Origin of the sequence: Streptomyces sp. NPDC048338 (assembly GCF_043201055.1) — a bacterium.
GTDB lineage: Bacteria > Actinomycetota > Actinomycetes > Streptomycetales > Streptomycetaceae > Streptomyces.
The window spans coordinates 1-115,343 of record NZ_JBICYQ010000005.1 but is presented as its reverse complement, the minus strand read 5'-3'; the positions used below and the strand labels follow the sequence as shown (position 1 = coordinate 115,343).

The 115,343-nt window shown below is 73.0% G+C and carries 94 protein-coding genes and 1 riboswitch (1 of these 95 running past the window's edge); of the genes, 35 read left to right on the top strand and 59 right to left on the bottom strand.

Annotation, left to right across the window (positions count from 1 at the left end; genetic code table 11):
• From ACGFZF_RS13740 to ACGFZF_RS13730, 3 genes are all read right to left on the bottom strand, one after another.
• A protein-coding gene (locus ACGFZF_RS13740) for an alkaline phosphatase family protein (protein ID WP_393553930.1) crosses the window boundary here: on the bottom strand, nt 1–146 show its beginning. The gene continues 1,069 nt to the left of window position 1, outside the view; only the first 146 of its 1,215 coding nucleotides appear in the window; it begins with the start codon at nt 144–146; the stop codon falls past the left edge of the window.
• Nucleotides 146–730: a DUF5998 family protein gene (locus ACGFZF_RS13735; RefSeq protein ID WP_329115009.1), complete on the bottom strand. Its 585-nt coding sequence runs from the start codon at nt 728–730 to the stop codon at nt 146–148. The genes ACGFZF_RS13740 and ACGFZF_RS13735 overlap by 1 nt, the downstream gene beginning before the upstream one ends.
• A gap of 109 nt (nt 731–839) precedes the next feature.
• On the bottom strand, nt 840–3,839 hold the full coding sequence (locus tag ACGFZF_RS13730) for a GNAT family N-acetyltransferase (RefSeq protein ID WP_393553926.1): 3,000 nt from the start codon (nt 3,837–3,839) through the stop codon (nt 840–842).
• A 173-nt stretch (nt 3,840–4,012) separates the two neighbouring features.
• Here ACGFZF_RS13730 and ACGFZF_RS13725 point away from each other — a divergent pair, with 173 nt between their 5' ends.
• The gene (locus ACGFZF_RS13725) at nt 4,013–4,294 is read left to right on the top strand and encodes an HPr family phosphocarrier protein (protein ID WP_147976764.1); all 282 of its coding nucleotides are present in this window, start codon (nt 4,013–4,015) and stop codon (nt 4,292–4,294) included.
• Between the two features lie 180 nt (nt 4,295–4,474).
• Here the strand turns inward: ACGFZF_RS13725 and ACGFZF_RS13720 are convergent, their stop codons facing one another.
• From ACGFZF_RS13720 to ACGFZF_RS13705, 4 genes are all read right to left on the bottom strand, one after another.
• Nucleotides 4,475–5,158: a GntR family transcriptional regulator gene (locus tag ACGFZF_RS13720; protein ID WP_393553923.1), complete on the bottom strand. Its 684-nt coding sequence runs from the start codon at nt 5,156–5,158 to the stop codon at nt 4,475–4,477.
• Nucleotides 5,159–5,340: 182 nt separating this feature from the next.
• The gene (locus tag ACGFZF_RS13715; RefSeq protein WP_393553921.1) at nt 5,341–6,111 is read right to left on the bottom strand and encodes a M23 family metallopeptidase; all 771 of its coding nucleotides are present in this window, start codon (nt 6,109–6,111) and stop codon (nt 5,341–5,343) included.
• Nucleotides 6,112–6,123: 12 nt separating this feature from the next.
• Nucleotides 6,124–6,291, bottom strand: a riboswitch (cyclic di-AMP (ydaO/yuaA leader).
• 211 nt (nt 6,292–6,502) lie between these two features.
• Nucleotides 6,503–7,870 (bottom strand): M16 family metallopeptidase, encoded by a 1,368-nt coding sequence (locus ACGFZF_RS13710; protein ID WP_393554228.1) that lies wholly within the window; start codon nt 7,868–7,870, stop codon nt 6,503–6,505.
• Nucleotides 7,871–7,896: 26 nt separating this feature from the next.
• On the bottom strand, nt 7,897–9,243 hold the full coding sequence (locus ACGFZF_RS13705; RefSeq protein ID WP_356604184.1) for a pitrilysin family protein: 1,347 nt from the start codon (nt 9,241–9,243) through the stop codon (nt 7,897–7,899).
• Nucleotides 9,244–9,466: 223 nt separating this feature from the next.
• Between ACGFZF_RS13705 and ACGFZF_RS13700 the strand changes: the two genes are divergently transcribed.
• On the top strand, nt 9,467–11,923 hold the full coding sequence (locus tag ACGFZF_RS13700; RefSeq protein WP_393553919.1) for a DNA topoisomerase (ATP-hydrolyzing) subunit A: 2,457 nt from the start codon (nt 9,467–9,469) through the stop codon (nt 11,921–11,923).
• A 90-nt stretch (nt 11,924–12,013) separates the two neighbouring features.
• On the opposite strand, the gene ACGFZF_RS13695 is transcribed toward ACGFZF_RS13700, so the two are convergent.
• Entirely contained in the window at nt 12,014–12,691 is a 678-nt protein-coding gene (locus tag ACGFZF_RS13695) for a TetR/AcrR family transcriptional regulator C-terminal domain-containing protein (RefSeq protein ID WP_393553917.1), read from the bottom strand.
• Between the two features lie 93 nt (nt 12,692–12,784).
• Here ACGFZF_RS13695 and ACGFZF_RS13690 point away from each other — a divergent pair, with 93 nt between their 5' ends.
• The gene (locus ACGFZF_RS13690) at nt 12,785–14,257 is read left to right on the top strand and encodes an FAD-dependent monooxygenase (protein ID WP_393553915.1); all 1,473 of its coding nucleotides are present in this window, start codon (nt 12,785–12,787) and stop codon (nt 14,255–14,257) included.
• Nucleotides 14,258–14,264: 7 nt separating this feature from the next.
• On the opposite strand, the gene ACGFZF_RS13685 is transcribed toward ACGFZF_RS13690, so the two are convergent.
• Nucleotides 14,265–15,320, bottom strand: coding sequence for a CobW family GTP-binding protein (locus ACGFZF_RS13685; RefSeq protein WP_393553913.1), 1,056 nt, complete (start codon nt 15,318–15,320; stop codon nt 14,265–14,267).
• Between the two features lie 156 nt (nt 15,321–15,476).
• Here ACGFZF_RS13685 and ACGFZF_RS13680 point away from each other — a divergent pair, with 156 nt between their 5' ends.
• Nucleotides 15,477–17,174 (top strand): ATP-binding protein, encoded by a 1,698-nt coding sequence (locus tag ACGFZF_RS13680; RefSeq protein WP_393553911.1) that lies wholly within the window; start codon nt 15,477–15,479, stop codon nt 17,172–17,174.
• A gap of 134 nt (nt 17,175–17,308) precedes the next feature.
• Here ACGFZF_RS13680 and ACGFZF_RS13675 read toward each other — a convergent pair whose 3' ends face one another.
• From ACGFZF_RS13675 to ACGFZF_RS13655, 5 genes are all read right to left on the bottom strand, one after another.
• Nucleotides 17,309–18,907, bottom strand: coding sequence for a cation acetate symporter (locus tag ACGFZF_RS13675; RefSeq protein WP_393553909.1), 1,599 nt, complete (start codon nt 18,905–18,907; stop codon nt 17,309–17,311).
• Nucleotides 18,904–19,479: a DUF485 domain-containing protein gene (locus ACGFZF_RS13670; protein WP_393553907.1), complete on the bottom strand. Its 576-nt coding sequence runs from the start codon at nt 19,477–19,479 to the stop codon at nt 18,904–18,906. Before ACGFZF_RS13670 ends, ACGFZF_RS13675 begins: the two co-directional genes overlap by 4 nt.
• 98 nt (nt 19,480–19,577) lie before the next feature.
• Entirely contained in the window at nt 19,578–20,315 is a 738-nt protein-coding gene (locus tag ACGFZF_RS13665; protein ID WP_393553905.1) for a response regulator, read from the bottom strand.
• On the bottom strand, nt 20,312–21,505 hold the full coding sequence (locus ACGFZF_RS13660; protein WP_393553903.1) for a sensor histidine kinase: 1,194 nt from the start codon (nt 21,503–21,505) through the stop codon (nt 20,312–20,314). Before ACGFZF_RS13660 ends, ACGFZF_RS13665 begins: the two co-directional genes overlap by 4 nt.
• Before the next feature lie 181 nt (nt 21,506–21,686).
• The gene (locus ACGFZF_RS13655; RefSeq protein ID WP_393553901.1) at nt 21,687–23,804 is read right to left on the bottom strand and encodes a type IIA DNA topoisomerase subunit B; all 2,118 of its coding nucleotides are present in this window, start codon (nt 23,802–23,804) and stop codon (nt 21,687–21,689) included.
• Between the two features lie 431 nt (nt 23,805–24,235).
• Between ACGFZF_RS13655 and ACGFZF_RS13650 the strand changes: the two genes are divergently transcribed.
• Nucleotides 24,236–24,466: a hypothetical protein gene (locus ACGFZF_RS13650; protein ID WP_137992866.1), complete on the top strand. Its 231-nt coding sequence runs from the start codon at nt 24,236–24,238 to the stop codon at nt 24,464–24,466.
• Nucleotides 24,467–24,603: 137 nt separating this feature from the next.
• Here the strand turns inward: ACGFZF_RS13650 and ACGFZF_RS13645 are convergent, their stop codons facing one another.
• From ACGFZF_RS13645 to ACGFZF_RS13615, 7 genes are all read right to left on the bottom strand, one after another.
• Complete coding sequence (locus ACGFZF_RS13645) at nt 24,604–25,422, bottom strand: S1 family serine peptidase (protein WP_393553899.1); 819 nt, start codon at nt 25,420–25,422, stop codon at nt 24,604–24,606.
• A gap of 170 nt (nt 25,423–25,592) precedes the next feature.
• Nucleotides 25,593–27,140, bottom strand: a complete 1,548-nt coding sequence (locus tag ACGFZF_RS13640; protein ID WP_393553897.1) for an RNA polymerase sigma factor — start codon at nt 27,138–27,140, stop codon at nt 25,593–25,595.
• Between the two features lie 377 nt (nt 27,141–27,517).
• Complete coding sequence (locus tag ACGFZF_RS13635; RefSeq protein ID WP_393553895.1) at nt 27,518–28,405, bottom strand: FadR/GntR family transcriptional regulator; 888 nt, start codon at nt 28,403–28,405, stop codon at nt 27,518–27,520.
• 160 nt (nt 28,406–28,565) lie between these two features.
• On the bottom strand, nt 28,566–30,710 hold the full coding sequence (locus ACGFZF_RS13630) for an ATP-binding cassette domain-containing protein (RefSeq protein WP_393553893.1): 2,145 nt from the start codon (nt 30,708–30,710) through the stop codon (nt 28,566–28,568).
• Nucleotides 30,711–30,903: 193 nt separating this feature from the next.
• Nucleotides 30,904–31,674, bottom strand: a complete 771-nt coding sequence (locus tag ACGFZF_RS13625) for an NUDIX domain-containing protein (RefSeq protein ID WP_393553891.1) — start codon at nt 31,672–31,674, stop codon at nt 30,904–30,906.
• A gap of 108 nt (nt 31,675–31,782) precedes the next feature.
• A complete protein-coding gene (locus ACGFZF_RS13620) occupies nt 31,783–33,837 on the bottom strand; it encodes a glycogen debranching N-terminal domain-containing protein (protein WP_393553889.1) in 2,055 nt (684 codons plus the stop codon).
• Between the two features lie 112 nt (nt 33,838–33,949).
• Nucleotides 33,950–35,482: a DUF4192 family protein gene (locus tag ACGFZF_RS13615; protein ID WP_393553887.1), complete on the bottom strand. Its 1,533-nt coding sequence runs from the start codon at nt 35,480–35,482 to the stop codon at nt 33,950–33,952.
• 123 nt (nt 35,483–35,605) lie between these two features.
• Here ACGFZF_RS13615 and ACGFZF_RS13610 point away from each other — a divergent pair, with 123 nt between their 5' ends.
• Nucleotides 35,606–37,789: a RecQ family ATP-dependent DNA helicase gene (locus ACGFZF_RS13610; protein WP_393553885.1), complete on the top strand. Its 2,184-nt coding sequence runs from the start codon at nt 35,606–35,608 to the stop codon at nt 37,787–37,789.
• 216 nt (nt 37,790–38,005) lie between these two features.
• Nucleotides 38,006–38,635 (top strand): hypothetical protein, encoded by a 630-nt coding sequence (locus ACGFZF_RS13605; protein ID WP_393553883.1) that lies wholly within the window; start codon nt 38,006–38,008, stop codon nt 38,633–38,635.
• An 87-nt stretch (nt 38,636–38,722) separates the two neighbouring features.
• On the opposite strand, the gene ACGFZF_RS13600 is transcribed toward ACGFZF_RS13605, so the two are convergent.
• From ACGFZF_RS13600 to ACGFZF_RS13590, 3 genes are all read right to left on the bottom strand, one after another.
• Entirely contained in the window at nt 38,723–39,355 is a 633-nt protein-coding gene (locus ACGFZF_RS13600; protein WP_393553881.1) for a hypothetical protein, read from the bottom strand.
• 85 nt (nt 39,356–39,440) lie between these two features.
• A complete protein-coding gene (locus ACGFZF_RS13595; RefSeq protein WP_393553879.1) occupies nt 39,441–40,148 on the bottom strand; it encodes a ribonuclease HII in 708 nt (235 codons plus the stop codon).
• 98 nt (nt 40,149–40,246) lie between these two features.
• On the bottom strand, nt 40,247–40,870 hold the full coding sequence (locus ACGFZF_RS13590; RefSeq protein WP_393553877.1) for a TetR/AcrR family transcriptional regulator: 624 nt from the start codon (nt 40,868–40,870) through the stop codon (nt 40,247–40,249).
• 132 nt (nt 40,871–41,002) lie between these two features.
• Between ACGFZF_RS13590 and ACGFZF_RS13585 the strand changes: the two genes are divergently transcribed.
• Nucleotides 41,003–42,556 (top strand): MFS transporter, encoded by a 1,554-nt coding sequence (locus tag ACGFZF_RS13585; protein ID WP_393553875.1) that lies wholly within the window; start codon nt 41,003–41,005, stop codon nt 42,554–42,556.
• Between the two features lie 165 nt (nt 42,557–42,721).
• Here the strand turns inward: ACGFZF_RS13585 and ACGFZF_RS13580 are convergent, their stop codons facing one another.
• The 4 genes from ACGFZF_RS13580 to ACGFZF_RS13565 form a co-directional block, all read right to left on the bottom strand.
• Entirely contained in the window at nt 42,722–44,191 is a 1,470-nt protein-coding gene (locus tag ACGFZF_RS13580; protein WP_393553873.1) for a DUF4153 domain-containing protein, read from the bottom strand.
• A gap of 879 nt (nt 44,192–45,070) precedes the next feature.
• Nucleotides 45,071–45,982, bottom strand: coding sequence for an ADP-ribosylglycohydrolase family protein (locus tag ACGFZF_RS13575; protein ID WP_393553871.1), 912 nt, complete (start codon nt 45,980–45,982; stop codon nt 45,071–45,073).
• A gap of 12 nt (nt 45,983–45,994) precedes the next feature.
• A complete protein-coding gene (locus tag ACGFZF_RS13570; RefSeq protein WP_393553869.1) occupies nt 45,995–46,654 on the bottom strand; it encodes a histidine phosphatase family protein in 660 nt (219 codons plus the stop codon).
• Between the two features lie 46 nt (nt 46,655–46,700).
• Nucleotides 46,701–47,306 (bottom strand): YdbC family protein, encoded by a 606-nt coding sequence (locus ACGFZF_RS13565; RefSeq protein ID WP_393553867.1) that lies wholly within the window; start codon nt 47,304–47,306, stop codon nt 46,701–46,703.
• 301 nt (nt 47,307–47,607) lie between these two features.
• Between ACGFZF_RS13565 and ACGFZF_RS13560 the strand changes: the two genes are divergently transcribed.
• Entirely contained in the window at nt 47,608–48,138 is a 531-nt protein-coding gene (locus tag ACGFZF_RS13560) for a TerD family protein (RefSeq protein ID WP_393553865.1), read from the top strand.
• Between the two features lie 101 nt (nt 48,139–48,239).
• Here the strand turns inward: ACGFZF_RS13560 and ACGFZF_RS13555 are convergent, their stop codons facing one another.
• Nucleotides 48,240–51,143: a vitamin B12-dependent ribonucleotide reductase gene (locus ACGFZF_RS13555; protein ID WP_393553863.1), complete on the bottom strand. Its 2,904-nt coding sequence runs from the start codon at nt 51,141–51,143 to the stop codon at nt 48,240–48,242.
• 176 nt (nt 51,144–51,319) lie between these two features.
• Nucleotides 51,320–51,829 carry a transcriptional regulator NrdR gene (gene nrdR / locus ACGFZF_RS13550; protein ID WP_393553861.1) on the bottom strand — a complete coding sequence of 170 codons (510 nt, stop codon included), beginning with the start codon at nt 51,827–51,829 and terminating at the stop codon, nt 51,320–51,322.
• 489 nt (nt 51,830–52,318) lie between these two features.
• Here nrdR and lexA point away from each other — a divergent pair, with 489 nt between their 5' ends.
• On the top strand, nt 52,319–53,110 hold the full coding sequence (gene lexA / locus ACGFZF_RS13545) for a transcriptional repressor LexA (protein ID WP_356604249.1): 792 nt from the start codon (nt 52,319–52,321) through the stop codon (nt 53,108–53,110).
• Between the two features lie 85 nt (nt 53,111–53,195).
• Here lexA and ACGFZF_RS13540 read toward each other — a convergent pair whose 3' ends face one another.
• The 5 genes from ACGFZF_RS13540 to ACGFZF_RS13520 are packed head-to-tail and all read right to left on the bottom strand — an operon-like array spanning nt 53,196 to nt 61,403.
• A complete protein-coding gene (locus ACGFZF_RS13540) occupies nt 53,196–55,169 on the bottom strand; it encodes an ATP-dependent DNA helicase (protein ID WP_393553859.1) in 1,974 nt (657 codons plus the stop codon).
• Between the two features lie 49 nt (nt 55,170–55,218).
• Nucleotides 55,219–57,036: an IucA/IucC family protein gene (locus ACGFZF_RS13535; RefSeq protein WP_393553857.1), complete on the bottom strand. Its 1,818-nt coding sequence runs from the start codon at nt 57,034–57,036 to the stop codon at nt 55,219–55,221.
• A 60-nt stretch (nt 57,037–57,096) separates the two neighbouring features.
• Nucleotides 57,097–57,861 carry a GNAT family N-acetyltransferase gene (locus ACGFZF_RS13530; RefSeq protein ID WP_393553855.1) on the bottom strand — a complete coding sequence of 255 codons (765 nt, stop codon included), beginning with the start codon at nt 57,859–57,861 and terminating at the stop codon, nt 57,097–57,099.
• Between the two features lie 42 nt (nt 57,862–57,903).
• On the bottom strand, nt 57,904–59,886 hold the full coding sequence (locus ACGFZF_RS13525) for an IucA/IucC family protein (RefSeq protein WP_393553853.1): 1,983 nt from the start codon (nt 59,884–59,886) through the stop codon (nt 57,904–57,906).
• 41 nt (nt 59,887–59,927) lie between these two features.
• A complete protein-coding gene (locus tag ACGFZF_RS13520; RefSeq protein ID WP_393553851.1) occupies nt 59,928–61,403 on the bottom strand; it encodes a diaminobutyrate--2-oxoglutarate transaminase family protein in 1,476 nt (491 codons plus the stop codon).
• A gap of 322 nt (nt 61,404–61,725) precedes the next feature.
• Between ACGFZF_RS13520 and ACGFZF_RS13515 the strand changes: the two genes are divergently transcribed.
• On the top strand, nt 61,726–62,901 hold the full coding sequence (locus tag ACGFZF_RS13515; protein ID WP_393553849.1) for a trypsin-like serine peptidase: 1,176 nt from the start codon (nt 61,726–61,728) through the stop codon (nt 62,899–62,901).
• A 171-nt stretch (nt 62,902–63,072) separates the two neighbouring features.
• Entirely contained in the window at nt 63,073–64,239 is a 1,167-nt protein-coding gene (locus tag ACGFZF_RS13510) for a trypsin-like serine peptidase (protein ID WP_393553847.1), read from the top strand.
• Nucleotides 64,240–64,344: 105 nt separating this feature from the next.
• Here the strand turns inward: ACGFZF_RS13510 and hflX are convergent, their stop codons facing one another.
• From hflX to miaA, 6 genes are all read right to left on the bottom strand, one after another.
• Nucleotides 64,345–65,838 carry a GTPase HflX gene (gene hflX, locus ACGFZF_RS13505; RefSeq protein WP_393553845.1) on the bottom strand — a complete coding sequence of 498 codons (1,494 nt, stop codon included), beginning with the start codon at nt 65,836–65,838 and terminating at the stop codon, nt 64,345–64,347.
• Nucleotides 65,839–65,956: 118 nt separating this feature from the next.
• Nucleotides 65,957–67,447 (bottom strand): M1 family metallopeptidase, encoded by a 1,491-nt coding sequence (locus ACGFZF_RS13500; protein ID WP_393553843.1) that lies wholly within the window; start codon nt 67,445–67,447, stop codon nt 65,957–65,959.
• Between the two features lie 89 nt (nt 67,448–67,536).
• Nucleotides 67,537–69,669, bottom strand: a complete 2,133-nt coding sequence (locus ACGFZF_RS13495; RefSeq protein WP_393553841.1) for a RelA/SpoT family protein — start codon at nt 69,667–69,669, stop codon at nt 67,537–67,539.
• 313 nt (nt 69,670–69,982) lie between these two features.
• Nucleotides 69,983–70,867, bottom strand: a complete 885-nt coding sequence (gene dapF / locus ACGFZF_RS13490) for a diaminopimelate epimerase (RefSeq protein WP_393553839.1) — start codon at nt 70,865–70,867, stop codon at nt 69,983–69,985.
• 272 nt (nt 70,868–71,139) lie between these two features.
• Nucleotides 71,140–71,604, bottom strand: a complete 465-nt coding sequence (locus ACGFZF_RS13485; RefSeq protein ID WP_393554227.1) for a hypothetical protein — start codon at nt 71,602–71,604, stop codon at nt 71,140–71,142.
• Nucleotides 71,605–71,712: 108 nt separating this feature from the next.
• Nucleotides 71,713–72,651: a tRNA (adenosine(37)-N6)-dimethylallyltransferase MiaA gene (gene miaA, locus ACGFZF_RS13480; RefSeq protein WP_393553837.1), complete on the bottom strand. Its 939-nt coding sequence runs from the start codon at nt 72,649–72,651 to the stop codon at nt 71,713–71,715.
• 183 nt (nt 72,652–72,834) lie between these two features.
• Between miaA and ACGFZF_RS13475 the strand changes: the two genes are divergently transcribed.
• Both ACGFZF_RS13475 and ACGFZF_RS13470 read left to right on the top strand, forming a co-directional pair.
• Nucleotides 72,835–73,236, top strand: a complete 402-nt coding sequence (locus ACGFZF_RS13475; protein WP_393553835.1) for a hypothetical protein — start codon at nt 72,835–72,837, stop codon at nt 73,234–73,236.
• A gap of 58 nt (nt 73,237–73,294) precedes the next feature.
• Complete coding sequence (locus ACGFZF_RS13470; protein ID WP_393553833.1) at nt 73,295–73,555, top strand: antitoxin; 261 nt, start codon at nt 73,295–73,297, stop codon at nt 73,553–73,555.
• Between the two features lie 128 nt (nt 73,556–73,683).
• Here ACGFZF_RS13470 and ACGFZF_RS13465 read toward each other — a convergent pair whose 3' ends face one another.
• From ACGFZF_RS13465 to ACGFZF_RS13440, 6 genes are all read right to left on the bottom strand, one after another.
• Nucleotides 73,684–74,391 (bottom strand): class III extradiol dioxygenase subunit B-like domain-containing protein, encoded by a 708-nt coding sequence (locus ACGFZF_RS13465; RefSeq protein WP_393553831.1) that lies wholly within the window; start codon nt 74,389–74,391, stop codon nt 73,684–73,686.
• Nucleotides 74,392–74,511: 120 nt separating this feature from the next.
• A complete protein-coding gene (locus ACGFZF_RS13460; RefSeq protein WP_393553829.1) occupies nt 74,512–74,841 on the bottom strand; it encodes a hypothetical protein in 330 nt (109 codons plus the stop codon).
• A gap of 32 nt (nt 74,842–74,873) precedes the next feature.
• On the bottom strand, nt 74,874–76,406 hold the full coding sequence (miaB, locus tag ACGFZF_RS13455) for a tRNA (N6-isopentenyl adenosine(37)-C2)-methylthiotransferase MiaB (RefSeq protein ID WP_393553827.1): 1,533 nt from the start codon (nt 76,404–76,406) through the stop codon (nt 74,874–74,876).
• A gap of 101 nt (nt 76,407–76,507) precedes the next feature.
• Nucleotides 76,508–77,170: a HisA/HisF-related TIM barrel protein gene (locus ACGFZF_RS13450; protein ID WP_393553825.1), complete on the bottom strand. Its 663-nt coding sequence runs from the start codon at nt 77,168–77,170 to the stop codon at nt 76,508–76,510.
• Between the two features lie 291 nt (nt 77,171–77,461).
• Nucleotides 77,462–78,559 (bottom strand): 4-hydroxythreonine-4-phosphate dehydrogenase PdxA, encoded by a 1,098-nt coding sequence (gene pdxA, locus ACGFZF_RS13445; RefSeq protein WP_393553823.1) that lies wholly within the window; start codon nt 78,557–78,559, stop codon nt 77,462–77,464.
• A gap of 4 nt (nt 78,560–78,563) precedes the next feature.
• Nucleotides 78,564–79,904, bottom strand: coding sequence for a four-carbon acid sugar kinase family protein (locus ACGFZF_RS13440; RefSeq protein WP_393553821.1), 1,341 nt, complete (start codon nt 79,902–79,904; stop codon nt 78,564–78,566).
• A gap of 103 nt (nt 79,905–80,007) precedes the next feature.
• On the opposite strand from ACGFZF_RS13440, the gene ACGFZF_RS13435 reads away from it, so the two are divergent.
• Nucleotides 80,008–80,889, top strand: coding sequence for a LysR substrate-binding domain-containing protein (locus ACGFZF_RS13435; protein WP_393553819.1), 882 nt, complete (start codon nt 80,008–80,010; stop codon nt 80,887–80,889).
• Nucleotides 80,890–81,263: 374 nt separating this feature from the next.
• On the opposite strand, the gene ACGFZF_RS13430 is transcribed toward ACGFZF_RS13435, so the two are convergent.
• A complete protein-coding gene (locus tag ACGFZF_RS13430) occupies nt 81,264–81,401 on the bottom strand; it encodes a hypothetical protein (RefSeq protein WP_393553817.1) in 138 nt (45 codons plus the stop codon).
• 23 nt (nt 81,402–81,424) lie between these two features.
• Between ACGFZF_RS13430 and ACGFZF_RS13425 the strand changes: the two genes are divergently transcribed.
• Nucleotides 81,425–82,156, top strand: a complete 732-nt coding sequence (locus ACGFZF_RS13425) for a LysR substrate-binding domain-containing protein (protein ID WP_393553815.1) — start codon at nt 81,425–81,427, stop codon at nt 82,154–82,156.
• Nucleotides 82,157–82,302: 146 nt separating this feature from the next.
• Complete coding sequence (locus tag ACGFZF_RS13420) at nt 82,303–83,298, top strand: TAXI family TRAP transporter solute-binding subunit (RefSeq protein ID WP_393553813.1); 996 nt, start codon at nt 82,303–82,305, stop codon at nt 83,296–83,298.
• 73 nt (nt 83,299–83,371) lie between these two features.
• Here ACGFZF_RS13420 and ACGFZF_RS13415 read toward each other — a convergent pair whose 3' ends face one another.
• Together ACGFZF_RS13415 and ACGFZF_RS13410 are read right to left on the bottom strand one after the other, a co-directional pair.
• On the bottom strand, nt 83,372–84,769 hold the full coding sequence (locus ACGFZF_RS13415; RefSeq protein ID WP_393553811.1) for an ATP-binding protein: 1,398 nt from the start codon (nt 84,767–84,769) through the stop codon (nt 83,372–83,374).
• Between the two features lie 17 nt (nt 84,770–84,786).
• Nucleotides 84,787–85,491, bottom strand: a complete 705-nt coding sequence (locus tag ACGFZF_RS13410) for a response regulator transcription factor (RefSeq protein WP_356604295.1) — start codon at nt 85,489–85,491, stop codon at nt 84,787–84,789.
• A gap of 274 nt (nt 85,492–85,765) precedes the next feature.
• On the opposite strand from ACGFZF_RS13410, the gene ACGFZF_RS13405 reads away from it, so the two are divergent.
• From ACGFZF_RS13405 to ACGFZF_RS13370, 8 genes are all read left to right on the top strand, one after another.
• Nucleotides 85,766–86,554, top strand: a complete 789-nt coding sequence (locus ACGFZF_RS13405) for an amino acid ABC transporter ATP-binding protein (RefSeq protein ID WP_393553810.1) — start codon at nt 85,766–85,768, stop codon at nt 86,552–86,554.
• A gap of 62 nt (nt 86,555–86,616) precedes the next feature.
• Nucleotides 86,617–87,534, top strand: a complete 918-nt coding sequence (locus ACGFZF_RS13400) for a glutamate ABC transporter substrate-binding protein (protein ID WP_147976702.1) — start codon at nt 86,617–86,619, stop codon at nt 87,532–87,534.
• 123 nt (nt 87,535–87,657) lie between these two features.
• Nucleotides 87,658–88,305: an amino acid ABC transporter permease gene (locus tag ACGFZF_RS13395; RefSeq protein WP_147976701.1), complete on the top strand. Its 648-nt coding sequence runs from the start codon at nt 87,658–87,660 to the stop codon at nt 88,303–88,305.
• A complete protein-coding gene (locus tag ACGFZF_RS13390) occupies nt 88,302–89,222 on the top strand; it encodes an amino acid ABC transporter permease (RefSeq protein ID WP_393553808.1) in 921 nt (306 codons plus the stop codon). Before ACGFZF_RS13395 ends, ACGFZF_RS13390 begins: the two co-directional genes overlap by 4 nt.
• A 161-nt stretch (nt 89,223–89,383) precedes the next feature.
• Nucleotides 89,384–91,171, top strand: coding sequence for an FAD-dependent monooxygenase (locus ACGFZF_RS13385; RefSeq protein ID WP_393553806.1), 1,788 nt, complete (start codon nt 89,384–89,386; stop codon nt 91,169–91,171).
• A 32-nt stretch (nt 91,172–91,203) separates the two neighbouring features.
• Nucleotides 91,204–91,290: a putative leader peptide gene (locus tag ACGFZF_RS13380; protein ID WP_311605579.1), complete on the top strand. Its 87-nt coding sequence runs from the start codon at nt 91,204–91,206 to the stop codon at nt 91,288–91,290.
• Nucleotides 91,291–91,399: 109 nt separating this feature from the next.
• On the top strand, nt 91,400–91,948 hold the full coding sequence (locus ACGFZF_RS13375) for a cysteine dioxygenase (RefSeq protein ID WP_393554225.1): 549 nt from the start codon (nt 91,400–91,402) through the stop codon (nt 91,946–91,948).
• Nucleotides 91,945–92,355: a rhodanese-like domain-containing protein gene (locus tag ACGFZF_RS13370; RefSeq protein WP_393553804.1), complete on the top strand. Its 411-nt coding sequence runs from the start codon at nt 91,945–91,947 to the stop codon at nt 92,353–92,355. Before ACGFZF_RS13375 ends, ACGFZF_RS13370 begins: the two co-directional genes overlap by 4 nt.
• A 161-nt stretch (nt 92,356–92,516) precedes the next feature.
• Here ACGFZF_RS13370 and recX read toward each other — a convergent pair whose 3' ends face one another.
• On the bottom strand, nt 92,517–93,083 hold the full coding sequence (gene recX, locus ACGFZF_RS13365; protein WP_147980010.1) for a recombination regulator RecX: 567 nt from the start codon (nt 93,081–93,083) through the stop codon (nt 92,517–92,519).
• Between the two features lie 4 nt (nt 93,084–93,087).
• The gene (recA, locus tag ACGFZF_RS13360) at nt 93,088–94,221 is read right to left on the bottom strand and encodes a recombinase RecA (protein ID WP_393553801.1); all 1,134 of its coding nucleotides are present in this window, start codon (nt 94,219–94,221) and stop codon (nt 93,088–93,090) included.
• 294 nt (nt 94,222–94,515) lie between these two features.
• Here recA and ACGFZF_RS13355 point away from each other — a divergent pair, with 294 nt between their 5' ends.
• The 5 genes from ACGFZF_RS13355 to ACGFZF_RS13335 all read left to right on the top strand — a co-directional run bounded on the left by ACGFZF_RS13355 (nt 94,516) and on the right by ACGFZF_RS13335 (nt 101,205).
• The gene (locus ACGFZF_RS13355) at nt 94,516–95,862 is read left to right on the top strand and encodes a sensor histidine kinase (protein ID WP_393553797.1); all 1,347 of its coding nucleotides are present in this window, start codon (nt 94,516–94,518) and stop codon (nt 95,860–95,862) included.
• Entirely contained in the window at nt 95,859–96,524 is a 666-nt protein-coding gene (locus tag ACGFZF_RS13350) for a response regulator (protein WP_393553793.1), read from the top strand. Before ACGFZF_RS13355 ends, ACGFZF_RS13350 begins: the two co-directional genes overlap by 4 nt.
• A gap of 306 nt (nt 96,525–96,830) precedes the next feature.
• The gene (locus ACGFZF_RS13345; RefSeq protein ID WP_393553791.1) at nt 96,831–98,117 is read left to right on the top strand and encodes a cytochrome ubiquinol oxidase subunit I; all 1,287 of its coding nucleotides are present in this window, start codon (nt 96,831–96,833) and stop codon (nt 98,115–98,117) included.
• A gap of 10 nt (nt 98,118–98,127) precedes the next feature.
• Nucleotides 98,128–98,922 carry a cytochrome d ubiquinol oxidase subunit II gene (locus ACGFZF_RS13340; protein WP_393553789.1) on the top strand — a complete coding sequence of 265 codons (795 nt, stop codon included), beginning with the start codon at nt 98,128–98,130 and terminating at the stop codon, nt 98,920–98,922.
• Nucleotides 98,923–99,018: 96 nt separating this feature from the next.
• A complete protein-coding gene (locus ACGFZF_RS13335) occupies nt 99,019–101,205 on the top strand; it encodes an MMPL family transporter (protein ID WP_393553787.1) in 2,187 nt (728 codons plus the stop codon).
• A gap of 96 nt (nt 101,206–101,301) precedes the next feature.
• Here the strand turns inward: ACGFZF_RS13335 and ACGFZF_RS13330 are convergent, their stop codons facing one another.
• Together ACGFZF_RS13330 and ACGFZF_RS13325 are read right to left on the bottom strand one after the other, a co-directional pair.
• The gene (locus tag ACGFZF_RS13330) at nt 101,302–102,480 is read right to left on the bottom strand and encodes an AI-2E family transporter (RefSeq protein ID WP_393554223.1); all 1,179 of its coding nucleotides are present in this window, start codon (nt 102,478–102,480) and stop codon (nt 101,302–101,304) included.
• A gap of 339 nt (nt 102,481–102,819) precedes the next feature.
• Nucleotides 102,820–103,014, bottom strand: a complete 195-nt coding sequence (locus tag ACGFZF_RS13325) for a DUF3046 domain-containing protein (RefSeq protein ID WP_393553785.1) — start codon at nt 103,012–103,014, stop codon at nt 102,820–102,822.
• A 79-nt stretch (nt 103,015–103,093) separates the two neighbouring features.
• Here ACGFZF_RS13325 and ACGFZF_RS13320 point away from each other — a divergent pair, with 79 nt between their 5' ends.
• On the top strand, nt 103,094–104,035 hold the full coding sequence (locus ACGFZF_RS13320) for a hypothetical protein (protein ID WP_393553783.1): 942 nt from the start codon (nt 103,094–103,096) through the stop codon (nt 104,033–104,035).
• 172 nt (nt 104,036–104,207) lie between these two features.
• On the opposite strand, the gene ACGFZF_RS13315 is transcribed toward ACGFZF_RS13320, so the two are convergent.
• From ACGFZF_RS13315 to ACGFZF_RS13305, 3 genes are read right to left on the bottom strand one after another with little or no spacing between them, the layout of a single operon-like run.
• Nucleotides 104,208–104,516 (bottom strand): AzlD domain-containing protein, encoded by a 309-nt coding sequence (locus tag ACGFZF_RS13315; protein WP_393553781.1) that lies wholly within the window; start codon nt 104,514–104,516, stop codon nt 104,208–104,210.
• Nucleotides 104,513–105,322, bottom strand: coding sequence for an AzlC family ABC transporter permease (locus tag ACGFZF_RS13310; RefSeq protein WP_393553779.1), 810 nt, complete (start codon nt 105,320–105,322; stop codon nt 104,513–104,515). The genes ACGFZF_RS13315 and ACGFZF_RS13310 overlap by 4 nt, the downstream gene beginning before the upstream one ends.
• Before the next feature lie 10 nt (nt 105,323–105,332).
• On the bottom strand, nt 105,333–106,181 hold the full coding sequence (locus tag ACGFZF_RS13305; protein ID WP_356777484.1) for an AraC family transcriptional regulator: 849 nt from the start codon (nt 106,179–106,181) through the stop codon (nt 105,333–105,335).
• Between the two features lie 121 nt (nt 106,182–106,302).
• Between ACGFZF_RS13305 and ACGFZF_RS13300 the strand changes: the two genes are divergently transcribed.
• Nucleotides 106,303–110,934, top strand: coding sequence for a DEAD/DEAH box helicase (locus ACGFZF_RS13300; protein ID WP_393553777.1), 4,632 nt, complete (start codon nt 106,303–106,305; stop codon nt 110,932–110,934).
• Nucleotides 110,935–111,000: 66 nt separating this feature from the next.
• Here ACGFZF_RS13300 and ACGFZF_RS13295 read toward each other — a convergent pair whose 3' ends face one another.
• The gene (locus ACGFZF_RS13295) at nt 111,001–112,377 is read right to left on the bottom strand and encodes a pyridoxal phosphate-dependent decarboxylase family protein (protein ID WP_393553775.1); all 1,377 of its coding nucleotides are present in this window, start codon (nt 112,375–112,377) and stop codon (nt 111,001–111,003) included.
• A gap of 111 nt (nt 112,378–112,488) precedes the next feature.
• On the opposite strand from ACGFZF_RS13295, the gene ACGFZF_RS13290 reads away from it, so the two are divergent.
• The 3 genes from ACGFZF_RS13290 (at nt 112,489) to ACGFZF_RS13280 (ending at nt 114,846) form a co-directional block, all read left to right on the top strand.
• Nucleotides 112,489–113,124, top strand: a complete 636-nt coding sequence (locus ACGFZF_RS13290) for a GNAT family N-acetyltransferase (protein WP_393553773.1) — start codon at nt 112,489–112,491, stop codon at nt 113,122–113,124.
• A gap of 123 nt (nt 113,125–113,247) precedes the next feature.
• Nucleotides 113,248–114,045, top strand: coding sequence for an Fpg/Nei family DNA glycosylase (locus ACGFZF_RS13285; protein WP_393553771.1), 798 nt, complete (start codon nt 113,248–113,250; stop codon nt 114,043–114,045).
• Nucleotides 114,046–114,081: 36 nt separating this feature from the next.
• Nucleotides 114,082–114,846 carry an SDR family NAD(P)-dependent oxidoreductase gene (locus ACGFZF_RS13280; protein WP_393553769.1) on the top strand — a complete coding sequence of 255 codons (765 nt, stop codon included), beginning with the start codon at nt 114,082–114,084 and terminating at the stop codon, nt 114,844–114,846.
• Here the strand turns inward: ACGFZF_RS13280 and ACGFZF_RS13275 are convergent.
• Nucleotides 114,794–115,078 (bottom strand): hypothetical protein, encoded by a 285-nt coding sequence (locus ACGFZF_RS13275; protein ID WP_393553767.1) that lies wholly within the window; start codon nt 115,076–115,078, stop codon nt 114,794–114,796. The two genes, ACGFZF_RS13280 and ACGFZF_RS13275, sit on opposite strands and share 53 nt — an antisense overlap.
• Nucleotides 115,079–115,343: the final 265 nt, after the last annotated feature.

The window sequence follows — 115,343 nt, the reverse complement described above, 5'->3', positions numbered from 1 at the left end:
AAACCGGGCACCCCCTGTCCGGCGACGAGGGTCGGGAGGAGGTCGGCGAGCGAGCCGGAGCCGTACGCCGGGAGGGGCGCGGTGTCCAGGGCGAGCGGGACCGGATCGTCCGGCCACCCGGAGGCGACGACGGCGGGCTGCACCATCAGCGGGTCGCCGCGGTGGCTTCGGAGAGCGACTGCGCGAAGGCCAGGGTCTGCCGGACGGTGTCCGGCCCGTCGCCCGCGTCGCTGACGCGCAGGCTGAGGTCGTCGGCGGTGGCGTTTCCGGTGTAGCCGTGGTCGGCGTCGCAGTTGGGGTCGCCGCAGGCGGCGGGCTCCAGGTCGATGCGCGAGACGGCGCCCCAGCCGATGGTGAGGACGACCTCACGGGGCAGGGTGCCGGGGGTGTACGACTCCGGGTTCGCGACGACGCGGCTGACGACGACCGAGGAGATCCGGTCGAGCTTGACCGATTCGGTGGAGGTCGTGGCGTAGGGCGTCGGGGAGCTGGTGTCGGCGTTCTGCTCGTCGGTGTGGCTGACGATGAAACGGTTGGCCGTCAGGACGAGCACGGTGACGTGGCGGCGGACCTCGTTGGAGTCGAACGTGGTCTCCTGGTGGACCAGGTACGACGCGATCGCCTCCCCACCGACGGCGGCCTCCACCGCCTCGGCCACGAGGGCCGGGTAGTAGCCGCTGCGCTCGATCGCCGCGCGCAGCCCCTGGGTCGTCGTACCGGTCTTTGCCATGGACTCCATCCTAATCCGTCGGAAGGGGCGCTCCGGGACGCTTGGGCGAGCACCCGTCCGGCTTGCGGGCCGATGAGGCGGGGCGGGCCGCTGGGAGGGGTGGCCTCTCTCAGTAGCTCGGCAGGCGGCGCGGGCCGAGGTCGGTGCGGGGCGGGGGCGGGGCGAGGCGGACGGTGGCGCCGAGCACGGAGAGCCCGTGCGGGGCCACGACGACGGGTTCCAGGGTGATCGCGACGACCTCGGGATGGTCGTCGACGAGGCGGGAGACGCGCAGCAGCAGTTCCTCCAGGGCCGGGGTGTCGACCGGGGCGGAGCCGCGCCAGCCGAAGAGCAGCGGGGCGGTGCGGATGGAGCGCACGAGCTCGGCGGCGTCCCGGTCGGTTGCGGGGACCAGCCGGTGGGACGTGTCGCCCAGCAGCTCGGAGGCGGCTCCGGCGAGCCCGAAGGACAGCACGGCGCCGACGGCGGGGTCGATGGCCGAACGGACGACGGTGTCGACGCCGCGGGGCACCATCGCCTGTACGACGGGGTGGAGCTCCTCGGGCTTGCCGAGGGCCTGGGTCATCTCGGCGTAGGCGGTTCGCAGTTGCTGTTCGGTGGCCAGGTCGAGCCGGACGCCCCCGAGGTCGGGGCGGTGGCGCAGATGGGGCGCGGTGGTCTTCAGCGCCACGGGGTAGCCGAGCCGCGCGGCGGCCGCGACGGCTTCGTCGGGGCCGGGCGCGGGCTGCGTCGGCCGGACGGCGATCCCGTACCGCGCGAGAAGCTCGCCCGCCGCGTCCGCGTCCAGGGTCACCCCGGCGGCTTCGGCGTCCTCCCCGAGCAGCCGCTCGATCTGGGCGGCGGCGCCGCTCTCGTCGATGTCGTCGTACTCCGGCACCCGCCCGGGCTCGGCGGCCTGCCGCCGCCACTGTCCGTACCGCACGGCTTCGGCGAGCGCCCGCACGGCCCGCTCGGCGGCGGGGTAGGCGGGGATGCCCCCGGTGGCGTGGCCACCGGGCGCGGGGCCGTCGCCGGTGCGAGGCACGGAGCCGTCGACGCCGCGGGGGGCGGATCCCGGGGGCCCGGGCGGGCCGGACGTGGGGGCACCGGGTGCGCCGGCCGGGGCGGGGGCGACGCGGGAGGCACCGGGAGCCGGGGGCGGCGAGGAACCGGCCGTCGGCTGTGCGGCGCCGGGAGCGGCCCGGCCGGCGGTGGACCCCGGGCCTGCCGGGCCGGCCGCCGGCTGCGGTCGCGTGCTGGTGGCGGCGGAGAGGGCCTCCGCCAGACCGCCCATCTCGACGTGCACGACGAGCACCGGCTTCGCCGCGGCCGGGGCGGAGGCGACCGCCGCGCGGAGGTGGGCCGCGAGGACCTCGCCGTCGCCGGACTCGACGGCGCCGTTCTCCCCGACCCAGGGGATCGCCGTCACCACGACCGCGTCGTTGGCGTCGTCCACAAGCGCCGCCGCCAGCGCGTCGCGGAAGTCCGCCGGGCTCGCGGCGGTGGTCAGGTCGAGCGGGCGCAGCGGGCGCAGACCCTCCGTCAGGCAGGCGTCGTACGTCAGCAGCCCCAGCGACTCGGAGTTGCCGAGGATCGCCACCCGCGGCCCGGCCGGCAGGGGCTGGCCCGCGAGGAGCAGGCCGGCGTCGACCAGCTCGGTGACGGTGTCGACGCGGATCACCCCGGCCTGCCGGAGGAGCGCGGAGACCGTGGCGTGCGGGATGCGGGTGACGGGCACCCGGTGTCCGGGCGGCGCGCTGCCGCTGTGCCGGGCGCCCTTGACCACCACGACCGGCTTGACCGCCGCCGTGCGGCGGGCCAGCCGGGTGAACTTGCGGGGGTTGCCGATCGACTCCAGGTAGAGCAGGACGACGTCCGTCTCGGGGTCGTCGTACCAGTGCTGGAGGAAGTCGTTGCCGGAGACGTCCGCGCGGTTGCCCGCGGAGATGAAGGAGGAGAGCCCGGCGCCGCGCCGGTGCAGCCCGGCGAGCAGGGCGATGCCGATGGCTCCGGACTGGGTGAACAGGCCGATCCGGCCGGCCGCCGGCATCTGCGGGGCGAGCGAGGCGTTGAGCCGGATCCCGGCGGACGTGTTGATGATCCCGAAGGCGTTGGGCCCGATGATCCGCATCCCGTACGAGCGGGCCTGCCGGACCAGTGCGCGCTGCCGTTCCCGGCCCTCGGCACCGCTCTCCGCGTAGCCCGCGGAGAGGACGACGAGTCCGCGGACGCCGTGCTCGCCGCAGTCGGCGACGGCCTCCGGCACCCGTTCCGCGGGGACGGCGACGACCGCCAGGTCCACCGGTTCGCCGATCTCGCCCACGGAGCGGAAGGCCGGCACCCCGTCGAACGCGGCGGGCGCGCCCGCCTCCAGGCTCCGGTTCACGGCGAGGACGCGGCCGGTGTAGCCGGAGGCGACGAGGTTGCGCAGCACCGTCCGGCCCACCCCGCCCGGGGCGCGCCCGGCGCCGATCACGGCGACCGAGCCGGGGGCCAGGAGGCGCTGCACGGAGTGGGCCTCGGCCCGCTGCTCCCGTGCGCGCTGGACGGCGAGCGAGCGAACGGTGGGTTCCAGGTCGAGGTGGAGCCGTACGGCTCCGTCCTCGAAGCTGCGCTTCTGGGTGTAGCCGGCGTCCGTGAAGACCTTGATCATCTTGGAGTTGGCGGGGAGCACCTCGGCCGCGAACCGCCGGATGTCCCTCTCCCGGGCGACCGCCGCGATGTGTTCGAGCAGGGCCGAGGCCACCCCCCGGCCCTGGTGCGCGTCCTGCACAAGGAAGGCGACCTCGGCCTCGTCGGCCGGGGCGCTGGCGGGCCGGCCGGTGGCGTCGATGCGGTCGTAGCGCACGGTGGCGATGAACTCGCCGCCGACGGTCGCCGCGAGTCCGACCCGGTCCACGAAGTCGTGGTGGGTGAAGCGGTGGACGTCCTTGGCGGAGAGCCGGGGGTAGGGCGCGAAGAACCGGTAGTACTTCGACTCGTCCGAGACCTGCTCGTAGAAGCTGACCAGGCGGTCGGCGTCGTCGACGGTGATCGGCCTGATGCGCGCGGTGCCGCCGTCGCGCAGGACGACGTCCGCCTCCCAGTGGTCGGGGTATGCGTGTTCAGGCTGTTCCGACGCGCTCTGCATGGGGTCAGCCTACGACCGGGGCACGACGCCGGCACCGGTCGCGCACGACGTGGGTGCCGTGCAAGGTGGGAGGGCCGGAGGGCTGTTCCGGCCGGGCCGGAGGTCGGCACGAGCACCTCGCAACCCATGAGAGACTGGTCTAGACAACCGGCCAAGACTTGAAGGGCAACACCATGGCTGAGCGCCGCGTCAACGTCGGCTGGGCCGAGGGCCTGCACGCCCGCCCCGCCTCCATCTTCGTCCGTGCCACCACGGCCTCCGGGATCCCCGTGACGATCGCCAAGGCCGACGGCAACCCGGTGAACGCCGCGTCCATGCTCGCGGTGCTCGGCCTGGGTGCGCAGGGCGGCGAGGAGATCGTGCTCGCTTCGGACGCCGACGGCGCCGAGGTCGCTCTGGACCGTCTGGCGAAGCTGGTTGCCGAGGGGCTCGAGGAGCTTCCCGAGACCGTCTGACGACACCTCACGCGGGAGCCGCATCCGTCCGAATTCCGGCGGGTGCGGCTCCTTCGTCCATTCCGGATTCATCCGGGGCGGTACGGGCCATTGATCGCCGCCCAGGAAATGCGCACACCGAATTTCGGGCAGCACGATATCCGGCCCCCGTATTCACTGTCTTTGTATACGGCGCCGCCGTTAATTCCGGATGCTCGCGGTGTTTACGGCATGTTGCGAAGGCCTCACACGGCCGTGCCCGGACCGTTTGGGACGGTGCCGCGCCAGCGAGCGCTCGGCGTGCAGCGCGGTCAGCGCCCGCGCCCGCTCGGCGTCGCCGCGGGCCACCGCGTCCACGATCGCCCCGTGCTCCGCCCACTCCTCCACCGGCTGCGCCGCCGGCTCGATCGCGTACATCCAGGCGATCTTGTGGCGGAGCTGGGTGAGGAGCGCCGTCAGGGCCGGACTGCCGGCGGCCTGCGCCAGGGTCTCGTGGAACCAGCCCCCCAGGGACCGCAGATCGTCGCCCTGCCCCCGTCTGGCCCGCTCCTGGCCCAGCCTGACCAGGCCGCGCAGCACCTTGAGATGGGCCTCGGTGCGGCGCTGCGCCGCGCGCGCGGCGCCCAGCGGCTCCAGCAGGGCCCGCATGTCCAGCAGGTCCGCCGCCTCCTGCTCGGTGGGCTCGGCGACATGGGCCCCGGCGTGCCGGCGGGTGACCACGAACCCCTCCGACTCCAGGGTGCGCAGGGCCTCGCGGACCGGGACGCGGGAGACTCCGTAGCGGCGCGCCAGCTGCTCCTCGGTCAGCCGGCTGCCGCGCTCGAAGACACCGGAGACGATGTCGTCCCGGATCGCCGTGCATACCGAGTGCGCGGGAATGCGCATGTTCGACCTCCGCCTTAATCCGCGCGAAACCCATCCGATGGACGCCTGTTCGCCGACCCTTCGTGAACTCTATTGCAGCAGAGGGATATTTCCGAAGGCCACCGTCGGCCCATGGATTTCTTTTGGCCTGCAAAAAAGCCCCGGCTCAGTACGAGCCGGGGCTTTTCTGACGCGGGCGGGGTTCAGACGCTCACACCGCGCGCACGCAGGTACGCGATCGGGTTGATGTCGGAGCCGTACTCGGCGGTGCTGCGGGCCTCGAAGTGGAGGTGGGGACCGGTGGAGTTACCGGTCGACCCCGAGAGACCTATCTTCTGGCCCGGGGTGACGGTCTGGCCGACCGAGACGCTGATCGCCGAGAGGTGACCGTACTGGGTGTACGTGCCGTCGTGCATCCGGATGACGATGTTGTTGCCGTACGCGCCGCCCCAGCCGGCCTCCACGACGGTGCCGGAGCCCACGGAGACGACCTTGGTGCCCGAGGAGGCGTGGAAGTCGACCCCGGAGTGGCTGCCGGAGGACCAGAGCGAGCCGCCGGTCTTGTAGCCGGTGCTGACGTACGAACCGGCGACGGGGAGCTGGAAGGAGGCGAGGCGCTTGCGCTCGGCCTCGCGGGCCGCGCGCTCCTTGGCCAGGCGGATCTCCTTGGCGCGGGCCTCGGCCTTGCGCTTGGCCTCCGCCGCGGCCCTCTCCCGGGCGGCGGCCTCGACGGCCTCCCGCTCCTGGGCGGCGGCCTGGGCGCTCACGGTGTCCGCCAGGACGTCGGCGACGACGGTCTGGTTGAGGCCGGTGTCCTCCAGCGAGGGGGCTTCCGTGTCGGCGGCGAGCGCCGGGGAAGCGAGGGTTCCGATGACGCCGGTGGTGGCGAGGGTGGCGATGCCGGCGATGCCGGCGCCACGGCGCGCCATACGGCTCGGTCCACGATGCTTCCCGGTGGCACGGGTGAACGCCATGTAGTGGCTGATCCTTTCCTTCCTTCTCGCCTACCGGGTTAGCTGACGGGTTCGGAGCAGGAAGGTCTCCTACGGGCCCCTCCGCACGGGTGCGAAGGCGTCCGATTCACCCCAGGGACTTCGTTGTGGGTCCCCGGCTCCCCAGGCTCGCGCCTGACGGGGACTCGGCGATGACTGTCCGATGCCGCGGGCGCGGCGGGTGCAACTGGCGGACAGCCGGAACGAAGCTAAGCGGACCGTCTTTCAATCGCCAAACAGACAGGCCCGTTTGTAAGACATGCCACAGGGCAAACGATCACTCAGCCCTCCATTCCGGACAAAGCAGAGGACCCCGACATACCACTCGATCGGGGTCCCGCTGCCGTGCCTTTTCGGCCACCGGTCTCGGCAATCAGCCGGAGACGACGGTCACTGCGCCGATGCCGAGCGCACGGACCGGGTCCGCGATCGCGGCGGCGTCGCCAACGAGGACGGTGACCAGACGGTCCACCGGGAATGCGTTGACGACGGCGGCGGTCGCCTCGACCGTGCCCGTCTCGGCCAGCCGCGCGTACAACTGCGCCTGGTAGTCGTCCGGAAGGTGCTGCTCGACCTGGTCGGCGAGCGTCGCGGCGACGGAGGCGGCCGTCTCGTACTTGAGCGGCGCCACGCCCACGAGGTTCTGCACGGCCACGTCCCGCTCGGCGTCCGTCAGACCCTCGGCGGCGAGGGTGCGGAGCACCTTCCACAGGTCGTCAAGTGCCGGTCCGGTGTTGGGGGTGTCCACGGATCCGCTGATGGCGAGCATCGAGGCGCCGTTGCCCGCGCCGTCGGAGCGGAGCACCTGCCCGAAGGACCGGACACCGTAGGTGTAGCCCTTCTCCTCGCGCAGCACGCGGTCCAGGCGGGAGGTGAGCGTGCCGCCGAGGCAGTACGTCCCGAGGACCTGGGCGGGCCATACGCGGTCGTGCCGGTCGGCCCCGACGCGGCCGATCAGCAGCTGGGTCTGGACGGCGCCGGGACGGTCCACGATGACCACCCGGCCGGTGTCGTCGGCCGTGATCGGCGGGACGGGGCGGGCCTCGGCGGTGTCGCCCGTCCAGGCGCCCAGCGTCTCGGCGAGGATCTTGTCCACGTCCACGTCGGTGAAGTCGCCGACGACGACGGCGGTGGCCGTGGCGGGGCGGACGTGGGCCTCGTAGAAGGCACGGACGGCCGAGGCGTCGATCGCGGCGACCGTCTCCTCGGTGCCCTGCCGCGGCCGGGACATGCGCGAGCCGGCCGGGAACAGCTCCTTGGAGAGCTGCTTGGCCGCCCGGCGCCCCGGGTTCGCCGTCTCGTGCGGGATCTCGTCGAGCCGGTTGCGCACCAGGCGCTCGATCTCGGTCTCGACGAAGGCCGGCGCGATCAGGGCCTCGGCGACCAGGCCGAGGGCCTTGGGCAGCCGGGAGACGGGCACCTCCAGGGACACCCGGACGCCGGGGTGGTCGGCGTGCGCGTCGAGCGTGGCGCCGCAGCGCTCCAGCTCGGCGGCGAACTCCTCGGCGGAGTGCTTGTCCGTGCCCTCGGACAGGGCGCGGGCCATGATGGTGGCCACGCCGTCCAGGCCCTCGGGCTCGGCGTCCAGCGGGGCGTCGAGGAAGATCTCCACGGCCACCACCTGCTGGCCCGGGCGCAGGCAGCGCAGCACGGTCAGGCCGTTGTCCAGCGCGCCGCGGTCCGGGGCCGGGAAGGCCCAGGGGCGGGCCGCACCGGGCGTCGGCTGCGGGTGGAACTCCATGCTCGTCAAAGACGCGGCGGCGTCGGTCACTGCTCCGCTCCCTCTTCCTCGTCGCTGTCGCTCTGCTCGGCGGCGACCGGCTCGTAGACCAGGACCGCGCGGTTGTCCGGACGCAGGCGGGCCTGGGCCACCGCGCGCACCTCGTCGGCGGTGACGTCCAGGACGCGGTTCACCGCGGTCAGGGCGAGCTGCGGGTCGCCGAACAGCACCGCGAAGCGGCACAGTTCGTCGGCACGGCCGGCGACGGTGCCGAGCCGGTCCAGCCACTCGCGCTCCAACTGGGCCTGCGCGCGCTCCATCTCCTCCGGCGTCGGGCCCTCGGCCGCGAAGCGGGCCAGCTCCTCGTCGACGGCGGCCTCGATCTCGGGCACCTCGACGCCGCCGGAGGTCTTGACGTCCAGCCAGCCGAGCGAGGGGGCGCCCGCGAGCCGCAGCAGCCCGAAGCCGGCGGCGACGGCCGTGCGGTCGCGGCGGACCAGGCGGTTGTGCAGCCGGGAGGACTCCCCGCCACCGAGGACGGTCAGGGCCAGGTCGGCGGCGTCGCACTCGCGCGTGCCGTCGTGCGGCAGGCGGTAGGCGGCCATCAGCGCGCGGGCCGGGACCTCCTCCTCGACGACCTCGCGCAGCTGCTCGCCGATGACGTCGGGCAGGGTGCCGTCGCGCGGGGGCAGCTTGCCGTCGTGGGACGGGATGGAGCCGAAGTACTTCTCGATCCAGGCGAGGGTCTGCGCCGGATCGATGTCGCCGACGACCGACAGCACCGCGTTGTTCGGCGCGTAGTACGTGCGGAAGAAGGCCCGCGCGTCCTCCAGGGTGGCCGCGTCCAGGTCGGCCATGGAGCCGATCGGGGTGTGGTGGTACGGGTGGCCGTCCGGGTAGGCCAGCGCGGTCAGCCGCTCGAAGGCGGTGCCGTAGGGAACGTTGTCGTACCGCTGGCGGCGCTCGTTCTTGACGACGTCCCGCTGGTTCTCCATCGAGGTGTCGTCCAGCGCGGTGAGCAGCGAGCCCATGCGGTCCGCCTCCAGCCAGAGCGCGAGCTCCAGCTGGTGGGTCGGCATGGTCTCGAAGTAGTTGGTGCGCTCGAAGCTCGTCGTACCGTTGAGCGAACCGCCCGCGCCCTGGACCAGCTCGAAGTGGCCGTTGCCGTGGACCTGCTTCGATCCCTGGAACATCAGGTGCTCGAAGAGGTGGGCCAGGCCGGTGCGGCCCGCGACCTCGTGGCGCGAACCGACGTCGTACCAGAGGCAGACCGCGGCGACCGGGGTCAGGTGGTCCTCGGAGAGCACCACGCGCAGGCCGTTGGCCAGCCGGTGCTCGGTCGCTGTCAGGCCTCCGGAGCCGGCCTCGGCTGTGGCCGTGTGACCCATGGGCATGTACGTCCCTTCGATCGCGATGTGGAAAAGTCCTGCCACTGTATGCAAGCGCGCTGACACCTGGCGAAGTTCCCGCAGGTTCGTGGCGTCCCTCTTCCGGGTACCGCGGCGCTCGCGTACGGCCGACGGACGCCTTGACCGGGTCGCGGTCGGACTTGTCAGTGGCACGGTCCACAATGGTCCGCGTCAGATCAACCATGTTGGTGAAGGAGCCGCAGCCGCGATGGCCCGCCGCAGCACGAAGACACCGCCGCCGGACGACGCGTTCGAGGAGAGAATCCTCGACATCGACGTCGTCGACGAGATGCAGGGCTCCTTCCTCGAGTACGCGTACTCGGTGATCTACTCGCGCGCGCTGCCGGACGCCCGCGACGGCATGAAGCCGGTGCAGCGCCGCATCGTGTACCAGATGAACGAGATGGGCCTGCGCCCCGACCGCGGCTACGTGAAGTGCGCGCGCGTCGTCGGCGAGGTCATGGGCAAGCTGCACCCGCACGGCGACTCGTCGATCTACGACGCCATGGTCCGGATGGCCCAGCCGTTCTCCATGCGCGTCCCCCTCGTCGACGGCCACGGCAACTTCGGCTCCCTCGGCAACGACGACCCGCCGGCCGCCATGAGGTACACCGAGTCCCGGATGGCCGCCGCGGCGCTGATGATGACGGAGTCGATCGACGAGGACACCGTCGACTTCGCGCCGAACTACGACGGCCAGGAGCAGGAGCCGGTCGCGCTCCCCGCCGCGTACCCGAACCTGCTGGTCAACGGCGCGTCCGGGATCGCCGTCGGCATGGCGACGAACATGCCGCCGCACAACCTCGGCGAGGTGATCGCCGCCGCCCGACACCTGATCCGCCACCCGAACGCGGACCTGGAAGCGCTCATGCGCTTCGTGCCCGGACCCGACCTGCCGACCGGCGGCCGGATCGTCGGCCTGTCCGGCATCAAGGACGCCTACGAGAGCGGCCGCGGCACGTTCAAGATCCGCGCCACGACGACGGTGGAGACCGTGACCGCCCGCCGCAAGGGCATCGTCGTCACCGAACTGCCCTTCACGGTCGGCCCCGAGAAGGTCATCTCCAAGATCAAGGACCTGGTCGGCTCCAAGAAGCTCCAGGGCATCGCGGACGTCAAGGACCTCACCGACCGCGCCCACGGACTGCGTCTCGTCATCGAGGTCAAGAACGGCTTCGTGCCGGAGGCCGTCCTGGAGCAGCTGTACAAGCTGACGCCGATGGAGGAGTCCTTCGGCATCAACAACGTGGCGCTGGTCGACGGTCAGCCCCTCACCCTGGGGCTCAAGGAGCTCCTGGAGGTCTACCTCGACCACCGCTTCACGGTGGTGCGCCGCCGCTCCGAGTTCCGCCGGGGCAAGAAGCGCGACCGGCTGCACCTGGTCGAGGGCCTGCTCGTCGCACTGCTCGACATCGACGAGGTCATCCGCCTCATCCGTTCCAGCGAGAACTCCGCGCAGGCCAAGGAGCGCCTGATCGAGCACTTCTCGCTGAGCGAGGTCCAGACGCAGTACATCCTGGACACCCCGCTGCGCCGGCTCACCAAGTTCGACCGGATCGAGCTGGAGACCGAGCGCGACCGGCTCAACGGCGAGATCGACGAGCTGACCGGGATCCTCGACTCGGACAGCGAGCTGCGCAAGCTCGTCTCCGCCGAACTGGCCGCGGTGGCGAAGAAGTTCGGGACGGACCGCCGCACGGTCCTGCTGGAGTCGGCGGGCGCGCCGGTCGCGGCCGTGGCCCTGCAGGTCGCGGACGACCCGTGCCGGGTGCTGCTCTCCTCGACGGGCCTGCTGGCCCGCACGGCGAAGGCGGACGTGCCGGCGGCGGAGGACGGCAGGCGGGTCAAGCACGACGTGGTCGTCTCGGCCGTCGCGGCCACCCAGCGGGGCGAGGTCGGTGCCGTGACCTCGGCCGGGCGCCTGCTGCGGCTCGCGGTGATCGATCTGCCCCAGCTCCCGGACACCGCGTCCGCGCCGAACCTCGCCGGCGGGGCGCCGGTGACGGAGTTCCTCAACCTGGAGGACGACGAGACGGTGGTCTGCCTGACCACGCTCGACGAGTCCTCGCAGGGCCTGGCGCTCGGCACGCTCCAGGGCGTGGTGAAGCGGGTGGTGCCGGACTACCCGGCGAACAAGGAGGAGCTGGAGGTCATCACCCTCAAGGACGGTGACCGGATCGTCGGCGCGACCGAGCTGCGCACGGGCGAGGAGGACCTGGTGTTCATCACGTCCGAAGCCCAGCTCCTGCGCTACCAGGCGTCCCAGGTGCGCCCGCAGGGCCGTCCCGCGGGCGGCATGGCGGGCATCAAGCTCGGCGCCGGTGCCGAGGTGCTCTCGTTCACGGCGGTGGATCCGGGAGCGGACGCGGTGGTGTTCACGGTCGCGGGCTCCACGGGCACGCTGGACGACTCGGCCGGCACGTCGTGGAAGCTGACGCCGTTCGACCAGTACCCCCGCAAGGGACGGGCGACCGGTGGTGTGCGCTGCCAGCGGTTCCTGAAGGGCGAGGACATGCTCCTGCTGGCCTGGGCGGGCGAGGCACCGGCCCGCGCGGCGCAGCAGAACGGCACGCCGGTAGAGCTCCCGGAGACCGACCCGCGACGGGACGGCTCGGGCACCCCGCCGACCGCGGCCGTGGCCTCCCTGGCCGGCCCTCTCGGATAGCGCTCCGACCCCACGCGAACGCCCCCTGTCCCGCGCCACGGCGCGGGACAGGGGGCGTTCGCCGTCCCGCGGCCCGGGCGAGGGCCGGTGTCAGGACGGGTCGCGGGGCGGGACCGTGGGCGCGTACGTCGCCTCGATCCCGGCGACGATCAGGCGCAGTCCGTCCTCGAAGCCGGTGTCGTAGTCGGTGAAGAGCTCCGTCCCGGCCGCCGCCGAGAGCGGGTACTCGGCCAGCCGCTCCGCCCGCCGCTCGACGTCGAAGCCCTCGCGCGGCTGCCCCGGCACCGGCTCGGCGCCCTGCTCCTCCGTCACGAAGCCCAGCGTGAACATGTACGCCGTGGTGCTGGCCCGTACCGCCTGGTGCAGCGAGAAGCCCGCCTCGACGAGCGCGCCGAGCTGGAGCTCCATGTCCGCGGCGAAGTCGGTCCCGGTGAAGCGGGCGCCGCTGTAGACCTTGGCGCCGTCGCGATAGCGCAGCAGCCCGGCGCGCAGGCCCCGGTTGACCGCGAGGATCCGCTCCTGCCAGCCCAGGTCGCCGGCCGGCCGCGCCGTGGGGTCGGCGACCATCTGCCGGTACATCACGGTCGCCATCTCGTCGAGCAGCGCCTGCTTGTTCTTGAAGTGCCAGTAGAGCGCGGGCGCCTGCACGTTCAGCTCCTGGGCGATCGCGCGCAGCGTGAGCCCTTCGAGGCCCCGCTCGTTCAGCAGGCCCAGCGCGGTCTCCGCCACCTGCGCGGGGTCCAGCCGGTTCGTCTTCTTCGTCGCCACCCCGTCACGGTATCCCCTTGACAACTTAACACCGTTAAGGAGATGCTCCGGGCCATGGAACTTAACAGCGTTAAGGAACGTGGAGACAGTGGCATGAGCAGCGACACGAACACCGGGACGGACGTCCTCGTCGTCGGAGCGGGCCCCACCGGACTGGTGCTCGCCATCGACCTGGCCCGCCGGGGCGTGCGCACCCTGCTGGTCGAGCAGGCGGACCGGCTCTTCCCCGGCTCGCGCGGAAAGGGCGTCCAGCCGCGCAGTCAGGAGGTCCTGGACGACCTCGGCGTGCTGCCCCGCGTCCAGGCGTCTGCGTCCCTCTACCCGCGGATGCTCGCCTGGGAGGGCACGGAGCGTCAGCACGAGTGGGACATGATGAAGCGCTCCGAGCCGACCGAGCAGGTCCCGTACGCCAACACGCTGCTCATCCCGCAGTCCCGGACCCAGGAGCTGCTGCACGAGCGGCTGGCGGAGCTCGGGGGCGGGGTCCGGTTCGGCGCGGCGCTCACCGGCTTCCGCCGGTCCGCGGACGGGGTCGAGGCGGAGCTCTCCACCGGCGAGACGGTGCGGGCGTCCTACCTCGTGGCGGCCGACGGCGGACGCTCCACGGTCCGCAAGGCCCTCGGCATCGGCATGACGGGCGAGACCGTCGACCCGCGGCCGATGCTCGTCGCCGACGTCCGGCTCTCCGCGAAGGCGCTCGCGGACCGGGCCAACTGGCACATCTGGCCCAAGGCGCCCGGCGGTGGCGTGGCACTGTGCCCGCTGCCCGGGGCCGACCACTTCCAGCTGATCGCCGGGTTCGAGGACGAGGCGGCCCTCGTGGACACCTCGGCAGAGGCGGTGCGCGGGCTCGTCGCCGAGCGCACCCCGCTCGCCGCCGCGGACGTCGTCGAGGTGCTGTGGGCCTCCGACTTCCGGGCCCGCGCGGCGATGGCGGACCGGTTCCGCGACGGGCGGGTCTTCCTGGCGGGCGACGCGGCGCACGTGCACTCCCCCGCCGGCGGCCAGGGCCTCAACACGAGCATGCAGGACGCCTACAACCTCGGGTGGAAGCTCGGCCAGGTGCTGCGCCACGGCGCCCCGGCCGCGCTGCTCGACTCCTACGAGGCCGAGCGGATGCCGGTCGCCGCCGACGTGCTCGGCATCAGCACGCGGATCCACCGCGCCTCCGCCGAGGGGGAGAACACCCGGCGGGGCGAGGAGGTCCAGCAGCTCGGCCTGGGGTACCGGGACTCGGCCCTCGCCGTCGAGACCCGGACCGGGCTCGCCGAGGACGCGCTGCGGGCGGGCGACCGCGCTCCGGACGGGCCGTACGGCCGGGAGCGCCTCTTCGACGTCTTCCGCGGGCCGCACTTCACGCTCCTCGCCGTCGGCACGGAGCCCCCGGCCCTCGGGACACCCACGGTGCGCACGGCCCGCCTCGACGCGTACGAGCCCTACGGGACGGGCCTCTTCCTGATCCGGCCCGACGGGTACGTGGGCTGGGCGGGCGAGAGCGCGGACGGTCTCGCGGACTACCTCGCCGCCGTCGGCGTCGCCCCCGTCCCGGCGGCCGCCGGAGCCTGACGGGCCGCTACGGCACCACGTCCGGCGCGGGCTCCGGCTCCGGTACGTAGCGCAGGACGCCCCACATGCTGTGCTCGTCGGGGACGTCCCCGGGGCCGTTCAGCTCGCACCCGGCGAGCCCCTTGCGCAGCGCCGGCGCGTCGATGCCGGAGCCGATGAGCACCAGCTGGGTCAGCCTCTCCTCGCCGGCGGGCCAGGGCTCGGGGAAGAAGCGCAGGAAGCGGCCGACCGCGTGGACGAGGTAACGGTTGTCCGGATCGGCCGAGCCGAGATCGACGAAGCCCTTGATGCGGTAGAGGCCCCGCGGCCGGGAGTCGAGGAAGGCCATCAGGCGTCGCGGGTGCAGGGCGGTGCCGGTGGAGAACGACAGGGCCTCGTAGTGCGCGTGCGGATGCCCCGCCTCGTCGTCCGGGTCGCCGTGGAGCAGGTCCTCGATGGACATCTGCCCCTCGATCTCGCCCTCGGGCACGACCCGGTCGAAGAGGACCTCGGGGTCGACGCGCCCGTACGAGGCGCGGATCACGGCGGCCCGGTCCGCCAGTTCGGCGACCGTCTCGTGCACGGTGCCGAGCTCCTCCTCCGGCACCCGGTCCGCCTTGTTCACCACGACGAGGTCCGCGAGGGCGAGGTGGCGGTCGGTCTCGGGGTGCCGCTCCCGGGTCGCGGCGAACTCGGCGGCGTCGACGACCTGGACGAGGCCGCCGTACATGACCCGCGCGTTCTCACTGGCGAGCACCATCCGTACCAGCTCCTGCGGCTCGGCCAGGCCGCTCGCCTCGATGACGATCACGTCGAGCCCGGAGGAGGGTCGGGTGAGGACCTCCAGGTACTCGTCCAGTTCGCTCGCGTCGACGGCGCAGCACAGGCAGCCGTTGCCGAGGGACACGGTGGACCCGACCTGTCCGGCGACGGTCATCGCGTCGATCCCGATGTCCCCGAAGTCGTTGACCATGACCCCGATCCGGGTCCCGCGGGCACTGCGCAGCAGATGGTTGAGCAGCGTCGTCTTGCCCGCCCCCAGGAACCCGGAGAGGATCACGACGGGGATCTGCTGCGTGCTCAAGGGAAGCCCTCCGGTGTCTCGGCGAAGCCCCCAGGATAGGCACGCCCCGGGGCACGGCCGGGGCTCCGGGACTTCCGGTCACGCTCCGGTTCCGCTTACGGTTCCCGGAGCTCCGGGACTTCCGGTCACGCTCCGGTTCCGCTTACGGTTCCCGGCATGCGTCCCGCTTCGACCACCGCGCCACGGCACCTCGCGCGCCGTCCGCGGTTCGGCCGGCCTCGACGGGTCTTCTCGCAGGTCCTGCTCATGCAGCTGGCCATCGCCACCGGTGTCACGGTGCTGGCCACCGGCCTCTTCCTGGCGCCGCTGAGCGCCCAGCTCGACGACCAGGCCATGCGGCGCGCGCTCGCCATCGCCGAGACGACGGCCTCCCCCGAGGTGGCCGCCGCGCTCGGGCGGACCGCGCCGTCCGCGAGCGGCCTGGTGCAGGCGGAGGCGGAGCGGATCCGGCGGTCGACCGGCGCCGAGTACGTCGTCGTCATGGACACCCGGGGCGTGCGCTGGTCCCACACCGACCCCGCGCAGATCGGCAGGGTCGTCTCCACCGATCCCAGCGCGGCGCTCGCCGGCCGCGAGGTCATGGAGATCGACGACGGCACCCTCGGCCGCTCCGCGCGCGGGAAGGCACCGCTGCGGGACTCCGGCGGTGCCATCGTCGGCGCGGTGTCGGTCGGCATCGAGTACGACAGCGTCCACGACCGTCTCCTCGGGGCGATCCCTGGTCTCCTCGCGTATGCCGGCGGCGCGCTGGCCGCCGGCGCGCTCGCCGCGTACCTGATCTCCCGCAGGCTCCAGCGGCAGACCCACGACCTGGCCTTCTCCGACATCTCCGCGTTGCTCGCCGAACGCGAGGCGATGCTGCACGGCATTCGTGAGGGGGTCGTCGCCCTGGACGGTTCCGGCCGCGTCCGGCTGATGAACGACGAGGCGCAGCGCCTCCTCGGGATCGGTCCCGAGGCCGCCGGGCGCCCGCTGGAGGAGGTACTCGGCTCCGGCCGTACGGCCGACGTGCTGGCCGGCCGCGTCACCGGCGAGGATCTGGTGACCGTGCGCGGCCACCGGGTGCTGATCGCCAACCGGATGCCCACGGACGACGGCGGCGCCGTCGCCACCCTGCGCGACCGCACCGAGCTGGAACGGCTCGGCCGCGAACTGGACTCCACCCGAGGCCTCATCGACGCGCTGCGCGCGCAGGACCACGAGCACGCCAACCGGCTCCACACCCTGCTCGGCCTGCTGGAACTGGACCTGCACGAGGAGGCCGTCGAGTTCGTCACCGAGGTCGTCGGGGTCCATCGCGCCACCGCCGAGCAGGTCACGGAGAAGATCCACGACCCGCTGCTGGCCGCCCTCCTCGTCGGCAAGGGCACCGTCGCGGCGGAGCGGGGCGTCGCCCTGCGGATCACCCCCGGCTCGCTGCTCCCCGACCGTCTGGTGGACCCGCGCGAGCTCGTCACGGTCGTCGGCAACCTCGTCGACAACGCGCTCGACGCCGCCGCGGGCACGCCCGAACCGCGGGTCGAGCTCACCGTCCGCGCCGAGGGACGCACCGTCGTCCTGCGGGTCGCCGACAGCGGCCCGGGCGTGCCCCCCGACCGGCGCGAGCTGATCTTCACCGAGGGCTGGACCACCAAGGAGCCGCCGTCCCACGGCAAGCGCGGCCTGGGCCTGGCGCTCGTACGCCGCCTCGCCGAACGCCGGGGCGGCAGCGCCCGGGTCGGCGCGGGGCCCGACGGGAGCGGGGCGGAGTTCACCGTCGTCCTCCCGGAGGCGCTGGACGAGCCCGCGCCGGACGGGCCGGTGGCGGAGCCGGGCCTCCCGGTCGGCACCGGCTCCCCGGAGGAGGCCCGGTGATCGGCGTCCTCGTCGTGGACGACGACGCCCCGAGCACCGCTACGTCTGGGCGGCCTCGGGCGGCTGAGACCGACCGGGGAGCGGGCGGAGCCGGGAGGTGCGGACTCCGGCGGCCCGGACGGGGCCTGGACCGGTCAGACCGCCCCCGCCCCCGTGAGCGCGCGGACCTCCGTCTCGGCGTGCCGGGCCTCGTCCGGCGGCTCGGGTGAGGTGATGGTCCCGATCCAGCCGGCCAGGAAGCCCAGCGGGATGGAGACCACCCCGGGGTTCTGCAGCGGGAAGACGCGGAAGTCGGCACCGGGGAACAGCGCCTCCGGAGTGCCGGAGACCACCGGGGAGAGGACCACCAGCACGACGGCCGGGACGAGCCCTCCGTACACCGCCCAGACCGCCCCCCGCGTGGTGAAGTTCCGCCAGAAGAGCGAGTAGAGCAGCACGGGCAGGTTGGCGGACGCGGCGACCGCGAAGGCGAGGCCGACCAGGAAGGCCACGTTGAGGTCGCGCGCGAGGAGCCCCAGGCCGATCGCGGCCGCCCCGATCCCGGCGGCGGCGAGCCGGGCCACCGTCACCTCGCTGTACTGCTTGGCATGGGCGCTGCGGCGGCGCAGCGAGGCGTACAGGTCGTGGGCGACGGACGCCGAGGAGGCGAGCGTGATGCCCGCGACGACGGCCAGGATCGTCGCGAAGGCGACGGCCGCGACGACCGCGAAGAGCACGGTGCCGCCGGTCGATCCGGCTCCCCCGCCGAGGTCGAGCGCGAGCAGGGGGACGGCGGTGTTGCCGGCCGCGTTGGAGGCCCGGACCGCGTCCGGGCCGATGATCGCCGCCGCGCCGAAGCCGAGCACGATCGTCATCAGGTAGAAGCTGCCGATCAGTCCGATGGACCAGACGACCGAGCGCCGGGCGGCCCGCGCGGTGGGCACCGTGTAGAAGCGCGACAGGATGTGCGGCAGGCCCGCGGTGCCCAGGACGAGGGCGATACCGAGGCTGATGAAGTCGAGGCGGGCGGTCCAGCTTCCGCCGTAGCGCAGTCCCGGCCCGAGGAAGTCCCGGCCGTGGCCGCTGCGTTCGGCGGCGGTGGTGAGCAGCTGGTTGAAGTCGCCGTGGAAGCGGAGCAGGACGAGCACGGTGAGGGCGATCGTGCCCGCCATGAGCAGGACGGCCTTGACGATCTGGATCCAGGTGGTGGCCCGCATCCCGCCGAGCGACACGTAGATCACCATCAGCGCTCCGACGCCGATCACGGTCCAGGAGCGGGCGGCCTCGCTCGTGCCGCCGAGGAGGAGGGCGACCAGGCTGCCGGCGCCGACCATCTGGGCCACGAGGTAGAGCACGGAGACGGTGACCGAGGAGGTTCCGGCGGCGATCCGCACGGGGCGCTCGGCCATCCGGGAGGCGACGACGTCGGCGAGGGTGAACCGGCCGCAGTTGCGCACCAGTTCGGCGACCAGCAGCAGGACGACGAGCCAGGCGACCAGGAAGCCGACGGAGTAGAGCATGCCGTCGTAGCCGAAGAGCGCGATCAGGCCGGAGATGCCGAGGAAGGAGGCGGCGGACATGTAGTCGCCGGCGATCGCGAAGCCGTTCTCCATCGGGGAGAAGAGCCGGCCGCCGGCGTAGAACTCCTCGGCCGAGCCGTGCCGGCTGCGGCTCACCCAGGTGGTGATCCCGAGCGTCACCGCGATGAACACGCTGAAGAGGACGAGCGCCAGGGTCTGATGGTCTCCGGTCACCGCTGGAACCCCCTCGTCATCTCCTGGGTGTCCCAGCGCAGTTCCAGCGCTGCCCGATCCCGGCGCAGCCGGGCGTGCCGGGCGTAGGCCCAGGTCAGCAGGAAGGTGGTGAGGAACTGGCCGAGTCCGGCGAGCATCGCCACGTTGACCGCTCCGGCGACGGGGCGGGCCATCAGCCCGGGGGCGGCGGTCGCCGCCACGACGTAGGCGAGGTACCAGAGGAGGAAGGCGAGCGACGCCGGGATCACGAACCGGCGGTAGCGGCTGCGTACTTCCTGGAAGGCCGGGCTGCGCTGGACCTCCAGATAGATGTCCGCGGCGCTGTGGGCCGCCTGCTGCCGCGGTACGGCGCCGGGCGCCAGGGCGCGAGCGTCCGGTGCCCCGGAGGGGTCCCGCCGGTCCCCGGCCGTCGCCCGCTCTCCCGCGGCGGCCCGGTCCGCGAACGCGGTCGCCGACCCGGAGTCCGCCGGCTCACCCGTGTCGGCCGGCTCGCCCCAGCCGGCGGCCAGGGCGTCGTACCAGGGGTCGTCGATCCGCACCGCGGGGGCGCCGGGCCCTTCCTGCTTCTCCACCGGTGAACTCTCCTTGTCAGCGAACCGTTTCGGCCGCGTGCACAAGAATGGACAGAGCGGGAAGATCCAGGACTCTTCTCCTCTGCCACTTCACCCCATCAGGTGACGGAATCCCCACGTGGCCTGACGAGCCCTTGCTGATAGGCGTACCGGACCGCCTGCGCCCGGTCGCGAACCCCGATCTTGGCGAAGAGGTTGTTGATGTGCGTCTTCACGGTCGCGGTGGAGATGCGCAGGCGGACGGAGATCTCCTGGTTGGACAGCCCGTCCGCGACCAGGGCCAGCACCTCGGCCTCGCGCTCGGTGAGTCCGTCGGGCGGCGCGGCGGCATCCCGCGAGCCGGTGGACGGCGCACGGCGCGGTACGTGCTGTTCGGGCTGGTCCAGCAGCCGTTCCAGGAGCCGCCGTTGGACGGCGGGATCGAGTCCGGCCCGCCCGTCGAGCACGTCCCGGACGGCCCGGACGATCTCCTCCCCGCCCGCGTCCTTGGTGAGGTAGCCCCGCGCTCCGGCCCGCAGCGCGGGGAAGAGCGAGTCGTCGTCGGCGTAGGTGGTGAGCACGACCACCTCGGTGCCGGGGTGCTCGGCGCGGATGCGGCGGGTGGCCTCCACCCCGTCGCAGCGCGGCATGCGCAGGTCCATCAGGACGACGTCGGGGGCCAGTGCGGCGGTCAGGGCGACGGCCTCCTCCCCGTCCCGGGCCGAACCGACCACCTCGATGCCGGGAAGGAGGCCGAGGACCAGCACGATGCCCTCGCGGACCATGGCCTGGTCGTCGGCGACGACCACCCGGGCGACCCGCTCGCCGGTGGCCCCTTCCGTCCCGGGCCCGCTCATGCCGGCACCCGCAGGCGTACGGCGAAACCCGTGCCGTCGGGACCGGCCTCCAGGGTGCCGCCGAGGAGTTCGGCACGCTCGCGCATGCCGAGCAGGCCGTAGCCCGCGCCGGAGGCGGCCAGGGAGACGTCCGGGCCGTCACCGCCGGTTTCGGCAGCGGGCGTGCCGGTGTCCCGGACCTCCAGACCGACGTCCCCGGCTCCGTAGGCGAGCAGCAGCGTCGTCCTCGCCCCCGGCGCGTGCTTGCGGACGTTGGTGAGGGCTTCCTGGGCCACTCTGCGCACCGCCTGCGATGCCTCCGCCGGCAGCGGCCGGCGCTCTCCGGTCACCCTGACCTCCGCCCGGTCCTCGCGGGCCAGCTCCCGCAGGTAGTCCTCCACCGGCACCATGTCGCCGCGGAGCGCGGAGAGCGCGTGGCGGGTCTCCGCGAGGCCGTCGCGGGCCATGGATCGGGCGGCGACCACCCGCTCCAGGATCACCTCCCGGTCGGCGCCGGCCTCGATCTGCAGGCGGGCGGCCTCCAGGTGCACCATCTGGGCCGAGAGGCTGTGGGCCAGCACGTCGTGGATCTCGCGCGCGATCCGGGCCCGCTCGGCGAGCGCCGCTGAGGTGGCCTCCGCCTCACGTGCCGCCCGTTCCTGCCCGAGCAGCCGGAAGCCGGCGCTGCGTGCCTCGGCGTCCAGCCGGAGCGAGTAGCCGCCGAGCAGCACGGCGGAGGTGGTGACCGCGGCGCCGAGGATGCCGGTGTCGTCGGCCTCGACGAAGGCGGCGAGCAGCACGAGGACCGTGGCGAGGCCGACGACGAGCGGCAGCCGTTCCATGGCCGAGGCGCAGACGACGATCCAGAGGAGGGTGGCGGTCACCGGGGCGTCGGCGAGGCTCGCCCCGAGTCCGACGACCGTGACGGCGGCGAGCAGTCCGAGCGAGTGGGGCAGCCGGTTGGCGAGGGTGGTCCGGTGGAAGCCGGCGAGCGCCGCCGCGCAGAGGGCCACGCCGATCGGGGGCACCACGCCGTACCAGCCGGGGAAGGCACCGGAGAGGTACGCGCTGGTCACCGCCCAGGAGCCCAGGGCCGCGAGGAGCAGGCCGTCGAGCACGAGGCGCCCCCGCGGCACGCCGACCCGGCTCAGCGCCTCGGGAGCGGGCCAGGCCGTCCACCTGCCGGTGCCGCGCCTGTCGCCGTCCGCCATCGTCGTCCCCCCTTCGTCGTGACGATGCTACGGACGGGCACGGGCGAGGGGATCGTCACGGAGACGGATCACGCGCCTCCACCCCCGGGTGGACACGGGGCGCCGGGAGGCGCGGTGCCCGGACGGGCACGAGGCCCCGAGCGGGATTCCGCTCGGGGCCTCGGTCGCGTGCTCCGGCCGGTCAGGCGTCGATGCGCGAGCGGTCCAGGGTCGCCGCCGAGCTGGTGATGAATTCCTTGCGGGGAGCCACGTCGTTGCCCATGAGCAGGTCGAAGACCTGCTCGGAGGACTCCAGGTCGCCGATGTTGATCCGGCGCAGGGTGCGGTGGCGCGGGTCCATGGTGGTCTCCGCCAGCTGGTCGGCGTCCATCTCGCCGAGGCCCTTGTAGCGCTGGATGGCGTCCTTGTAGCGGATGCCCTTGCGCTGGTACTCCAGCAGCGTCTGGCGCAGCTCGTTGTCCGAGTACGTGTACACGTACTTGTCCTGGCCCCGCTTGGGCTGGACGAGCTCGATGCGGTGCAGCGGCGGCACGGCCGCGAAGACCCGGCCGGCCTCGACCATGGGCCGCATGTAGCGCTGGAAGAGCGTCAGCAGCAGCGTGCGGATGTGGGAACCGTCGACATCGGCGTCGGTCATCATGATGACCTTGCCGTACCGGGCCGCGTCGATGTCGAAGGTGCGGCCCGATCCCGCCCCTATGACCTGGATGATCGCCCCGCACTCGGCGTTCTTGAGCATGTCCGAGACCGAGGACTTCTGGACGTTGAGGATCTTGCCGCGGATCGGCAGAAGCGCCTGGAACTCGCTGTTCCGCGCGAGCTTGGCGGTGCCGAGCGCGGAGTCGCCCTCGACGATGAAGAGCTCGCTGCGCTCCACGTCGTCGCTGCGGCAGTCGGCGAGCTTGGCCGGCAGCGAGGAGGACTCCAGGGCGGTCTTCCTGCGCTGCGCGTCCTTGTGCTGGCGGGCCGCGATGCGGGTCCTGGCGGCCGCCACGGCCTTCTCCAGGACGGCGCGGGCCTGGGCCTTGTCGTCGCGCCGGGTGGACGTCAGGAAGGCCTTCAGCTCCTTGGCGACCACGTTGGCGACGATCCGGCGCGCCGCGGAGGTGCCCAGCACCTCCTTGGTCTGCCCCTCGAACTGCGGCTCGGCGAGCCGGACGGTCACGACCGCGGTGAGCCCCTCCAGGGCGTCGTCCTTGACGACGTCGTCCTCGGCGACGCGCAGCAGCTTGGCGGAGCGCAGCACCTCGTTGACGGTCTTCGTGATGGCCTGCTCGAAGCCGGACACGTGGGTGCCGCCCTTGGGGGTGGCGATGATGTTCACGAACGACTTGAGCATCGTGTCGTAGCCGGTGCCCCAGCGCAGGGCCACGTCGACGCCCAGTTCCCGGGTGACCTCGGTGGGGGTCATGTGGCCGAGGTCGTCGAGGACCGGCACCGTCTCCTTGAACGTGCCGGTGCCCGTCAGGCGCTGGACGTCGCAGACGGCCTTGTCCTGGGCGAGGAACTCGCAGAACTCGCTGATGCCCCCGTCGAAGCGGAAGGTCTCCTCGCTCTTGCCCACGCCCTCCAGGTCCCGCTCGTCGCGGACCACGATGGTCAGGCCGGGCACCAGGAAGGCGGTCTGGCGAGCACGCTGGTGGAGCGTCTCCAGGGAGAGCTTGGCGTCCTTCAGGAAGATCTGGCGGTCGGCCCAGTACCGGACGCGGGTGCCGGTGCGGGCCTTGGGGACGCGCTTGCCCTTCAGGAGGCCGTTGGCCGGGTCGAAGGGGCTGTCGGGGCCCTGCTCGGTGAAGATGCCGGGGACACCGCGGCGGAAGCTGATCGCGTGCGTGGCGCTGTTCCGGTCGACCTCGACGTCGAGCCGGGCGGACAGGGCGTTCACCACGGAGGCGCCCACGCCGTGCAGACCGCCGGAGGCCGCGTACGAGCCGCCGCCGAACTTGCCGCCGGCGTGCAGCTTGGTCATGACGACCTCGACGCCGGAGAGCCCGGTCTTGGGCTCGACGTCGACCGGGATGCCCCGGCCGTTGTCCTGCACCTCGACGGAGCCGTCGTCGTGGAGGATCACGTCGATCCGGTCGCAGTACCCGCCGAGGGCCTCGTCGACCGAGTTGTCGATGATCTCCCAGATGCAGTGCATCAGGCCACGGCTGTCGGTGGACCCGATGTACATGCCGGGGCGTTTGCGAACCGCTTCGAGCCCTTCGAGTACGAGCAGGTGCCGCGCGGTGTAGTTGGAACCGTCACGGTCTGCGGTCAGCAGCGCACTGGACGGCACGGACGTCTCGGCGGTCACGCGGTTCGCTCCTCGCTGAATTTGAAATGTGGCCCGGTGGGTAAGGCCCGGCGTCTGTCACCGGTTCAGAGGGTACCGATGCCTGGTAGAGCCGTTGTCACGCCACCCTCCCTGATTTCTCATGCTAGTCCAGAGTCGTATGGATGTTCGATCCCTCGAAGGGGTGACGTGAACATCACGTTCCCTTCCGCGCATGAACCATTTAGGCTCCGGGCACGTCCTCATCAACAACCGGCAACCAGCCGGGAGGACGAACCGACCCAGCAACGCGAAATCCGTAGAGCGACGCAATACGGCTCATTCGCCGCCAACCGGCAGCAGACAGCCACCTTGGTAAGAAGTTTCCAGGAAAAGCCACGAGCGGGAACGTTTTCGGCCTGGTTGGATGTTGACCCTGGTACGACAGCTCGTCGAGCTAGAGAAGAGGCGACGTGACTACTGTTCTGACCCCCGCGAGCCCCCTGACGGCCGCTGACCGCTGCGACCGCTGCGGCGCCCAGGCCTACCTGCGCGTCGTGCTGACCAGTGGTGGAGACCTGCTCTTCTGCGCTCACCACGGGCGCAAGTTCGAGCCGGAACTCAAGAAGATCGCCGCGGAGATACAGGATGAGACGGACCGGCTCACCGACGTGCCGGCCAAGGCAGTAGACGAGGACCGCTGACGCCTCGCATCCACGACGAGCCATGGGCCGGTCGCTGACCGGACGACGGGCGGCCGCCCCCGCGATCAAGGGGGGTGGCCGCCCGTTCTCGTGCCCGGGGACCGCCGCGGCGGCTCACAGGCCGCCGGAAGGGCGTCTCAGAGGTTCCGCGGCAGGACCGTGGAGACGCGGGTGTAGACGCCCGGGTTCTCGGCCTGGCCGCAGCCGCTGCCCCAGGACACCAGGCCGATGAGCCGTCCACCGGCCACCAGCGGCCCGCCGCTGTCCCCCTGGCAGGCGTCCTTGCCTCCCTGCGGGTCTCCCGCGCAGAGCATGGTCTCGGCCCGGTAGCCGGCTCCGAAACCGCCCGGATACGCCCGCTCGCACGCCGTGTCCGGCAGCACCTGGACCGTGGCGGAGCGCAGGGCGGACGCGTAGTGGCCGTTTCCCGTGGTGTCCCCCCACCCGTAGACCTCCGCCGCCGTGCCGGGGCTCTCGACGGCGTCGCCCGGACTCGCGACCCCGATCACGTACGACTGCGGCAGCGCGGTCGCCAGGGTCAGCACCGCCAGGTCGCCGGAGTTGGTCCTCGGGTCGTAGTCCGGGCTGATCCACGTCGACGAGACCCGGACCTCCCGGCCGTCCTGGCCGCCGAGCGAACTCCGGCCCGCGATGACCTTGAAGTCGGGCAGCTGGGACGGCTCACCGCCGAGCACCTCCCTGCCGAGGCAGTGGGCCGCCGTGAGCACCCGCGTGGGCGCCACGACCACACCTCCGCAGAACTGCCCCGCGCGGGTACCTCCGAACCGGTCACGGCTGGAGAGGGCCACGACCCAGGGGGCCTCCTCGGTCCGGGCCGGCTGGCCTCCGACCACGACGCTGTCGGCGAACGCGGGCGGGGCGGCGGCGAGCGGCCCCGCCGCCGCCGAGACGAGGCCCAGAGCAGCGGTCACTGCTCGGGCGAAGGGGCGACGCATAGAGCCTCCTGACTCTCCGGAACTTTCCGTGCACCCAGCGTCGTCCAGGCTCCTCCTCCGTGCACCCGCGCCGCGCCCAGCGGAAGGGCCCGGCTCCCCCACGGGGGAGCCGGGCCCTTTCACGCCTGGCGCTCGGCCACACCCCGCAGGGGGCGGCCGGCGACGGGTGACTAGTCGAGGTAGTCGCGCAGCACCTGCGAACGCGACGGGTGACGCAGCTTCGACATCGTCTTGGACTCGATCTGGCGGATCCGCTCACGCGTCACGCCGTAGACCTTGCCGATCTCGTCCAGCGTCTTCGGCTGGCCGTCGGTGAGACCGAAGCGCATGGAGACCACGCCGGCCTCACGCTCGGAGAGCGTGTCGAGGACGGAGTGCAGCTGCTCCTGGAGGAGCGTGAAGCTGACCGCGTCGGCCGGGACGACCGCCTCGGAGTCCTCGATCAGGTCGCCGAACTCGCTGTCGCCGTCCTCACCCAGCGGGGTGTGGAGGGAGATCGGCTCACGGCCGTACTTCTGGACCTCGATGACCTTCTCCGGGGTCATGTCGAGTTCCTTGGCCAGCTCCTCCGGGGTGGGCTCGCGGCCCAGGTCCTGGAGCATCTGGCGCTGCACACGGGCGAGCTTGTTGATGACCTCGACCATGTGCACCGGGATACGGATGGTGCGGGCCTGGTCGGCCATGGCGCGGGTGATCGCCTGCCGGATCCACCAGGTGGCGTACGTGGAGAACTTGTAGCCCTTGGTGTAGTCGAACTTCTCGACGGCGCGGATCAGACCCAGGTTGCCCTCCTGGATCAGGTCCAGGAACAGCATGCCGCGGCCGGTGTAGCGCTTGGCCAGGGAGACCACCAGACGGAGGTTGGCCTCCAGCAGGTGGTTCTTGGCGCGGCGGCCGTCCTCGGCGATGATCTCCAGCTCGCGCTTGAGCTTCGGCGCCAGCTTGTCGGAGTTCGCCAGCTTGTCCTCGGCGAACAGGCCGGCCTCGATGCGCTTGGCGAGCTCGACCTCCTGCTCGGCGTTGAGCAGGGGGACCTTGCCGATCTGCTTCAGGTAGTCCTTGACCGGGTCCGCGGTGGCACCGGCGACGGCGACCTGCTGCGCGGGAGCGTCGTCCTCGTCCTCGTCGGACAGGACGAAGCCCTTGGTCTCGCCCTCGGTCTCCTCGTCCTCGCCCTTGCCGGGAGCGGCGTCCTCGAGCAGTTCCTCGCCCTCGACCGCGTCGTCGGCGTCCTTCTTGGACGTGGACTTCTTCGCCGCCGTCTTCTTGGCGACGGTCTTCTTCGCCGCCGTCTTCTTGACGGCGGTCTTCTTCGCGGCTGCCTTCTTGGCCGGAGCCGCGGCCTCGTCGGCCGGGTCCGCGCCCTCGGCCGTCGCCGACTCCGGAGCGGCCGGGACGCTCTTGGCCACGGTCGTCCTGGCGGTGACGGTCTTGGTGGCGGTGCGCTTGGCCGGGCTCTTCGCTGCGACGCTCTTGCGGGCGCGCTTCGGCGACTCCGCTGCACTGACCATCAGCGTCACACCCTCTTCCTCGAGGATCTGGTTGAGGCTGCGCAGAACATTCTTCCACTGGGTTGGCGGAATCTGGTCAGCCTCGAAGGCCCGACGCACGTCATCGCCGGCGATCTGCCCATCAGCCTTTCCCCGCTCGATGAGCGCCATCACAGACTCGGACTCGGCGATCTCCGGCGGGAGCGTACGGGATGTGCTGGCCGACACGAACAACCTCTCGGAACGATGGAAAACGGCTTCCGGCCCCGCCCATGATCGGGCCGGAGCCGACGACCGTCGGCGGGGAATGTGCCGACGGCGCGCGGGCTGGACCGGGGAACTGCACAGCGCCTCAGGCGGCTGCTGTATTCCTTCCTCGGCCGTCACCTCTTAGGTCATCGCACGGCTTCGAGGAGTGTTACGCCCAATCTGCGTGGCCCGAGTCACACCTCATATGCGACACATCACCTCAGAAGGGTAAATGGTTGCACATTTTCGCCGCCGAAACCCCCGCGGCCCCGGGGACGCCGTACGCCCCCGGGTTCCGCGCGGGTCCGGCGACCCTCGATGCGAACGATTCCGCGCATCCGGCCATGGCCCGCGCGTCAGTGCTCGCGCGGAGCGGGCACCACGCCCCCGGGGTCCGGGTGGACCGTGAGCAGCTGGCGCATGGCGGTCTCGGCCCCGATGGCGTCCCCTGCGGCCACGGCGTCGACGATGCGCGCGTGATGCACGATGCACGACTCCCCCGGACGGTCACAGCCGGTGACGGGGCCGCCGGAGACCTGGAGGGCGGCGGAGACGATGCCGGAGAGGTGCTCCAGCATGCGGTTGCCGGCGAGCTGGATGAGCAGGGAGTGGAACTCGGCGTCCGCCCGGGAGAAGGTGATGCCGTCACCCTGGGCGAAGGCGTGCCCCATGATCTCGACCATGTCGGACAGCCGCTGCTGGACGTCCTCGCGGCCGTGACCGGCGGCGAGCCGGGCGGCCAGCGGCTCGATCGTCCAGCGGAGCTGGTTCAGCTCCCGGCGCTGGTCGTCGCGCTGCGGCCCGAAGGCGCGCCACTCGATGATGTCGGGGTCGAGCAGGTTCCAGTCACTGACCGGCCTGACCCGGGTGCCGACGTTCGGGCGGGCACTGACCAGCCCCTTGGCCTCCAGCACGCGCAGCGATTCACGGACGACCGTGCGGGAGACCTCGAAGCGCTGGCCGATCTCCTCGGGGACGAGGGGGCGGTCGGCGCCGAGGTCGCCGGAGACGATCATCTGCCCCAGCTGCTGGACGAGCTGGCCGTGCAGTCCGCGACCCCGACTGCCGGCCGAGCGGCGGCCGACCCGGCCGAGGTCCGTCTCCACCCCCTCCCAGGAGGGCGGCCCCACGCGATCGGCGACGGGCGCCTCCGTGTACGGGTATCGATCGAGATCGCCCGAGGCGCCGAGGCCGGAGTCGACGGAACGGGCGGCGGTCATCATGGTGTGCGCAAGGGTACTCACGCATCCTTTGTCGGCGTGGCTCCCGTGACCCTTGAGGTCTTTGGTGAAAAGCACACGAAAGGGTGATCGGCGCCCCCTACACAATTGACGATTATTCGGACATAAGGGGCAGTTTTTGAGGGAGTTGCCGACGCGTCGGAACTCTTCGATCCGGAAGTGATCACCAACGCGCCTTACGGCTCAGCCCGGTGAACAGATAGGCGCACAGAAGTGCCGTCAACGCGAACGTCAGCGCCACCCCCACGGGTTGCACGACCACCCGGAGTGCCCCCTCGAGCCAGTGATCGACAGCCGCGGGCCACTCCAGGCTCGCGAATTCCCTGAGTCTGGCCGGGAGTCCGGCGACGGGGCGCACCGACGGTCCCGAGACCAGCCTGCCCAGCAGCGGGACGAGGACGATGGGCACGGCCAGCACCGCGGCCACGCCGGCGGCGGCCGCGCGGAACACCCCGGCGCCCAGCACCCCGGCCCAGGCGCAGCCGATCAACAGGCCCAGCCAACTCGCGCACAGCGTCGCCCAGTTGTCGGGCAGGGGGATCAAGTCACCGCCGTAGACGAGGCGGAGGGCCTCCAGGTCCGCCACCACGACGACGACGGCGAGTACGACGGCGACGCCGGCCGCGACCGCGAGTTTGGCGAGCAGCAGGCCGAGACGGCGCGGGACCGTGCCGCGCCCGGTGGTGAGGGCGGGGTAGCGGTACTCGTCCCCGAAGGAGAAGGCGCCGAGCAGGCCGGCCCCGAGGGCGGCGGGCGGCAGGGGCGAGAGGGCCGGCCACCCCGCGAGGGCCGCGGGCAGGGGCGTGCGGCCGCCGCGGGCGAGCAGGACCGAGATCAGGACGGAGGCGCCGACGGTCGCGGCGAGCACCAGCCAGGTGGGCGGCACCCCGAGCAGGCGACGGACCTCGTACCGGAGGGGTCGCAGCGGCGCCCGCGGCGGCCGTCGCCTCGCCGACGCGACGGGGGTCACCGTGGCACGGGTCTCCGGGGCGGGACCTTCGAGGTCAGAACCTTCAGAAGTAGGGCCTGCGAGGTCAGAGTCTGCAGGAGTGGGCTCGGGCTCCGCCTCCGCCTCGAACCAGAGGTCCGGCGGGAACAAGGGCCGGGTCCCGGGCGCGGCACAGGACTCGGACGCAGAGGCGGACGCGGGACCGGGCTCCCACTCCGACTCGGGGCCGGCAGCCGCCGTGGACGGGTGCGCGGCGTCGAAGAGCTCCGGCTCGGGTCCCGCTCCGATGCGGCGCGCGACGAGGACGTCGAGTTCCCGGGGTCCAGGATGTCCGGGGGTTTCCGGGCGTGCGAGGGCTCCGGGAGCTCTGGGATCCTCGGGGTCGAGGTCGGGGTCTTCGGGGTCAGCGGGGTCTCCGGAGCGGACCGTCCGGCCGACCCGGTCTCCGCCGGAGCCGGTGTGATCCCGAGCCGCCGGGAGGGCGGGGCCGGTGTCACCCACCTCGTCGGCCAGTTGATGAATGAGCACCCCGTGCCGGAAGGCCGCCTCCCCGATCGTCGCGCAGTCGCTGCCGTAGACGGAGAGGCGGTTCCCGTTCTCGGTGACCACCTCGACGGGGCGCTTGGCGGCCCGCGCCTCCTGCGTCACGACGGCGGCCAGCCGTGCGGCGTGCGGGGTGCGCACGGCCACGCGGGGACGCAGTCTCGTGCGGGCGAAGTCGGCGACGTCCTGGTCGGCGACGAGCCGTCCGGCATCGAGGGTGACGACGTGGTCGGCGTGCCGGGCGGCCGTCCTGGGGTCCTCGGTGGTGAACAGGACGGTGCCGCCGTCCTCCGCGTGGGCGCGCAGCAGTTCGTAGAGCCAGGCGCTCTCACGGACGGAGAGGCCGGCACCCGGTTCGTCGAGCAGGAGGGTGTGCGGATCGCCCAACAGAGCACAGGCGAGTCCGAGTCGGCGGTCCATTCCGAGCGGCAGAGTGCCGATGCGCTGGTCGTGGAGGCCGGTGAGGCCGACGACCCGCAGCATCTCGTCGGCCTGGGACACCGGTACCCCGGCGGCGGCGCAGAGCATGCGCAGCTGGCTGCGCAGGGTGCGCGAGGGGTGCCCCGCGACGTCGCCGAGCAGCACCCCGACCTCGCTCGCGGGGTGCGCGACGCGGTGGAGGGGTCGCCCGCGGAAGGAGGTCACGCCGCGGCCCGGTTCGAGTTCGAGCATCAGGCGCAGGGCGGTGGTCTTGCCGGACCCGGCGGGTCCGAGCAGGGCGGTCACCTGGCCCGGGTGGGCGTCGAAGGTGAGATCGTCCACGGCGGGCGGAAGGTCGCGGCGGGGGCAACTGGTGAGTCCGATGGCCTGGAGCATCGCTTCTCTCGCGGTAGGTGAGACCGCTCCGCGGCAGGGTGGCGGCTTGCGAAGCAAGATAACGCTACATTTCGGACTTTTAGTGCAGCGCTGAGCTCTCGGGGCGCCTCGGCGCGCGTCCGGACCCCGCGGGCCGAGGTGTGGCACTGCGGGCGCCTGTGCGACGGGCGCCCCGGTGATGGACGTCGGGCCGTCAGACCTCGGGACGCAGCATGGGCGGGTTGAGCAGGGTCGCCCCTCCGGCCCTGAACAGCTGCGCGGGACGGCCGCCCTGACGGGTGGTGGTCCCACCGGCAGGAACCAGGAACCCCGGGGTGCCGGTCACCTTCCGGTGGAAGTTGCGCGGGTCGAGGGCCACCCCCCACACGGCCTCGTACACCCTCCGGAGCTCGCCGACCGTGAACTCCGTCGGGCAGAAGGCGGTCGCCAGCGAGGAGTACTCGATCTTGGAACGGGCCCGCTCCACCCCGTCGGACAGGATCCTGGTGTGGTCGAAGGCGAGCGGCTCGGGCTGCTCCCCCTCGGGAGCTCCCGACTCCTCGCGGCCGAGCAGCTCTTCGACCGGTGCCCAGCGGGCGCTGTGGGCGTCGCCGCCCGCGCGCGGCGCCGGCAGGTCGGGCGAGAGCGCCAGGTGGGCCACGCTGACCACCCGCATCCGCGGGTCGCGGCCCGGGTCCCCGTAGGTCGCCAGCTGTTCCAGGTGCGCGCCGTTGCCGGGCGCGGGCTGCGGGGCGGCCGGGTCGTGGACGCAGAGTCCGGTCTCCTCGACCAGTTCGCGTGCCGCCGCGGCGCTGAGGTCCTCGTCGTCCCGGACGAAGCCGCCGGGCAGCGCCCATCGCCCCTTGAAGGGCGCTTCTCCCCGTCGCACGACCAGGGCGCACAGCGCGGGGCCCCGGACCGTGAGCACGACCAGATCGACGGTGACGGCAAACGGCGGAAAGGCCGACGGGTCGTAGGGAGACATGCCGCGATCATAGTCGTCTTCCTGACGATAAACACGCCCCGCAGGTACACCGACCATGACTTCTTCTCCTCCTCGCGAGGCACGCGGCACGTGACGGACACCCATCGCTCACACCCCCAGCTGGAGGCCCTCGGGGGCCTCCTCCACCATGCCGAGCCCGAGCCGGCTCACCCGCACCGCGAACGGCCCGCCCGCGACCCGGAGCCCGGACAGACGCACCGCGCCCAGCGGGGCGGACCTGACGGGCTGCAGGGCGATCGTGCCACCCGGAACGTCGGGACGGATACCGGCCAGGACGGCCAGGAGGTGGACCCCCGCGGCGGCGGCCACCGCGGCGGGCCGGCAGGCCGCCGGGTGCGGCACCGGGACCGCGCCGGCCGTCCGCTGCTCCCCCGCGTACATCTCCGGCAGCCGGTACCCGAACGCCTCGGCCGCGTCGACGAGCCCCCGCAGCAGGGACGCGGCCTCCTTCTCGTATCCGGCGGTGGCGAGCCCGGCCACGGCCACCGCCGTCTCGTGCACCCGCACCGCTCCGGAACGGTGCCCGAAGGGGTTGTGTCCCGGTTCCTTGCCGCCGAGGCTCCGCAGCCCCCAGCCGGAGTCCAGCAGCGGCGTGCCGAGCAGTCTCGCCAGCTGCTCGGTCGCGGCCTTGTCCAGGAGCCCCGGCGCGTACCGGCCGCCGCCCAGCAGACCGGTGTCCAGGAGGTGCGCCGCCCAGCCGCCCATGAGGGGCCAGGACCGCCCTCCCGGCGCCCTGGCCGCGACAGGACGGCCGCCGGAGGGGTCGTCGAGCCAGAACTCCTCCCGGAACCGGGCCCGCTGGACTCGTGCCCAGTCCCGCAGGTGCTCTCCTCCCGGACGGTCGCAGGCGTCGAGCAGGTCGGCGCCGAGCACGGCCGCGCGATGGGCGTGTGCCTGGGTCTCCGCCCGCCACGGCCCGGCGGGGCCCGGGTCCGGCACGAAGCCGCTCGGGTCGGCGGCGGCGCGCAGCCAGCGCAGACACCGCTCCGCGGCGGGGAGCAGCCCTTCGAGGTCCTGCTCGGGCAGTCCCCACCGTCTGGCCTCGGCCAGGACGGCCGGGAAGGCGAGGGTCGCCTCGACGCCGGTGCAGCGGGGCGGGAGGTACGGTCCGGCGTCCCGGAGAGGGCCCGGGATGCGACCCGATTCGGGTCCCGGTCCGTCGAGTTGGGTACGGGCGAGGACGCGGAGCGTGGTGGCGGCGAGGCGGGTGCCCAGAGGCAGGGCCATCCGGGCGGCCCAGAGGGCCTCGGCGGTGGCCGGTCCGCAGCGCCAGGGCACGCCGGCGGCGAGATGGACGTCGGACGACTGTGCGGCATCGCGCTGCAGCAGGGCGCGCAGGTCGTCGAGGGCGACCCGCAGCAGATCGCCGAGCCGTGGGTCGTCGCCCTCGGCACGGGCCTCGGCGAGGACCTGGCCGCCGGGGCGTCCCGCCCCCGAGGGGCCGGCTCCGGAAGCGCGGGACGTCCGGTCGCCTCCCCGGACCCGGACTTCGATACTGAGGGCGTCACCGGGCTCCAACTCGATCTCCCAGCGCAGGAGTCCGGCAGCGGCCAGCGCGTCCACCGGCGGCGGGTCCGCAGTGACGGCGGCGTACCGCCCGTCGGCCGTGGTCCACCGCAGTCCGGTGCCGTGGACGCTCGGGGCGAGCTCGGGTCCGGGCAGCCCGGCCGCAACCGCCCCCAGATCCGCGAGATCCGTCGCCAGGGCGATCTCCACGGGGAGTCGGAGCGGCCGGGCGGCGGAACTGCGCAGGACGATCCGCTCCGTTCCGTCCGCGGCCCGCGTGCGCTCGACGGTGAGACCGGGGTCGGGCCCTGCGTCGGCGGCGGTACGCAGGACGCCCGTGAACACCGCGCGGTCGGCGGCCGCCCGTCTGCCCCGGAGCGGCACGGGTTCGCGGCCCGCGATCCGCAGCACGCAGCGGGAGAGGAGTCGCCGGCCCGCGAGGTAGACCCCTTCGAGGCCGTGGCCCGTGAGCTGCCCGTGCTCGGCGCAGACGGCGAGGGCGGGCAGGGCGACACAGATGATCGCGTCGTGCACGGCGGGCAGGTCTCCCGGCCGTGCCGTGCCGGCGGACGAGGTGCCGACGCCGGACGCGGGCCCGAAGGCGGCGCTGGGGGCCTGGGCGGGGCTGAGGGCCATGAGTGTTCCGTGCTCTCTGTGCGGTCCGGACAGCCGGGGTGGCGTCGGCGGCACGGGCCGTACGGTCCCGCCACAGAGCTGAACGCCTCGGCGGGCGGCCGGGTCACGGTCGTCACCTTCCGCTCCTCGTCCCGCGCTGTCCGCCGCGCCGGGTACCGGTGCCCCGTGCGGACTTGACGAGGCTGACGCCCGGGCGGGTCCCGGCCGACGGTCCGGTCTGCCGCGGCCCCCTGGGCGGGCCGGTCCGCTGCCGCACCCGGCGCCGCGCCGTCCGGCCCTCCGCGGGGCGCGGGTCGTCCGCGGGGCGTGGGTCCTCCGCGGGGCGCGGGTCCTCCGCGGAGCCCTGAGGCTCCCCCATGGGGCTGCCGTCCGCCGCAGGACTTCCGTCCGCCGTGTCAGGCGCTCCGGCCGGGACGGCCGTGTCCGCCTCCGCACGGGCTCGGCGCTCACCTCGCAGGCAGCTGCGCAGCGATTCGGGATCGAGTCCCTCGTTGCACGCCTGGTGCAGCAGGCGGGCGAAGAGGTAGTCGGGGTCGGCGTCCAGCGCGAGGCCCAGAGCCACCCGGGCGGCCGGTTCGTCGCCCGTCGACCAGGCCGTCCATCCGGCGAGGGCGAGCGGCGCGGCCGCGTGCTCCTCGAACGGGGTGACGCAGCGGCGGGCCAGTGCCCGCCACAGCCGCAGGGCCGCGGCGCCTTCCGCGCCCTCCATCCATTCCGCGGCCCGGTCCCGGGTCTCCCGGTCCTGGAGCCCGAGGATCAGGGCCGCGGCCTCGTCGTGCGTCAGCAGTCCGTCGTCGGCCGCGTCGGCCGCTGCCGTCCCCACCTGGAGGCCACCGGTGGAGGAGGCGGCTTCCAGCACCCCGCCGACGGGCCCTGCGGCTCCTGGGACGGCCTCTCCCCCGGCGGGTGGGGCGAAGCGCCGGAGCGCCTCCCCGGCGAGCTCCAGAGTGGCCTCCTGCACCTCCCTGCGGCCCTGCCCGGTGGGGGCGTCGAGGATCCTCGGCACGATCACGGCGGCGGCGGAGTTCAGCGCCTGGCGCTGCGGCTCGTCGTCCGGGGACGTGTGGGGCTTCAGCCGCGCCTGCATGTCCTTGAGCGATCCGCGCACCTGGATCCCCGCGTAGGTGGCGGTCGCCGCCATCACCGAGGTCCCCGTGAGGGCGAGAGGGGTGCCGTCCGTGGGGCAGCAGCGCACGTCGGGGCAGCAGTAGGAGAAGTACAGGCCGTCGGAGATGCACAGAGCCTCGTAGACCGGGATGTCGAGGGCCCCGCAGGCGGTGCGCAGCCGCTGGGCGAAGGGCCGCAGGCGCTCCATCACCCGCCGGCCGGTCTCGCCGGGCGCGGGGTCCTGGCAGAGGAAGACCACGATGCCGTCCGGCCGGGTCCCGACCCGGCCGCTTCCTTCGACGAGGCATTCGGCAAGGCCCTCCGCCGTGGCGGGCCACTCCTCCGGCGAACCCGGGATGCCGAGCCTGACCCGGCCGCCGAAGCGGCCGTGCTCGCCGTGGAGGGCGACGAGCACCACCGAGTCGGTCGGGTGGAAGCCCAGCACGAACGGGAGGGCGTCGGCCAGTTCGGCGGGCCCGCGCAGGGTGATCTGCTGCGCCGGGGCGGTTGTGCGTGATTCGTGTCGGTTCGTGTTCATGGTCACGACGGTCTCGCGGACCCCGTCGACCGCGAAAGCCCTGTGGATAACTCCCGCAGCCGGTTGTCCACAGATCTCGCGGCCCGTTCGCGCATTGTCCGAGCCATCGGGTTGCATGGGGGCATGACCAACGCAGAGCCTCTCGAAGACCGCGCCGCACTCCGGGCCACCGCCGATGCCGTACTCGCCCGTCTGGTCGGGGACCCCACGGGAACGGCGAGACTGCGGGAGGACCAGTGGCGGGCCATCGAGGCGCTCGTCGCGGACAAGCGCCGGGCGCTGGTCGTGCAGCGCACCGGCTGGGGCAAGTCCGCGGTGTACTTCGTGGCGACCTCGCTGCTGCGCTCCCTCGGCAGCGGTCCCACGGTGATCGTGTCCCCCCTCCTGGCGCTCATGCGCAACCAGGTCGACGCCGCGGCCCGTGCCGGCATCCGCGCCCGCACGATCAACTCGTCCAACACGGAGGAGTGGGAGACCGTCCAGCAGGAGGTGGTCGACGGCGAGGTCGACGTGCTGCTGGTCAGCCCCGAGCGGCTCAACAACCCCGACTTCCGCGACCAGGTCCTGCCCCGGCTCGCCGCCGCCACCGGCCTGCTCGTGGTCGACGAGGCGCACTGCATCTCCGACTGGGGTCACGACTTCCGGCCCGACTACCGGCGTCTGCGCACGATGCTGGCCGACCTTCCGGCCGGGGTGCCGGTGCTCGCCACGACCGCGACGGCCAACGCCCGGGTGACCGCGGACGTGGCAGAGCAGCTCGGCACGGGTGCCGGGACGGACGCCCTGGTGCTGCGCGGCCCGCTGGACCGCGAGAGCCTCAGCCTCGGTGTCGTCCGCCTCCCGGACGCCGCCCACCGGCTGGCCTGGCTGGCGGACCACCTCGGGGAGCTCCCGGGCTCCGGGATCATCTACACCCTCACGGTCGCGGCGGCCGAGGAGGTCACGGCCTATCTCCGCCAGTGCGGGCACACCGTGTCCTCGTACACGGGCCGCACGGAGAACGCCGACCGTCAGCAGGCCGAGGAGGACCTCCTGGCGAACCGGGTGAAGGCGCTGGTGGCGACATCCGCCCTGGGCATGGGGTTCGACAAGCCGGACCTGGGTTTCGTGGTGCACCTCGGGTCGCCCTCCTCACCCATCGCGTACTACCAGCAGGTGGGTCGCGCCGGCCGTGGGGTGGAGCACGCCGAGGTGCTGCTGCTGCCCGGGAAGGAGGACGAGGCGATCTGGCAGTACTTCGCCTCGGTCGCCTTCCCGCCGGAGGAGCAGGTGCGCCGCACCCTGGACGTGCTGGCGCAGGCCGACCGGCCGCTCTCCCTGCCCGCCCTGGAGCCGCTGGTCGAGCTGCGCCGCACACGGCTGGAGACCATGCTCAAGGTGCTGGACGTGGACGGCGCCGTGCACCGGGTGAAGGGTGGGTGGACGAGCACCGGCCGGCCGTGGGCCTACGACGCGGAGCGGTACGCCTGGGTGGCGCGGCAGCGCTCGGCCGAGCAACAGGCGATGCGGGAGTACGCGGCCTCGACCGGCTGCCGAATGGAGTTCCTGCGGCGCCAGTTGGACGACGAGGAGGCGGCTCCGTGCGGGCGCTGCGACAACTGCGCGGGGTCCCGCTTCGATCCCAAGGTCACCGACGCCGCGCTCGACGCCGCCAAGGGCGAGCTGGGGCGGCCCGGCGTGGAGGTGGAGCCGCGCAAGATGTGGCCGACCGGACTGGCGGCCGTCGGCGTCGACCTGAAGGGCCGTATCCCCGCCGGCGAGCAGTCCTTCGGCGGACGGGCGCTGGGCCGGCTCTCGGACATCGGCTGGGGCAACCGGCTGCGCCCGATGCTGTCCGAGCAGGCTCCTGACGGTCCCGTTCCGGACGATGTCGTCCAGGCGGTGGTCCACGTGCTCGCCGACTGGGCCAAGGGGCCGGGCGGTTGGGCGTCCGGCGAGCCGGAGGCCCCGAACCGGCCGGCGGGTGTCGTCACGGTCGCCTCGCGGAGCAGGCCGCAGCTCGTGGGGTCGCTCGGCAGCCGGATCGCCGAGATCGGCCGGATGCCGCTGCTCGGTTCGGTGGAGTACGCACCGGAGGCCGAGGACCTGCGGCTCTCCCGAACGAACAGTGCCCAGCGAGTGGTCGGCCTCCACCAGGCCCTGACGGTTCCTCCGGAACTGGCGGAGCGACTGGCCGCCGCGGAAGGCCCCGTCCTGCTGGTGGACGACCTGTCCGACAGCGGCTGGACACTCGCTGTGACGGCCCGTCTGCTGCGCCGGGCGGGAGCAGAGGGGGTGTACCCACTGGTACTTGCCGTCCAGGGGTGAAACAGGGAGTGAACAATGGGCAACTGGGCAGGGATATGAGAGTCATACCGGCGCATTCCAGTCAGCGGCCTCAATTGCTCGTTGCCGCCCGCGCACAGGCCAGCAAGAATTGGGCATCCGCCCCGCACGGCCCGTACGCGGTCTCGAAGGACCGTGCCGTGGTGCGCCCTCACTCGACCTTGCCCGCCTGGCGGGCGCGTATCCGAAGGGAGGACCGTGACCTTCGGATTCGCTCCGTCCGCAGCCACCTCGATCAGTTCGTCGTCCGGGTCCGCCAGCCGCCTCGCTCGGATGCTCGAACCGGCCGAGTGGGCCGCGGCGGGGATTCCCCTGCTGCGCAATCCGCGTGAAGTCGTCACCGGTCTGCACACCCGTCACCGTCCGACGCCCACGACCGCGGTCGTCGCCGTCCTCGACCACGAGGAACGGCTCACGGCCAGCGCGTCGTTCGTCCGTCGTGCCGTGCCGGCGGACGGATGGGAGTTCCGGAACGCGCTCCTCGCGCATCTGCGCCGGGTCCTCCCGCACGACCTCCGGCGCCGCTCCCCGGTGCGCACCGCGGTGCTGCTCTACTGCCGCGAGGGCGACGAGCGCTGGACCGAGGAGGACGGCGCCTGGATGTGGGGGCTCCGGGACGCGTGCACGCTCCACGGCCTGCGCTGCGGTGCGTACATCACGCTGACCCGTGGGGGTTGGCAGGTCCTGGGAGAGGGCAGGGGCGGCCGCCATCCCGGTTCCGACTCGCGTCCCACGCCCTTGGGCGAGGTCACGTCCGAACTGGGCGTTCTCACGCCCCGTACGGCGGGAGGCGCCGCCGAGCCCCTGCGTCGCGTGGCGGCGCGCTGAGACGACGGCCGGGCTGCCTGCGGGCAGCGGCACGGCCCGGCCGCCCGCGAGGGGCGGCCGGGACAGGACCGCGGTCGGTGCTCCGGCTCAGACGCTCGTGCCGAGCACGGCGCCCATGCGCTGCGGGTCACCGCAGACGATGAGCAGCGTGGTCGCGCGGGCGGCGGCGACGGGCAGAGCGCGGGCGGTGGCCTCGTCGGCCCCGCCGTTGACCGCCACGACCACCACGGGGCGGGCGGCCGCCCGCTCCACGGCGGCGGCGTCCGCGAAGAACACGTCGTCGCGGGCGTCCTGCTGGGCCCAGTAGGCGGCATCGCCGAAGGACAGCTCGTGCGCCGCCCAGGGGTGCTGCTCGCCGGTGGTGAGCACCAGGATGTCTCCCGGTGCGCGACCGGAGTCGAGCAGCAGGTCCACTGCCTCCTCGGCCGCGTCGAGCGCGCCTTCGAAGGAAGCGGGGATCAGCTGGATCTGCGGGCCGGATCGCTGTTCGGAACGATTCTCCGGGCCGGACGACGCGGGCTGGCCGGCACCGGTGTGCTGACGCTGCACCGGCGGTCCGGGCCTGGCCGGTCCGGGCACAGGACGCCCGGGACGCGGTGAGCTCGCGGATCGCGGTCCGGGTACGGGACGGGGACTCGGCGCGGGGTGACCGGCGGCCATGGCGGCGCGGGGACCCTGGGCACTCTCGTGAATCTGAGGCTCCTCGGGGATGAGAGGCATGAGTGGATGTCTATCAAATGCCGGCGCGCTGGGCTCCGGCGGGTTGGCACAATCGTGCGACCCGGCTGCCGAGGCACCGGGTGGTTCAGAAGTCGAAGCCGAGTTGGCCCCCGCTTTCCAGAGCGACCGCCTCGGCGGAGACGCGGACCTTCTTGAGGTGCCGCCACTGGGGCAGGGCGTCGAGGTACGACCAGGAGAGCCGGTGATACCGGGTGGGTCCCCGCTCCTCGAGCGCCGCCTTGTGCACCGGCGAAGGGTAGCCCGCGTTGGCGGCGAAGGCGTAGGCGGAGCAGTCCGCTTCGGCCTCCAGCTCGGCCATCATCGAGTCGCGCCGCACCTTGGCGATGACGGAGGCCGCCGCGACCGCGATGCAGGACTGGTCGCCCTTGATCACCGTGCGGACCTTCCAGGGGCTGCCGAGGTAGTCGTGCTTGCCGTCGAGTATCACCGCGTCCGGACGCACCGGCAGTGCGTCCAGGGCACGCACCGCGGCCAGCCGGAGCGCCGCGGTCATGCCGAGCGCGTCGATCTCCTCCGGGGAGGCGTGCCCGAGCGCGTAGCTGGTCACCCACTTCTCGAGCTCCACGGCCAGGGCCGTGCGGCGCTTGGGGGTGATCAGCTTGGAGTCCGTGAGCCCTTCGGGAGGCCGACGGAGGCCGGTGACGGCCGCGCACACCGTGACGGGTCCGGCCCATGCTCCGCGTCCGACCTCGTCGACCCCGGCAATGATCTTGGCGCCGGTGGTGGCTCGGAGCGATCGCTCGACGCTGTGGGTAGGTGGTTCGTACGGCATGGCGCCAGACAGGTTACGCCGAGGGACGCCGCCCGCGATACCCGGATTCCCGTCGGATGTCCGGTCGGCGCTCGCGGGCGGCGCGGGCGGCATCCCGCTCAGGCCGCCCGGGCCCGGAGCAGCGGCACCATGACCTCGTCGATCATGGCGGCGATCTCGGGGTCACTCCATTCACTGCCGCACATTTTCGAGCGGTACATCATCAGCGCCGGGATGACGTCGTAGAGCAGCTCGGCCCCGGCATCGGCGCGCACCTCACCCCGCTGGATGCCACGCTCCACCGCGCCCCGGATCAGCCGCGTCGAGGGGTCGATCACTCCGCTGACGATGAGGTCGTGAAACCGTTCGGCCGCTCCACTGTCGCATTCGTGAATCACCGCCCGCAGGGCGAAGCCGAGCCTGGAGTACATCGCGTCGCGGACCCTCCGGCACAGCTCGTAGAGATCGTCCCGCACGTTGCCCAGATCGGGGCCCTCGACGGTCGGCAGAGCGGTCCGGAGCGCGTCCGCGACGAGATCCTCCTTCGACGGCCAGCGCCGGTACACGGCGGCCTTGCCGGTCTGGGCGCAGACCGCGACGCCCTCCATCGTCAGGCCGCTCCAGCCGACCGTACTCAACTGCTCGAGCGTGGCCTCGAGGATGGCCCGTTCCAGGACCGGACCGCGGCGTCGCATCGACGCCCCCTGCGGCCGAGCGGCGGCCGAGGAGCGCGAAGTAACCATCAGGGGCTCTCCATTGGGGTTGATCGGGAGGGCGGCAGTGTTCAGTGAACGGTTGCGTTCACTGACGGGGACTCACTACCGTTGAGGACAGTGAACGGGTGCGTTCACTCATTCTTCCGTGGGGGATTCGCAGTGACAACATCTCCAGTGGACACACAGACCAGGCCGGGTACCGCCCGGCGCGAGGGCCGACCGGGGATCGCCCTCGCCGTCATCGCCGCCTGCCAGTTGATGGTCGTGCTGGACGCGACCATCGTGAACATCGCGCTCCCGCACATCCAGGACGCGCTCTCCTTCTCGACCACCGACCTGTCCTGGGTGCTCAGCGCGTACACGCTCACCTTCGGCGGACTGCTGCTGCTCGGCGGCCGCGCGGGCGACATCCTCGGCCGCCGCCGCGTGTTCACGGCCGGCATCCTGCTCTTCACCTTCGCGTCCCTGCTCGGCGGCTTCGCACAGGAACCCTGGCAACTCCTCGCCGCGCGCGCCCTCCAGGGCGTCGGCGGCGCGATCGCGTCGCCGACCTCGCTCGCGCTGATCACGACGATGTTCCCGGAAGGCCCGGAGAGGAACCGGGCGTTGGGCATCTTCGCCACCGTCTCGGCCGGCGGCGGGGCCATCGGGCTGCTGGCCGGCGGCATGCTCACCGAGTGGCTCGACTGGCGCTGGGTGCTGTTCGTCAACGTGCCGATCGGCCTGCTGATCGCGTTCCTGACCCCGCTGTACATCAACGAGTCGGAACGCCATCCGGGCCGCTTCGACATCGCCGGCGCACTGACCTCGACGCTCGGCATGGCCGCCCTGGTGTACGGGTTCATCCGCGCCTCCGAGGCGGGCTGGCGCGACGCGCTCACCGTCGGCTCGTTCGTCGCCGCGGCGATCCTCCTCGCGGCCTTCGCCGTGGTCGAGTCGCGGGCGAGGGAACCGATCACCCCGCTGCGGATGTTCGCCGACCGCAATCGCTCGGGCACGTACGTGATCATGCTCAGCCTGGCCGCGGCGATGTTCGGGATGTTCTTCTTCATCGTCCTCTTCGTGCAGAACGTGCTCGGCTACAGCCCGATCGCGTCGGGGCTCGCGTTCCTGCCGGTCACGGTCGCCATCGGCGTGGGCGCGGGGCTCGCGCAGCGGCTGCTGCCGGTGCTCGGACCCAAGCCCTTCATGATCATCGGTGCGGGCCTGACGGGCACCGGCCTCTTCTGGCAGACCTTCATCACCCCGGAGAGTTCGTACCTCGGCGGTGTCCTCGGCCCGATGCTGGTCTTCGGCTTCGGCATGGGTCTGAACTTCGTGACCCTCACGCTGACGGCCGTCTCGGGCGTGGCGCAGCACGAGGCGGGCGCGGCCTCCGGCCTGCTCAACGCCACGCAGCAGGTGGGAGGTTCGCTGGGCCTGTCCATCCTGGTGACGGTCTTCGGGACGGCCGGCCGCGAGGAGGCGAAGGAGCAGCTTCCGTCCTTCCTCGCCGTCGCGACTCCCGAGCAGAAGGCGGAGTTCGCGGCGACGAGGGAGCTGCCTGCTCCGTGGGGTCACGAGGTCCTGACGTCCGGGATCTCGACGGCCTTCCAGGCGGCCGTGGGCATGGTGCTCCTGGCGCTGGTGACGGCCGTCGTGGTGATCCGGGTACGCAAGAGCGATCTGGAGGCGCTGAGCGGCAAGGCGGAGGCCGCGGGTCCGGTGGCGTAGCGCGCCGGACACGCAGGGCCCCGGTCTCCCTCCTCTCGTACAGAGGCGAGGGAGACCGGGGCCCGGTGGTTGGGGGCACCGGCGGCGCACAGGCCGCCGGTGCCACCGATCCGGAGACCGTGCGCGAGAACCGGGCACGGCGCCCTGTGCGGGACGGCTCGCGGGTCAGGGAGCGTCGTACGGGTCTTCCTCGCCATAGGGGTCGTAGGGGTCGAACTCCTCGTCGCGGCTCGGCCTGCCGCAGGCGCCGGGCGACACACTGATCCCACGCTCGGCGAGGATCGAACGGGCCCGCGCCTGCGACCAGCTCGTGGCGTACCAGTCCGCGTCGTCCTCCCGGAGACGGGCGTCGATGTCCCTCAGGGCGCAGGACCGCTGCGGCTCGGGCAGCCGGTCCAGGGCGGGCACGGCGTCGGCCGAGAGTCCTTCGAGGTAGTGGAGGTCGATCTTGCCCAGGCGGTCGTAGCGCTCCACGTTGCGCTCGGCGACGATCGCGTCCGGCGAGACCAGCCCGAAGGCCAGCACGGCGACGGCGGCGCTCGCGGCCAGGGCACGCGGCAGAAGGCGTGCCCCGAAGACGCCCGCGGCCATGATCAGCAGGATGACGAGGCCCAGCCAGATCTCCATCGCGGCGACCGAGACGCGGAGCCGGGTGAGCCCGTACGCGTCCACGTACAGGTCCATGCGGCGCAGCGCGGACGCGACCACGACGAGCGTCAGGACGCACAGGGTGCCCAGCACGGCCCGGACGAGCGTGCGGTCACGGGCGTCGGCTCGCGGTGCCCAGCGCAGCGCGAGGCCGATGACGGCGAGAGTGAGGAGCGTGGCCATGAGCAGCTGCCAGAAACCCTGCCGGGCGTACTCGGAGTAGGTCAGCCCGGTCTCGCTGAGCACCTTGTCGTACCCGCCGAAGAGGACGGCGAGCTGCACCGCGTTGAACGCCGCGAAGAGCAGGTTCATGACGATCAGTGGCAGGGCCCACTCCACGCGCCCGCGGGCCCGTCCGGGGCGGATCACCATACGGTCCCAGCGCAGCGGCGCGGCGGCGGTGCGGGCCACGGCGATCGCGCCGAAGAGACCGAGCAGGAAGAACGAGAGGCGCCAGGGCACCTGGGTCACGGAGACGTCCGGGATGAGCGAGCCCAGGAGGTCGGCGAAGGCCGCGTCCGCGCCGGCGAACAGCGCGCCGAAGACGACGAGCAGGAGGACCGCCACTCCGCCGGTGCGCAGGACCGGAAGCCACCGTCCCCGGCTGCCGTCGGCCCGCTCCCGCACGCCGCGCCAGGCCCAGGTGGTGCCGGACCCGAGCGAGTCGGCGAGCCCGAGGGGACCGAACAGGATGCTCGGCCAGCCACTGCCTCCGTGCAGGGCGAAGGCGGTCAGCACGAGTGCGGAGACGATGGCGAGGAACGTCGGCCAGCCCGCGTCCCGCAGGGCGGGCACGAGGAGCAAAGCGAGACCGCCGACCGCCCAGACGAGCGTCCAGGGGCGGAGCCTTCGCCGCGCGGCGCGCGCGGCGAAGGAGGCGGCGAGGATCGCGGGCACGGCCACGATCAGCAGGTTGAGGCCGATTCCCTCGTCCAGCAGCAGGGAGCTGAGCAGCCCGGTGGCCAGGATCGCCCAGATGGTCGGCATCGTCGCCCGGGCAGGTGGTGCGGGGCGCAGCCGCGAGAGCCAGCTCGGGCTCGGCGGCGGAGGCGCCCCCCAGGGGCGGTGCGGCGCACCGGCCCACGGGCCGTGCGGTGCCGGACCGCCGGGACGGCCGGTGTGCGCCCCCGCCCGCGGCCGCGGCGAACCCTGCGGCCCGGCTGCGGCGTGCGCCCCGGGGATGCCGGGCGGCGCCCCCACGGGACCCGATGGTGCCGCCGGCTGCGGCGTCTGCGCCTCCACTCCGGACGTCGGCCGCGCGTCCTGCTTCGCCACCGAAAGGGGTCGCCGGTCGGACTCGGGCTGCGGGACGCTGTCGGCCTTCGGCGCGGCGCCGGACCGCGGCTCGGCACCGGCCGTCGGAGCGGCGTCGGACTGTGCCTCGGCACCGGCCTGCGACTCGGCCTCGGAGTCCGGGGCGGGCTGTGCCGGGACCTTCGGGGCGGGTGGCTCGTCGGACGGGGAGCCCGTCGCATGCTGCGCGGCGGCCTTCCGGTCCGAGGCGGGCTGCGGGGCGGAACCCCGATCCACCGCCGGGACCCTGCCCTCCCCCTGGGCGGCGTCCGGCGCGGCTCCGGCCGGAGTGCGCTCCGATGGCGGTGGCGGCGAAGCGGACGGCGTTTCGGACACGGGACCCCCTCCCGGCCCGGTCCCCACAGGGCCGGTGTCGGCGGAAGACTGCGGTCCGGGCGTCTCGTCGGCGCGCTGTTGTCATGATCAGCGCTACGGAGTGGCCGACTCTAACGCCGGTCCGGCCCCCTGACCGGGGCCGGACGGCGCTGTGGCAGGACCGTGACACTCACGCCCGACGGAAGCCGGCGGTACGGGGCGGATCGCCCCGCTTGTCCGCCGGCCGTTCAGGGCTCGTCAGGGGCGCACCGCGGTCGGCAGCCAGCCCGGCAGCTCCTCGGTCTGCTCCGTCCACGCGGCGGGTGGAGCGCCGGTCACCGCGGAGGCGACGACGCCGCCCGCGATCGCGCAGGTCGTGTCGACGTCGCCGCCGACCTGGGCGGTCGTCCAGAACACCCGCTCGAAGTCGTCGAGACCTCGCGCGGCCGACCAGAGGGCGAACGGCACCGTGTCGTGCGCGCTCGTCCGACGGCCGCTGCCCAGGACCGCGGCCACCGTGCCCGCGTCGCCGTAGTCGAGCATGTCCCGTGCCCTGCGCAGGCCGGCACCGACGGCACTGCGCGGCACCAGGGCGATCACTCCGTCGAGCAGGTCCGTGGGCGTGGGCGGGCCGGCCGGGTCCGCGGCGAGTGCGGCGGCGGCCGCCACGGCCATGGCGCCGACGACGGCCTCACGGTGCTGGTGCGTCGTGTAGGCGGAGATCTCGGCCTGATGCGTCGCCTGCTCCGGATCGTCCGCGTACCAGGCGCCGAGCGGGGCGATGCGCATGGCGGCGCCGTTGCCCCAGGAGCCCTGTCCGTTGAAGAGCGCCGCGGCCAGCTCGCGCCAGTCGCCACCCTCCCGGATGAGGCGGAGCATCCGGTTCACCGCGGGACCGTAGCCCCGGTCGAAGTCGTGGTGCTCGGCGAACGACTGAGCGAGAGCGTCCTGGTCGATCCGGTCGTGCCGTGCCAGCACGGCCAGCACGGAGCAGGCCATCTCGGTGTCGTCGGTCCACTGCCAGGGGCCGGCCGGCGGCTCGCGTCGTTTCAGCAGCGGGTAGTTGACGGGGACGAAGTACTGGGAGCCCAAGGCGTCTCCCACGGCCAGTCCACGGAGGCTGGCCAGGGCGCGTTCGAAGCGCCGGTCGAGAGAGGAGTCAGCGGTCATCGCTCTGCCACTCTATCCGGTGTAGCCGTACGGTTCCGGGGTACGCCAGCGTTCGAACGGCCGGTCAAGCCGATAGCGGCCGTCCTCGCCCAGCAGGAGCATCCTCGTCTCGCCGTTGTCCGGGTTGGACAGCGACTCGAAGTCGGCCACGGTCCAGTGGAACCACCGCATGCAGAACAGCCGCATGGTCAGTCCGTGGGTCACCAGGAGCACGTTCGGCGGATGGTCGGGCGCCTCGAAGCTGCGGTACAGGCTCTCCAGGAAGGCACCGACGCGGTCGTACACGTCGGCCCCGGACTCGCCCTGGGCGAAGCGGTAGAAGAAGTGCCCGTACGCGTCCCGGTAGGCCTTCTGCAGCCGGACGTCGTCCCTGTCCTGCCAGTTTCCCCAGTCCTGCTCGCGCAGCCGCGGCTCCTCCCGCACCCTCACGTGGGCCGGGTCGAGCTCGAGCGCGCGGAAGGTCTCGTGGGTGCGGCGGTAGGGCGAGACGTAGACGCTGACCCCCTCCTCGCCGAACAGGTCGCGCAACCGCTCCCCCGTCCGGCCGGCCTGCCGCCACCCGGTCTCGGTCAGCTTGAGCGCATGGTCGGGCTCGCGTTCGTACACCGTGTCATCGGCATTGCCCTCCGACTCTCCGTGCCGTACGAGAACGATGCGCCGCGGTCGTGCCATGTCCCGACCCTAAGGGTTGTCCCGCCGCCACGCGGCGAGCCCCACGTCACACCGTCCAGGACGGCTCCAGCTGCACGACGGCCCCGGTCAGCGCCGCGACGTCGGCCTCCGTCTGGGCCCGCAGGCCGAGCCGCTCGATGCGTTCCACCCGGTACTTCCCGTGCTCGGCGGCGGACCGCCACATCGACAGCACCAGGAACTCGTGCCCCGGCGCCTCGCCGAACACGCCGCGCAGCATCCCGGGCGACCCGGCCATCGCCGGGTTCCACACCTTCTCCTGCATCAGGGCGAAGTGGTCGACCCGGTCCTCGTGCACCCGGCAGTGGGCGACCCTGGCCACGTCCGCGTCCGAGAACCGGGGCTCGAAGCCCGTCTTCACGTCGAAGCGGTAGTCGAAGAGCTTGACCTGGGCGTCCTTGAAGGTGCCCACCTGCGACGACGCGAGCCGGTCGTGCGAGCGCGCCATGAAGGAGTCGTAGAACGCCCGGCTCTCCCAGAAGGCGAAGACGTGGGCGACGTCGGGCCGCCCGCGGCTCCATCCCCCGCCCTGTCCCCGGAATCCCGGCTCACCCAGCAGCCCCGCCCATTTCCGCTGTCCCCGCTCGAACCCCCGACGGTCCACCACGGTGCAGCGAATCCACTTGACCAGCACCGCGCCATCGTACGGCGCCGGACAGGGCCACCGTCGGACTACGGCGGAGTGCACCCGGACCGGTCCGGCCGCCCCGTCGGCAGCCCGTTCGATCCCGGAGACCCCGGGCAGCGTGCCGCGCCGCTCGGCTCCGCGGGGCCGGGAGAGTTCCGCGACGAACGGCCGCCCGGCGTCCACGGCTTCGCCACCCGCGCCGAGCGCTCGTGACACCATGAACAACCTGCCCGCGACCAAGGGCAGTTGACCGGTCCGGCGTAGCGCGCCGTACCGGGACACGTCGTACTCGGAGAGGGGAATCACGGTGAGCGGTCTCAACAAGGGGGTCGGCAAGGTCGAGGTGACGCTCAAGTGGGACCCCAGCCCGATCGGGGCGCAGTCGCACGACCTGGACATCGTCGCGGGGGTCTACCGGGCGGAGGACCCCCACGGGTCGCCGGCCTATCTCGTCCACTTCGGCAGCCGCTCGCCCGACGGCACGATCACCCTGAGCCGGGACAGCCGTACGGGACAGGGCTTCGGCTACGACGAGGCGATGGTCCTGGAACTGGACCGGCTCGCCCCCGACTACACGCGCGTGGTGGTGGGCGTGGCGATACAGCAGGGCGACGGGCGCCTGACGTTCGGCGAGGTCGCCCACACCGGCGTCCGGGTCCGCGAGGGGTACACCGAACTGGTGGCGCACGGCTTCGAGGACGTGGCCGACGCGACGGCGGCGACGGTCGTGGAGTTCACCCGCGAGGGGGCCGAGGGCTGGGGGTACCGCTCGATCCGCCGCGGTTTCGACGCGGACCCGCAGACCTTCGCCGCGGTGATGGGCGCGCGGCCCGCCTGAGCGGCGCGTGGTGGCGGGCACGACGGAGGGGGACCGACCAGTGGTCGGTCCCCCTCCGGAAGCCAGTGCTCAGCCGGCCGTGCGGATCACTCCGCCCGGTGTCAGCTGCAGCCGCTGGTCGAGCCGCAGCCCTCGCAGATGTAGCAGGAGCCGGCGCGCTGCATCTTCGTGCCGCAGGAGAAGCAGAGCGGCGCGTCCGCGCTGATGCCCAGCTGCATCTCGACGAGCTCCGCCGAGGTGTGCGCCTGCTTCGGGGCCGGGACCTCGGCCTTGACCACCGGGGCGGCGACGGCCTTCAGGGTCTCCGTCTGGCGCGGGGCGGACTGGGCGAGGCCCTCCACGTCCACGTCCTCGACGGACTGCTCGTACGAGCCCGTCTCCAGGTGACGCTGACGCTCCTCGGCCGAGTGGATGCCGAGCGCGGAGCGGGTCTCGAAGGGCAGGAAGTCCAGCGCCAGGCGGCGGAAGATGTAGTCGACGATCGACTGCGCCATCCGCACGTCCGGGTCGTCCGTCATGCCGGCCGGCTCGAAGCGCATGTTGGTGAACTTCGAGACGTACGTCTCCAGCGGAACGCCGTACTGCAGGCCGACGGAGACCGCGATGGAGAAGGCGTCCATCATGCCCGCGAGGGTGGAGCCCTGCTTCGACATCTTCAGGAACACCTCGCCGAGACCGTCGTCCGGGTAGGAGTTGGCGGTCATGTAGCCCTCGGCGCCACCGACGGTGAACGAGGTGGTGATCCCCGGGCGGCCCTTGGGGAGGCGCTTGCGGACGGGGCGGTACTCGACGACCTTCTCGACGGCCTCGCGGATCGTCGCCTCGGACTTCGCGGTGACCTCGACCTTCTCCTCCTCCTTCTTCTTGGCGGAGAGGGGCTGGCCGACCTTGCAGTTGTCGCGGTAGATCGCGAGCGCCTTGACGCCCATCTTCCAGGCCTCGAAGTAGACCTCCTCGACGTCCTCGACCGTGGCCGTCTCCGGCAGGTTCACGGTCTTGGAGAGGGCGCCGGAGATCCACGGCTGGATCGCGGCCATCATGCGGACGTGGCCCATCGCGGAGATGGAGCGCTCGCCCATGGCGCAGTCGAAGACCTCGTAGTGCTCGGTCTTCAGACCCGGGGCGTCGATCACGTTGCCGTGCTCGGCGATGTGGGCGACGATCGCCTCGATCTGCTCCTCCTGGTAACCCAGGCGGCGCAGGGCCTGCGGGACGGTGCCGTTGACGATCTGCATCGAGCCGCCGCCGACCAGCTTCTTGAACTTGACCAGGGCGAGGTCGGGCTCGAGGCCGGTGGTGTCGCAGGACATCGCGAGACCGATGGTGCCGGTCGGGGCGATGACCGAGGCCTGGGCGTTGCGGAAGCCGTTCTTGGCGCCCAGACGGATCACGTCCTGCCAGGCCTCCGTGGCGGCGGCCCAGATCGGCGCGTCGAGGTCGTCCATGCGGACGGCCGCGGTGTTGGCGTCGGCGTGCTGCTGCATGACGCGCTGGTGCGGCTCGGCGTTGCGGGCGTAGCCGTCGTACGCGCCGACGACCGCGGCGAGCTCGGCGGAGCGCCGGTACGAGGTGCCGGTCATCAGCGAGCTGATGGCGCCGGCGAGGGCGCGGCCGCCGTCGGAGTCGTACGCGTGGCCGGTCGCCATCAGCAGGGCGCCGAGGTTGGCGTAGCCGATGCCGAGCTGGCGGAAGGCGCGGGTGTTCTCACCGATCTTCTGGGTGGGGAAGTCGGCGAAGCAGATGGAGATGTCCATCGCGGTGATGACGAGCTCGACGACCTTGGCGAAGCGCTCGGAGTCGAACGACTGGTTGCCCTTGCCGTCGTCCTTGAGGAACTTCATCAGGTTCAGCGACGCGAGGTTGCAGGACGTGTTGTCCAGGTGCATGTACTCGCTGCACGGGTTCGAGCCGTTGATCCGGCCGGACTCCGGGCAGGTGTGCCAGCGGTTGATCGTGTCGTCGTACTGGATGCCGGGGTCGGCGCAGGCCCAGGCGGCCTCGGCCATCTTGCGGAACAGCGACTTGGCCTCGACCTCCTCGATGACCTCGCCGGTCATGCGGGCACGCAGGCCGAACCTGCCACCGGCCTCGACGGCCTTCATGAACTCGTCGTTCACACGGACCGAGTTGTTGGCGTTCTGGTACTGGACGGACGTGATGTCGTCGCCGCCCAGGTCCATGTCGAAGCCCGCGTCGCGCAGGGCGCGGATCTTCTCCTCTTCCTTCACCTTGGTCTCGATGAAGTTCTCGATGTCGGGGTGGTCGACGTCGAGGATGACCATCTTGGCCGCGCGGCGGGTGGCGCCGCCCGACTTGATGGTTCCCGCGGAGGCGTCGGCGCCGCGCATGAAGGAGACCGGGCCGGAGGCGTTGCCGCCGGAGGAGAGGAGCTCCTTGGAGGAGCGGATCCGGGAGAGGTTCAGGCCGGCGCCGGAGCCGCCCTTGAAGATCATGCCCTCTTCCTTGTACCAGTCGAGGATCGACTCCATGGAGTCGTCGACGGACAGGATGAAGCAGGCGGAGACCTGCTGGGGCTGCGGCGTGCCGACGTTGAACCACACCGGGGAGTTGAAGCTGAAGATCTGGTGCAGGAGGGCGTACGCCAGCTCGTGCTCGAAGATCTCGGCGTCGGCGGGCGAGGAGAAGTAGCCGTGCTCCTCGCCGGCCTTCGTGTACGTCTTCACGATCCGGTCGATCAGCTGCTTCAGACCGGTCTCGCGCTGCGGGGTGCCGACGGCCCCGCGGAAGTACTTGCTGGTGACGATGTTGACCGCGTTCACCGACCAGAAGTCGGGGAACTCGACGCCACGCTGCTCGAAGTTGACCGAGCCGTCGCGCCAGTTGGTCATGACGACGTCACGACGCTCCCAGACCACCTCGTCGTACGGATGCACTCCGGGGGTGGTGTGGATGCGCTCGATACGCAGACCCTGCCGGCCTGCCGCAGCCGCCTTGGCTCCCTTGGCGCGGGAACCTCGTGCCGGACCGCTCGCCGTCTCTGTCATGCCGCCTCCCATATACGGGCAAAACACTTTTCGGCGCCCGGTTACTCCCAGGGCACCATCTTCTGTACTGCTGTCTGTACTGCTGCCACGAACGCCTCACGGGTCGTTCGGGGCACGTCTTCCGGTGGCCGCGCGGCGGCCGGTGGGCCGGACCCGCCCGGGTCCGGCACCGCCGATCAGTCGGCGGCAGCGGCGGGCACGGGGACCTCGGGGGTCACTCCGCTCCCGCGGGGGTCGGATGGAGGCCGCTCGCGGAGCTCCGCGATCGCGGCCTCGAAGTCTTCGAGGCTGTCGAAGGCCTTGTACACGGACGCGAAGCGCAGGTACGCGACGAGGTCGAGCTCCTGCAGGGGGCCGAGAATGGCCAGACCCACGTCGTGGGTGGTCAGCTCGGCGCTTCCGGTGGCGCGCACCGCCTCCTCGACCCGCTGGCCGAGCTGGGCGAGGGCGTCCTCGGTGACCGGTCGCCCCTGGCACGCCTTGCGCACGCCGGAGATGACCTTGGTGCGACTGAAGGGCTCCGTCACGCCGGACCGCTTGACCACCATCAGCGAGGCGGTCTCCACCGTCGTGAAACGGCGGGAGCAGTCGGGGCACTGGCGGCGGCGTCGGATCGACGTCCCGTCGTCGGTGGTGCGACTGTCGACGACACGGCTGTCGGGGTGCCTGCAGAAGGGGCAGTGCATTGGTTCCGACCCTCCCTCACGGCACGACTGACTGGCCTCGCCAGGTCCGTCAAGGCCCTGCGAAGCGACCACCAGCATAGGCGATCCGAGTGCCCCCGGCCGACCGGGGACCACTACTTGTGGGTGGCTGATGCAATCCAACCACTAGATCTTGGGGCGGGCCGCATTTTCGGCACATTGCGCGTGTCGGGCGCGCGCGGTGCGGACGGGGTGCCCGGGACCGGCCACGAGAGTACGGGAGGCGCGCGGCTCCGCCGATCCGGCCCCCTCCGGTGCCACACTGGCGGGGCACCCCGGGCCCGTTCGAGCCGATCGCGAGCGGTACCGTAATGACCGAATTGCCGATGCGCTTCGGGCCACCCATACACCCACCCGCTCGCACAGGTAAGGCAATCTGCGATTTTTCACTCGAACGTGTGTTTGGCGCAACCTTTCGAAAGCCACTACCGTTGTGCCAGCCAGGGAGACCATTCGAGAGGGGCCGCCGACGTGACCACCACCGCAGACAGTGCCACCATCACTGCCCAGGACCGCTCCCAGGGCCGACCCGAGCCGGTGCATGCCATGAACGACACAGTCATGAACGCGGACGGGGAGCCCGGCCGCCCCGCGCGCTCGATGCCCGGCCGACCTCCAGGCATCCGGGCCGACAGCTCGGGCCTGACCGACCGGCAGCGACGGGTCATCGAAGTCATCCGGGACTCGGTCCAGCGGCGCGGCTACCCGCCGTCGATGCGTGAGATCGGTCAGGCGGTGGGCCTCTCCAGCACGTCGTCGGTGGCCCACCAGCTCATGGCCCTGGAGCGCAAGGGCTTCCTGCGCCGCGACCCGCACCGCCCCCGGGCGTACGAGGTCCGCGGCTCCGACCAGCCCAGCACCCAGCCGACGGACACCACCGGGAAGCCCGCCGCCTCCTACGTGCCCCTGGTCGGCCGGATCGCCGCGGGTGGCCCGATCCTCGCCGAGGAGTCGGTCGAAGACGTCTTCCCGCTCCCCCGGCAGCTGGTCGGCGACGGCGAGCTGTTCGTGCTCAAGGTGGTCGGCGACTCCATGATCGAGGCGGCCATCTGCGACGGCGACTGGGTCACCGTCCGCCGGCAGCCGGTCGCGGAGAACGGCGACATCGTCGCCGCCATGCTCGACGGCGAGGCGACGGTGAAGCGCTTCAAGCGCGAGGACGGCCACGTCTGGCTGCTCCCCCACAACTCCGCGTACCAGCCGATCCCCGGCGACGAGGCCACCATCCTCGGCAAGGTCGTCGCGGTACTGCGACGGGTGTGACCCCACCCCGTCGGCACTGACCGGACCCCGGGACCCACTGCGCCGGTCCCGGGGTCCTGCCATGCCCGGAAGCGGCCGGGGTGTCCTACACCCCGGCCGCCTTCGAGGCGGCGTCGATGGCCGCCAGGGACTTGCGCACCTGGTTGCGGTCCGTGGTGTACCAGAAGTCGGGCAGCGAGGCCTTCAGATAGCTGCCGTACCGCGCCGTCGCCAGCCGCGGATCCAGCACCGCGACCACACCGCGGTCCCCCGTGGCCCGGACGAGCCGTCCGGCCCCCTGCGCCATCAGAAGGGCCGCGTGTGTCGCCGCGACGGCCATGAAGCCGTTTCCACCGGCCTCCTCGACCGCCTTCTGGCGCGCGCTCATCAGCGGGTCGTCGGGGCGCGGGAAGGGGATCTTGTCCATGACGACCAGCTGGCAGCTCGCGCCGGGCACGTCCACTCCCTGCCAGAGCGACAGCGTGCCGAACAGACAGGTCTGCGGATCGGCCGAGAAGTTCTTGATCAGTTCCCCCAGGGTGTCCTCGCCCTGGAGCAGGATCGGGAACTCGGGGATACGGGAGCGCAGCTCCTCGGCCGCCAGCTGCGCGGCCCGCATGGAGGAGAACAGCCCCAGCGTGCGACCGCCCGCGGCCTGCATCAGCTCCGTCAGCTCGTCCAGCATGTCGCCGCGGTCGCCGTCGCGGGCCGGCCGGGCCAGGTGCTTGGCGACGTAGAGGATGCCCTGCTTGGGGTAGTCGAAGGGCGAACCGACGTCGATGCCCTTCCACACCGGGACGTCGTCCCCCTGGGTGCCCTCCGGGGCGAGGCCCAGCGAGGCCCCGACGCCGTTGAAGTCACCGCCGAGCTTGAGTGTGGCCGAGGTCAGCACCACCGAGCGGTCGGAGAAGAGCTTCTCCCGCAGCAGGCCGGAGACCGAGAGCGGGGCGACCCGCACCGAGGCGCCGAAGCGGTCGTGCCGCTCGTACCAGACGACGTCGTACTCGGAGCCCTGGGTGATGCGCTCCGCTACGCCGTGGATCGACTCGACCGAGGCCATGGCCTGCTTGCGGACGGCGTCCTCGTCCTGGACGGACTTGTCCCGGGTGGAGCCCAGGGCCGTGATGACCTGGCGCGCCGCGTCGCGCAGCGCCATCAGGGCATAGCCCAGATCCTCCGGGACCTCCTCCAGCCGGCCCGGCAGGGCCAGCTCCATCACGCGCTCGAAACCCTCGGCCGCGGTCTGCAGCTGGTCCGCGACCTTCTCGTCGACCAACTTCGCGGCACGGCGGACGGCCCGGTTCACCTGGCCGGGAGTGAGCTCGCCGGTGGCGACGCCGGTGACCCGGGAGACCAGCTCGTGGGCCTCGTCGACGATCAGCACCTCGTGCTGGGGCAGCACCGGGGCGCCCTCGATCGCGTCGATGGCGAGCAGGGCGTGGTTCGTGACGACGACGTCGGCGAGCTTGGCCCGCTCGCGGGCAGCCTCGGCGAAGCACTCCGCTCCGTAGGCGCACTTCGTCGCGCCCAGGCACTCGCGGGAGGAGACCGACACCTGGGCCCAGGCCCGGTCGGAGACGCCCGGGGTGAGGTCGTCCCGGTCGCCGGTCTCCGTGTCGTCGGACCAGTCCCGCAGCCGGATCAGGTCCTGTCCCAGCTTGCTCGTCGGCGCCGCGGCCTCGAAGGGGTCGAAGAGACCGTCCTCCTCGTCCTGCGGGACGCCCTCGTGGAGCCGGTGCAGGCACAGGTAGTTCGACCGGCCCTTGAGCATGGCGAACTCCGGACGGCGGCGCAGCTGTGGATGCAGGGCGTCGACGGTCCGCGGAAGATCGCGCTCGACCAGCTGGCGCTGGAGCGCCAGCGTGGCCGTGGCCACCACGACCCGCTCCCCGTGCGCCAGGGCCGGCACCAGGTAGCCGAGTGACTTGCCGGTGCCGGTGCCGGCCTGGACGAGGAGGTGCGAGGTGTCGTCGATGGCCTCGGCCACGGCCTCGGCCATGGTGACCTGGCCGGGTCGCTCCATACCGCCGACGGCGGACACGGCGGCATGGAGGAGCTCGGGGAGGGATGGCTTCGTCATAGCGCGTCCAGCCTAAGGGGCGGCACCGACAGTCGGTTCACGCGAACGCTCACGCCAGCGGGTTGGGAACCGTCCCGTGGACGGCCGCGTGCGGCCGCTCCGCCCGGTCCCGGTAGCCGTCCAGGTGCAGACGGTTGCGGTTGAGGCAGAGGCGCTCGATCCGGGGTGTGAGCAGATCGAACAGCTCGAACCGTTCCTTCAGCTCGGGGAAGCGGGCCTGGTGGCGGAGGATCTCCGCCCGGACCAGCGCCCAGAAATCCTGCTCCGGTACGTCGAGTTGTTCCGCGCACAGCGGCGCGAGGTAGCGGAAGACGCCGACGAAGAGCCCTGAATGGATGAACTGGGTGAGGAAGTCCGGCTCCTCCGTCAGCAGGACCGCGCGGACGTCGTCGGGCATCGTGTCGTGCTCGGGGAGCGGGCGGGCGCTGATGTTCACGTCGTCGACGAAGTCCTTGATCGCCAGACGGACGGGCACGTCCCGGTCGTCGTGGACGACGATGGCGTTCTCGCCGTGCGGGGAGAAGACGGTGCCGTACCGGTAGAGGAAGTGCAGCAGGGGCGGCAGCAGGGCGGCGAACAGGTGCTGGAGCCAGACGGCGGGCGCGAGGCCGGAGCGCCGGACGAGTTCCGCGACGAACGCACGGCCGTCGGGGTCGGTGTGCAGCAGGGAGGCGAGGGTCCTGGCGCGCTCGCCCGGGGGCAGCCGGAGCGGCTCGCGCCAGATCGCGCCGAGGAGTTCCTTGTACTGGTACGGGACCTCGGGCAGCCGGTCGTAGAGGGGGTGCTCGACGGTCACGGAGGCGACCTCGCCGAGCAGGATCACGCCGCACTCGTCACGCAGGTAGGGGTCGGCGTCGCGCAGCCCGTGGACCCAGGCGGTGACGGCGGGGGCGGCCAGGGTCCGCTCGGTGGGCAGTCCGCGCCAGACGAGGGTGTTGAGGACGGAGAGCGGCAGCTTGACGGTGTGCCGATCGGGCCGGCTGGTGTTCAGGAAGGTGCGGACGGACTGCTGCGGCACGCGCAGGTCGGCGTCGGCAGGCAGCGGGACGATGGCGCCGGCAGCGACGGCCGGGGCGTAGAGCGGGAGCAGGATCTCGTCCCACTGCCAGGGGTGGACGGGCAGCAGGAGGTAGCCGTCCGGGTCGAGGCCCCGGGCTCGCAGGGCGGTGTGGAAGGTCGCGCGGGTCGCCGCGTCCAGCTCGCCCGCGTAGAGCCGGTCGGGGGTGTGGAGGCCGGGAACGCCGCGGTAGGTGGCGAGGGCGGTACTGACCGCGATCCACGGGAGGCGGGTGGCGCGGCGGGCTTCCGGGGCCCAGCGGGCGGCGTCGGTCGCGGAGAAGCCGATCCGTCCCTTGTTCAGGACGAGCCAGGGGTGACCGGTCTGGTGGCCTTCGAGGTCGGCGTACCCGAGGTCGGCGAGCGCCTCGACGCCGAGCGCGGTGTGGTCGAGGCGCGTGTCGGCGACGAGGGTGGTGGTGAGTTCGCGGATCAGGTGGCCGAGGGTGGGGCCGTCGAGGCCGAGCAGGCGGCGGGCGCGGACCAGGAGGACGAGCGGGTCGGTGAGCGGCCGGCCGTCGAGGGTGATCGAGTCGGCCGCGACACGCCAGCTGCCGTAGGAGCCCCGGGTGGCGGTGAAGGCCAGTTCGGAGCCGTCGTCGAGGAGCAGGGTGTACCGGTCGGCCCCGGGACCCGTGCCCGGGTGGACGGGGCCGGGTCGCCCGTCACGCACGGGTTCGATGATCTCCTCGTAGGCGAACTCGGCGATGGTCTTCGCCAGCAGGCGGGAGGACGCCCGGGTCCAGGCGGCCGGGTTGAGCTCGGGCGGGGCGAGCAGTGCGGAGTCATGGGTGGCAGGGGACGACGGCACGGGGACTCCTCGGGGTGGGAACCGCTGTGGGTCGGGCGGGGTGGGTGGGACGAGGGGCGATCACAGAACGTGACGGAGCGGGCGGTCGCGGACCATGAGGGCGGCCTGCTTGTCGGGGAGGGCGACTTCCGCGGAGAAGCGGAATCCGGCACTCAGGAAGGCGGAGACGGAGGGGGTGTTGCGCAGGTCGGGTTCGGCGACGACCCGCGTGCAGCGGGGCCGGTGGTCGAGGACGAGGTCCGCGACGGCCCGCAGCAGTGCCGTACCGACGCCGCGGCCCCGGTCGGCGACGCCGCCGAGCAGCAGATGGATGCCGGTGTCGTGAGGACGGGCCGGGTAGTGGCGGGCGAGGGGGTCGAGGTCGGCCCGGTAGATCTCGAAGTAGCTCATCGGGGTGGAGTCGAGGACGCCGAGGCAGGGGACGCTGCGGCCGTCGCCGTCGAGTTGGGCGCGGAGGTGGGCGGCGGTCACGCCCTCCGGGCCGGACAGCTCCCAGAAGGCGGCGACGGCCGGGTCGTTCATCCAGCGGGTGACGAGCGCCAGGTCCCGCTCGATCCGTACGGGCACGAGCCGGAAGGTGCCGACGGGCGTGACCGCGGGCGCCCAGCCGGCCACGGCGTCGAGGAGATCGGAGTCCGCGGGTCCCGTGGGGTCGCCGGCGGCGAGGAGGGCGATGAGTTCGTCGGAGAGGCGCAGGTCCAGGGTGTCGTCACCGGTGGGGTCGGCGACGGCGGCCGGGGGGCGGGTACCGGCGGCTTCGGCCTCGGTGCGCGCGTCGGCCTCGGCACTCGGTTCCGCCTCGGTGCTCGCATCGGCGGGAGGCACGGCGGTGTTCTCCTCTCGGCTGTCGGGTCGGGGTGGGGGCGCTCAGGGACGCAGCGGGTTGGTGATGGTGACGTAGACGGACTGGGTGTCGACGGGGCCGACCAGTTCGTCGAGGCCGTGGAGGCGCGTGAGGAGGTTGGCCTTGCAACGCAGGGTCGTGGCTTCCAGCAGGCGGTGCGGCAGGGGGGATCCGAGGGCGGCGGCGGAGCCGAGGAACTGGCGGAAGCCGGCGAGCAGGACGCGCTCGTCGGCGAGGCCCTGGGCGCCGAAGGCCCCGATCAGGCCGAGGACGTTGTTGATGCCGAGGTAGTACGCGAAGCGTTCGTCGGTGACCTGGTCGGACACGAAGGTGTCGCTGACGGTGCCGATGCCGGGGAGCCGGCCCTCCAGCTCCTCGCGACGGGACTCGCGGAAGTAGTAGCCCTGGTTGTCGCGGTAGCGGCCGCCGACGGGCCAGCCCTCCGGCGACAGCAGCACGAGGGTGTTCTGCTGATGGGCCTCCAGGGCGACGCCGGCGGCGCCGTCGAGCCAGAGCACGGGGCGGACGACCTGGTCGAGGTAGCGCAGGAACCACTCCGCGGCGACGGCCGTGGTGGGCCGGCCGGTGCGGGCGGCGAGCCGGGTGACGAGGTCGAAGAGGCGGGAGCGCATCCGTTCCGTGCCGGGCCAGGGACGCGGGGCGGTGAGGGCGGCGATGCACACCGCGTCGTCGCCGGCGGCGAAGGGGTTGTGGCGGACCATGACGTCGAGTCCGGGGACGGGAGCGCCGTCCGGGGTGTCGACAGCGAGCCAGGCGGGGTCGCGGACGATGTCGAAGCCGGGGTGGGCGCTCTGCCACTGGTCGACGAGGCCGGTGCGCAGGAGCCGGTGGACCTCGACGCCGCGGTGGAGTTCCTTGCGGAGGTTCTCGCGGCGGGAGTTGGTGATGCGGACGCCGAGGGACAGCTTCAGCATGGCCCGGGAGCCGGGGCGGTGCACGGTCCGGACGGAGGACGTGGGGTGCCAGGGGGCGCCGTGGGGTCCGAGGTCGTGCAGGAGTCCGGCGTCGAGGAGGGAGGCGACGGCCGGGCGGTGGAGCAGTTCGCGGGCCTGCCAGGGGTGCAGCGGCAGGGGCACGGTGCCCGGGGGGAGTTCGAGTCCGTCGGCGAGGCCGGTGGAGAGCTGCTCGGCGGTGACGGGGCGGCCCTGTTCCGTCCAGGCGGAGTCGGCGGCCAGCACGGTGCGGTCGACGGCCATCCAGTGCAGGGGGAAGGAGCCGTGCATCTCGGGTGAGTAGAGGCGGGCCTCGGCCTCGGAGAGGCCTTCGCGGCTCTTGGGGGTGGGATGGAGCGGGTGGCCGAGCAGCAGGGACTGTTCGGCGGTGAGGAACAGGTCGGCGTCGGGGCCGGGGTTCGGGAGGCGGCGGCGCTCGGTGATGAACTCGGCCGTCCGGCGGGCGGAGTCGGCGACCCGGCCGACGAGTTCGGTGCCTTCCGGGCGGCCGGTCTCGCGGCTGAGGAGGGCGGCGACGGTGACGGCGTCCGCCGCCGGGGCGGTGGTCGGGAGCCCTTCGAGGGCGGGGGCGCCGAAGCGGTGCCAACCGGTGAGGGACCAGTGGCGGACGGGGACGAGGAGGGCGGTGCCGCTCGCGTCGAGGGGGATGCGCAGGGTGCCGGACGCGGGGGCCCGCAGGTTCTTCTCCCGTACCCAGCAGCGCAGCAGGTTCTCGATGGTCGCGAGGTCCGCCGCGCGCTGCGGGTCCGGGTCGTCGAGGGGGTCCGGGTCGTCGAACGGGTCCGGGTCGCCGAAGCGGTCGGACGCGTCGTCGGGATCCGTCGCCCGGAGGGGGACCTGGGCGTCGGGCACGTACGCGTCCTCCGCACCGTACGGGGCGGCGGGGGGCGCGGGGACGGAGGCCGGTCGTGCGGCGGTCCGGGGGTCGTACGGGCCGGAGTGCTGACGGGGGACGACGGCGTGTTCGACGGCGAGGGGCCCGTGCGGGGTGCTGTCGGCGTCGGGCGCTTCGGGTGCGGGGGTCGCGTTCACGGCGGGACTTCCTTGTGATGGTGTCCGGGTTCGGTCCGGGATCAGTGGGACGGTCCGGTGTCGTTCCGGTGGTGCGCGGCCCGCTGGCGTACGGGCCGGGGACGGTCGGGCGGTGCCGGGCGGTGGGCGCGCTCGGCGGCTGCCAGGGCGTCGGCGAAGCGGTCGAGGACGGCCTCGGCCTGTTCGTCGGTGAGGGTGAGCGGCGGGAGGAGGCGGACGACCGCGGAGTGGCGTCCGCCCAGTTCCACGATGAGTCCGCGGTCCAGGCACTGCCGTTGGACGGCCGCCGCGAGAGCGGGGTCGGCAGGCGGGGTGTGGGGATCGGCGGAGCGAGGGTCCTCGGCGGTGGGGTCGACGAGTTCGACGCCGATCATGAGCCCGCGGCCGCGCACGTCGCCGATGGAGGGGTGGGCCGCGGCCAGACCCTGGAGGCGGCCGAGCATGCGGGCTCCGAGAGTGGCGGCCCGGTCGGCCAGGCGGTTCTCCCGGACGTAGGCGAGGGTGGCCGCGCCCGCGGCCATGGCGAGCTGGTTGCCGCGGAAGGTACCGGCGTGGGCGCCGGGTTCCCAGGCGTCGAGCTCGGCGCGGTAGACGACGACGGCGAGGGGCAGGGAGCCGCCGATGGCCTTGGACAGGACCATGACGTCGGGGACGACGCCGCTGTGGTCGACGGCCCAGAAGGCGCCGGTGCGGCCGACGCCCGTCTGGACCTCGTCGGCGATGAGTGGAATGGAACGGGCCGCGGTGACGCGCCGCATGCGGCGCATCCAGTCGTCGGGCGCGGGGAGCACGCCGCCTTCGCCCTGCACCGGTTCGAGGATCATCGCGGCGGGCGTGGTGACCCCGCTCTTGGGGTCGTCGAGGAGGTTCTCGGTCCAGCGGGCGGCCAGTTCGGCGCCGCGGTCTCCGCCGACGCCGAACGGGCAGCGGTAGTTCTGCGGGTAGGGCAGCCGGGTCACCCGGACGTCGGTCGCGCCGCCCGAGGCGTCGAGGGCTCCCGCCGTCATCCCGTGGTAGGCGCCGGCGAAACTGAGCAGTCCGCTGCGGCCGGTGGCCGTGCGGACCAGTTTGAGGGCGGCCTCGACGGCGTCCGTACCGGCGGGGCCGCAGAACTGGATCCGCGCGTTCTCGGCGAGGCCGGCCGGCAGCGTGGCGAACAGCTCGGTGGTGAAGGCGTCCTTGACCGGGGTCGCCAGGTCGAGGATGTGGAGCGGGGCGCCCGAGTCGAGCACCTTCCTGATCGCTTCCAGGACCACCGGATGGTTGTGCCCGAGTGCCAGCGTCCCGGCGCCCGACAGGCAGTCGAGGTAACGGCGGCCGTCCGCGCCCTCGATCGTCAGTCCCCGCGCCCGGACGGGGACGATCGGCAGCGAGCGCGCGTACGTGCGCGCCGCCGACTCGCGCAGTGACTGGCGGCGCAGGATGCCCTCGTGGGCGCTCCCCCCGCCCGTCGCCCTCTCCCCTTCGTCCGTCCGCGCGGCCCCCGGTGCCGCCGGGGCTGGTTCGGTCACGGCCACGGCTCGGTGTCCTCCCGCTGTAACAGTTGCGTTGCACATCGGTACGTCACTCGACCGTGTGTACGACGGCCATGAACGCTGCCTCTGTGCCCCCCGTACGTACCAACGACGGGAGGCGCCGGGGATAACGGGCCGATCCGAAGATCCTTCGAGTGGTCTGCGTCACGTCCCGGCAACGGCCGCACCGGGGCGGGAACCACGCACCTGGCGGGTACCGTCCCCTCCGGCACCGGCATAGTGGGGGCCGCACTTCGGGCGCCGGTCACGGCGCCGACACTGTTCACTCATGCACAAGTTGACGTAGTCCCAGGGGGATCACGAGATGCGACCGATTCGTCCGCTGCTCGCCGCGGCAGCCGCCGTGGCGGCGTTGACGCTGACGGCGACGGCCTGCGGCCCGACCGAGGACAACGCGGGGAACAAGCCCAGCGCGCCCGCGAGTCCGTCCACCGGCGACAAGATCACGATTCCGGACGACCTCAAGGACCGGCTCAAGGAGCACGGGATCGATCTGGACAAGTGGAGGGACGGCGAGTGGAAGAACTGGGACCGCGCCACGTGGCTGCGTGAGGCCAAGGACTACGTCAACCCGATCATCGAGGACCTCTGGGACCCGGACCGCATGCGGGACGCCGAGCGCCCCGACAAGCCGGTCGAGGAGGAGGACATCTCGGGTGACAAGGGTGTCACCGACCCGACCCCCGCGCCGGTGCGGGCGAAGTCCGTCCAGTCGCCGTACCACGCCAACGTCCCCGAGGCCGGCAAGGTCTTCTTCGACGGTCCGCAGGGTTCGATGGTCTGCTCGGCCACGGTCGTGAAGGACCCCGCGCACCCGGGCAAGTCCAACATGGTCTGGACGGCGGGTCACTGCGTGCACGCCGGCAAGAAGGGCGGCTGGTACCGCAACATCGCCTTCGTGCCCTCCTACAACGACAGCGGGAAGCCGACCTCCGCGCTGGAGAACGCCACCCGCGACCAGGTCGCTCCGTACGGCGTGTGGTGGGGCGACTGGGTGCAGACGTCCGACCAGTGGATCGCGGAGGGCGCGTCGACCGGCGGTCAGGGCGCGCCGTACGACTTCGCGGTGATCCACGTGACGCCCGAGAAGGGCGGCACGGGCAAGTCGCTGGAGGAGACGGTCGGTTCGGCCCTCCCGGTGGACTTCAACGCCCCGGCGGTCTCGAAGATCTCCGCCATGACGGCGACCGGCTACCCGGCGGGTCCGCCGTACGACGGCCAGAAGATGTTCCAGTGCCAGGACCGGCCGGGCCGCCTCTCGGTGAAGGCCGAGCAGCCCACGATGTACCGCATCGGCTGCACCATGACCGGCGGTTCGTCCGGCGGCGGCTGGGTGGCCGAGGGCCAGGACGGCAAGCCGGCGCTGGTGTCCAACACCTCCATCGGCCCGGTGACGGCCGGCTGGCTGGCCGGTCCGCGCCTGGGCGCCGAGGCCAAGGGCGTGTACGACGCGGTCAGCAAGAAGTACGCGGGCAACTGACCCGCGGGTGAACCGGGAGGCGGGACCTCTTGGGCGTGTCCTTGACGACAGGCCCCGGGGGTCCCGCCTCCCGGCGGCAGGCATACTGTGCACCGCTAGTGACGCGTCCATGGCAACCCACTGGGGTGGCAGGGCCGGGGCGCGGGATCCGTCTCAGGGGGAGAACAACTCATGCGTTCCATACGACTTCTGCCGGCCGCCGCCGGTCTGGCGGTGGCGCTCGCGCTGACCGTGACGGGCTGCGGCCCGACCGAGACGCCGGCCGCCGACAAGCCGGCCGCCGGTGCCACCGCGTCCGGTCCCGCGGGCGACGGCGGTGACGCCGCGCTCCCCCAGGACCTGGCCGACAAGCTGAAGAAGCGCGGCGTCGACCTGGACAAGTGGAAGAACGGCGACTGGAAGAACTGGGACCAGGACAAGTGGCTGCGTGAGGCCGAGGACTTCGTCAACCCGGTCATCGACGGGCTCTGGGACAACGAGCGCATGCAGTCGGCGAAGAGCCCCGATCCCACGATCGCGGCCACCTCGGGCAGTTCCGGCAGCGACCCGGTGCCGCGGCCGGTGCAGGCCCAGCGCGAGAAGACGCCGTACCACCGCAACGCGGCTCCGGTCGGCAAGATCTTCTTCGACTCTCCGCAGGGCCACATGGTCTGCTCCGGCACGATCGTGAAGGACCCGCGCCGGCCCGGCAAGTCCAACATGGTCTGGACGGCCGGCCACTGCGTGCACGCGGGTCAGCGCGGCGGCTGGTACCGCAACATCGCCTTCGTGCCGGCCTACAACGACCTCGGCAAGTCCGCGTCCGCGCTGCGCAACGCCAAGCCGCACGAGGTCGCCCCCTACGGCCAGTACTGGGCCGACTGGGCCGTGACCTCGGGCGAGTGGATCCAGCGCGGCGGCACGAACCCCGCCTGGCCCTACGACTACGCCGTGCTCCACGTGAAGCCGGAGCGGGGCGGCAAGTCCCTGGAGGAGACCGTGGGCGCGGCCCTGCCGGTCGACTTCTCGGCGCCGACGGCCGCGCAGGCCGGCACGATGGGCGCCTGGGGCTACCCGGCGGCGCCGCCGTACAACGGCCTGATCATGCACAAGTGCCTGGACCGGCCGACCCGGCTGACCACGGCTCCGGCGACGCCGACCATGTACCGCATCGGCTGCACGATGACCGGCGGTTCGTCCGGCGGCGGCTGGTTCCGCGTGCTGCCCAACGGCAAGACGGCGCTCGTGTCGAACACCTCGATCGGCCCGGCCGGCGGCAACGGCTGGCTCGCGGGACCGCAGCTGGGCCGGGGCGCCCAGGCCGCGCACGACATGGTCAGCAAGAAGTTCGCCCGCTGACCGGAGGGGCCCGGTCCCGGCGACCGGGCCCCGCACGGACCGTTCACGCGGAAGGCCCCGCCCCCTCGGTGCGAGGGGGCGGGGCCTTCCGCGTGGGACGACCGCTCAGTGCGCGGCGGGAACGTACGGCATCAGGAACGCCGCCAGCTCCTCGTGCACCCGCGCCTTGATCAGCGTGCCCTCCGGGGTGTGCTCCTCGGAGAGCATCTCGCCCTCGGCGTGCACCCGGGAGACGAGACCGCCCTGGGTGTACGGCACGAGCGCCTCGATCTCGACCTGCGGACGGGGCAGTTCGGCGTCGATGAGCGCGAGCAGCTCCTCGATGCCCTCGCCCGTCCGGGCGGAGACCGCGATGGCGTGCCGCTCGGCGCGCATGATCCGCTGCAGTACCAGCGGATCGGCGGCGTCGGCCTTGTTGACGATCACGATCTCCGGCACGTTCACCGCGCCGACGTCGCGGAAGACCTCGCGCACGGCGGCCAGCTGCTCCTCCGGAGCCGGGTGCGACCCGTCCACCACGTGCAGGATCAGGTCGGATTCGCCGACCTCCTCCATCGTGGAGCGGAACGCCTCGACCAGGTGGTGCGGCAGGTGCCGTACGAACCCGACGGTGTCGGCCAGGGTGTACACCCGGCCGGTCGGCGTCTCGGCCCGGCGGACGGTCGGGTCGAGGGTGGCGAACAGTGCGTTCTCCACCAGCACGCCCGCGCCGGTCAGCCGGTTGAGCAGGGAGGACTTGCCGGCGTTGGTGTAACCGGCGATGGCGACCGACGGCACCTTGTGGCGGCGCCGCTCCTGCCGCTTGATGTCGCGGCCGGTCTTCATCTCCGCGATCTCCCGGCGCATCTTCGCCATCTTCTCGCGGATCCGACGCCGGTCGGTCTCGATCTTGGTCTCACCGGGACCACGGGTGGCCATGCCGCCACCGCCGCCGCCGCCCATCTGACGGGAGAGCGACTGACCCCAGCCGCGCAGTCGCGGCAGCATGTACTGCATCTGCGCGAGAGCGACCTGCGCCTTGCCCTCTCGGGACTTGGCGTGCTGGGCGAAGATGTCGAGGATCAGGGCGGTCCGGTCGACCACCTTGACCTTGACGACGTCTTCGAGGGCGATGAGCTGACCGGGGCTGAGCTCACCGTCGCAGACGACGGTGTCGGCGCCGGTCTCGAGCACGATGTCCCGCAGCTCGCGTGCCTTGCCCGAGCCGATGAAGGTGGCCGGGTCCGGCTTGTCACGGCGCTGGATGACGCCGTCGAGTACGAGGGCGCCCGCCGTCTCGGCGAGGGCCGCGAGCTCCGCGAGGGAGTTCTCCGCGTCCTGGACGGTCCCCGAGGTCCACACACCGACCAGCACCACGCGCTCCAGGCGCAGCTGCCGGTACTCGACCTCGGTGACGTCCTCGAGCTCGGTGGAGAGGCCCGCCACGCGCCGCAGGGCCGCGCGCTCGGAGCGGTCGAACTGATCGCCGTCCCGATCTCCGTCGATCTCGTGGCTCCAGGCGACGTCCTCTTCCATCAGGGCATCGGCCCGAAGGCTCTCGGTGCGGCTCGTCTCGGCGAAGCTCTGCTCGTCCTGGGAAGGGGATGAAGAGGAGGTCATTTGATCCTTACTTCGATGGAAAGTCGTTGCGTCGATCACAACGTGTGACGGCCGCGAAACATTCCCGGCCGGGCCGCGCTGCCGACCTGATGATGGTGACACGCCCGGACGGGGCCCGTCACCCCGGTTTCACGGCTCCGGCGGCCTCCGGAGCGCGACTGCGCCAGTCCGGGTGGCCGGGCATGGCCGGGGTCTTCTTCGCGTACAGCCAGCCCGCGAAGAAGGAGCCGAGGTCACGCCCCGCGACCTCCGAGGCCAGTGCCGTGAAGTCGGCGGTGGTGGCGGTGCCGTCGCGGTGCTCGTCGACCCAGCGGCGCTCCACCCGCTGGAAGGCGTCCTTGCCGATCTCCTGGCGCAGCGCGTAGAGGACGAGTGCGCTGCCGTCGTAGACCACGGGCCGGAACAGGCTGATCTTCTTGCCGGGCGAGGGCGGCGCGGGGGCCGCGGGCGGGCCGCCGTCGGCGCGCCACGTGTCGGAGGCGGTGTAGGCCGCCTTCATGCGCCGCTCCAGGGACTGCTTCGCCGTCTCGTCGGCGTAGAGCGCCTCATACCAGCTCGCGTGCCCCTCGTTGAGCCAGAGGTCGGACCAGGTGCGGGGGGAGACGCTGTCGCCGAACCAGTGGTGGGCCAGCTCGTGGACCATGACCGAGTCGACGTACCACGCCGGGAACGCGGGCTCGGTGAAGAGCCTCCGCTCGAAGAGGGAGAGCGTCTGGGTCTCCAGCTCGAAGCCGGTGTCGGCGTCCGCGATCAGCAGGCCGTAGGTCTCGAAGGGGTACGGCCCGACCTGGCGCTCCATCCATTCCAGGTGGCCGGGGGTGCGCTTCAGCCAGGGCTCCAGGACCTCCCGGTCGGCGGTGGGCACCACGTCCCGGACGGGGAGTCCGTGCGGGCCGGCCCGGTGGACGACGGTGGTGCGGCCGATGGAGACCTGGGCGAGCTCGGTGGCCATGGGGTGGGCCGTGCGGTAGGTCCAGGTCGTGGTGGCGCCCTGCTCGGTCCGGCCCGCGGGCAGGCCGTTGGCGACGGCGGTCAGCGTGCTGGGGGCGGTGATCCGGAAGGTGAAGAGGGCCTTGTCGGCCGGGTGGTCGTTGGACGGGAAGACCCGGTGGGCGGCGTCGGCCTGGTTGGCCATGGCGAGGCCGTCGCCGGTCCGGACCCAGCCGCCGTTGTCGGCGGGGCCGGCGGGGTCGCTGGTGTGGTGGACGGTGACGGTGAGCGCGTCGCCGGACCGGACCGCGCGGGCCGGGGTGATCACGAGGTCCTCGCCGCGCGTGGTGAAGTCCGCGGGTTCGCCCCCGACCGTGACCGAGGCCACCGTGCCGTGGGTGAAGTCCAGGTTGATCCGTTCCAGGTCCTCGGTCGCGAGGGCGTCGATGCGGGTGACGGCCTGGAGCGGCTTGGTGTTCGTCCCCGGGTAGGTGAGGCCGATGTCGTAGGCGAGGACGTCGTAGCCGGGGTTGCCGAGGTGGGGGAAGAGCGGGTCTCCGATACCGAGGGGCGCCGGCGCGGGGAGGGCCGCGGCGAGCAGTCCGGCCGATGCGGCGACCACGACGGCGGAACGCAGCCACCGCGCGCGTGGGGGGCTAAGTCGGGGTGTGAGCGGCATGGGCTTACGGCTACCAGGGCGTCCGCCGCTCCCCCGGGCGGCGCGCTCGCCCGCCACCCGAAGGAGTCATGCCACCGGGGTCTTCCGGTTCAGTCCTGCGGCGAGGCGGGGTGGCGGGCGCGGCTCACGTCGTACACGCCGGGGACGTCGCGCATCGCCCGCATGAGGGCGGGGAGTCCGGCCGCGTCGGGGAGTTGGAGGGTGTACGTGTGCCGGACCCGCTGTTCGCTGGGCGGCTCGACGGTCGCGGCGACCACGGCCACGCCGGCACCGGCGATGGCCTCGGTGAGGTCCGCGAGCAGATGGGGTCTGCCGAAGGACTCGGCGACGAGCGTGACCCGGCATTCGGCGGTGTCGCCCCAGTGCACGACGACGGGTTCGCGGCCGAGTCGCCTCATCGCGTCGACCGAGGCGCAGCCGGTGCGATGGACGGTGATGGACCCGCCGCGTACCAGGAAGCCGGTGATCTCGTCCGGGGGTACGGGCGTGCAGCAGCCGGCGGGCCGCACGGCGGCGGTGGCGCTGCCGGGGAGTTCGGCGAGGAGCCGGGTGCCGGAACGCCGGTCCGCGGTGACGGACGAGGGCGGCCGGGGGTCGGCGTCGGGGGCCTTCGTCGCTTCGGGGTGCGCCCGCAGCCAGGCGGTGATCGCGATCCGGGCGGCCTGGGTGCGGGCGTGGTCCAGCCACTGTGGCGACGGGCCCGAGGTCGCGTCCTGGGCGAGGAGCAGCTGCACCGTGTCGCCGTCGACGAGCACCGTGCTCAGCGTCGCCAGACGGCCGTTGACGCGCGCGCCGAGACAGCCGTGGGCGGCTTCGCCGTGCTGGGCGTAGGCGGCGTCCACGCAGCTCGCCCCGGCGGGCAGACCGAGGGTTCCGCCGTCGGCGCGGAAGACGGTGATCTCCTGGTCCTCGGCGAGGTCGGCGCGCAGCAAGGTCCAGAAGGTGTCGGGGTCGGGCGTGGCCTCCTGCCAGTCGAGCAGGCGGGAGAGCCAGCCGGGGCGGGTGGGGTCGGCGCGCTCGCCGTCCTCGGCTGCTTCGGCGCCGGCGTCGACCGTGGCCGGGGGCGTGTACGGATTGCCGAGGGCGACGACGCCCGCTTCGGCGACCTTGTGCATCTGGTGGGTGCGGATGAGGACTTCGGCGACGGCTCCGTCCGGGGCGGCGACGGCCGTGTGCAGCGACTGGTACAGGTTGAACTTCGGGGCGGCGATGAAGTCCTTGAACTCGGAGATCACCGGGGTGAAACAGGTGTGGAGCTCACCGAGGACGCCGTAGCAGTCGGCGTCCTCGTTGACCAGGACGAGAAGCCGGCCGAAGTCGCTGCCGCGCAGGTCTCCGCGCTTGAGCCGGACGCGGTGGACGGAGACGAAGTGCCGGGGCCGGATGAGGACCTCGGCCGGGATGTCCGCCTCGCGGAGCACGGCGGAGACGGCGTCCGCGATGGCGGCGAGCGCGTCGCCGGCGCCGGAGTTCTCGGCGATGAGGGCGCGGGTGTTCTCGTACTCCTCGGGGTGGAGGATCGCGAAGACCAGGTCCTCCAGCTCCGTCTTGAGCGCCTGCACACCGAGCCGTTCGGCGAGGGGGATGAGGACGTCGCGGGTGACCTTGGCGATGCGGACCTGTTTCTCGGGGCGCATCACGCCGAGGGTGCGCATGTTGTGGAGCCGGTCGGCGAGTTTGATCGACATCACGCGGACGTCGTTGCCGGTGGCGACGAGCATCTTGCGGAAGGTCTCCGGTTCGGCGGCGGCGCCGTAGTCGACCTTCTCCAGCTTGGTCACGCCGTCGACGAGGTAGGCGACCTCGTCACCGAACTGCTCGCGGACCTGATCGAGCGTCACGTCCGTGTCCTCGACGGTGTCGTGGAGGAGGGAGGCGGTCAACGTGGTGGTCTCCGCGCCGAGTTCGGCGAGGATGAGGGTGACCGCGAGGGGGTGGGTGATGTACGGCTCACCGCTCTTGCGGAACTGCCCGCGATGCGAGAACTCGGCGAGGACGTACGCCCGGCGGAGCACGGCGAGGTCGGCCTCGGGGTGGTGGGCACGGTGTGCTTCGGCGACGTGCCCGATGGCGTCCGGCAGCCGGTCCCTCGCGGTGGGACCGAGCAGAGCGGCGCGGCCCAGTCGGCGGAGGTCGATCCTCGCGCGGGCGCGTCTGCGGCTGGGAGCGTCGGGGCTGGTGGCCTCGGCCGCGCTCGCAGGGTTGGTGGCCTCTGCACTCATGGGGCACCTCCGGCAACGTCGACCGGCGGTGGGCGGGCAAGGCGTGCCTGCCGGGCCGGTGCTTGATGTTACCGACCCCACCACGCGCTGCAGTCCCCCTCTCGCCCAGCGTGAAACGGATCACCCATTCGAGCGACGGATCAGTCGTTGACTGATTCGATTCCCGTCGGTCGTGCCCGCCCCGAGGGGACGGTCGGGCCGGCACGCGGGGGCCCGGCCGCCGGGCCTTTCGGGGGGGGCGGCGCGGCGGCACGGCGGGAGGGCCGGGGCGGCTGTCCGGCTGTCCGGCTGTCCGGCTGTCCGGCTGCCGAGTTCAGGTGGTCGGGGTGTCCGCGAGCCAGGCGGGGTCGAGGGTGCCCTCGGCGACGATGACGGCCGGGCCGGTCATCTCGATCTCGCCGTCGGGGTGCTCGGTGATGATCAGCGTCCCGCCGAGGACGTCGACGGTGTACGTGGCGGGGGTGCCGCTCTGCGCCGGGTCGACGCCGTCCCGGCGCGCGGTGGCCACGGCGACGGCGCACGCGCCGGTACCGCAGGAGCGGGTCTCGGCGGCGCCGCGCTCGTGGACGCGCATGGCGACGTGGCGGGGGCCGCGGTCGGCGACGAACTCGATGTTCACGCCCTCGGGGTAGACCCCGGCGGGGGCGTACGGAGGCTCGGTGAACAGGTTGCCGGCGTGGTCGAGGCTCTCGACGAAGGCGACGGCGTGCGGGTTGCCCATGTTCACGTTGCGGGCGGGCCAGCTGCGGCCGTCGACGGTGACGGTGACACCGTCCTCGGGGAGCCGCGCGCGGCCCATGGAGACGGTGACGGAGCCGTCCTTGTCGAGGTGGACCCTCTTGACCCCGCCGCGGGTGGCGACGGCGACCTCGCCGGCGGTGACGTGTCCGGCGTGCTCCAGGTAGCGGGCGAAGACGCGGACGCCGTTGCCGCACATCTCCGCCACGGAGCCGTCCGCGTTGCGGTAGTCCATGAACCACTCGGCCTCGTCGGCCATGGAACGGGCCTCGGGGTGGGCGGCGCTGCGGACCACGTGGAGCAGCCCGTCGCCACCGATGCCGGCCCGCCGGTCGCACAGCCGGGCGACGACCGCCGCGGGCAGCTCGACGGTGTTGTCGGCGTCGGGGACGATCACGAAGTCGTTCTCGGTCCCGTGGCCCTTGAGGAATGCGAGGGGCGAGGTCAGCGCGCTGGTCACGGGACCAACTGTACGGGGCGGCCACGACGGCGGCCCCGCGGGTCCGAAGGGCGGAACGGGGGCGGGGCGGGCACGCCGCCGGGCCGGGCGGGGGTACGCGGACCACGGGGCGGGGCAGGGTGGACTCGGGGGCCGGGGGGTGCCGGGTGCCGGAAGGGCCGGCGTGGGCCGCCGGGCCGGGACCGGGCGGCGCCGGGGCGGGCGTGGCCCCGGAGGGCGGGTGGCGGTCGAGGCGGGCGTGTGGCCCGGAGGGCGGGTGCCCGCCGGCGGGCTCAGCGCAGGCGCGCCACGCGCCAGACCGCCAGGGCGACCAGGAGCGCGCTGAGGCAGACGTAGAGGGTGAAGACCCGCCAGTTCGGGCGGTCGCCCGAACCCCGGGCCGGGAGGCCCGGCCAGGTGTAGCCGACCTTGCGGGCGGCCATCATGCCCCAGCCCGCCGCGCAGCAGCTGATCAGCAGACCGAGCATGGCGACCACGGCGCCGCCGTCGCCCGAGCCGAAGGCGAGCGGGAAGGCGAACATCAGGGAGCCGACGGCGGCGAGGCCCACGATGGGGGCGAGCTGCCAGATCCGCAGCCGACGCTGGGGCCGCAGCTCCACCTCGACCTCGCCCGGGTCGACCTCGACGGCCGAGCCCTGGGCGTCGTCGGGACCGTCCGGGGTCAAACCGGGCGCGTCACCCGGGGCTTCGCCCCGGATCGCGTCCTGCTGCTCTGTGTCGCGAGGGCCGGCCTCCATCGCCACGCGCCCTCCCCACTCGGACTCCACTTGGTCGATCGATGCTCGATGATGGCACGCTCCCACCCCCCGAAATGACGGGCAGTGCGTCCCGATGCCATCACGTGATCAGGCTGTAACCGCTCGTTCGACCAACGCCAGCGCCTCCCCGGGGAGTTCCCCGCGGTGATCTGCCGCTCCGCTGAGCCAGTGGACCCGCGGGTCGCGGCGGAACCAGGAGTCCTGACGGCGCGCGAAGCGCTTGGTGGCGCGCACGGTCTCCGTGCGCGCCTCCTCCTCGGTGCACTCCCCCGCGAGCGCCGCGAGCACCTGCTGGTAGCCGAGCGCGCGGGCGGCGGTGCGCCCCTCGCGCAACCCCTGCGCCTCCAGCGTGCGCACCTCGTCCACGAGCCCGGCCTCCCACATCCGGTCCACGCGGGTGGTGATGCGCTCGTCGAGCTCGGGGCGCGCCACGTCCACACCGATCTGCACCGTGTCGTAGACCGAGTCGGGGCCGGGCAGATTGGCGGTGAAGGGCTTCCCGGTGATCTCGATGACCTCCAGGGCCCGGACGATGCGGCGGCCGTTGCTGGGCAGGATCGCGCGGCCCGCCTCGGGGTCCGCGGCGGCGAGCCGGGCGTGCAGGGCCCCGGAGCCGCACTCCTCCAGCTCGGCCTCCAGACGGGCCCGGACGGCCGGGTCGGTGCCGGGGAACTCGAGTGCGTCGATGGCGCCCCGCACGTAGAGACCGGAGCCACCGACCAGCACGGGGGTGCGGCCGGCGGCGAGCAGCCGGTCGATCTCGGCCCGGGCGAGCCGCTGGTACTCGGCGACGCTGGCGGCCTCCGTCACGTCCCAGATGTCCAGCAGGTGGTGCGGGATGCCGCCGCGCTCCTCCACCGTCAGCTTCGCGGTACCGATGTCCATCCCCCGGTAGAGCTGCATGGAGTCGGCGTTGACGACCTCGCCGCCGAGTTGCCGGGCGAGGAAAACGCCCAGATCAGACTTTCCGGCCGCTGTGGGACCGACGACGGCGATGACCCGCGGGGCGGGAGCTGCACTTCTCACCGCCCCAGTCTCGCAAACGTCCGGGCGGGTCCCCGAACGAGCGACGTGACGAGCCGCATCCGGGTTCGTTGCCTGTTGCGAGGTTCCGCCCGCCGGTTTCGCGTACCGGCTGCACCGGGTGGCGCAGTGGAGCGCCCCGGTCGCCGCGGCGCTTCTCCCGCACGAGTACGCTATGGAGTGGAAATGGGCGTTTTCGCATTGTTTCGCCGTAAGAGCAAGGAAGCTGCCGAGGCGTCAACGGACGAGGACCGGACCGTCACCCTGACGGCGGACGAGGAGACGGCGGAGGAGATGACCGGGGCGGAGAACGTCACCTCGCGGCCTTCCGGCGCCGCTTCCGAGACCTTCGAGGACGCCGGGACGGACGCGTACGGGACGGCGGACGAGGAGACGGCCGAGGAGCCCGCGGAGCCGTCCGGGCACGCGGACACCGCCGGGACCGGGGACTCGGCCGAGGCCGTCGACCGGCTGGAGAACGGCACCGTCGCCGAGGCCCCGGAGGCGGTCGAGGTCGTGGAGATCCCGAAGCAGCAGTCGGCCGAGGAGGCCGCGGACAACGAGGCCGGCGAAAGCGCCCGCAAGTAGCGACACGGCTCCGCTCGCCTCGACTCGGCGGGCGGACTCACCGGAGGGAAGGTGGCCCATGGGTCTCCTGGATTCACTGAAGGCCAAGCTCGCCCCTGCCAAGGACAAGGTCTCCGACCTCGCGCAGCAGCACGGGGACAAGATCGACCATGGCCTGGACAAGGCCGCGAAGGTGGTCGACGAGAAGACCAAGGGCAAGTACAGCAACAAGATCGAGTCGGGTACCGACAAGGCCAAGCACGCCCTGGGCCGGATCTCCCACAAGGACGACGGCGCCCAGGGCGGGGGCCCGAACCCGACACCGCCGCCGACCGCCTGAGGCCCGGCACCACCTGACCGTCCGTCCGCACGGCGGGCGACCGCGCAGCCGGGCGCTGCGCGGTCGCCCGCCGTTCGCCGTGTGCCGCTGGGGCACGCCGGAGCCCCGCGAGCGGGGCGAGACGCCCCCTAGGACCAGGCGGCGACGAAGTAGCCGACGCCGTAGGGGGCGTCCTCGTACAGGAGGCGGCCGTCGAGGCCGGTGCCATCGGCGGCGCCCGCCAGCACCTGCCAGGGAGCGCGGCCCGCGGCCTTCAGCGTGTACGCGAGGTCCTCGTCGAGCGCAAGCAGGGCGGCCGTGTCGGCCGTGCCCAGCGCCCGCGCGGCCTCGGCGTCGAACCCCGCGGCTCGGTCGTCCAGATAGCCGGGGGCCTTGAGCGTGCGACACGCGCTGCCGTCGCCCATGACGAGCAGGGCGACCCGCCCGGCGGAGGCGGCGAGCTCGCGGCCGGTCGCGGCGCAACGTGCCGCCTCCAGCGGTTCGCCGACTCCGAGGCCCTCGACCGGGGCGCCGGTCCAGGCGGCGCGTTCCAGGAGCCAGGCGGCGACGGCGAGGGAAGCGGGCAGCGGTCGCTCACCGGCGGGGCCGTCGCCGAGGCGGACGGAGAGGTCGACGCCGAAGCCCGCGAAGGACCCGGCGGAACCGGCCGGGAAGACGCCGCGGGCGCCCTCGTCCGCCGGGCCGACGACGTAGAGGCGATCGGGCCGGGACGCGGCGAGCAGGCCCACGGCGTCGGCACAGGCGGTGCGCGCGGCGTCGAGTTCGGGTGCGGCCCCCGTCGCGACGTCGGGCACGAGCAGCGGGGGGCAGGGGCATACGGCGGCGGCGACAAGCATGATCCGCAGCCTACTGCGACGGCGGGCGCCTGAGCGGGGACGCCGCCGGGGGTGCGGGTGGGGCCCCGAACGCGTCGTTCCGGGCCCGCGTGCCTCCCCCCGCCGACGGGCGGTGGAGGGTCAGCTCGCCGGCGGCGCGTCCTGCGGGGTCCTCTCGGCCGCCGCGACCGTCTTCGCGACCGTGGGGTCATTGGAGTCCCAGACCTGCTCGGCGATGCCGAGCCTGTACTCCGTCAGGGACACCGCGCCCTTGACGACCACCAGGTAGCTGTCGCCGCCGGGGAAGCGGTACACCTCACGCCACTTCTCACGCATCGGTGCCCCGTAAGCGAGGGTGGCGGCGCGCAGTTCCTCGAGGGCCTCGTCGCGCGTACCGGTGAGCCGGCGCACCACTTCGGTGACGTACGTCTCCCCCTTGCCGTACTGCGCGACGACGATCCACTTCCCCATCCCGGCCCCCTCGTGTGCGGTCGTGTCCGCGGTCAGTGGCTGCCGCAGGCAGGCGCGGCGGCCTCCGGCAGCGGCTCCGGCACGCCGATCTTAGGCAGGCCGAGCAGGACACCGGCCGGTTTCGCGGCGGCTTCCTGCGTGCGCTTCTCCCAGGCGTCGCCGGCGCGGGTGCGGCGCACGGAGGTCGTCGGGCCCTCGGCGAGCAGGTGGTGCGGGGCGGCGTAGGTGATCTCCACGGTCACCACGTCGCCGGGGCGGACCTCGGACTCCGGCTTGGTGAAGTGCACCAGCCGGTTGTCGGGGGCGCGGCCGGACAGGCGGTGCGTGGTGCCGTCCTTGCGGCCCTCGCCCTCCGCGACCATGACCTCCAGCGTGCGGCCGACCTGCTTCTTGTTCTCCTCCCAGGAGATCTCCTCCTGGAGGGCGACGAGGCGCATGTAGCGCTCCTGCACGACCTCCTTGGGGATCTGCCCCTCCATGTCCGCCGCGGGGGTCCCGGGACGCTTGGAGTACTGGAAGGTGAAGGCGTTGGCGAACCGCGCCTCGCGCACCGTGTGCATCGTCTGCTCGAAGTCCTCCTCGGTCTCGCCGGGGAAGCCCACGATGATGTCGGTCGAGATGGCGGCGTGCGGGATGGCCGCCCGCACCTTCTCGATGATGCCGAGGAAGCGATCCTGTCGGTAAGAGCGGCGCATCGCCCGCAGGACGGTGTCCGAGCCGGACTGGAGCGGCATGTGCAGCTGCGGCATCACGTTCGGGGTCTCGGCCATGGCCGCGATCACGTCGTCCGTGAAGTCGCGCGGGTGCGGGGAGGTGAAGCGGACCCGCTCCAGGCCCTCGATCTGCCCGCAGGCCCGCAGCAGCTTGGAGAACGCCTCACGGTCCCCGAGGTCCGAGCCGTACGCGTTGACGTTCTGGCCGAGGAGGGTGATCTCGGAGACGCCCTCGGCGACCAGGGCCTCGATCTCGGCGAGGATGTCGCCGGGCCGGCGGTCCTCCTCCTTGCCGCGCAGCGCCGGAACGATGCAGAAGGTGCAGGTGTTGTTGCAGCCGACGGAGATCGAGACCCAGGCAGCGTAGGCGGACTCGCGCCGGGTGGGCAGCGTCGAGGGGAACGCCTCCAGCGACTCGGCGATCTCGATCTGCGCCTCTTCCTGGATGCGGGCGCGCTCCAGGAGGACCGGCAGCTTGCCGATGTTGTGCGTGCCGAAGACGACGTCGACCCAGGGCGCCTTCTTGACGATGGTCTCGCGGTCCTTCTGGGCCAGGCAGCCGCCGACGGCGATCTGCATGCCCGGGCGCGTGGTCTTCATCGGCGCGAGGCGGCCGAGGTTGCCGTAGAGCTTGTTGTCGGCGTTCTCGCGCACCGCGCAGGTGTTGAAGACGACGACGTCGGCGTCTCCGTCGGAGCCCTCGGGGGCTCGGACGTAGCCGGCGTTCTCCAGCAGTCCGGAGAGCCGCTCGGAGTCGTGGACGTTCATCTGACACCCGTAGGTGCGCACTTCGTAGGTTCGAGAAACGCCCACTTCGTCCACTGCTCCGGTCCGGTCGCTGCTGCTGGTCATCCCTCAAGGGTAAGGGGGGCGCCGGGAGGTCCCGGACGACGACGGCCCGCCGCCGCGGTTCAGAGGCGGCCACGCCTCGGCGAGCGCCCCGGGGACCCTGGTCAGCACCAGGCGCCGACCTCGGCGAGCTGGGCCCGGAGGGTGCCCGCGTCCGGTCTCAGGGAGCCGGCGAAGGCGGCCGAGCCGATCGTGAAGGCGTCGACTCCGGCCTCGGCCAGGTCGCGGACCTGGGTGTGGTTGGTGATGCCGCCGGCCACGACGAGCCGGCCGGTGGTGGCGGCTCGGGCGGCCCGGACGAGGTCGAGCGGGTCGGCGTCGGTGGCGCGATGGGCGAGGAGGTCCACGCCGGCACAGCCGGCCGCCTCCGCCCGGCGGCAGTCCTCGGCGGTTCGCTCCGGGGTGCCGGCGAGGCGAGTGGGGTGGCCGAGGGGTTCGCCGACGAAGGGGAGGTACTCGATTCCGGTCCCGTCGAGGAGGCGGAGGGTCTCGTCGACCCAGGTGCCGCCCATCAGCCGGTCCACACCGAGGTCGATCGCGGTCCGCGCGGAGGCGAGGGCCTGCTCACGGGTGGTGCTGACGACCTCGAGGTAGCTGGTCGCCCCTCGCTCCTTGATGCTCCGGTGGAGCAGGGCGAGGGTGGCGGTGTCGACGCCGACGTCCTTGAAGCCGATATGGCCGATGCCGAGGTCGCCGACGGCTTCGAGTACGTCGAGGCAGTCCGGGACGGTCCGGTCGGCGCGGGTGAGCATGAAGATGAAATCCACAGGGCGGTCTCCGGTTCCTTCGTGGGTGACTATGAGTGACCGTGAGTGACGGGCGGACGGGTGGGCGGTGGGGCGGGTACGCCGGACACCTGCGTGGCCGTCCTACGCGGCCGGTGCGGGTGCGGGTGCGCGGAGGCGGCCGGGGGCGGCGGCCCACACCCGCGGGCGGATACGGCCGGAGGTGGGCGGGTGCCGGGTGTAGGTGGCGACCACCTGCGGCGGACGCGGACGGGCGCAGCTGCGGCAGGCGCAGCGGCAGCGGCAGCGGCAGCGGCAGCGGCAGCCCGACGGTCAGCGGCCGGGTATGGGGCCGGACGGGGCGCTCGCGTCGTCGGACGGGGCGTCGGTACGGCTCCGGGCGCCGGACCCGTCGTCGGCCGGATCGGCGGCCTCGGGCGCGGTGACGCCCGCAGCGAGTTCGTCGGCCTGGTGGAGGGCGGTGAGCAGGCTGGTGTGGTCGGCGGTGCCCCTGCCGGCGATGTCGAAGGCGGTGCCGTGGTCGACGCTGGTGCGTACGAACGGGAGGCCGATGGTGATGTTGACGCCGTGTTCCAGGCCCAGGTACTTCACGGGGATGAGGCCCTGGTCGTGGTACTGGGCGACGACGGCGTCGAACTCGCCGGCGCGGGCCCGCATGAAGACGGTGTCGGCCGGCCAGGGCCCGGAGGCGTCGATGCCCTCGCTCCGGGCGGCACGGACCGCCGGGGCGATGATGTCGAGGTCCTCGCGGCCGAAGAGGCCGTTCTCCCCCGCGTGCGGGTTGAGCGCGGCGACGGCGATCCGGGGACGGGCGATGCCGCCGCCTCGAAGGGTGCGGTGGGTGAGCCGCACGATGTCGAGTTCGCGGGCCGTGGTGAGCGCGTCGAGTGCGGTGCGCAGGGACTGGTGGACGGTGACCAGGACGACCCGCAGCTCGCCGTTGGCCATCATCATCGCGTAGTCGCCGGTGCCCGACAGCTCGGCCAGGATCTCGGTGTGCCCGGGGTAGGGCAGCCCGGCTCGTCTCAGTGCCTCCTTGTTGATCGGCGCCGTCGTGATGCCCCGGACCTCGCCGCGCAGGGCCAGTTCGATCCCGCGACGTACGTAGTGGAAGGACGCGGCACCGGCCCGGGCGTCGACGGTGCCGGACCTCAGGTCCGCCGGCAGCGCGCCCTCGGCGAGGACGTCCAGGACGCCGGGGCGGTGGACGGCGGCGGCCACGGTGTCGACCGGTCGCACCTTGAGCCGTACGCCCGTGGTGCGGGCGGCTCGGTCGAGGGCGTCCGGATCGCCGATGACGACGACGGGCGGTCGGCGCCTGGGGTCGGCGCACGCTTTGACGGTGATCTCGGGTCCGATGCCGTTCGGGTCGCCCATGGTGAGGGCCAGGGGTGTGGTCGGCGTCCGCACGCGGTCACCCCCTCGCCGTGCTGTCGCCGCCGGAGATCAGCAGTCGGGTGAGCCGTTCGAGCGTGGTGTCGTCGCCGAAGCCCCCTGCCTTGATCAGGACGGGGATCCGCAGCGGGCCGAGCAGCGCGCCGCGGGCGATCCCCGGCTCCGGTTCGTCGAACAACTCGATGCCCGTGGCGCCGAGGGCCGCGAGCACCGCGGCGGCGGTCTCGCCACCGGTCACGAGCAGTCCGTCGGCCAGTCCCTCCCCCGCCGACCGCGCTGCCGAGACGGCCAGTTCGTCGGTGAGAGACTCCGCCTCCGCAGGGTCGCACCGCCCGTCAGGGGTGTGCACGACCAGAACGGGAGCGGCCGAACGCCGCAGGGCCTCGGCGGCGGCCGGACCTTCGGCACCGCGCAACGCCTCCGAGCCGGCTTCGGGATCGGTACCGCCCGATCTCGGGTCCGCGCCGGTGCCGACGCTAGGGGTCGCGCCGCCGTCGCCATGGCCGTCGACTCCGGAACCGGAGCCGGTGTGGACGACCGTCACCTCCGGGCGCGTACGCAGGCGCTCCAGCTGACGCCGGGTCGCCGGATGCGCACTCCCTACGGCCACCAACGGCCTTTGCGCAGCGGGAAGTCGGGGAAGCGCGGCCGCTCCGGGGATCCGCGGGTGGTGACGGGCCAGCGCGGCGGCGAGGCCGGGAGAGCCGACCCAGAGCACGTCGCCCGGGCGGGGCACCGCGGCCACCAGCCGGTCCAGCTCGGCGTCCGTGACGGCGGAGCACACGAACACCCCTCCTCTGGTGAGCAGTTCGGGAAGAAGGTCCAGCTCCTCCTGATCCCCCGCGTCCACGACCTCGGCCTCGGGAAGCAGGCGGGTGAGGTCCGAGGTGACGACCGGGTGGACCGGGTCCCGGGCGAACTCGCTCTCGTGGACCGGAACGCCCCGCACGTGCTGGACGCCGGCGACCGTGGTCCGGCCCTCGGCCGGAAAGGCCGGCGCGATCACGACGGCACGTCGCCCCGAGCCCTCGCGGGCCGCGCGGATCTCCACCGCGATGTGCCCCCGGAGCGTGGAGTCGACCGTCTTGATCAGCAGATCGGCCCCGGCGTGGGCGGCTGCCGCCCGTTCGGTCAGCGCCCCGGCCACGGCCGAACCCAGTAGCCGACTGCCGAGATCGACGGCGACCACCCCCTCGGCGTCGTGAGGTGGGATCACATCGTCGTCCACCTGCCCTGGCAGCAGGACCCGCGCCCGGTGCCCTGCCCTGCGGAACGGCGCGGCACCGTCCCCCGCGCTCGTGAGGTCGTCCGCGAGGACGACGATGCTGTTCATGCGGGTGTTCGGTACGTTCCTCGTCATGTGTGCTCCTCGGTCCGCCGGTCGGTGACGCTTCCACATTGGCGCCCCCGGAGCCCCCCGACAAGCGATTCCTTCTCACCCGATACGTGAGTAGATTTCACACATGCGCTGGCCCGACCTCCCCCCGCTGAACACCCTGCTCCCCTTCGAGGCGACCGTGCGGCACGCGAGCATGACCCGTGCCGCCCAGGAGCTCCACGTCACCCACGGCGCGGTCAGCCGGCAGATCCAGAACCTGGAGAAGGCCCTGGGCACCCCGCTCTTCGAGCGCGGGACCCGGGTGCTCCACCCCACTCCGCAGGCGCGCCGGCTGGCGGCCGCCGTCCGTGACGCGCTCGACCGACTCGACACGGCGGCGCGTGAGGTCTCACGGCGGGAACGGGGCGGCCCGCTGGCGCTGTCCTGCGAGCCCACGCTGCTGATGCGCTGGCTGATCCCGCGGCTCCCCGACCTGGCGGCGCGGGTGCCGGGACTCACCGTGCACCTGTCGGCGGGCGGCGGGCCGGTCTCCTTCGACGGGGACACCGTCGACGTGGCCCTGCGCCGGGACGACTTCCCCGTGCCCGGCCAGGTGAGCCGGACGCCGCTCTTCCTGGAGCGGATCGGCCCCGTGTGCAGCCCGGAGCTGGCCGAACGGATCACCGGGGCCCAGGGCTTCGCCGGTGTGACGATCCTGCACGCGGCCACACGCCCGGGTGCGTGGGACGACTGGCAGCGGCTCACCCGCCGGCGGGTCGAGGGCGCCGCGCAGCAGACCTTCGAGCACTTCTACCTGGCGCTCCAGGCCGCGGTCGCGGGCGTCGGCGTCGCGATCGGCCCGTACGCGCTGGTCCACGACGACCTCGTCAACGGCCAACTGGTGGCACCGTTCGGCCTCATGGCCGACGGCACCGGGTACCACCTGCTCAGCCCACGGCCACCTGAGCAGGACGACCGGGTCGCCCTGCTCCTCGGATGGCTGCGTGATCAGGCGGGTGAGCTCTGACGCACCCCGCGGAGGCGGACGTCTCCACGCGTGGGGCATGCAGCACGCCCGTCCGAACCGGCGGGTCCGCCTGCCCGCCGACCCGCCACCTCACCATCCGCCCGCTCACCATCCGCTCGCGCACCGACCCGCCACCCGCCCGCTCACCGTCCGCTCGCGCACCGACCCGCCGCCCATCCGCTCGCCACCCCGCAGCTCACCGTCCGCCCACCCACCCTCCGACGAAGCGAGCCGCCTCCTCGCCCTCCAGGCGGCCATCCGGCACGCGGCGGCCGAAGGCGACCAGGAGCAGGTCCTGCGCGGAGCCGGCGAGGTCGGAACCGGTCCCGAAGGACCAGTCCAGGTCGACCGCCCGCAGCCTGACCCCCTTGAGGTCAGCTCCGAAGAAGCGCGCCCCCCCGGGGGCCGACCTGCGCCAGCACCGTGCGGAGGCGGTCCTCCGGGACGCGCCGGTCCAGGCCGAGGGCGGTCGTGATGTCGAGACCGTGGACCACATCGTGGGCGAGCGCCATCGGGTACCCACCGAAGGGCGGCGGTGCTGCCGTACGCCCGGGCGGCGCTGGCGGCCGCCGACGCGGTGCGGGAGACGTTGGCCGACTTCACGGGCTTGCTGCGCGGCCGGGTGACGTTTGGACTCGTCTCGTGCGGCACCGGCCACGCCTTCGACGTGGCGGGCCTGCTGGCCGGCTTCCACACGGCCCACCCCGCGGTGGAGATCGCGCTGACCGAGGACACCTCTGCGCGGATGCTGGCCGCCGTGCGGGCCGGTGAGCTGGACATCGCGCTCGTCGGCCTCGCGGAGCCCGACCCTCCGGCAGGGCTGTCACTGCGCCTGGTGATCGACGAACCGTTGGTCGCGGCCGTCGCCGCGGACGATCCGCTGGCCGCCGGGAGCGGCCCTCTGCCCGTGGCGGCGCTGCGCGACCGGCGGCTGATCTGCCTGCCGCGCGGAACCGGGGTGCGCGGGGTGCTGGAGCGGATCTGCGCGGGGGCCGGCTTCAGCCCTCAGGTGGCCTTCGAGGCGGCGGCGCCGCAGCTGCCGGCGCAGCTGGCCGCGCGCGGGCTCGGGGTCGCGGTGGTCCCCGCCCTGTCCGAGGCGGCGGCCGCGGCGTTCGGACTGCGGACGCGCCCGCTCGACGAGCCGCGCGCACGGGGCCGGGTCACGCTGGCCTGGCGGACGGAGGGACCGGCCTCGCCCGCCGCCCGGGCGCTGCTGGACGTACTGCGCGACGCCCTGCCCGTACCCGCCGATCCGCACCCGATGTGATCCGGCGATCGCCCCGGCGAACTCTCCGCCCCTCCCCCGTCCACGCCCCGCCGCGCCCTCCGATCGAGCCGAGGATCCGGCTCGGAGTCCCCGGCCGGAGCGGAGGGGCCTGGCCATCGGAGGCGGTGAGCTGGCAGGATCGCGCCATGCTCGCCTCCCTCTCCCGTGCCACCCGCCGCCGCGCCCTCCAGGTCTCGGCCGCGGTTCTGGTGGTCTGCGGGCTGCTGGTGTGGTGGCTGGTTCCTTTCGGTACTCCGGCGCCGAGCGGCAGCGTCACATTCAGTACGGGCGTGCCCAGCGGGGTCTACGAGCGGTACGGGAAGCTGCTGCAGCAGGCTCTCGCCCGTGATCTTCCGGACGTCTCGATAGCCCTGAAGGACAGCGAGGGCTCGCAGCAGAACCTCGCGCGCGTGGCCACCGGCGAAGCCGACTTCACGATCGCCACGGCCGACGCGGTGGCGCACTACCAGCGGGACCGGAAGCCCGGCTTCGACCGGCTGCGCGGCTGTGCCCGGCTCTACGACGACTACGTCCAGCTCGTCGTCCCCAAGGGTTCCGCCGTGCAGTCCGTGGCCGATCTGCGCGGGCTGAGGGTCGGCGTCGGACAGCAGGGGTCGGGCGTGCGGCTGATCGCCGAGCGGGTGCTCGCGGCGGGCGGGCTGCTCGACCGCGACATCAAGCCCGTCTCGGCGGGCATCGACACGATGCCGGAGCTGCTGGAGCGCAAGCGCTTGGACGCCTTCTTCTGGTCGGGCGGTCTGCCCACGTCGGCCGTGCAGACGCTCTCCGAGCGTCTTCCGGTCCGGCTGGTCTCGCTGGACGCGGCCCTGATGGCCAATCTCCACGACGTCGGCGAGTCGAACCGCCACTACCGCTCCGCGGTGATCCCGGCGGACGCCTACGGCAAGGCGCAGGACGGGCAGCAGGTGGAGACGCTGGCGGTGGCGAACCTCCTCGTGACCACGGACGACGCCGACCCGGCCCTCGTCGAGGGCTTCACGCGTACGGTGATCGGCAGCCGTGACCGGATCGGCAACCAGGTGCACCCGGCCCAGCTGGTGGACCTCCGCACGGCGATCTACACCGATCCGCTGACGCTCCACGAGGGCGCGCGGCGCTACTACCGGTCCGTGAAGCCCTAAGGGGCAAGACACCCCTTAGCCCCTGAGGGCACCCGCACGTGCGGCCCACCCGTCCGCCCGACCCCGCTGCCCCTCAGCGCCCCTGCGGCGCCGTCCTCGGCACGGTGACCGTCACGCGCAGCCCGTGCGGCTCGTTCGGCGCGAAGCCGATGGAGCCGCCGCCCGCGGCCAGCAGCGTCCGGCAGATGGACAGGCCCAGGCCGGACCCGTTGACGTTCTGGTGGCGGCCGCTGCGCCAGAAGCGGTCGCCGACCCGGTCGAGCTCCTCCCGGGTGAGCCCCGGGCCGCCGTCCGCGACCACGATCGTGCAGGTCTCGGCGCCGAGGGACACGGCCAGGGTGACCTGCTCGCCGACCGGGGTGAACTTCAGCGCGTTGTCGACGACCGCGTCGAGGACGCTGGAGAAGGCCACCGGGTCCACCCAGGCGGCCGCCGCCCGGACCTCGCCGCTCAGCCGGACACCCTTCTCCTCGGCGAGCGGGCGCCAGGCGGCGATCCGCTCGGACGCCATGGCGCCGATGTCGGTGAGCCGCAGATCGGCGTCGGCGTGCTCGGCGAGGGCCAGGTCCAGCAGGTCGTCGAGGACCTGCGCGAGCCGCTTTCCCTCGGTGCGGACGGAGGCGATCTCCTCGTTGCCCTCGGGGAGTTCGAGCGCGAGCAGCTCGATGCGCAGCAGCAATGCGGACAGCGGGTTGCGCAGCTGGTGGGAGGCGTCCGCGACGAACGCCCGCTGCTGCTCCAGGACGTCCTCGACGTTGTCGGCCATCTCGTTGAACGAATGCGCCAGGCGGCGCAGTTCGGGCGGGCCGCCGGCCGCGGCGACGCGGGACTTCATGCGGCCGGTGGCGATGTCGTGGGTGACCGCGTCCAGTACGCGCACGGGACGCAGCACCCAGCCGGTGAGCCGGAACGCCGCGCCGACGGCGAGCAGCATCGCGGCGAACTCACCGGCGACGATGATCAGCCAGCCGCGCAGGATCTGCGAACGCAGCTGTCCGGTGGGCGAGTCGGTGACGACGACGGCGACGACGTCGCCGTCGCGCACCACCGGGGAGGCGATGGTGAGCCGGGCCTCGTCCTGCCAGGGCCAGACCTGCGGTGGATCGTGGCTGCGGCGGCCGAGCAGTGCCTCCTGGAAGGCCCGGCGGCCTTCCCCTTGGTAGGGGACGACCCAGTCCTCGGGTGCGGCGGCCATGGACCGGTTGTTGCGGTAGAAGATGCCGGTACGGATGCCGTACACGTCGTGGTAGCTGGCCAGTTCACCGCCCAGGGTGGCACGGCGCTCGTCGAGCCCGGGGTCGGTCTCGCGGACGAACTGGGCGAGGGCGGCGAAGCGCGCCGCGTCGTCGAGCCGGTCGACGACCACGCGCTGCTGCTCGGAGGCGGCGAGGCTGGCGGCCAGCGGGAAGCCGAGAGCGAGCAGCACCCCGGCCATGAGGACGATGAGCAGCGGAAGCAGGCGGGTGCGCACGAAGTGGTCCGGAGGGGTCAGGCGGCCGGGGCGACCAGGCGGTAGCCGACGCCTCGCACGGTCTCGATCAGCGCGGGCATCCGCAGCTTGGAGCGCAGCGAGGCGACGTGCACCTCCAGGGTGCGGCCGGTCCCCTCCCAGCTGGTGCGCCAGACCTCGCTGATGATCTGCTCGCGGCGGAAGACGACACCGGGCCGCTGGGCGAGGAGCGCGAGCAGGTCGAACTCCTTGCGCGTCAGCTGGACGGGAGCGCCTTCGACGCTGACGCGCCGGGTGGGCAGCTCGATGGTGACGGCGCCGAGCCGCAGGGCGGCCTCGTCGCCGGCGGAGCCGGCCTCGTCGCCGTTCGCGGTGCGCCGGCTGACGGCGTGGATCCGGGCCAGCAGTTCGCCGGTGTCGTAGGGCTTGACCACGTAGTCGTCGGCACCGAGGTTGAGGCCGTGTATGCGCGAGCGGACGTCGGCACGCGCCGTCACCATGATCACCGGAGTGCTGGTGAGCTTCCGGATGCGGCCGCAGACCTGGTAGCCGTCCTGGTCGGGCAGACCGAGGTCGAGCAGGATCACCCCGTACGAGGGACGCTCGCCGTGCGCGGCGGGCAGGACCGCCTGGAGCGCCTCCTCGCCGTTGCGGGCGTGCGTGACGGTGAAGCCGTGCTTCGCGAGCACCGCGGACAGGGCCGCGGCGACGTGGTCGTCGTCCTCGACGAGCAGCAGTCTCATGACCCTCCTCCGTAACTCGGTGATCTCGTGGTGGATCCCTGTCTACCAGCAGGGCACCTTGGCATGAACGCCGATCAGCGGCATCTCCGTCAAGTGTCCCCCTGGCGCGCCCGGGTTTCCGTTATGGAGCCGGTACGCCGTGCACCGTCCCCTTCACCCAGTGTGTCCGGTTGCGGCCGGATCGTTATCCTCAATTTCCGCTCAGATGTGATGACGCTCGTCGCACCGGGTGCCTAGTGTCCTTGCCAACCGAGGAGGACGGAGCTAGAAGCCGATGAGCGGAGTGTCAGTGACCAAGGGCTCGGAAGACGCCGTACCGGCGGCGGCGGGCGACCTGGTCGTGCTGTCCAACGTGAACAAGCACTTCGGCGCGCTGCATGTGCTCCAGGACATCGACATGACCATCGCCCGTGGCGAGGTCGTGGTCGTCATCGGGCCCTCCGGGTCCGGCAAGTCCACGTTGTGCCGCACCATCAACCGGCTGGAGACGATCGACTCCGGCACCATCACGATCGACGACCGGCCGCTGCCCCAGGAGGGCAGGGAGCTGGCGCGGCTGCGCGCCGACGTCGGCATGGTCTTCCAGTCCTTCAATCTCTTCGCGCACAAGACCGTGCTCGAGAACGTCATGCTGGGCCAGGTCAAGGTCCGCAAGACGGAGAAGAAGGCGGCCGAGGCCAAGGCCCGCACGCTGCTCGACCGGGTGGGTGTCGGCACCCAGGCGGACAAGTACCCCGCGCAGCTCTCCGGCGGACAGCAGCAACGTGTCGCCATCGCGAGGGCGTTGGCGATGGACCCGAAGGTCATGCTCTTCGACGAGCCGACCTCGGCGCTGGACCCCGAGATGATCAACGAGGTCCTTGAGGTCATGCAGCAGCTGGCCCGCGACGGGATGACGATGGTCGTCGTCACCCACGAGATGGGCTTCGCCCGTTCCGCGGCCAACCGCGTGGTGTTCATGGCGGACGGGAAGATCGTCGAACAGGCCACGCCCGACGAGTTCTTCAACAACCCGCGCAGCGACCGTGCCAAGGACTTCCTGTCGAAAATCCTGCACCACTGACGGCGCCTTCCCGCATGCTTCACCCTGCCGATCAACAACCCACGACCCAAGGGATGTTCACCATGAAGCTCCGCAAGACCGCGGCCGTCGCCGTCGCCGTGCTCGCCCTGACCGCGACCGCGTGTGGTGGCAAGGAGGGCTCCGCCGGCGACAAGCCCGCCGTGAAGCCCGGCGACAAGACCGCGCCCCAGCTGCCCACGTACACCGTCGCCACCGACGTGAAGCTGGAGTCGCCGGTCTTCAAGGAGGCCCAGAAGCGCGGCAAGCTGATCCTCGGTTCCAAGGCCGACCAGCCGTACCTCGGCTTCGAGGACCAGGCCACCAAGGAGCGGTCCGGCTTCGACATCGAGATCGCCAAGATGATCGCGGCCGAGCTCGGTTTCAGCGCGGACAAGATCGAGTGGAAGACCGTCGACTCCAAGCTCCGTGAGACGGCGATCTCCACCGGCCAGGTCGACTACTACGTCGGTACCTACACGATCAACGACAAGCGCAAGGCGCTCGTCGGCTTCGCGGGCCCGTACTACAAGGCCGGCGCCGACCTCCTGGTCCGCAAGGACGAGACCGCGATCACCGGTCCGGACACCCTCAAGGGCAAGAAGGTCTGCTCGATCACGGGCTCCACCCCGCTGCAGGAGATCAAGAAGCCCGAGTACGGCGCCCAGACCGTCGAGCTCGGCAAGTACTCGGACTGCGTGCAGCAGCTCGTCACCAAGCAGGTCGACGCCGTCACCACGGACGACTCGATCCTCAAGGGCTACGCCGCCGCCAACGCCGGCAAGCTCAAGGTCGTCGGCAAGCCGTTCACCGAGGAGCCCTACGGCATCGGCATGAACAAGGACGACAAGGTCCTGCGCGACAAGATCAACGACATCCTGGACGCGCGCATCAAGGACGGCACGTACAAGAAGATCTACGAGGCCACCCTCGGCCTCTCCGGCTCCGCGTACACCGAGCCGCCGGCGATCAACCGCTACTGATCCTCAGGTGAGACGAGCGCCCCGTACCGCTGTGCGGGGCGCCGCTCCCCCTGCCCGCACGCCTTGCCCGTAAGCCTTGGCACGCCTCGACCGTAGGACGCCGACCGCCGACGCGGAGACCTCATGAACGTACTGCTCGACCATTTCCCGGAGTTCCGCGACGGCTTCATCGGAACCGTGTCGATCACCGCCGTCAGCTCGGTCATCGCGCTGCTCCTCGGCGTCGTCGTCGCCGGCTTCCGGGTGTCGCCCGTGCCGCCGCTGCGCTACTTCGGCACCCTCTGGGTCACGCTGCTGCGCAACACTCCCCTGACCCTGCTCTTCCTCATCTCGCTCTTCGTGGTCCCGGAGATCCTCTTCCCGGGGATGAGCCCCTTCGTGCTCGGCTCGCTCGCGCTGGGCTTCTACACCTCCGCGTTCGTCTGCGAGGCCGTCCGCTCCGGCATCAGCACGGTGCCGCTCGGCCAGGCCGAGGCCGCCCGTTCGCTCGGCATGACCTTCGCGCAGACGCTGCGGATGATCGTCCTGCCGCAGGCCACGCGGACCGTCCTGCCGCCGCTGAGCTCGATCTTCATCGCGCTCACCAAGAACTCGGCCATCGCCGGCGCCTTCAGCGTCACCGAACTCTTCGGCTGGCAGACGCTGATGAGCGAACAGGGCTACGCCATCGCCCCGATCTTCGTCTGGGTGGCCGCCGCGTACCTGGTCATCACGTTCACCATCAGCGGGATCTTCCGACTCCTGGAGCGCCGCATGGAGGTCGCCCGATGAGTGCCAGCGTTCTCTACGACACCCCCGGCCCCAAGGCGCGCGTCCGCAACCGGATCCTCGCCGTGCTGGGCAGCGTCGCCATCGTCGCCCTGATCGCCGTCAGCGTCGTCCGGCTGAACGAGAAGGGGCACCTCGCCCCCGAGATGTGGGACATCTTCAACTACGCGGGCATCCGGCAGAACATCGCCGACGCGGTGCTCGCCACGCTGAAGGCCTTCGGTCTCGCCGCCGTCGGCTCCCTCGTCCTCGGCGTGCTGCTGGCCGTGGCCCGGCTCTCCGACCACGCACCGATCCGCGTGGTGGCCACCGGCTTCATCGAGGTCTTCCGCTCGATCCCGCTGCTGATCACGATCTACGCCGTCTGGGTCGGCTTCCTCACCGACTACTCGATGTGGGCGCTGGCGCTGGGCCTGTCCATCTACAACGGCTGCGTCCAGGCCGAGGTGCTGCGTGCCGGCGTCAACGCGGTGCCCAAGGGCCAGCGGGAGGCCGCGTACGCCCTGGGCATGAGCAAGACCCAGGTGATGACGACCGTCCTGATGCCGCAGGCGGTCCGGGCGATGCTTCCCACGATCATCAGCCAGCTGGTGGTCACCCTGAAGGACACCTCGCTGGGCTTCGTGATCCTCTACCCGGAGCTGCTCCAGACGGCCCGGCTGATCGCGTCCAACACACAGGTCAACGGGCAGTACCCGTACGTCTCCACGATCGTCGTCATCGGCACGATCTACATCGCGATGTGTCTCGCGCTCTCCGCCCTCGCCACCTGGATCGAGAAGCGGGGCCGCCGGGCCAAGACCGGGATCGCCGTCTCCGAGGCCGGCGTCACGACGCTCGCGGGTGCCAGCGAAGCCGTGCAGATTCCCTCCCAGCCGGGCGAAGCCCCGGCCGACGAGCCTGGCATCACGAAGAACTGACAGTATGTGACATCATCCGGGGGCAGTGGCGGTCGCCGCTGCCCCCGTCACTTGACGCACGCACCCGCAGTGGGTTGCATACGTTCTGTGACCATGCACCGGGCTCGCGCCACACTTCGCTGTGCTTCCCGCATGACCGAACGGCCTTCAGGAGCCACGCCGTGGACCCGGTGATCATCGTCGGCGCGGGGCCCGTGGGCCTCGCGCTCTCCCTTGCCCTGGCAGCCCAGGGCGTCCCCAGCGTCGTACTCGACGAGGGCCCGGGCAAGGAGGAACCGCGTCCGGCGCGTTCCGTCGTACTGCGCGAGGACATGGCGGCGATGGTGGAGCGGCTCGGCTGCGCCACGCTGCGTGACGAAGGGGTCCGCTGGGTCGGCTGGCGTTCCCTGCGACGCAAGCAACAGATGCGGCACATCGCACTGAACCTCGGGCTGCGCGGCGACGAGAGCGCGGTCGCGGGCCCGCCCGCTCCGCTGCACATCCCTCAGCACGCCCTCGCGCGCGGCCTGCGGGCCGCGATCGCCGGACAGGAACTCGTCCAGCTCGTCACCGAGGCGCGTCTCGACATGATCGAGCAGGACGCCGGCGGCATCACCGCACACACCCGCGGACCCGGCGCGACCTGGTGGCGCGGCAGCCACCTGGTGGGCTGCGACGGCGCCCGCTCCACCGTGCGCAAGCTGCTCGGCATCCGCTTCCCGGGGCGGACGGCGGTGGAACGCCACGCGGTGGCCGCACTGCGCACCGAACTCCCCTGGCCCGGCGAGGCACTGCTGCACCGTCAGCCGCCGTGGCGGGGCGGCGGCGACGAGATCGCGGCCCGGCCGCTGCCCGACGGCATCTGGCGGATCGACTGGCTGCTCCCGCCACGCGGCGACCTGGTCACCCCCGACGCCCTCGTCAGCCGGATCCGCGACACCCTCGCCGGCTGGTGCGACGGTGCGACGCCGCCGTACGAGCTGATCGACACCGGGGTCCACACGCTGCACCACCGGCTGGCCAGGCGCTGGCGGGTGGACCGGGTCTTCCTCGCGGGCGACGCCGCGCACCTGCTCGGCGCGGTCGGCACCCAGGGACTCGACGAGGGACTGCGGGACGCGGACAACCTCGCCTGGAAACTCGCCCACGCCTGGCACCACGGCGGCTCGGACACCCTGCTCGACAGCTACCAGAGCGAACGGCGCGCCGCCGTCGCCTCGCGGCTGCGGGCCGCCGACCAGTCGCTGCCCGTGCTGCGCGGCGGCGGGGGCCTGCGGACGTACATCCCCGGCGGTACCCGCGGCCACGACACCCTGCTGACCGACGGCCACCTGGGGCGCGGCCCGCTGGGCGCGCCCCCCGCATACCCGCACTCCCCCCTCGCGCCTCCGGACGCCGTGACGCAGACGCCGGTGGCCACGAGCGCGGGCGCCCCGGTCGAGGACGTCCGGGTGACGGCTCCGGACGGCACGACGGTCCGGCTCCGGGACCGGCTGGGGCAGGGACGGTTCCTGGTGGTGCTCGTCGCACCCGGCACCGGCGTGTGGGACCGGCGGCACTGGATGAGCGCGGGCGTGATGCCGCGGCTCGCGGAGGCCGTCCGGGCGCTGCCCGCGCGGGCGGAGCTGCTGGTGACCGAGGCCTACCCGGGGGCGGCGGCGCACGCCGTGCTCCTGGTGCGGCCGGACGGGCACCTGGTCGCGGCCTTCTCCGGGGTGCGGCCCGAGGAGCTGTACGCGGCGACGGACGCGGCCCGCGGCGGCGCGGTCACGGGGTCCGGGGACCCGGGACCGGTGGCCGCGGCCGAGGGAACCGGAACGCCCGGGCCGGGAGCGGGGGCGGCGGGAGCCGAGAAGGCGGGAGCCGGGGCCGGGCCGGTGTCCGGCGCACGGTCCGGGAAGGCCGCCGGGCGGGGCTCCCGGCCGGGGCCGACGTCGGGAACGAGGGACCGCACCGCGGACGTCAATTGACCGTCACGGGCGCTCATGGTGTACTCCGGAGCGTGACCGACACCGATGTGCGCCTGTGGCGGAGGGTCCATATGGACCTCGTCCGCTACGCGGGCTGCGTGTGTCGCCCGTCCTGCTGAATTCGCCCTTCCCTCGCGCGCTCCGCCACGCCGTCGTCGGCTCGTCGGCGGCACCGCGCGCCTCTCCCGCGAACTTCCAGGACGGTCCTCCGTGTCCCAGCACGTCTCCGTGTCCGCGCACGCCTCCGTGGTCCCGCACGCCGCCGAGCCCTCCCCTGTCGCCACCGAACCCACCGCCGCCGACCTCCTCGACTTCGTCCGCCGCACGGCGGCGGACACCACGTTGATCGACTCGCTGCCCCTCGATCCGGAGGGCCGCACCTGGGTGCGGCTCGACGGACCCGGCGGCAGCGAGGCCTGGCTGATCGGCTGGCCGCCCGGCACCGGCACCGGCTGGCACGACCACGCCGAGTCGCACGGCGCCTTCACCACCGCTCGCGGCGCGCTGAAGGAGAACTCGCTGGCGGTGCGCCTGCCCGCGAGCGGCTGGAAGACCCTGGAACTGGCCGACGACGTCGACCGGCGGCGTGAACTGACGGCCGGCAAGGGGCGCGCGTTCGGCCGGCACCACGTGCACGAGGTGCTCAACGAGTCCCGCGACACCCACGCCGTGTCGGTGCACGCGTACTATCCGCCGCTCCCGCTGATCCGGCGCTTCAGCCGCTCGGGCGCGGTACTCCGTCTGGAGCAGGTCGAGCGACCGGAGGACTGGCAGTGAGCGACGAACGCGTGGGCATCGACGAGCTGTTGGAGCGGGTCAGGTCCGGCCTGGACCGGATCGGGGCCCGTGAGGCGCACAAGGAGTACGAGGCGGGTGACGCGCTCCTGGTCGACACCCGCTACGCGGCGCTGCGCGAGAGGGACGGACTGATCCCGGGCGCGCTGATCGTGGAACGCAACGAGCTGGAGTGGCGGCTCGACCCGCTCGGCAGCCACCGCGCCCCGGAGGCGGACAGTCACGACCTGCGGGTGGTGGTCTTCTGCAACGAGGGCTACGCGTCCTCGCTGGCCGCCGCCTCGCTGCGGCAGCTGGGCCTGCACCGGGCGACGGACGTGATCGGCGGCTTCCAGGCATGGAAGGCGGCGGGCCTGCCGGTCCTGCTGCCCCGGGCGAACCGGGAGTAGCTCCGCCGGCACGGTCACGGGAGCGGGGTCGGGGCCGCGGCCGGAGTCGGCGAGGGCGCACGGGTCCGGGGTGCCGGGGGGGCAGGTCGGTTCCGCTTCGGAGCCGACCGTACGGGCGCGGTGCGGCCGGACCCCCGGGTCTCGTGGATCCCGGACACCTCCTAGAAGGGCTCGTCCAGCCCCTCCGTGTCCTCGCCCTCCTCCTCCAGCGCCTGCCGGACCACCCGCAGGGCCATGCCCTCGGGGTAGCCCTTGCGGGCGAGCATGCCCGCGAGGCGTCGCAGACGGCGGTCCCGTTCCAGGCCGCGGGTGGCGCGGAGCTTGCGGTCGACGAGCTCGCGCGCGGTGATCTCCTCCTGCTCGGAGTCGAGCTGCCCCACCGCCTCCTGGATCAGCGAGGGGTCGACTCCCTTGGTCCGCAGCTCCCGGGCCAGGGCGCGGCGGGCCAGGCCCCGGCCGTGGTGCCGGGACTCCACCCAGGCATCGGCGAAGGCGGCGTCGTCGATCAGCCCCACGTCCTCGAAGCGGGAGAGGACCTCCTCCGAGACCTCGTCGGGGATCTCCCGCTTCCGCAGGGCGTCGGCGAGCTGCTTGCGGGTGCGTGGAGTCCCGGTGAGCAGGCGCAGGCAGATCGCCCGCGCCCGCTCAGCCGGATCCTGGGGCGACAGCTCCTTCTCGGCCCTCGACGAGTCGGGGCTGTCGCCCGGCCATTCGGTACGCCGGGTCACCGTGTCAGCTCTTGGCCGCCGGGGCCGCCTTGGTCGCCTTGGTGGCCTTGACCGCCGTGGCGGGGACGGCCTTGGCCGCCTCGTCCGTGGCGGTCGCGGCACCCGCGGCCTCCGCGCCCGGCTCGGCCGCGGCTGCCTCCGGCCGCACTCCGACGCCCAGCTTCTCCTTGATCTTCCTCTCGATCTCGTCGGCGAGATCGGGGTTGTCCTTCAGGAAGTTACGGGCGTTCTCCTTGCCCTGGCCGAGCTGGTCGCCCTCGTAGGTGTACCAGGCACCGGCCTTGCGGACGAAGCCGTGCTCCACGCCCATGTCGATCAGGCCGCCCTCGCGGCTGATGCCCTGGCCGTAGAGGATGTCGAACTCGGCCTGCTTGAACGGCGGCGCGACCTTGTTCTTGACGACCTTGACGCGGGTGCGGTTGCCGACCGCGTCCGTGCCGTCCTTGAGGGTCTCGATGCGGCGGATGTCCAGACGCACGGAGGCGTAGAACTTCAGCGCGCGGCCACCGGTCGTGGTCTCCGGCGAGCCGAACATGACGCCGATCTTCTCGCGGAGCTGGTTGATGAAGATCGCGGTGGTCTTGGACTGGTTCAGCGCACTGGTGATCTTCCGCAGGGCCTGGCTCATCAGGCGGGCCTGGAGGCCGACGTGCGAGTCGCCCATCTCGCCCTCGATCTCCGCGCGCGGGACGAGCGCGGCGACGGAGTCGATGACGATCAGGTCGAGGGCCCCGGAGCGGACCAGCATGTCGACGATCTCGAGGGCCTGCTCGCCGTTGTCCGGCTGGGACAGGATGAGGTTGTCGATGTCGACGCCGAGCTTCTTGGCGTACTCGGGGTCGAGGGCGTGCTCGGCGTCCACGAAGGCGACCTGGCCGCCGGCCTTCTGGGCGTTGGCGACGGCGTGCAGGGTCAGGGTGGTCTTACCGGACGACTCCGGTCCGTAGATCTCCACCACACGGCCGCGCGGCAGGCCGCCGACGCCGAGGGCGATGTCCAGGGCGGTCGAACCGGTGGAGATCACCTCGATCGGCTCCTGGGTACGGTCACCCATGCGCATGACGGCACCCTTGCCGAATTGCCGTTCAATCTGTGCGAGCGCGGCTTCGAGCGCCTTCTCGCGGTCGGTTCCTGCCATGGGTTCCACCCGGTTTGCTTGAGTCGATCGCTTCATGTGAAAGACGCTATCCCCTGCCACTGACAATGGGCCTCGGCGTCTCTCCGACCTGTGGACAACTCGGCCACAACCCCGTGATTCCAAGGGCCGGAACCCCATAAGAATGGATGTTCGATTTCGGTGTCAAGCGCACCACGCCGACGGCACCGGCCCCGCGCGACCCCCCTCCCGGCCGGTCCGCGGACCGCCGCGAGGCCCTCCTCCCGCCGGTTCCCGCACGGTGCACACGGTCCGGCGACACCTATCCTTCCTGGCATGCCCCTCCCCTTCCGCGTCCGTGACGGGCGCCCGTCCCCGCGGGTCACCGACGCCGTCGTGGCGCTGGTCGTCACCCTCGTCGTGGTGATCTGGACCCTGGTCGCGGCGCGGTACACGGACGAGCCGACGGCGCGGACGGCCGTCGGCTGGATCGTGATCGCGATCGGCTGCGGGGCGCTGTGCTTCCGCCGCCGGTGGCCCGTCGCGGTGGCCGTCGTGACCCTGCTGGCCTGCGCGGTCTACTACCCGGTGTCGGCCCAGGACGGGCCGCTGATGATCACCTTCGCGCTCGCCCTCTACACGCTGGCCGCCGAGGGCCGGTTCGCCGCCGCCGTCGCCCTGGCCGCGGCCACCCTGCTCGCCGTCGGCCTCGGCGAGCTGCGCCAGCAGCCGGGGCACCGCCAGATCGACGACACCTCGCTCGCGATGCTGTCCGGCTGGCTGATCAGCCTGGTCGCCGTCGGCCGCGCCCAGCGCACCCGGCTCGCCTATCTGCACGAGGTGGAGCAGCGGGCGCTCGCCGCCGAGCGGGAGCAGGAGGCGCGTGCCCGGCAGAGCGCCACCGAGGAGCGTCTGCGGATCGCCCGGGAGCTGCACGACGTGCTCGGGCACAGCATCTCGCTCATCAACGTCCAGTCCGGCGCCGTCCTGCACCGGCTGGGCAAGGGGCCGGAGCCCGACGTCGCCCTGGCCGCCGCCGAGGAGGCGCTGCAGGCGGTGAAGGCCACCAGCAAGGACGCGCTGCGTGAGCTGCGGGCGACCCTCGGACTGCTGCGGCGCGCCGACGAGGCCGCCCCGACCTCGCCGACCTCGGGCCTCGCGCTGCTCGGCGAGCTGGTGGAGCGGGCCCGGAGCACCGGCCTCGACGTCCGCACGGCGGTGGCGGGCACCCCCGCCGCGCTGGCTCCGCCGCTCGATCTCGCCGCGTACCGGATCGTGCAGGAGTCACTGACCAACGTCACCCGGCACGCGGGGGCGCGGACCGCGCTCGTCACGCTGGACTGGGGCCCGCGCGAGCTGCGGCTGCGGATCGCGGACGACGGGGAGGGCGCGCCGGAGGAGTCGCCGCTGGGCAGCGGCATCCGCGGGATGGCGGAGCGGGCCCGGGCCTTCGGCGGCGATCTGACCGCCCGGAACACCGCCGACGGCTTCCTGGTCGACGCCCGGCTGCCGCTCGCCGATACCGGCCACGCCCCCCTGCGGGCACCCGGCCCGTCCGTCCCGCCCGGCTCCACCCGCTCCGACGGACCGTCGCCCTCGCCTCCGCCGCCCGGCTCCACCGGCTCCACCGGCCCGTCCGGCCCCACCGACCCGCCCACCACGCCCCAGGGGGACCCCCGATGATCCGTGTCGTACTGGCCGACGACCAGACCCTGGTCCGCGCGGGGTTCCGCTCGATCCTGGCCGACGAGGACGACATCGAGGTGGTCGGGGAGGCCGGCGACGGGGAGCAGGCCATCGCGCTCGCACGCGAACTGCGTCCGGACGTGGTCCTGATGGACATCCGGATGCCCGGCCTGGACGGTCTGGAGGCCACCCGACGCATCACCGGCGACGCCCGGCTGGAAGGGGTCCGGGTGGTCATCCTGACCACCTTCGACATCGACGACTACGTGTACGGCGCCCTGCGCGCGGGGGCCTCCGGTTTCCTGGTGAAGGACACCGAGCCGATGGAACTGCTGCACGGCGTACGGGTGGTGGCGCGCGGCGACGCGCTCATCGCCCCGGCCGTCACCCGCCGCCTGATCGCGGAGTTCGCCGGCCGTACCCGGCAGCCGGACCCGAGCCCGCGCCTGAACGCGTTGACCGAACGGGAACGTGAGGTGATGGGCCTGGTGGGGGCGGGGCTCTCCAACGACGAGATCGCGCGCCGGCTCGTCCTGTCCCCGGCGACCGCCAAGACGCACGTCAGCCGGATCATGACCAAGCTCGACGTCCGGGACCGGGCCCAACTGGTGATCCTCGCGTACGAGTCGGGGATGATCACACCGGGCTGGCTCGGCTAAGGGCTGTCCCGTAATCCGCGGTGGGTTGGCGCACGGCGTCGGATGCGGTGCATCGCAAGGCGGAGGGCCGCTCTCATACTGGGCGTATTCGGGCGATCCGACAACGCAGCGAGGTGCCGTAATCCGCGGTGGGCGTCGCAGGACACCGCGATCCCCGCAAGATCGGCAAGACGCCCCCTAGGGGGTGCCGCCGTCCGCCCGCAACTCCGGGGGTACGGCCTCGGTGAGCGGCGCAACCGAGGGGGTACGCCGGTTGTCCACCGGCGGGCGACGCGGTGACCGCAGGCGTACGCCGACGCTGGCCGGGTGAATCCAGAAGTACTCGACCTCGCCCGGCTCCAGTTCGCCCTGACGGCGGGCGGCCACTTCCTCTTCGTCGCCCTCACCCTCGGGCTGGCGACCGTCGTCGCCGTGCTCCAGACCGTGGCGACGATCGGGCGGAAGCCGCTGCACGCGCGCATGGTCCGCTTCTGGGGACAGCTGTACGTGATCAACTACGCGGTCGGGATCGTCACCGGCATCGTGATGGAGTTCCAGTTCGGCATGAGCTGGAGCGGGCTCACGCACGAGGCGGGCAACGTGCTCGGCGCCTCGCTCGCGGTCGAGACGATCGTGGCGTTCTTCGTCGAGTCGACCTTCCTCGGCCTGTGGATCTTCGGCTGGAACCGGCTCGGACGGTGGGCCCATCTCGCGACGATCTGGGTCGTGACGCTCACCGCGTACCTCTCGGCGTACTGGATCCTCGTCTCCAACGGCTTCCTCAACCACCCCGTCGGCCACCGGATCGTCGAGGACGGCGAGCTCGTCCTCGACGATCCGGTGGCCGTGCTGACGAATCCGTCCGCGCTGCTGGCCTTCGGGCACGTCCTCGCCGGGGCCCTGCTCACCGCCGGCTTCTTCATGGCCGGGGTCAGCGCCTACCACCTGTTCCGGCGGACGGCCGAAGGGGCGTTCTTCGGACGGAGCCTCCGCGTCGGGGTGTTCCTCGCCTTCCCCGCGCTGATGGTCACCGCCGTCTTCGGCGGCCTCCAGTTCTCCGCGCTGAGCACGTTCCAGCCCATGAAGTCGGCCGTCTTCGGCGGGAAGACCGCCGAGATCGCACGCGTGCAGGCGGACATGGCCGCGCGCTACGGCCCCGGCGACTACGTCCCCTCCGAGGCGTGGACCCGGGGCGCGGGCCTGGTCATGCTCCTCTGCTTCGCGCTGATGATGTACCTCACCTTCGCCGGAGTGATCCTGGCCTGCTTCAAGAAGGCCGTCCTCCGCTTCCGGCTCTGGCATCTCGCCCTGATGGCCGCGGTGCCCCTGCCGTATCTCGCGATGATCGGCGGCTGGGTCTTCCGTGAGGCCGGCCGTCAGCCCTGGGTGGTCCACGGACTGCTGAGGACCGAGGACGCGGTCTCCGATCTCTCCCCGGCCACGATGCGGATCTCGCTGGCCGTCTTCACCACGCTCTTCGTGCTGCTCCTGGTCCTCAACGCCTGGCTGCTGGCCCGGCACGCGCGCCGCGGCCCGGTCGACTCGGGGCTCGGCCACGACGACCGGGCCGTCACCGAGGACCCGGTCGCCGCCCTGCCCGCCACGCGCTACTGAGGAGCGGACCGTGCTCTTTCCCGACACTCTCGCCGTCGTCCTGCCGGCCTTCTTCGCCACCGGCTGGTTCATCCTCGGAGGCTCCGATCTCGGCACCGGGATGCTCCTGCCGTACCTGGGCCGGACCGCGCACGAAAGGCGCCTGGTCATCGCGTCCTTCGCGCCGTTCTTCCTGGGCAACGAGGTCTGGCTGATCGCCACCGCCGGCGTGCTCGCCGGTTGCTTTCCCATGCTCGAAGGGGAGTTGCTGGCGGGCCAGTACCCCGTGCTCGTCGCCCTGCTGGCCGGCTGGGTCGTCCGGGACACGGGGCTGTGGTCGCGCGGCCGCGTGAGCGGGGACGGGGGACGCCGCCGGCGCGCGCTGTGCGACGCGGCGGTGGTGGGCGGCAGCTGGACCGTCGCGCTCTCGGTGGGGCTGCTGCTCGCCGCGCTGCTGACCGGGGCGCCGTACGAGCCGGTCGGCGGCCCGGCGGGTGTCCTCGTCGCCCTCGCGGTCGCCGCCCTGTTCGCCGTGCACGGGCTGGGCTTCGCGACGCTGCGGCTGACCGGACCGCCCTACGAGCGGGCCCGGCTGCTGGTGGGACGGAACGGCCCCTGGCAGTCGTTCGCCCTCACCGCCGTCCTCCTCGGTGCGCTCCCGCTGGTCGCCGGCGGCACCCTCCCGCTCGCCGAGCGAGCGGCGGACCCCGGCACGCTCGCCCTGCTCGTCCCCGCGCTGCTGGTCGTCACCCCTTTCCTGGTCGCCGCCCAGGTGTGGACCTGGATCGCCTTCCGGCGGCGGGTGACCGGCCCCTCCTACCTCTGACCGCCGTCCGCTTCCGCGTCCGCCGTCCCGCATCCCTCAACCGCCACCCCTGCCCCTTCCCGGCTCGCACCGGGCCTCTCGACAGGAGAAACGATCATGACCGTCACGCGGGACAGCGATCCCCCGGTCACCCGTCGGCGCGGCAGCGTCTTCGAGCGGCTGGCCGCCCTCTCGTACCGCCGCCGCTGGACGGCGGTGCTGCTCTGGATCGTGGTGGTGGTCGCGGCGACCGGCGCGTCGACCGCCGTGGGCAGCGCGTACCACAACGACTTCTCGCTTCCCGGGACCGATGCGCAGGCGGCCCGGACCGTCCTGGAGCGGCACGGCTCCGGCCGGACCGACGCGACCCTGCAGGTCGTCGTCAAGGACGCGCGGGGGATACGCGACGCCACGGTCACATCGCGCGTGGACGGGCTCCTCGACCGGGTGGCGCTGCTGCCCGGTGTGACGGACGTCCGCAGTCCCTACGAGGACGAGGCCGCGGTCTCGCGGGACGGGACCGTGGGCTACGCCACCGTCACGCTCGACGAAGAGGCGGAGAACACCGACCGGGCCCAGGTCCTGAAGGTCGTCGAGACCGTGCGCGCGGCCCAGGGCGACGGCCTGGTGGCCGCCGTCGGCGGCGACGCGGCCCGTGGCGCCGAGGAGGGCGGCGGAGGGGCGGCGGAGGGCGCGGGCATGCTGGGCGCCCTGGTCATCCTGGTCTTCCTGTTCGGCTCGCTGGTCGCGGCGAGCCTGCCGGTGATCACCGCGGTGTTCGCGGTCGCCGCCTCGATCGGCCTGATCGCCCTCGCCTCGCACCTGGCGGACGTCGCGGACTTCACGCCGCCGATCATGATGCTGGTCGGTCTCGGCGTGGGCATCGACTACGCCCTGCTGATCTTCTCCCGCTACCGCGGAGAGCTGCTGGCGGGCGCGGAGCCCGAGCAGGCCGCCCGCACCGCGCTCGACGCCGCGGGCCGGACCGTCTTCTTCGCCGGCTGCACGGTGATCATCGCGCTGACCGGGCTGGTCGCCCTGGGTCTCGGCTCGCTGCAGGGCGTCGCGCTCGCCGTCGCCCTGACCGTCCTCGTCACCATGGCCGCGTCCCTCACCCTGCTCCCGGCGCTGCTGGGCCTCTTCGGCCGGCGGATCCGGCGGCAGGTCGCCCGGCGGGCGGCGCGGGCCGGCCGGGTCGAGGGCGCGGGCTGGCGGCGCTGGGCGGCGGGGGTGCAGCGTCGGCCGTGGGCGGCCCTGCTGCTCTCCCTGGCAGCCCTGGGGGCCCTGGCCGCGCCGGCTCTCGACATGCGTCTCGGCTTCGCCGACGCGGGCAACGACGCCCCGGCGAAGTCCAGTCGGCAGGCGTACGACCTGCTGGCCGAGGGCTTCGGTCCCGGCTTCAGCGGACCGCTGGTCGTGGTCGTGGACGGTGGCGCGACCCCCGGCACCGGCGGGGACGCGGGCGCGGCCGTGTCCGACACCGCCGGGGAGCTGCGGCGACTGCTGGACGCGACCGACGGCATCGCGGCGACGACACCTCCGCTCCCGGCCGGGGATCCCGCCGTCGCGACCGTGATCGCCTTCCCCGACTCGGCCCCGCAGGCCGAGGCGACCTCGGAGCTGGTCGACCGGTTGCGCGCGGAGGTGCTGCCCCCGCTGGAGCGGACCAGCGGCGCCGATCTGCTGGTCGGCGGCCCCACGGCGGCGACCGAGGACTTCGCCTCCACCGTCTCCGCCCGGATGCCGCTCTTCGTCTCGCTCGTCGTCGGGCTCTCGGCCGTGCTGCTGCTCCTGGTCTTCCGGTCCGTCCTGATCCCGGTCAAGGCCGCGCTGCTGAACCTGGTGAGCATCGGGGCGGCGCTGGGCGTGATCACCCTGGTCTTCCAGCACGGCTGGTTCGGGGTGCAGCCCGGCCCGATCGAGGCGTTCATCCCCGTGATGATCTTCGCGATCGTCTTCGGGCTCTCGATGGACTACGAGGTCTTCCTGCTCTCCCGCATCCACGAGGAGTGGCAGCGCACCCGGGACCCGCAGGAGGCGGTCCGCGAGGGACTGGCGGCGACCGGCCGGGTCATCACCGCCGCCGCGGCGATCATGATCGTGGTGTTCGCGGCCTTCGTGCTCAGCCCCGACCGGATGCTGCAGCAGTTCGGGCTCGGACTGGCGGTGGCGATCCTGCTCGACGCCGTCGTCATCCGCTGCCTGATCGTGCCGGCGGTGATGCAGCTCCTCGGCCGCCGTGCCTGGTGGCTCCCGGCGCCGCTGCGCCGGATCCTTCCGGAGGTGCGCCTGGAGCGGGACTGAGCGCGGGGGATCCGGCACGGCGGGACCGGCCACCGGGAGATCCGGCGGCCGGGGACCGGCCCGCCGCCGGGCCCGCGAGTCCGGCCCGCCGAGAGGTCAGGCGCCGCCCCTCGGGGACCCGGGCGGCTCGGCCGGCCCCTCGGCGTCCGGGGCCGCCTGCCCCTGCTCCCGCTTGTGGTGCAGGGCCTTCTGCAGCCGGGCGACCACCGCCTCCCCGTACCGCCGGTGGCCGTGGACGCGCGGGTCGTCGGTCACGTCGTACCGCTTCACGTAGGCGCCGAGGAACGCCTGCAGGGTGGCGACGGCGGGGATCGCGATCAGCGCGCCGACGGCGCCGAGCAGCGCCGTCCCCGCGATCACCGAGCCGAAGGCGACCGCCGGGTGGATGTCCACGGTCTTGGAGGTCAGCTTCGGCTGGAGCATGTAGTTCTCGAACTGCTGGTAGACGACCACGAAGATCAGCACCCACAGCGCGTACCAGGGGTTCACGGTGAACGCGATCAGCATCGGCAGCGCGCCCGCGAGGTACGTGCCGATGGTCGGGATGAACTGTGAGACCAGACCGACCCACACCGCGAGCGCGGGCGCGTACGGCACCCCGAGGATCTCCAGCAGGACGAAGTGCGCGACGCCGGAGATGAGGGCCATCAGGCCGCGGGAGTAGAGGTAGCCGCCGGTCTTGTCGACGGCGATCTCCCAGGCGCGCAGCACCTCGGTCTGGCGGGCCGGCGGCAGGACGGAGCAGAGGGCGCGGCGCAGCCGGGGCCCGTCCGCCGCGAAGTAGAACGAGAACAGGAAGATCGTCAGCAGCTTGAACAGGCCGCCGAGGACGGTGGCGGAGACGTCCAGGACTCCGGTCGCGCTGTTCTGGACGTACTTCCGCAGCCAGTCGGAGCGCAGCACGCTGTCCTGGACCTCGACCCGGGAGAGGTCGGTGTGGAAGGTCTGGTTGATCCAGTTGATCACCGAGTCGAGGTACTTGGGGAAGTTCTCGACCATGTCGACGATCTGGCCCGCGAGCATCGAGCCGAGCAGCACGACGAAGCCGACGCTGACGATGATCACGGCGAGGAAGACGAGGAAGGTGGCGAGGCCACGGCGCATGCCGCGGGCCGCCATGCGTCCCACGGCCGGCTCCATGGCGAGCGCGAGGAAGAAGGCCAGCAGGATGTTGACGAGCAGACCGACGAGCTGGTGGAAGGCCCAGCTGCCCAACTGGAAGCACGCGTAGAGCGTGAGGGCGAGCACCAGGGCGCGGGGCAGCCAGCGGGGCATCCGCGCCGTGGCGGCGCCGGTCGCGCCGGGTGCCCCGGCGGGGGACGCGAGCGGTCCCGGGGCGGCGGTCGTCTCGGACGCGGCGGCGGCCGAGGGCACCACGGAGGCTCTCCGTCCGGTCGCCCCCTCCGCCCGGCCGTTCACCGGGTGGCCCGTGGGCGTCGGCTCACGGGTCGTGTCTTCGTTGTCGCCGGTCTCGTCGGTCTCGTCAGTCGGTGCCACCACGCCAGTCTCGCGCACCGCGCGGACGTTCCGTCCCGCCGTGGGCGGGCCCGCGGCGGGATGCCCGGCTCGGCCACGCCGGCGCGGGGGCGACTCGCCCGGCCGCGTGGGCCGGTCTCAGCGCCTGTCCGCGGGGACGCCGACGGCCGAACAGACCGCCCGCCAGACGTCCTTCGCCTCCCAGCCGGCGTCCAGCGCCTCGTGCACCGTACGGCCTCCCAGCTCGGACATCACATGGTCCCGCGCGAAGGACTCGGCGTAGGGCGCCCCGAAGTGGTCCGCCATCCGTTCCCAGAAAATCGTCAACCGCATGCCCCCAGTATCCCGCTCCCAAGAGTGCAGCCCGGTCCGTAACGCTTGTCACACGCTCCGTGCGGCCTACCGTCGGACCATGGCTGGAACTCCTCTCGCGGCCTCGCCCGCGGCTCCGCACGCGACTCCCCTCGCGCGCGCCGAGCACTTCGTCTGGCTGACGGCCCGCGTCCTCGAACAACGCCGCTTCGCCTACCACTTCCTGCGCGGCGGCGCGGAACCGGTCGAGGTCGCCCTCGCGGCGTACCTCAACGAGGACGGCGGCTACGGCCACGCCCTCGAACCCGATCTGCGGGGCCCGGTGAGCCAGCCGCTGCACACCGGGCACGCGTTGCGGGTGCTGGACTCCATCGGCCGCTGCGGCGGGCTGCGGGTCGAGCGGATCTGCCGCTATCTCACCGACATCTCGACGCACGAGGGCGCGCTGCCCGCGGTGCACCCGTCCCAGCGCGGCTATCCGGCCGCGCCGTTCGTCCCGGTCGTCGACGACCCGCCGGCGGCGCTGCTGTCCACCGCGCCGGTCGTGGGGCTGCTGCACCGCAACCAGGTGTGGCACGCCTGGCTGTTCCGCGCCACGGAGTTCTGCTGGGCCGTGGTCGAGTCGCTGGAGAAGTCGCACCCGTACGAGGTCGAGGCCGCGGTCGCCTTCCTGGACGGGGTCCCCGACCGGTCGCGGGCGCAGGCGGCCGGCGACCGGCTCGGACGCATGGTCCGGGAGCAGGGGCTCGCGGTCCTGGACCCGGACCGCCTCGACGACTTCCCGGTGTCGCCCGGGTACGCGCCGGGCGAGCACCACTATCCGTACGACTACGCGCGCGTCCCCGACTCGCTGGCCCGGAGGTGGTTCACGGACGAGGAGATGCGCCGGTCGCTGGACCATCTCGCCGCCGCGCAGGAGGAGGACGGGGGCTGGCCGGTCGCCTGGCGGCAGTGGGCCCCCGGCACGGCGCTGGAGGCGCGACCGATCGTGACGATCGAGGCGTTGCGGACGCTGCGCGCCCATGGCCGCCGGATCGAGTGACCTCCGGGCCGGCCGGTGCCGGTGCCGAGTGGGCCGAGCGGAGCGGACAGGGCGGCCACGGCGGGCGAGCGTGGCCTCGGCGCCGCGCCGCCCGGCGACGGGTGGTGCCGCGGGTGCGGGACGTGCTCCTGGCACCGAGACGCGCGCGGGGCACCGCCCCGTGCGGCCTCGCTCAGCCGCCGAGCGCCCGGACGCCCGCCGTGACCACCACCGCCGCGGCGACCACGATCAGAAAAGGCGCGCGCAGGATCAGCGCCACGGCCGCCGCCGCGAGTCCCGCGGCCCGGGCGTCCAGCACCAGCGCGCCGTCGGCGCTGAAGGTCTGCTGGGCGGTGAGCGCCGCCAGCAGGGCGACGGGCAGCAGGGCCGCCAGCCGCTGGACGACGGGCCGCTCCAGGGCGCCGGCCGGGACCAGCAGGCCCAGCAGCTTGACCCCGTAGCAGCCGACGGCGGTGAGGGCGATCGCGATCCAGACGTTCATCGGGTGTCCTCCTGGTCCTCGACGGGCTGACGGGCGGCCTCCGCGCGGGGCGCGGGATCCGCCGTGTCCCCGGCGGTGGCGTCGTCGGCCGCGGCGGCGCGGCGCCCCTGCACCCAGAGCACGGCGGGCGCGGCGAGCGCCGCCGCGAGCACCGGGACCCCGGCCGGCAGCACCGGCAGCAGCCCGAGGCCGAGCAGCACCGCGAGCCCGGCGGTGGTGCGCTCGGTGGCGGTGCGGAGCATGGGCGCCAGCAGCGCCAGGAAGGTGGCGGGCCCGGCCGCGTCGAGTCCCCAGGCGCTGGTGTCGCCGATGGCCTCGGCGCCGAGCGCGCCGAGGAAGGTGGTCAGGTTCCACAGCAGGTAGAGCGTGAGTCCGGTGACCGTGAAGCCGAGCCGCACGGCCCGCCGGCTCGGCTGCGCCAGGGCCACCGCGGCGGTCTCGTCGATCACCCAGTGCGCGGCGAACGGCTTGACGGCGCGGGGCAGCGCCAGCAGCTGCGAGAGGCGCAGCCCGTAGAAGGCGTTGCGGGTTCCCAGGAAGAACGCGCCGGCGGCCGCCGTGAACGGGTTCCCGCCCGAGGCGAGCGCCCCCACCAGCGCGAACTGCGAGGCGCCGGTGAAGACGAGCAGGCTGAGCACGCAGGTCTGGAGGAGGGTGAGACCGGACCCGGCGGAGGTCACGCCGAAGGCGAAGCCGGAGAGTCCGACGGCGACGCCGACGCCCAGGGCGTCGCGTACGACCGCCGCGTCCGCCTTGGCGGGGGCGGCGTCGGCCCGTATGACGGGGGGAGCTGTCTGTTCTGCCACGTCAGGGACGTTACGGGTCCCGGCGGCCCGCGGTCTTGTACGTTCTTGCGCGCTGGTACGCCCCCGGCGGGACGCCGACGCTCCGCGCGAAGTGCCGGGTGAGGTGTGGCTGGTCGGTGAATCCGACGGCGACGGCCGCCTCGGCCGGTGCCGTCCCCGCGTCCAGGAGCCGCCGCGCCCGGCGCACGCGGGCGTCGGTCAGCCAGGTGTGCGGCGGCATCCCGTAGGCGTCCCGGAAGGCCCGCAGCAGCGCGAACGGGCTGGTCCCGAGGTCGGCGGCGAGCTGCTCCAGGGTCGGCGGGTCGGTCATGCGGGCTTCCAGGACGGCACGTGCGCGTGCCGCGTTGCGGGCGCCGGCCGAGCGGGGCGCGAGCGGGGTGCCGACCCGGCCCCCGTGGCTGCGCAGCATCCGTGCCGTGACCAGCCGCAGCAGGCTGTCGGCGGCGAGGGCGTTGCCCTCCTCCGCGGCCCGGTGGACGCCGACGACGAGCTGGGCGGCGTACGGGTCGTCCACGACGGGGTCGGTGAACCCGACGTCGCCGCGCAGCGCGAGGGTGTCGGCGGCGATCGACCGGATCAGCCCGGCGTCGGGGTAGATCGTGCGGTACGTCCAGCCCTCGGGCACCCCCGCGTGCCCGGTGTGCGAGGTGTCGGGGTTGACCAGGGCGATCTGCCCGGGGCCCGCGTACACCAGGTCGTCGCGGTAGTGGAACGCCTCGACGCCCTCGGTGATCGCCGCGAAGACGAAGGTCTCGTGGGTGTGCCGGGCGAAGGCCTTGCGGACGTAGTGGGCGTGCAGCAGGTCGACTCCGGGCAGCTCGGGGTACTGCCAGTACCGTGCCCGCTCCCCTGTCGCCATGCCCCCATTCTGCGCCAGGCGCCCGGCGCGGGCGGCCCGGGCGTCCCCGGGGCATCCGCGCCGGCCGCGGGTTCTCCCGGGGTCCCGGCGGTTGTCAGTGCCGGGGTGCACGATGGAGGGCATGGTCACGTCCGCGCTCGACGCCTTCTCCCCCGCGACCCGCGGCTGGTTCACGGGGGCCTTCACCGCGCCCACGGCGGCGCAGGAGGGGGCCTGGCAGGCGATCGGCGCGGGCTCGGACGTGCTCGTCGTGGCGCCGACCGGCTCGGGCAAGACCCTCGCCGCGTTCCTGGCGTCCCTGGACCGGCTCGCCTCGACGCCCCCGCCCGCCGATCCCAGGAAGCGCTGCCGGGTGCTGTACGTCTCGCCGCTGAAGGCCCTCGCGGTGGACGTCGAGCGCAACCTGCGCTCCCCGCTGACCGGGATCCGTCAGGAGTCGGTCCGGCTCGGGCGGCCCGAGCCGGACGTGAAGGTGGGCATCCGCTCCGGCGACACCCCGCCCGCGGAGCGGCGGGCGCTGGCCACCAAGCCGCCGGACATCCTGATCACCACCCCCGAGTCGCTGTTCCTGATGCTGACGTCGGCCACCCGCGACGCGCTGTCGGGCATCGAGACGGTGATCCTGGACGAGGTCCACGCCGTCGCCGGGAGCAAGCGGGGCGCGCACCTCGCGCTGTCGCTGGAGCGGCTCGACGAGTTGCTGCCGCGCCCGGCCCGCCGGATCGGCCTGTCGGCGACGGTCCGGCCGGTGGACGAGGTGGCCCGCTACCTCTCCCCGCAGCGCCGGGTCGAGATCGTCCAGCCGCCGTCGGGCAAGGAGTTCGACCTGTCGGTGGTCGTGCCGGTGGAGGACATGGGCGAGCTGGGCGGTTCGCCGGCGTCCGAAGGGCGGGAGGGCGGCGACCGGCCGTCGATCTGGCCGCAGGTCGAGGAGCGGATCGCCGACCTCGTCCAGGCCCACCGCTCCACGATCGTGTTCGCCAACTCGCGCCGGCTCGCGGAGCGCCTGTGCAACCGCCTCAACGAGATCGCGTACGAGCGGGCCACCGGCGAGGCGATGCCCGAGGGCCCGCCGCCGGCCGAGGTCATGGCCCAGTCCGGTGCCGCCCGGGGCGCGCCGCCGCTGCTCGCCCGGGCGCACCACGGCTCGGTCTCCAAGGAGCAGCGCGCCCAGGTCGAGGAGGACCTGAAGGCCGGCCGGCTGCCGGCCGTGGTCGCCACCTCGAGCCTGGAGCTGGGCATCGACATGGGCGCGGTGGACCTGGTGGTCCAGGTCGAGTCACCGCCCTCGGTCGCCTCCGGCCTCCAGCGGGTGGGCCGCGCCGGACACCAGGTCGGCGCCGTGTCCACGGGCGTGGTCTTCCCCAAGTACCGCGGTGACCTGGTGCAGGCGGCCGTGGTCACCGAGCGGATGCGCAGCGGTGCCATCGAGTCGATGCGGATCCCGGCCAACCCTCTGGACGTCCTCGCGCAGCAGCTGGTGGCGATGGTCGCGCTGGACAGCTGGCAGGTGGACGACCTGCTGGCGACCGTGCGGCGGGCGGCGCCGTTCGCCTCGCTGCCGGAGTCGGCGTTCACCGCCGTCCTGGACATGCTGGCCGGCCGCTATCCCTCGGACGCGTTCGCCGAGCTGCGCCCGCGGGTGGTGTGGGACCGGGTCACCGGGACGGTCACCGGGCGGCCGGGCGCGCAGCGGCTCGCCGTCACCTCGGGCGGCACGATCCCGGACCGGGGGCTTTTCGGCGTCTTCCTGGCCGGCGCGGACCCGAAGAAGGGCGGCGGCCGGGTCGGCGAGCTCGACGAGGAGATGGTGTACGAGTCCCGGGTCGGGGACGTCTTCACGCTGGGGACGACCACCTGGCGCATCGAGGACATCACGCGGGACCGGGTCCTGGTCTCCCCCGCGCCGGGCGTACCGGGCCGGTTGCCCTTCTGGAAGGGCGACCAGCTGGGCCGCCCGCTCGAACTGGGCCGTGCGGTGGGCGCGTTCCTCCGCGAGGTCGGTTCCCTCCCGGCCGAGGACGCGCGCCTGCGGCTGGTCGCCGCGGGCCTGGACGCCTGGGCCGCGGACAACGTCCTGGCGTATCTGGACGAGCAGCGCCAGGCGTGCGGTCACGTGCCGGACGACCGGACCATCCTGGTCGAGCGGTTCCGGGACGAGCTCGGCGACTGGCGGATCGTCATCCACTCCCCCTTCGGGGCGCAGGTGCACGCGCCGTGGGCGCTCGCGCTCGGTGCCCGCCTGTCCGAGCGGTACGGCCTGGACGCCCAGGTCATGCACGCGGACGACGGCATCGTGCTGCGGTTGCCGGACGCGGACCTGATGGGGCTGGACCTCCTCGACGACCCCGGGGCGCCGGACGGGCGGTCCGACCCGACGTACGACACGGACCAGGCTCCCGTCGGCGCGGCCGACGCCCTCTTCGACAAGGGCGAGATCGGCCAGATCGTCACCGACCAGGTGGGCGGTTCGGCGCTCTTCGCCTCGCGCTTCCGCGAGTGCGCCGCGCGTGCCCTGCTGCTGCCCAAGCGCAACCCGGGCAAGCGCACCCCGCTCTGGCAGCAGCGCCAGCGCGCCGCACAACTGCTCCAGGTCGCGAGCGAGTTCGGTTCGTTCCCGATCGTGCTGGAGGCGGTCAGGGAGTGCCTGCAGGACGTCTTCGACGTGCCCGGGCTGACCGAGCTGATGGGGGACATCGAGTCCCGCCGGGTCCGCCTGGTCGAGGTCACCACCCCCGAGCCGTCCCCGTTCGCCCGTTCCCTGCTCTTCGGCTACGTCGCCCAGTTCCTCTACGAGGGCGACTCGCCGCTCGCCGAGCGCCGCGCGGCGGCGCTGTCCCTGGACTCCCGGCTCCTGGCCGAACTGCTCGGCCAGGCGGAGCTGCGCGAGCTGCTCGACGTGGACGTGCTCGCGGAGCTGGAGCGGGAGCTCCAGTGGCTCACCGAGGAGCGCCGGATCAAGGACGTGGAGGGCGTGGCGGACGTGCTGCGGGTCCTCGGTCCGCTCACCGACGCGGAGCTGGTGGAGCGGGGTGCCGATCCGGGCTGGGCGCGGGAGCTGTCCGAGGCCCGCCGGGCCATCCGGGTCCGGATCGGCGGCGCCGAGCACTGGGCGGCGATCGAGGACGCGGGCCGGCTCCGGGACGCGCTGGGCACGGCGCTGCCGGTGGGGGTGCCGGAGGCCTTCACCGAGCCGGTGAAGGACCCGCTGGGCGACCTGCTCGCCCGGTACGCCCGTACGCACGGACCGTTCACCTCCTCGGCGGCCGCGGCCAGTCTCGGCCTGGGCGCGGCGGTCACGGACGGCGCGCTGCAGCGCCTCGCCGCGTCGGGCCGGGTCGTCCAGGGCGAGTTCCATCCCTCGGGCATCGGCCAGGAGTGGTGCGACTCCGCCGTGCTGCGCAGGCTGCGCCGGCGCTCCCTGGCCGCCCTGCGGCACGAACTGGAGCCGGTGCCTCCGGCCGCGCTCGCCACGTTCCTGCCCCAGTGGCAGCACCTGGGCGGGCACGGACTGCGGGGGATCGACGGGCTGGCGCGCGCGATCGAGCAGCTGCAGGGTGCCCCGGTGCCGGCCTCGGCCCTGGAGAAGCTCGTCCTGCCGTCCCGGGTCGGGGGCTACTCCGCCGCCCTGCTCGACGAGCTGACGACGACCGGCGAGGTCCTGTGGGCGGGAGCCGGCTCGCTGCCCGGCAAGGACGGCTGGATCTCCCTCTACCTCGCCGACGCGGCGCCGCTCCTGCTCCCGCCACCGCACCCCCTGGAGCTGACGGCCCTGCACGAATCGGTCCTGACGGCCCTGACCGGCGGATACGGCCTGTTCTTCCGCCAGATCGCCGACCAGGTCCGGGCCACCACGCACCCCGACGCGACCGATCCGCAGCTCGCGGACACCGTCTGGGACCTGGCCTGGTCGGGGCGGCTCACCAACGACACGCTCGCTCCGCTGCGCGCGCTGCTCGGCTCGGGCCGTACGGCGGGCTCGACGGCCCACCGGGCCAAGCGCACCGTGCCGCGCGGCCGGTACGGCACGGTCGGCGCCACCCGCCCGGCCTCGCGGACCGGCCCGCCCACGGTCAGCGGCCGCTGGTCGTTGCTTCCCCCGGTGGAGCCGGAGCCGACGCTTCGCGCGCACGCCCTGGCCCGGACGCTCCTGGACCGGCACGGCGTGGTCACCCGGGGCGCGGTGGCCGCCGAGGGCGTCGAGGGCGGTTTCTCGGCGGTGTACCGGATCCTGTCGGCCTTCGAGGACACCGGGCAGGCGCGCCGCGGATACGTCGTGGAGGGACTGGGCGCGGCCCAGTTCGCGATGGACGGTGCCGTGGACCGGCTGCGGGCGGCGGCGACCGCGCGTGACCGGGGCGCCGAGGCGGGCGCCGGTCCGCGGGCGGTGGTGCTGGCCGCCGCCGACCCGGCCAACGCGTACGGCGCCGCTCTGCCCTGGCCGGAGCCGCCGACCGGGGCGGGTCACAAACCGGGCCGCAAGGCGGGGTCGATGGTCGTCCTCGTCGACGGCGAGCTGACGCTGTACATGGAGCGCGGCGGCAAGACGGTGCTGTCCTGGCCGACCGAGCCCGACGACCCGACGCTCCACGCGGCAGCCGAGGCCCTGGCGGGGGCCGCCCTCGCCGGCTCGCTGGGCACGGTCACGGTGGAGCGGATGAACGGAGCCGCGGCGCTGACCTCGCCGCTGTCCAAGACCCTGGAGGCCGCGGGCTTCCACGCCACTCCGCGGGGTCTCCGCCTGCGCCCGTGACCGCCCCTGCCACCGGATCGGGGCCCGGGCCGCGTACGCCCGGGCCGCATACGCCCGGCCCGGTCCTCACCCGGGCCGGTCGTCGGCGGCCGCGCGCCGGATCGCGGCGAGCGTACGGCCGACGTCCTCGTCGGTCGTCGACCAGTTGCTCACCGAGATCCGCATCACGCGCCGCCCGTGCCAGGTGGAGCCGCTGATCCAGGCCGTGCCGTCGTCGAGCAGCCGGGTCAGGACCCGATCCGTCCGCTCGTCGCCGCCGAAGTCGGCGCAGACCTGCGTGAAGACGACGTCGTTCAGGACGCTCGCGCCGTCGATCCCGGCGATCCCCGACGCGAAGGCGGAGGCGTGGCGGCACAGCCGCTCGACGAGGTCGGCCACGCCGGACCGGCCGAGGGACCGGAGCGCCGCCCACACGGTGAAGGCCCTGCCGCGCCGGGAGAGCTCGGGGACCTTGTCGACCGGATCGCCGTGCTCGTGCTGGATGAGGTAGTCGCCGCGCTGCCCCATCGCCGCCCGGAGCGCCGACGGGTCGCGCACGAGAGCGAGGCCGCAGTCGTACGGGACGTTGAGGGTCTTGTGCGCGTCCGTCGCCCAGGAGTCGGCGTCCGCGCAGCCCGCCGTCAGGTGGGCGTACCGCGGGGAGGCCGCCGCCCACAGTCCGAACGCGCCGTCCACATGCACCCACGCGCCCGCCTCCCGGGCGGCCCGCACGGTCTCGGGGAAGGGATCGAAGGCGCCGGAGTGGATGTCGCCGGCCTGGAGGACCACGAGCGTGGGTTCTCGCCCGCCCGCCGCGACGGCACGGCGCAGGGCTTCCGCGTCGATGCGTCCCTGGGCGTCCGCGCTCACGAGCCGGGGCCTGCCCAGCCCGAGGTAACGCAGGGCCAGGTCGACGGCCATGTGGCGGGACTCGCCGGCCAGGACGCGGACGGGTGGGCCACCGGCGAGGCCGTCGCGGGCGGCGTCCCAGCCGGCCCGGCGCAGCACGGCGTCCCGCCCGGCGGCGAGGCAGGTGAAGTTCGCCATCGTGGCGCCGGTGGTGAACCCGACGGAGGCACCGTCCGGGAGGCCGAGGAGATCGAGCAGCCAGGCGGCGGCGATCTCCTCGGCCGCCGCGTAGGCGGGGGTCACGGCGCGCATCACGCAGTTCTGGTCCCAGGCGCTCACCAGCCAGTCGGCGGCGAGGGCGGCCGGCTCGGTGCCGCCGACCACGAAGCCGTAGAAGCGGCCGCCGGGGAACGCGGTGAGCCCCGGCTCGCAGGCGGTGGCCAGCAGGTCGACGACGTCGGCGGGCGGGGCGGGTCCGTCGGGCAGTTCGGCACCGAGCGCGCGGACGACCTCGTCGACGGTGGCACGGGCGGGTACAGGGCGGTCGGGCAGGCTCGCCAGCCAGCGGACGCCATGGTGGTACGCCTGCCGGAGCGCCGCCTCGCGCGGGTCCATACCTCGGACTATGGTCCGGCCGCCCGGCCCTCGCAAGCCGGCGGCGGCCCGCCCGTGCCCGTGCCGCGAATCCACTGGTCGGCCGGTCCCGGTGGCCCGTAGCATCCGCCCATGATCGAGAAGGTGGCGGAAGACGCCGGCGAGCGGGAATCCCGGGCCACGGAGGACGCGGAAGCGCCTCGGGAGGTCTGCTGGCGGGGCCGGGGGATCGCCTTCGCGGCGCTCGACGTCGACGACGCGGAGCAGATCCACACCTGGCGCAGCGACCCGGTGGCCGCGTACGAGATCGGCATGTGGCCGCGCGCCCTGTCCGGCGTGCGCGAGCGCATCGAGCGCGACCGGGACGACAACGACCGCGACGATTTCCTCGTCCTGCTTCCGGACGGCACTCCGATCGGTCACATCGCCCTGATCGACCAGGACTTGGTGGACGGCACGGCCGAGATCATGCTGATGACGGATCCCGGCCGGCGCGGCCGGGGCCACGGCACGGACGCCGTGAACGCCCTGGTCGACCTCGCCTTCGGCGAGCTGCCCATGCACCGCGTCCAGGCCGTCACGCACACCACCAACACCGCGGCCCTCGCGGTCCTGGCGAAGGCCGGCTTCGTCCAGGAGGGGGTGCGCCGTTCCGCCTGCCTGCACCGCGGCCGGCGGCACGACGTCGCCGTCCTGGCCCTGCTGCGGGACGAGTGGGCCGCGCTCCCCCGTCCCCGGTCGTGGGACGAGCCGGTCGCCGCCGGCTGAGCCGCCCGGCGACCCGTCGGCCGCCCCGGCCCCGTCCTCCGGACGTCTCGGGCCTTCGTCCCCGCCGTCCCCGCCGTCCGCTCCGGGCACCACACGTGCGCCCGGTCGCGCATCATGGGTGCCATGCCCGAGGGAGACAGCGTCTGGAAGGCCGCGCACCGGCTCGACTCCGCGCTGGCCGGGCGGGTCCTGACCCGGTCCGATCTGCGGGTGCCCAGGTTCGCCACGGCCGATCTCACCGGCCGCACGGTCCTGGACGTCACCCCGCGCGGCAAGCACCTGCTGACCCGTATGGAGGGCGGTCTGACCCTCCACTCCCATCTGCGCATGGACGGGTCGTGGCGGGTGTACGCCACGGGTGAGCGCTGGCGCGGGGGCCCCGCCCACCAGATCCGGGCGATCCTCGGCAACGCCGAGCACACCGCCGTCGGCTACCGCCTCCCGGTCCTCGAACTGCTCCGCACCGCGGACGAGGCCGAGGTCGTCGGCCATCTCGGTCCTGACCTCCTCGGCCCGGACTGGGACCCCGACGAGGCGGTCCGCAGACTCGGCGCGGACCCGGACCGCCCGCTCGGCGAAGCCCTCCTGGACCAGCGCAACCTCGCCGGCATCGGCAATGTCTACAAGGTGGAGCTGGCCTTCCTCGCGGGCGTGACGCCCTGGCTCCCGGTCGGCGAACTCCCGCCGGGCGTCCCCGAGCGGCTGGTGGCCACGGCCCACCGCCTGCTGGAGGCGAACAAGGACCGGCCCGACCGCAGGACGACGACGACGGCCCGGAGCCGGGAGCGCCTGCACGTCTACGGCCGCGAGAACCGCCCGTGTCCGCGGTGCGGCACCCTCGTCCGCAGGGCGGAGCCCCCGGGGCAGCTGGAGCGGATCAGCTACTGGTGCCCCGGTTGCCAGAAGGGCCCCTCCCACTGATTGACGGTCCGTCAGATCCGGTCGTACGGTCCCGTCATGCCCCTCATGGCGTACGACCTCACCGGCCGCACGGCCTTCGTCACCGGCGCGGCGAGCGGCATCGGCCGCGCCACCGCCCTGCTCCTCGCCCAGGCGGGTGCCACCGTCCACTGCGCCGACCGTGACGCCGAGGGCCTGGAGGAGACCGGTTCACTCGTCTCACGGCACGGGGGCAGGGCCCGCCTCCACCCGCTGGACGTCACCGACCGCGCCGCGCTCGCCGCCGCCGTCACGCGTGCGGGCCCGCTCGACGTCATGGCCGCCGTCGCCGGGATCATGCACACGAGCACCGTCCTGGAGACCCGCGACGAGGACCTGGACCGCGTCCTCGCGGTCAACTTCAAGGGAGTCCTGTACGCCTGCCAGGAGGCGGCCCGCTCGATGATCGCGTCCGGGACGCGGGGCTCGATCGTGACGATGGCCTCGGGAGCGGTGGACTCGGCCGGCACCGGCCTGCTCTGCTACAGCGCCGCGAAGGCGGCCGTGGTGCAGCTGACGAAGACCCTGGCCACCGAGGTCGGCCGGCACGGCATCCGCGTCAACGCGGTCGCGCCCGGCTGGATCCGCACCCCCATGACCGACCGGCACGAGCCGGCCGAACAGCTGCAGGCGGAGGCGGCCATGGTGCGGTACTCCCCCCTGGGCCGGGTCGGCGAACCGGAGGACATCGCGCACGCGGTCCTCCACCTCGCCTCCGACGCCTCGTCGTTCACGACGGGTCAGATACTCCGCCCGAACGGCGGGGTGGCGATGCCGTGGTGAACCGGGCGTCCGACACGCCCCGCCCACCCCGGCCGCCCGCGGCGGCGGACGCCGTCACGTGCACCGGCAGCAGACTCAACCCCCAGCCACCGGCCGCGACCGCCCCCTCGACCAGCCCGGACTGCTCCGGAACCAGCGCCAGTCGCAGCACCGCCCACCACCACAGCCCGCCGGCCAGCAGTGCGCCCGCCACACGTGCGCGCGTCACCGCGGGAACCCGTCGCCGTACCATGGCCGCCTCCTGCGGTCGACGCTAGACCGGCCGTATCACCCGGCGGGAGGGCGCATGGGGGGCAGACCGGGCGCACGGCCCCCACGGACCGCCCGGCCCGGACGCCGCCGCCGGCGTCCCCGCCGGCGGGACCGGGACACCCCGGCCCGCCGTGCGCCCCTCGGACACCCTCAGGCGCTTTCCGCCTGGAACATCCAGGCGTGATGTCCCGGACTAGCCACTGACCTGCCGCAACACACCCTGAGACCTCCGGGATTCCGGAATC

Coding starts and splice junctions, on each gene's coding strand:
- ACGFZF_RS13735 (WP_329115009.1), bottom strand. CDS start 730: ATGGCAAAGACCGGTACGACGACCCAGGGGCTGCGCGCGGCGATCGAG.
- ACGFZF_RS13730 (WP_393553926.1), bottom strand. CDS start 3,839: ATGCAGAGCGCGTCGGAACAGCCTGAACACGCATACCCCGACCACTGG.
- ACGFZF_RS13725 (WP_147976764.1), top strand. CDS start 4,013: ATGGCTGAGCGCCGCGTCAACGTCGGCTGGGCCGAGGGCCTGCACGCC.
- ACGFZF_RS13720 (WP_393553923.1), bottom strand. CDS start 5,158: ATGCGCATTCCCGCGCACTCGGTATGCACGGCGATCCGGGACGACATC.
- ACGFZF_RS13715 (WP_393553921.1), bottom strand. CDS start 6,111: ATGGCGTTCACCCGTGCCACCGGGAAGCATCGTGGACCGAGCCGTATG.
- ACGFZF_RS13710 (WP_393554228.1), bottom strand. CDS start 7,870: ATGGAGTTCCACCCGCAGCCGACGCCCGGTGCGGCCCGCCCCTGGGCC.
- ACGFZF_RS13705 (WP_356604184.1), bottom strand. CDS start 9,243: ATGCCCATGGGTCACACGGCCACAGCCGAGGCCGGCTCCGGAGGCCTG.
- ACGFZF_RS13700 (WP_393553919.1), top strand. CDS start 9,467: ATGGCCCGCCGCAGCACGAAGACACCGCCGCCGGACGACGCGTTCGAG.
- ACGFZF_RS13690 (WP_393553915.1), top strand. CDS start 12,785: ATGAGCAGCGACACGAACACCGGGACGGACGTCCTCGTCGTCGGAGCG.
- ACGFZF_RS13680 (WP_393553911.1), top strand. CDS start 15,477: ATGCGTCCCGCTTCGACCACCGCGCCACGGCACCTCGCGCGCCGTCCG.
- ACGFZF_RS13665 (WP_393553905.1), bottom strand. CDS start 20,315: ATGAGCGGGCCCGGGACGGAAGGGGCCACCGGCGAGCGGGTCGCCCGG.
- ACGFZF_RS13660 (WP_393553903.1), bottom strand. CDS start 21,505: ATGGCGGACGGCGACAGGCGCGGCACCGGCAGGTGGACGGCCTGGCCC.
- ACGFZF_RS13645 (WP_393553899.1), bottom strand. CDS start 25,422: ATGCGTCGCCCCTTCGCCCGAGCAGTGACCGCTGCTCTGGGCCTCGTC.
- ACGFZF_RS13630 (WP_393553893.1), bottom strand. CDS start 30,710: ATGCTCCAGGCCATCGGACTCACCAGTTGCCCCCGCCGCGACCTTCCG.
- ACGFZF_RS13625 (WP_393553891.1), bottom strand. CDS start 31,674: ATGTCTCCCTACGACCCGTCGGCCTTTCCGCCGTTTGCCGTCACCGTC.
- ACGFZF_RS13620 (WP_393553889.1), bottom strand. CDS start 33,837: ATGGCCCTCAGCCCCGCCCAGGCCCCCAGCGCCGCCTTCGGGCCCGCG.
- ACGFZF_RS13615 (WP_393553887.1), bottom strand. CDS start 35,482: ATGAACACGAACCGACACGAATCACGCACAACCGCCCCGGCGCAGCAG.
- ACGFZF_RS13610 (WP_393553885.1), top strand. CDS start 35,606: ATGACCAACGCAGAGCCTCTCGAAGACCGCGCCGCACTCCGGGCCACC.
- ACGFZF_RS13600 (WP_393553881.1), bottom strand. CDS start 39,355: ATGCCTCTCATCCCCGAGGAGCCTCAGATTCACGAGAGTGCCCAGGGT.
- ACGFZF_RS13595 (WP_393553879.1), bottom strand. CDS start 40,148: ATGCCGTACGAACCACCTACCCACAGCGTCGAGCGATCGCTCCGAGCC.
- ACGFZF_RS13590 (WP_393553877.1), bottom strand. CDS start 40,870: ATGGTTACTTCGCGCTCCTCGGCCGCCGCTCGGCCGCAGGGGGCGTCG.
- ACGFZF_RS13580 (WP_393553873.1), bottom strand. CDS start 44,191: ATGCCGACCATCTGGGCGATCCTGGCCACCGGGCTGCTCAGCTCCCTG.
- ACGFZF_RS13575 (WP_393553871.1), bottom strand. CDS start 45,982: ATGACCGCTGACTCCTCTCTCGACCGGCGCTTCGAACGCGCCCTGGCC.
- ACGFZF_RS13570 (WP_393553869.1), bottom strand. CDS start 46,654: ATGGCACGACCGCGGCGCATCGTTCTCGTACGGCACGGAGAGTCGGAG.
- ACGFZF_RS13555 (WP_393553863.1), bottom strand. CDS start 51,143: ATGACAGAGACGGCGAGCGGTCCGGCACGAGGTTCCCGCGCCAAGGGA.
- nrdR (WP_393553861.1), bottom strand. CDS start 51,829: ATGCACTGCCCCTTCTGCAGGCACCCCGACAGCCGTGTCGTCGACAGT.
- ACGFZF_RS13540 (WP_393553859.1), bottom strand. CDS start 55,169: ATGACGAAGCCATCCCTCCCCGAGCTCCTCCATGCCGCCGTGTCCGCC.
- ACGFZF_RS13515 (WP_393553849.1), top strand. CDS start 61,726: ATGCGACCGATTCGTCCGCTGCTCGCCGCGGCAGCCGCCGTGGCGGCG.
- ACGFZF_RS13510 (WP_393553847.1), top strand. CDS start 63,073: ATGCGTTCCATACGACTTCTGCCGGCCGCCGCCGGTCTGGCGGTGGCG.
- hflX (WP_393553845.1), bottom strand. CDS start 65,838: ATGACCTCCTCTTCATCCCCTTCCCAGGACGAGCAGAGCTTCGCCGAG.
- ACGFZF_RS13500 (WP_393553843.1), bottom strand. CDS start 67,447: ATGCCGCTCACACCCCGACTTAGCCCCCCACGCGCGCGGTGGCTGCGT.
- ACGFZF_RS13495 (WP_393553841.1), bottom strand. CDS start 69,669: ATGAGTGCAGAGGCCACCAACCCTGCGAGCGCGGCCGAGGCCACCAGC.
- ACGFZF_RS13485 (WP_393554227.1), bottom strand. CDS start 71,604: ATGGAGGCCGGCCCTCGCGACACAGAGCAGCAGGACGCGATCCGGGGC.
- ACGFZF_RS13475 (WP_393553835.1), top strand. CDS start 72,835: ATGGGCGTTTTCGCATTGTTTCGCCGTAAGAGCAAGGAAGCTGCCGAG.
- ACGFZF_RS13470 (WP_393553833.1), top strand. CDS start 73,295: ATGGGTCTCCTGGATTCACTGAAGGCCAAGCTCGCCCCTGCCAAGGAC.
- ACGFZF_RS13465 (WP_393553831.1), bottom strand. CDS start 74,391: ATGCTTGTCGCCGCCGCCGTATGCCCCTGCCCCCCGCTGCTCGTGCCC.
- ACGFZF_RS13460 (WP_393553829.1), bottom strand. CDS start 74,841: ATGGGGAAGTGGATCGTCGTCGCGCAGTACGGCAAGGGGGAGACGTAC.
- miaB (WP_393553827.1), bottom strand. CDS start 76,406: ATGACCAGCAGCAGCGACCGGACCGGAGCAGTGGACGAAGTGGGCGTT.
- ACGFZF_RS13440 (WP_393553821.1), bottom strand. CDS start 79,904: ATGACGAGGAACGTACCGAACACCCGCATGAACAGCATCGTCGTCCTC.
- ACGFZF_RS13435 (WP_393553819.1), top strand. CDS start 80,008: ATGCGCTGGCCCGACCTCCCCCCGCTGAACACCCTGCTCCCCTTCGAG.
- ACGFZF_RS13430 (WP_393553817.1), bottom strand. CDS start 81,401: ATGGCGCTCGCCCACGATGTGGTCCACGGTCTCGACATCACGACCGCC.
- ACGFZF_RS13420 (WP_393553813.1), top strand. CDS start 82,303: ATGCTCGCCTCCCTCTCCCGTGCCACCCGCCGCCGCGCCCTCCAGGTC.
- ACGFZF_RS13410 (WP_356604295.1), bottom strand. CDS start 85,491: ATGAGACTGCTGCTCGTCGAGGACGACGACCACGTCGCCGCGGCCCTG.
- ACGFZF_RS13405 (WP_393553810.1), top strand. CDS start 85,766: ATGAGCGGAGTGTCAGTGACCAAGGGCTCGGAAGACGCCGTACCGGCG.
- ACGFZF_RS13400 (WP_147976702.1), top strand. CDS start 86,617: ATGAAGCTCCGCAAGACCGCGGCCGTCGCCGTCGCCGTGCTCGCCCTG.
- ACGFZF_RS13395 (WP_147976701.1), top strand. CDS start 87,658: ATGAACGTACTGCTCGACCATTTCCCGGAGTTCCGCGACGGCTTCATC.
- ACGFZF_RS13390 (WP_393553808.1), top strand. CDS start 88,302: ATGAGTGCCAGCGTTCTCTACGACACCCCCGGCCCCAAGGCGCGCGTC.
- recA (WP_393553801.1), bottom strand. CDS start 94,221: ATGGCAGGAACCGACCGCGAGAAGGCGCTCGAAGCCGCGCTCGCACAG.
- ACGFZF_RS13355 (WP_393553797.1), top strand. CDS start 94,516: ATGCCCCTCCCCTTCCGCGTCCGTGACGGGCGCCCGTCCCCGCGGGTC.
- ACGFZF_RS13350 (WP_393553793.1), top strand. CDS start 95,859: ATGATCCGTGTCGTACTGGCCGACGACCAGACCCTGGTCCGCGCGGGG.
- ACGFZF_RS13335 (WP_393553787.1), top strand. CDS start 99,019: ATGACCGTCACGCGGGACAGCGATCCCCCGGTCACCCGTCGGCGCGGC.
- ACGFZF_RS13330 (WP_393554223.1), bottom strand. CDS start 102,480: ATGCCCCGCTGGCTGCCCCGCGCCCTGGTGCTCGCCCTCACGCTCTAC.
- ACGFZF_RS13325 (WP_393553785.1), bottom strand. CDS start 103,014: ATGCGGTTGACGATTTTCTGGGAACGGATGGCGGACCACTTCGGGGCG.
- ACGFZF_RS13320 (WP_393553783.1), top strand. CDS start 103,094: ATGGCTGGAACTCCTCTCGCGGCCTCGCCCGCGGCTCCGCACGCGACT.
- ACGFZF_RS13315 (WP_393553781.1), bottom strand. CDS start 104,516: ATGAACGTCTGGATCGCGATCGCCCTCACCGCCGTCGGCTGCTACGGG.
- ACGFZF_RS13305 (WP_356777484.1), bottom strand. CDS start 106,181: ATGGCGACAGGGGAGCGGGCACGGTACTGGCAGTACCCCGAGCTGCCC.
- ACGFZF_RS13300 (WP_393553777.1), top strand. CDS start 106,303: ATGGTCACGTCCGCGCTCGACGCCTTCTCCCCCGCGACCCGCGGCTGG.
- ACGFZF_RS13295 (WP_393553775.1), bottom strand. CDS start 112,377: ATGGACCCGCGCGAGGCGGCGCTCCGGCAGGCGTACCACCATGGCGTC.
- ACGFZF_RS13290 (WP_393553773.1), top strand. CDS start 112,489: ATGATCGAGAAGGTGGCGGAAGACGCCGGCGAGCGGGAATCCCGGGCC.
- ACGFZF_RS13285 (WP_393553771.1), top strand. CDS start 113,248: ATGCCCGAGGGAGACAGCGTCTGGAAGGCCGCGCACCGGCTCGACTCC.
- ACGFZF_RS13280 (WP_393553769.1), top strand. CDS start 114,082: ATGCCCCTCATGGCGTACGACCTCACCGGCCGCACGGCCTTCGTCACC.
- ACGFZF_RS13275 (WP_393553767.1), bottom strand. CDS start 115,078: ATGGTACGGCGACGGGTTCCCGCGGTGACGCGCGCACGTGTGGCGGGC.